At 46.1% G+C, this 112875-nt stretch carries 124 protein-coding genes and 2 pseudogenes (2 of these 126 cut by a window edge); 76 read left to right on the top strand and 50 right to left on the bottom strand.

Annotation, left to right across the window (positions count from 1 at the left end; all coding sequences use genetic code 11):
- The 3 genes in view from argJ to VC159_RS09995 are tightly spaced (at most 15 nt apart) and all read left to right on the top strand, a layout consistent with a single transcriptional unit that may run on beyond the window.
- Window positions 1-406: the 3' portion of a bifunctional glutamate N-acetyltransferase/amino-acid acetyltransferase ArgJ gene (gene argJ / locus VC159_RS10005; protein ID WP_323473501.1), read on the top strand. The gene continues 830 nt to the left of window position 1, outside the view; only the last 406 of its 1236 coding nucleotides appear in the window; its start codon lies beyond the left edge, outside the window; its stop codon occupies window positions 404-406.
- 15 nt (window positions 407-421) lie between these two features.
- Window positions 422-1279, top strand: a complete 858-nt coding sequence (locus tag VC159_RS10000) for an ATP-binding protein (RefSeq protein ID WP_323473500.1) — start codon at window positions 422-424, stop codon at window positions 1277-1279.
- Window positions 1280-1289: 10 nt separating this feature from the next.
- The gene (locus VC159_RS09995) at window positions 1290-1706 is read left to right on the top strand and encodes an NUDIX domain-containing protein (RefSeq protein WP_323473499.1); all 417 of its coding nucleotides are present in this window, start codon (window positions 1290-1292) and stop codon (window positions 1704-1706) included.
- On the opposite strand, the gene zapD is transcribed toward VC159_RS09995, so the two are convergent.
- From zapD to VC159_RS09965, 6 genes are read right to left on the bottom strand one after another with little or no spacing between them, the layout of a single operon-like run.
- Window positions 1703-2455, bottom strand: a complete 753-nt coding sequence (zapD, locus tag VC159_RS09990) for a cell division protein ZapD (protein WP_323473498.1) — start codon at window positions 2453-2455, stop codon at window positions 1703-1705. The genes VC159_RS09995 and zapD overlap by 4 nt on opposite strands.
- An 11-nt stretch (window positions 2456-2466) precedes the next feature.
- Window positions 2467-3153 carry a dephospho-CoA kinase gene (gene coaE / locus VC159_RS09985; RefSeq protein WP_323473497.1) on the bottom strand — a complete coding sequence of 229 codons (687 nt, stop codon included), beginning with the start codon at window positions 3151-3153 and terminating at the stop codon, window positions 2467-2469.
- Complete coding sequence (locus VC159_RS09980; RefSeq protein ID WP_323473496.1) at window positions 3108-3608, bottom strand: A24 family peptidase; 501 nt, start codon at window positions 3606-3608, stop codon at window positions 3108-3110. Before VC159_RS09980 ends, coaE begins: the two co-directional genes overlap by 46 nt.
- The gene (locus VC159_RS09975; RefSeq protein ID WP_323473495.1) at window positions 3608-4654 is read right to left on the bottom strand and encodes a type II secretion system F family protein; all 1047 of its coding nucleotides are present in this window, start codon (window positions 4652-4654) and stop codon (window positions 3608-3610) included. Before VC159_RS09975 ends, VC159_RS09980 begins: the two co-directional genes overlap by 1 nt.
- A complete protein-coding gene (locus VC159_RS09970) occupies window positions 4645-5724 on the bottom strand; it encodes a GspE/PulE family protein (RefSeq protein WP_323473494.1) in 1080 nt (359 codons plus the stop codon). The genes VC159_RS09975 and VC159_RS09970 overlap by 10 nt, the downstream gene beginning before the upstream one ends.
- Window positions 5721-7013 (bottom strand): HlyC/CorC family transporter, encoded by a 1293-nt coding sequence (locus tag VC159_RS09965; protein ID WP_323473493.1) that lies wholly within the window; start codon window positions 7011-7013, stop codon window positions 5721-5723. The genes VC159_RS09970 and VC159_RS09965 overlap by 4 nt, the downstream gene beginning before the upstream one ends.
- Before the next feature lie 118 nt (window positions 7014-7131).
- On the opposite strand from VC159_RS09965, the gene VC159_RS09960 reads away from it, so the two are divergent.
- A complete protein-coding gene (locus VC159_RS09960) occupies window positions 7132-7644 on the top strand; it encodes a methylated-DNA--[protein]-cysteine S-methyltransferase (protein WP_323473492.1) in 513 nt (170 codons plus the stop codon).
- A 6-nt stretch (window positions 7645-7650) separates the two neighbouring features.
- On the opposite strand, the gene VC159_RS09955 is transcribed toward VC159_RS09960, so the two are convergent.
- Entirely contained in the window at window positions 7651-8625 is a 975-nt protein-coding gene (locus tag VC159_RS09955) for a squalene/phytoene synthase family protein (RefSeq protein WP_323473491.1), read from the bottom strand.
- Window positions 8626-8743: 118 nt separating this feature from the next.
- Between VC159_RS09955 and VC159_RS09950 the strand changes: the two genes are divergently transcribed.
- Both VC159_RS09950 and VC159_RS09945 read left to right on the top strand, forming a co-directional pair.
- Complete coding sequence (locus tag VC159_RS09950) at window positions 8744-10159, top strand: sodium:solute symporter family protein (RefSeq protein WP_215358937.1); 1416 nt, start codon at window positions 8744-8746, stop codon at window positions 10157-10159.
- Window positions 10160-10263: 104 nt separating this feature from the next.
- A complete protein-coding gene (locus tag VC159_RS09945) occupies window positions 10264-11283 on the top strand; it encodes a 2-dehydropantoate 2-reductase (RefSeq protein WP_323473490.1) in 1020 nt (339 codons plus the stop codon).
- A gap of 86 nt (window positions 11284-11369) precedes the next feature.
- On the opposite strand, the gene VC159_RS09940 is transcribed toward VC159_RS09945, so the two are convergent.
- Complete coding sequence (locus tag VC159_RS09940) at window positions 11370-12137, bottom strand: fumarylacetoacetate hydrolase family protein (RefSeq protein WP_323473489.1); 768 nt, start codon at window positions 12135-12137, stop codon at window positions 11370-11372.
- 56 nt (window positions 12138-12193) lie between these two features.
- Here VC159_RS09940 and VC159_RS09935 point away from each other — a divergent pair, with 56 nt between their 5' ends.
- The gene (locus VC159_RS09935; RefSeq protein ID WP_323473488.1) at window positions 12194-13129 is read left to right on the top strand and encodes a reductase; all 936 of its coding nucleotides are present in this window, start codon (window positions 12194-12196) and stop codon (window positions 13127-13129) included.
- Here VC159_RS09935 and VC159_RS09930 read toward each other — a convergent pair.
- Window positions 13126-14130, bottom strand: a complete 1005-nt coding sequence (locus VC159_RS09930) for a polyprenyl synthetase family protein (RefSeq protein ID WP_323473487.1) — start codon at window positions 14128-14130, stop codon at window positions 13126-13128. The two genes, VC159_RS09935 and VC159_RS09930, sit on opposite strands and share 4 nt — an antisense overlap.
- Before the next feature lie 75 nt (window positions 14131-14205).
- Between VC159_RS09930 and rplU the strand changes: the two genes are divergently transcribed.
- From rplU to proB, 4 genes and pseudogenes are all read left to right on the top strand, one after another.
- The gene (gene rplU, locus VC159_RS09925) at window positions 14206-14517 is read left to right on the top strand and encodes a 50S ribosomal protein L21 (RefSeq protein WP_011902040.1); all 312 of its coding nucleotides are present in this window, start codon (window positions 14206-14208) and stop codon (window positions 14515-14517) included.
- Between the two features lie 19 nt (window positions 14518-14536).
- Window positions 14537-14797 (top strand): 50S ribosomal protein L27, encoded by a 261-nt coding sequence (gene rpmA, locus VC159_RS09920; protein ID WP_011902041.1) that lies wholly within the window; start codon window positions 14537-14539, stop codon window positions 14795-14797.
- A gap of 88 nt (window positions 14798-14885) precedes the next feature.
- On the top strand, window positions 14886-15974 hold the full coding sequence (obgE, locus tag VC159_RS09915) for a GTPase ObgE (RefSeq protein WP_323473486.1): 1089 nt from the start codon (window positions 14886-14888) through the stop codon (window positions 15972-15974).
- A gap of 21 nt (window positions 15975-15995) precedes the next feature.
- A pseudogene (gene proB, locus VC159_RS09910) lies at window positions 15996-16772 on the top strand (glutamate 5-kinase); the annotation flags it as partial.
- 32 nt (window positions 16773-16804) lie between these two features.
- On the opposite strand, the gene VC159_RS09905 reads toward proB, so the two are convergent.
- Both VC159_RS09905 and VC159_RS09900 read right to left on the bottom strand, forming a co-directional pair.
- Window positions 16805-17368, bottom strand: a complete 564-nt coding sequence (locus VC159_RS09905) for a CNP1-like family protein (RefSeq protein WP_215358951.1) — start codon at window positions 17366-17368, stop codon at window positions 16805-16807.
- On the bottom strand, window positions 17365-17964 hold the full coding sequence (locus VC159_RS09900) for an RNA pyrophosphohydrolase (RefSeq protein ID WP_323473485.1): 600 nt from the start codon (window positions 17962-17964) through the stop codon (window positions 17365-17367). The genes VC159_RS09905 and VC159_RS09900 overlap by 4 nt, the downstream gene beginning before the upstream one ends.
- Window positions 17965-18012: 48 nt before the next feature.
- On the opposite strand from VC159_RS09900, the gene VC159_RS09895 reads away from it, so the two are divergent.
- Window positions 18013-19755: a proline--tRNA ligase gene (locus VC159_RS09895; protein ID WP_323473484.1), complete on the top strand. Its 1743-nt coding sequence runs from the start codon at window positions 18013-18015 to the stop codon at window positions 19753-19755.
- Here VC159_RS09895 and ffh read toward each other — a convergent pair whose 3' ends face one another.
- Window positions 19756-21138 carry a signal recognition particle protein gene (gene ffh, locus VC159_RS09890; RefSeq protein ID WP_323473483.1) on the bottom strand — a complete coding sequence of 461 codons (1383 nt, stop codon included), beginning with the start codon at window positions 21136-21138 and terminating at the stop codon, window positions 19756-19758.
- A gap of 20 nt (window positions 21139-21158) precedes the next feature.
- On the opposite strand from ffh, the gene VC159_RS09885 reads away from it, so the two are divergent.
- From VC159_RS09885 to VC159_RS09865, 5 genes are all read left to right on the top strand, one after another.
- Window positions 21159-22007 carry a cytochrome C assembly family protein gene (locus VC159_RS09885; RefSeq protein ID WP_323473482.1) on the top strand — a complete coding sequence of 283 codons (849 nt, stop codon included), beginning with the start codon at window positions 21159-21161 and terminating at the stop codon, window positions 22005-22007.
- Window positions 22008-22010: 3 nt separating this feature from the next.
- The gene (ampD, locus tag VC159_RS09880; protein WP_323473481.1) at window positions 22011-22829 is read left to right on the top strand and encodes a 1,6-anhydro-N-acetylmuramyl-L-alanine amidase AmpD; all 819 of its coding nucleotides are present in this window, start codon (window positions 22011-22013) and stop codon (window positions 22827-22829) included.
- A 331-nt stretch (window positions 22830-23160) separates the two neighbouring features.
- Entirely contained in the window at window positions 23161-26070 is a 2910-nt protein-coding gene (locus VC159_RS09875) for a ribonucleoside-diphosphate reductase subunit alpha (RefSeq protein WP_416350446.1), read from the top strand.
- Between the two features lie 43 nt (window positions 26071-26113).
- Window positions 26114-27301 (top strand): ribonucleotide-diphosphate reductase subunit beta, encoded by a 1188-nt coding sequence (locus tag VC159_RS09870; RefSeq protein WP_323473479.1) that lies wholly within the window; start codon window positions 26114-26116, stop codon window positions 27299-27301.
- Between the two features lie 331 nt (window positions 27302-27632).
- Window positions 27633-27881 carry a hypothetical protein gene (locus tag VC159_RS09865; RefSeq protein ID WP_371743853.1) on the top strand — a complete coding sequence of 83 codons (249 nt, stop codon included), beginning with the start codon at window positions 27633-27635 and terminating at the stop codon, window positions 27879-27881.
- Window positions 27882-28102: 221 nt separating this feature from the next.
- On the opposite strand, the gene VC159_RS09860 is transcribed toward VC159_RS09865, so the two are convergent.
- The 7 genes and pseudogenes from VC159_RS09860 to VC159_RS09830 form a co-directional block, all read right to left on the bottom strand.
- On the bottom strand, window positions 28103-29062 hold the full coding sequence (locus VC159_RS09860) for a carbohydrate kinase family protein (RefSeq protein ID WP_323473478.1): 960 nt from the start codon (window positions 29060-29062) through the stop codon (window positions 28103-28105).
- 52 nt (window positions 29063-29114) lie between these two features.
- Window positions 29115-29711 (bottom strand): DUF3426 domain-containing protein, encoded by a 597-nt coding sequence (locus VC159_RS09855; RefSeq protein WP_323473586.1) that lies wholly within the window; start codon window positions 29709-29711, stop codon window positions 29115-29117.
- 12 nt (window positions 29712-29723) lie between these two features.
- Window positions 29724-30644: pseudogene (gene prmA / locus VC159_RS09850) on the bottom strand (50S ribosomal protein L11 methyltransferase); the annotation flags it as partial.
- Window positions 30645-30659: 15 nt separating this feature from the next.
- A complete protein-coding gene (gene accC, locus VC159_RS09845) occupies window positions 30660-32024 on the bottom strand; it encodes an acetyl-CoA carboxylase biotin carboxylase subunit (RefSeq protein ID WP_215362568.1) in 1365 nt (454 codons plus the stop codon).
- Between the two features lie 52 nt (window positions 32025-32076).
- Complete coding sequence (gene accB / locus VC159_RS09840; protein ID WP_323473477.1) at window positions 32077-32538, bottom strand: acetyl-CoA carboxylase biotin carboxyl carrier protein; 462 nt, start codon at window positions 32536-32538, stop codon at window positions 32077-32079.
- Window positions 32539-32564: 26 nt separating this feature from the next.
- Window positions 32565-33023 carry a type II 3-dehydroquinate dehydratase gene (gene aroQ, locus VC159_RS09835; protein WP_323473476.1) on the bottom strand — a complete coding sequence of 153 codons (459 nt, stop codon included), beginning with the start codon at window positions 33021-33023 and terminating at the stop codon, window positions 32565-32567.
- A gap of 218 nt (window positions 33024-33241) precedes the next feature.
- Window positions 33242-33769 carry a TlpA family protein disulfide reductase gene (locus VC159_RS09830; RefSeq protein WP_323473475.1) on the bottom strand — a complete coding sequence of 176 codons (528 nt, stop codon included), beginning with the start codon at window positions 33767-33769 and terminating at the stop codon, window positions 33242-33244.
- 26 nt (window positions 33770-33795) lie between these two features.
- Between VC159_RS09830 and mpl the strand changes: the two genes are divergently transcribed.
- From mpl to mtgA, 6 genes are read left to right on the top strand one after another with little or no spacing between them, the layout of a single operon-like run.
- Window positions 33796-35196, top strand: coding sequence for a UDP-N-acetylmuramate:L-alanyl-gamma-D-glutamyl-meso-diaminopimelate ligase (gene mpl, locus VC159_RS09825; RefSeq protein ID WP_323473474.1), 1401 nt, complete (start codon window positions 33796-33798; stop codon window positions 35194-35196).
- A 42-nt stretch (window positions 35197-35238) separates the two neighbouring features.
- Entirely contained in the window at window positions 35239-35973 is a 735-nt protein-coding gene (locus VC159_RS09820) for a beta-ketoacyl-ACP reductase (protein ID WP_323473473.1), read from the top strand.
- A gap of 2 nt (window positions 35974-35975) precedes the next feature.
- Complete coding sequence (locus VC159_RS09815) at window positions 35976-38027, top strand: ribonuclease catalytic domain-containing protein (RefSeq protein ID WP_323473472.1); 2052 nt, start codon at window positions 35976-35978, stop codon at window positions 38025-38027.
- Complete coding sequence (locus VC159_RS09810) at window positions 38011-38898, top strand: TonB family protein (protein ID WP_323473471.1); 888 nt, start codon at window positions 38011-38013, stop codon at window positions 38896-38898. Before VC159_RS09815 ends, VC159_RS09810 begins: the two co-directional genes overlap by 17 nt.
- Before the next feature lie 56 nt (window positions 38899-38954).
- Window positions 38955-39860, top strand: a complete 906-nt coding sequence (gene aroE / locus VC159_RS09805; RefSeq protein WP_323473470.1) for a shikimate dehydrogenase — start codon at window positions 38955-38957, stop codon at window positions 39858-39860.
- 9 nt (window positions 39861-39869) lie between these two features.
- Window positions 39870-40625 carry a monofunctional biosynthetic peptidoglycan transglycosylase gene (gene mtgA / locus VC159_RS09800; protein ID WP_323473468.1) on the top strand — a complete coding sequence of 252 codons (756 nt, stop codon included), beginning with the start codon at window positions 39870-39872 and terminating at the stop codon, window positions 40623-40625.
- A gap of 17 nt (window positions 40626-40642) precedes the next feature.
- On the opposite strand, the gene pyrF is transcribed toward mtgA, so the two are convergent.
- Window positions 40643-41488 (bottom strand): orotidine-5'-phosphate decarboxylase, encoded by an 846-nt coding sequence (gene pyrF / locus VC159_RS09795; protein ID WP_323473467.1) that lies wholly within the window; start codon window positions 41486-41488, stop codon window positions 40643-40645.
- A 73-nt stretch (window positions 41489-41561) separates the two neighbouring features.
- On the opposite strand from pyrF, the gene corA reads away from it, so the two are divergent.
- On the top strand, window positions 41562-42527 hold the full coding sequence (gene corA, locus VC159_RS09790) for a magnesium/cobalt transporter CorA (protein ID WP_215358999.1): 966 nt from the start codon (window positions 41562-41564) through the stop codon (window positions 42525-42527).
- A gap of 20 nt (window positions 42528-42547) precedes the next feature.
- Here the strand turns inward: corA and VC159_RS09785 are convergent, their stop codons facing one another.
- The 3 genes from VC159_RS09785 to thiL are packed head-to-tail and all read right to left on the bottom strand — an operon-like array spanning window position 42548 to window position 44609.
- Window positions 42548-43027, bottom strand: coding sequence for a CinA family protein (locus VC159_RS09785; RefSeq protein ID WP_215359001.1), 480 nt, complete (start codon window positions 43025-43027; stop codon window positions 42548-42550).
- Window positions 43027-43587 (bottom strand): phosphatidylglycerophosphatase A, encoded by a 561-nt coding sequence (locus VC159_RS09780; protein WP_323473466.1) that lies wholly within the window; start codon window positions 43585-43587, stop codon window positions 43027-43029. The genes VC159_RS09785 and VC159_RS09780 overlap by 1 nt, the downstream gene beginning before the upstream one ends.
- Window positions 43587-44609 (bottom strand): thiamine-phosphate kinase, encoded by a 1023-nt coding sequence (gene thiL / locus VC159_RS09775; RefSeq protein WP_323473465.1) that lies wholly within the window; start codon window positions 44607-44609, stop codon window positions 43587-43589. Before thiL ends, VC159_RS09780 begins: the two co-directional genes overlap by 1 nt.
- 105 nt (window positions 44610-44714) lie before the next feature.
- Between thiL and VC159_RS09770 the strand changes: the two genes are divergently transcribed.
- Complete coding sequence (locus tag VC159_RS09770) at window positions 44715-47036, top strand: NADP-dependent malic enzyme (RefSeq protein ID WP_323473464.1); 2322 nt, start codon at window positions 44715-44717, stop codon at window positions 47034-47036.
- A gap of 128 nt (window positions 47037-47164) precedes the next feature.
- Window positions 47165-47785, top strand: a complete 621-nt coding sequence (locus VC159_RS09765; protein WP_215321414.1) for a barstar family protein — start codon at window positions 47165-47167, stop codon at window positions 47783-47785.
- Between the two features lie 33 nt (window positions 47786-47818).
- Here the strand turns inward: VC159_RS09765 and VC159_RS09760 are convergent, their stop codons facing one another.
- Window positions 47819-48580 (bottom strand): 16S rRNA (uracil(1498)-N(3))-methyltransferase, encoded by a 762-nt coding sequence (locus VC159_RS09760; protein ID WP_323473463.1) that lies wholly within the window; start codon window positions 48578-48580, stop codon window positions 47819-47821.
- 43 nt (window positions 48581-48623) lie between these two features.
- Between VC159_RS09760 and tkt the strand changes: the two genes are divergently transcribed.
- The gene (gene tkt / locus VC159_RS09755; RefSeq protein WP_323473462.1) at window positions 48624-50615 is read left to right on the top strand and encodes a transketolase; all 1992 of its coding nucleotides are present in this window, start codon (window positions 48624-48626) and stop codon (window positions 50613-50615) included.
- Window positions 50616-50657: 42 nt separating this feature from the next.
- A complete protein-coding gene (gene gap / locus VC159_RS09750; protein ID WP_323473461.1) occupies window positions 50658-51686 on the top strand; it encodes a type I glyceraldehyde-3-phosphate dehydrogenase in 1029 nt (342 codons plus the stop codon).
- Window positions 51687-51822: 136 nt separating this feature from the next.
- On the opposite strand, the gene fur is transcribed toward gap, so the two are convergent.
- Window positions 51823-52275: a ferric iron uptake transcriptional regulator gene (gene fur / locus VC159_RS09745; protein ID WP_323473585.1), complete on the bottom strand. Its 453-nt coding sequence runs from the start codon at window positions 52273-52275 to the stop codon at window positions 51823-51825.
- A gap of 49 nt (window positions 52276-52324) precedes the next feature.
- On the opposite strand from fur, the gene VC159_RS09740 reads away from it, so the two are divergent.
- From VC159_RS09740 to hemL, 10 genes are all read left to right on the top strand, one after another.
- The gene (locus VC159_RS09740; protein WP_323473460.1) at window positions 52325-53041 is read left to right on the top strand and encodes an outer membrane protein assembly factor BamE; all 717 of its coding nucleotides are present in this window, start codon (window positions 52325-52327) and stop codon (window positions 53039-53041) included.
- Between the two features lie 68 nt (window positions 53042-53109).
- On the top strand, window positions 53110-53910 hold the full coding sequence (gene dapB, locus VC159_RS09735) for a 4-hydroxy-tetrahydrodipicolinate reductase (protein ID WP_323473584.1): 801 nt from the start codon (window positions 53110-53112) through the stop codon (window positions 53908-53910).
- Between the two features lie 42 nt (window positions 53911-53952).
- The gene (gene leuS, locus VC159_RS09730) at window positions 53953-56625 is read left to right on the top strand and encodes a leucine--tRNA ligase (protein WP_323473459.1); all 2673 of its coding nucleotides are present in this window, start codon (window positions 53953-53955) and stop codon (window positions 56623-56625) included.
- Window positions 56626-56639: 14 nt separating this feature from the next.
- Window positions 56640-57167 carry an LPS assembly lipoprotein LptE gene (lptE, locus tag VC159_RS09725; protein WP_323473458.1) on the top strand — a complete coding sequence of 176 codons (528 nt, stop codon included), beginning with the start codon at window positions 56640-56642 and terminating at the stop codon, window positions 57165-57167.
- Between the two features lie 14 nt (window positions 57168-57181).
- Window positions 57182-58243 (top strand): DNA polymerase III subunit delta, encoded by a 1062-nt coding sequence (gene holA / locus VC159_RS09720; protein ID WP_323473457.1) that lies wholly within the window; start codon window positions 57182-57184, stop codon window positions 58241-58243.
- Between the two features lie 18 nt (window positions 58244-58261).
- Window positions 58262-59539: a glutamate-5-semialdehyde dehydrogenase gene (locus tag VC159_RS09715; RefSeq protein ID WP_323473456.1), complete on the top strand. Its 1278-nt coding sequence runs from the start codon at window positions 58262-58264 to the stop codon at window positions 59537-59539.
- Between the two features lie 29 nt (window positions 59540-59568).
- Window positions 59569-59994, top strand: coding sequence for a CopD family protein (locus VC159_RS09710; RefSeq protein ID WP_323473455.1), 426 nt, complete (start codon window positions 59569-59571; stop codon window positions 59992-59994).
- Window positions 59995-60054: 60 nt separating this feature from the next.
- On the top strand, window positions 60055-61491 hold the full coding sequence (locus VC159_RS09705; RefSeq protein ID WP_323473454.1) for a THUMP domain-containing class I SAM-dependent RNA methyltransferase: 1437 nt from the start codon (window positions 60055-60057) through the stop codon (window positions 61489-61491).
- An 82-nt stretch (window positions 61492-61573) separates the two neighbouring features.
- Complete coding sequence (locus VC159_RS09700) at window positions 61574-61744, top strand: rubredoxin (protein WP_323473453.1); 171 nt, start codon at window positions 61574-61576, stop codon at window positions 61742-61744.
- Window positions 61745-61757: 13 nt separating this feature from the next.
- Complete coding sequence (gene hemL, locus VC159_RS09695; protein WP_323473583.1) at window positions 61758-63059, top strand: glutamate-1-semialdehyde 2,1-aminomutase; 1302 nt, start codon at window positions 61758-61760, stop codon at window positions 63057-63059.
- 35 nt (window positions 63060-63094) lie between these two features.
- On the opposite strand, the gene VC159_RS09690 is transcribed toward hemL, so the two are convergent.
- On the bottom strand, window positions 63095-63934 hold the full coding sequence (locus VC159_RS09690; protein WP_323473452.1) for a symmetrical bis(5'-nucleosyl)-tetraphosphatase: 840 nt from the start codon (window positions 63932-63934) through the stop codon (window positions 63095-63097).
- Window positions 63935-63983: 49 nt separating this feature from the next.
- On the bottom strand, window positions 63984-65456 hold the full coding sequence (locus tag VC159_RS09685) for a deoxyribodipyrimidine photo-lyase (protein WP_323473451.1): 1473 nt from the start codon (window positions 65454-65456) through the stop codon (window positions 63984-63986).
- 73 nt (window positions 65457-65529) lie between these two features.
- Here VC159_RS09685 and VC159_RS09680 point away from each other — a divergent pair, with 73 nt between their 5' ends.
- From VC159_RS09680 to VC159_RS09645, 8 genes are all read left to right on the top strand, one after another.
- Complete coding sequence (locus VC159_RS09680; protein ID WP_323473450.1) at window positions 65530-66342, top strand: YdcF family protein; 813 nt, start codon at window positions 65530-65532, stop codon at window positions 66340-66342.
- A gap of 126 nt (window positions 66343-66468) precedes the next feature.
- Window positions 66469-67008 carry a YqgE/AlgH family protein gene (locus VC159_RS09675; RefSeq protein ID WP_323473582.1) on the top strand — a complete coding sequence of 180 codons (540 nt, stop codon included), beginning with the start codon at window positions 66469-66471 and terminating at the stop codon, window positions 67006-67008.
- Window positions 67001-67408, top strand: a complete 408-nt coding sequence (ruvX, locus tag VC159_RS09670; RefSeq protein WP_323473449.1) for a Holliday junction resolvase RuvX — start codon at window positions 67001-67003, stop codon at window positions 67406-67408. The genes VC159_RS09675 and ruvX overlap by 8 nt, the downstream gene beginning before the upstream one ends.
- A gap of 60 nt (window positions 67409-67468) precedes the next feature.
- Entirely contained in the window at window positions 67469-67969 is a 501-nt protein-coding gene (gene pyrR, locus VC159_RS09665) for a bifunctional pyr operon transcriptional regulator/uracil phosphoribosyltransferase PyrR (protein WP_216232355.1), read from the top strand.
- Window positions 67969-68928, top strand: coding sequence for an aspartate carbamoyltransferase catalytic subunit (locus VC159_RS09660; RefSeq protein WP_323473448.1), 960 nt, complete (start codon window positions 67969-67971; stop codon window positions 68926-68928). Before pyrR ends, VC159_RS09660 begins: the two co-directional genes overlap by 1 nt.
- Window positions 68929-68962: 34 nt before the next feature.
- A complete protein-coding gene (locus VC159_RS09655) occupies window positions 68963-70297 on the top strand; it encodes a hypothetical protein (RefSeq protein ID WP_323473447.1) in 1335 nt (444 codons plus the stop codon).
- Window positions 70298-70312: 15 nt separating this feature from the next.
- Window positions 70313-71212 (top strand): DUF6492 family protein, encoded by a 900-nt coding sequence (locus tag VC159_RS09650; protein ID WP_323473446.1) that lies wholly within the window; start codon window positions 70313-70315, stop codon window positions 71210-71212.
- Window positions 71213-71215: 3 nt separating this feature from the next.
- Window positions 71216-72142, top strand: coding sequence for a glycosyltransferase family 2 protein (locus VC159_RS09645; protein ID WP_323473445.1), 927 nt, complete (start codon window positions 71216-71218; stop codon window positions 72140-72142).
- A gap of 5 nt (window positions 72143-72147) precedes the next feature.
- Here VC159_RS09645 and VC159_RS09640 read toward each other — a convergent pair whose 3' ends face one another.
- Entirely contained in the window at window positions 72148-73032 is an 885-nt protein-coding gene (locus VC159_RS09640; protein ID WP_323473444.1) for an alpha-1,2-fucosyltransferase, read from the bottom strand.
- Between the two features lie 95 nt (window positions 73033-73127).
- Here VC159_RS09640 and VC159_RS09635 point away from each other — a divergent pair, with 95 nt between their 5' ends.
- The 7 genes from VC159_RS09635 to waaC all read left to right on the top strand — a co-directional run bounded on the left by VC159_RS09635 (window position 73128) and on the right by waaC (window position 79853).
- Window positions 73128-74189 carry a glycosyltransferase family 10 domain-containing protein gene (locus VC159_RS09635; RefSeq protein ID WP_323473443.1) on the top strand — a complete coding sequence of 354 codons (1062 nt, stop codon included), beginning with the start codon at window positions 73128-73130 and terminating at the stop codon, window positions 74187-74189.
- Between the two features lie 80 nt (window positions 74190-74269).
- Complete coding sequence (locus tag VC159_RS09630) at window positions 74270-75148, top strand: hypothetical protein (protein WP_323473442.1); 879 nt, start codon at window positions 74270-74272, stop codon at window positions 75146-75148.
- 15 nt (window positions 75149-75163) lie between these two features.
- Window positions 75164-76222, top strand: a complete 1059-nt coding sequence (gene rfbB / locus VC159_RS09625; RefSeq protein WP_323473441.1) for a dTDP-glucose 4,6-dehydratase — start codon at window positions 75164-75166, stop codon at window positions 76220-76222.
- Complete coding sequence (gene rfbD, locus VC159_RS09620; RefSeq protein WP_323473440.1) at window positions 76182-77204, top strand: dTDP-4-dehydrorhamnose reductase; 1023 nt, start codon at window positions 76182-76184, stop codon at window positions 77202-77204. Before rfbB ends, rfbD begins: the two co-directional genes overlap by 41 nt.
- 41 nt (window positions 77205-77245) lie before the next feature.
- A complete protein-coding gene (gene rfbA / locus VC159_RS09615) occupies window positions 77246-78175 on the top strand; it encodes a glucose-1-phosphate thymidylyltransferase RfbA (protein WP_323473439.1) in 930 nt (309 codons plus the stop codon).
- Window positions 78172-78738 carry a dTDP-4-dehydrorhamnose 3,5-epimerase gene (gene rfbC / locus VC159_RS09610; protein WP_323473438.1) on the top strand — a complete coding sequence of 189 codons (567 nt, stop codon included), beginning with the start codon at window positions 78172-78174 and terminating at the stop codon, window positions 78736-78738. The genes rfbA and rfbC overlap by 4 nt, the downstream gene beginning before the upstream one ends.
- Before the next feature lie 41 nt (window positions 78739-78779).
- Window positions 78780-79853 (top strand): lipopolysaccharide heptosyltransferase I, encoded by a 1074-nt coding sequence (gene waaC, locus VC159_RS09605; protein ID WP_323473437.1) that lies wholly within the window; start codon window positions 78780-78782, stop codon window positions 79851-79853.
- A gap of 6 nt (window positions 79854-79859) precedes the next feature.
- On the opposite strand, the gene VC159_RS09600 is transcribed toward waaC, so the two are convergent.
- A complete protein-coding gene (locus VC159_RS09600; protein WP_072583316.1) occupies window positions 79860-81485 on the bottom strand; it encodes a TolC family protein in 1626 nt (541 codons plus the stop codon).
- Window positions 81486-81605: 120 nt separating this feature from the next.
- Here VC159_RS09600 and VC159_RS09595 point away from each other — a divergent pair, with 120 nt between their 5' ends.
- From VC159_RS09595 to trmB, 3 genes are read left to right on the top strand one after another with little or no spacing between them, the layout of a single operon-like run.
- Window positions 81606-82451 carry an undecaprenyl-diphosphate phosphatase gene (locus VC159_RS09595; RefSeq protein ID WP_323473436.1) on the top strand — a complete coding sequence of 282 codons (846 nt, stop codon included), beginning with the start codon at window positions 81606-81608 and terminating at the stop codon, window positions 82449-82451.
- Between the two features lie 39 nt (window positions 82452-82490).
- A complete protein-coding gene (locus VC159_RS09590; RefSeq protein ID WP_216232370.1) occupies window positions 82491-82955 on the top strand; it encodes a DUF2721 domain-containing protein in 465 nt (154 codons plus the stop codon).
- Window positions 82952-83731 (top strand): tRNA (guanosine(46)-N7)-methyltransferase TrmB, encoded by a 780-nt coding sequence (gene trmB, locus VC159_RS09585; RefSeq protein ID WP_323473435.1) that lies wholly within the window; start codon window positions 82952-82954, stop codon window positions 83729-83731. Before VC159_RS09590 ends, trmB begins: the two co-directional genes overlap by 4 nt.
- A gap of 37 nt (window positions 83732-83768) precedes the next feature.
- Here the strand turns inward: trmB and VC159_RS09580 are convergent, their stop codons facing one another.
- The 4 genes from VC159_RS09580 to ribBA form a co-directional block, all read right to left on the bottom strand.
- Entirely contained in the window at window positions 83769-85241 is a 1473-nt protein-coding gene (locus VC159_RS09580) for an NAD-dependent succinate-semialdehyde dehydrogenase (RefSeq protein WP_323473434.1), read from the bottom strand.
- 111 nt (window positions 85242-85352) lie between these two features.
- Window positions 85353-85862 (bottom strand): transcription antitermination factor NusB, encoded by a 510-nt coding sequence (gene nusB / locus VC159_RS09575; RefSeq protein ID WP_323473433.1) that lies wholly within the window; start codon window positions 85860-85862, stop codon window positions 85353-85355.
- A gap of 5 nt (window positions 85863-85867) precedes the next feature.
- Complete coding sequence (gene ribH, locus VC159_RS09570; RefSeq protein WP_072583310.1) at window positions 85868-86383, bottom strand: 6,7-dimethyl-8-ribityllumazine synthase; 516 nt, start codon at window positions 86381-86383, stop codon at window positions 85868-85870.
- A 34-nt stretch (window positions 86384-86417) separates the two neighbouring features.
- Window positions 86418-87548, bottom strand: coding sequence for a bifunctional 3,4-dihydroxy-2-butanone-4-phosphate synthase/GTP cyclohydrolase II (gene ribBA / locus VC159_RS09565; protein ID WP_323473431.1), 1131 nt, complete (start codon window positions 87546-87548; stop codon window positions 86418-86420).
- 122 nt (window positions 87549-87670) lie between these two features.
- On the opposite strand from ribBA, the gene VC159_RS09560 reads away from it, so the two are divergent.
- Genes VC159_RS09560 through VC159_RS09535 form a run of 6 tightly spaced genes read left to right on the top strand, consistent with a single transcriptional unit; the run spans window position 87671 to window position 91242 of the window.
- Entirely contained in the window at window positions 87671-88000 is a 330-nt protein-coding gene (locus VC159_RS09560) for a prepilin-type N-terminal cleavage/methylation domain-containing protein (protein WP_323473430.1), read from the top strand.
- 1 nt (window position 88001) lies between these two features.
- Complete coding sequence (locus VC159_RS09555) at window positions 88002-88589, top strand: hypothetical protein (protein WP_323473429.1); 588 nt, start codon at window positions 88002-88004, stop codon at window positions 88587-88589.
- A complete protein-coding gene (locus VC159_RS09550; RefSeq protein ID WP_323473428.1) occupies window positions 88586-88915 on the top strand; it encodes a hypothetical protein in 330 nt (109 codons plus the stop codon). The genes VC159_RS09555 and VC159_RS09550 overlap by 4 nt, the downstream gene beginning before the upstream one ends.
- Window positions 88908-89468 carry a GspH/FimT family pseudopilin gene (locus tag VC159_RS09545; RefSeq protein WP_323473427.1) on the top strand — a complete coding sequence of 187 codons (561 nt, stop codon included), beginning with the start codon at window positions 88908-88910 and terminating at the stop codon, window positions 89466-89468. Before VC159_RS09550 ends, VC159_RS09545 begins: the two co-directional genes overlap by 8 nt.
- A gap of 17 nt (window positions 89469-89485) precedes the next feature.
- Window positions 89486-90604: a bifunctional diaminohydroxyphosphoribosylaminopyrimidine deaminase/5-amino-6-(5-phosphoribosylamino)uracil reductase RibD gene (gene ribD / locus VC159_RS09540; RefSeq protein WP_323473426.1), complete on the top strand. Its 1119-nt coding sequence runs from the start codon at window positions 89486-89488 to the stop codon at window positions 90602-90604.
- Between the two features lie 26 nt (window positions 90605-90630).
- Window positions 90631-91242 (top strand): riboflavin synthase, encoded by a 612-nt coding sequence (locus VC159_RS09535; RefSeq protein ID WP_323473425.1) that lies wholly within the window; start codon window positions 90631-90633, stop codon window positions 91240-91242.
- Here the strand turns inward: VC159_RS09535 and VC159_RS09530 are convergent.
- Window positions 91239-91484, bottom strand: a complete 246-nt coding sequence (locus VC159_RS09530; protein ID WP_072583304.1) for a type II toxin-antitoxin system Phd/YefM family antitoxin — start codon at window positions 91482-91484, stop codon at window positions 91239-91241. The two genes, VC159_RS09535 and VC159_RS09530, sit on opposite strands and share 4 nt — an antisense overlap.
- A gap of 93 nt (window positions 91485-91577) precedes the next feature.
- On the opposite strand from VC159_RS09530, the gene VC159_RS09525 reads away from it, so the two are divergent.
- Together VC159_RS09525 and VC159_RS09520 are read left to right on the top strand one after the other, a co-directional pair.
- Window positions 91578-91886, top strand: coding sequence for a type II toxin-antitoxin system HigB family toxin (locus tag VC159_RS09525; protein ID WP_072583303.1), 309 nt, complete (start codon window positions 91578-91580; stop codon window positions 91884-91886).
- Window positions 91883-92266, top strand: a complete 384-nt coding sequence (locus tag VC159_RS09520; protein ID WP_072583302.1) for a helix-turn-helix domain-containing protein — start codon at window positions 91883-91885, stop codon at window positions 92264-92266. The genes VC159_RS09525 and VC159_RS09520 overlap by 4 nt, the downstream gene beginning before the upstream one ends.
- 5 nt (window positions 92267-92271) lie before the next feature.
- Here VC159_RS09520 and queC read toward each other — a convergent pair whose 3' ends face one another.
- The 7 genes from queC to tolQ form a co-directional block, all read right to left on the bottom strand.
- Window positions 92272-93015 (bottom strand): 7-cyano-7-deazaguanine synthase QueC, encoded by a 744-nt coding sequence (gene queC, locus VC159_RS09515; protein ID WP_323473424.1) that lies wholly within the window; start codon window positions 93013-93015, stop codon window positions 92272-92274.
- Between the two features lie 10 nt (window positions 93016-93025).
- Entirely contained in the window at window positions 93026-93757 is a 732-nt protein-coding gene (gene ybgF, locus VC159_RS09510) for a tol-pal system protein YbgF (RefSeq protein ID WP_323473423.1), read from the bottom strand.
- Window positions 93758-94258, bottom strand: a complete 501-nt coding sequence (pal, locus tag VC159_RS09505) for a peptidoglycan-associated lipoprotein Pal (RefSeq protein WP_216121639.1) — start codon at window positions 94256-94258, stop codon at window positions 93758-93760.
- Between the two features lie 142 nt (window positions 94259-94400).
- The gene (gene tolB, locus VC159_RS09500) at window positions 94401-95723 is read right to left on the bottom strand and encodes a Tol-Pal system beta propeller repeat protein TolB (RefSeq protein WP_323473422.1); all 1323 of its coding nucleotides are present in this window, start codon (window positions 95721-95723) and stop codon (window positions 94401-94403) included.
- A gap of 3 nt (window positions 95724-95726) precedes the next feature.
- On the bottom strand, window positions 95727-96545 hold the full coding sequence (gene tolA, locus VC159_RS09495) for a cell envelope integrity protein TolA (protein ID WP_323473421.1): 819 nt from the start codon (window positions 96543-96545) through the stop codon (window positions 95727-95729).
- 23 nt (window positions 96546-96568) lie between these two features.
- Window positions 96569-96988 carry a protein TolR gene (gene tolR, locus VC159_RS09490; RefSeq protein WP_072583297.1) on the bottom strand — a complete coding sequence of 140 codons (420 nt, stop codon included), beginning with the start codon at window positions 96986-96988 and terminating at the stop codon, window positions 96569-96571.
- A 36-nt stretch (window positions 96989-97024) separates the two neighbouring features.
- Window positions 97025-97681, bottom strand: a complete 657-nt coding sequence (tolQ, locus tag VC159_RS09485; protein ID WP_323473420.1) for a protein TolQ — start codon at window positions 97679-97681, stop codon at window positions 97025-97027.
- A 76-nt stretch (window positions 97682-97757) separates the two neighbouring features.
- Here tolQ and glyA point away from each other — a divergent pair, with 76 nt between their 5' ends.
- The 5 genes from glyA (at window position 97758) to VC159_RS09460 (ending at window position 101294) form a co-directional block, all read left to right on the top strand.
- A complete protein-coding gene (glyA, locus tag VC159_RS09480; protein WP_323473419.1) occupies window positions 97758-99002 on the top strand; it encodes a serine hydroxymethyltransferase in 1245 nt (414 codons plus the stop codon).
- A gap of 40 nt (window positions 99003-99042) precedes the next feature.
- Window positions 99043-99489, top strand: coding sequence for a transcriptional regulator NrdR (gene nrdR, locus VC159_RS09475; RefSeq protein WP_216121648.1), 447 nt, complete (start codon window positions 99043-99045; stop codon window positions 99487-99489).
- A gap of 45 nt (window positions 99490-99534) precedes the next feature.
- Window positions 99535-100545, top strand: coding sequence for a UDP-glucose 4-epimerase GalE (gene galE / locus VC159_RS09470; RefSeq protein ID WP_323473418.1), 1011 nt, complete (start codon window positions 99535-99537; stop codon window positions 100543-100545).
- Window positions 100546-100688: 143 nt separating this feature from the next.
- A complete protein-coding gene (locus VC159_RS09465) occupies window positions 100689-100991 on the top strand; it encodes a type II toxin-antitoxin system RelE/ParE family toxin (RefSeq protein ID WP_216121652.1) in 303 nt (100 codons plus the stop codon).
- On the top strand, window positions 100992-101294 hold the full coding sequence (locus VC159_RS09460; RefSeq protein WP_323473417.1) for an addiction module antidote protein: 303 nt from the start codon (window positions 100992-100994) through the stop codon (window positions 101292-101294).
- Window positions 101295-101407: 113 nt separating this feature from the next.
- Here VC159_RS09460 and VC159_RS09455 read toward each other — a convergent pair whose 3' ends face one another.
- From VC159_RS09455 to VC159_RS09420, 8 genes are all read right to left on the bottom strand, one after another.
- Window positions 101408-101725 (bottom strand): helix-turn-helix domain-containing protein, encoded by a 318-nt coding sequence (locus tag VC159_RS09455; protein WP_323473416.1) that lies wholly within the window; start codon window positions 101723-101725, stop codon window positions 101408-101410.
- Window positions 101715-102101 (bottom strand): type II toxin-antitoxin system RelE/ParE family toxin, encoded by a 387-nt coding sequence (locus VC159_RS09450; RefSeq protein ID WP_323473415.1) that lies wholly within the window; start codon window positions 102099-102101, stop codon window positions 101715-101717. Before VC159_RS09450 ends, VC159_RS09455 begins: the two co-directional genes overlap by 11 nt.
- A gap of 99 nt (window positions 102102-102200) precedes the next feature.
- Entirely contained in the window at window positions 102201-102866 is a 666-nt protein-coding gene (gene adk, locus VC159_RS09445; RefSeq protein ID WP_323473414.1) for an adenylate kinase, read from the bottom strand.
- Between the two features lie 124 nt (window positions 102867-102990).
- Window positions 102991-103755: a 3-deoxy-manno-octulosonate cytidylyltransferase gene (kdsB, locus tag VC159_RS09440; RefSeq protein ID WP_323473413.1), complete on the bottom strand. Its 765-nt coding sequence runs from the start codon at window positions 103753-103755 to the stop codon at window positions 102991-102993.
- Between the two features lie 21 nt (window positions 103756-103776).
- Window positions 103777-103956: a Trm112 family protein gene (locus VC159_RS09435; protein WP_323473412.1), complete on the bottom strand. Its 180-nt coding sequence runs from the start codon at window positions 103954-103956 to the stop codon at window positions 103777-103779.
- 60 nt (window positions 103957-104016) lie between these two features.
- Entirely contained in the window at window positions 104017-105108 is a 1092-nt protein-coding gene (gene lpxK, locus VC159_RS09430; protein WP_323473411.1) for a tetraacyldisaccharide 4'-kinase, read from the bottom strand.
- Window positions 105109-105134: 26 nt separating this feature from the next.
- A complete protein-coding gene (locus tag VC159_RS09425; protein ID WP_323473410.1) occupies window positions 105135-105611 on the bottom strand; it encodes a biopolymer transporter ExbD in 477 nt (158 codons plus the stop codon).
- The gene (locus tag VC159_RS09420; RefSeq protein WP_323473409.1) at window positions 105608-106267 is read right to left on the bottom strand and encodes a MotA/TolQ/ExbB proton channel family protein; all 660 of its coding nucleotides are present in this window, start codon (window positions 106265-106267) and stop codon (window positions 105608-105610) included. Before VC159_RS09420 ends, VC159_RS09425 begins: the two co-directional genes overlap by 4 nt.
- Before the next feature lie 313 nt (window positions 106268-106580).
- Between VC159_RS09420 and xseA the strand changes: the two genes are divergently transcribed.
- Window positions 106581-107795 carry an exodeoxyribonuclease VII large subunit gene (gene xseA, locus VC159_RS09415; RefSeq protein WP_323473408.1) on the top strand — a complete coding sequence of 405 codons (1215 nt, stop codon included), beginning with the start codon at window positions 106581-106583 and terminating at the stop codon, window positions 107793-107795.
- A 24-nt stretch (window positions 107796-107819) separates the two neighbouring features.
- Here xseA and murB read toward each other — a convergent pair whose 3' ends face one another.
- Window positions 107820-108857 (bottom strand): UDP-N-acetylmuramate dehydrogenase, encoded by a 1038-nt coding sequence (gene murB / locus VC159_RS09410; protein ID WP_323473407.1) that lies wholly within the window; start codon window positions 108855-108857, stop codon window positions 107820-107822.
- Window positions 108858-108983: 126 nt separating this feature from the next.
- Here murB and VC159_RS09405 point away from each other — a divergent pair, with 126 nt between their 5' ends.
- The 6 genes from VC159_RS09405 to VC159_RS09380 form a co-directional block, all read left to right on the top strand.
- Entirely contained in the window at window positions 108984-109469 is a 486-nt protein-coding gene (locus VC159_RS09405; protein WP_072583283.1) for a YajQ family cyclic di-GMP-binding protein, read from the top strand.
- An 18-nt stretch (window positions 109470-109487) separates the two neighbouring features.
- Complete coding sequence (locus VC159_RS09400) at window positions 109488-109670, top strand: CopG family antitoxin (protein ID WP_323473406.1); 183 nt, start codon at window positions 109488-109490, stop codon at window positions 109668-109670.
- 55 nt (window positions 109671-109725) lie between these two features.
- Entirely contained in the window at window positions 109726-110649 is a 924-nt protein-coding gene (gene xerD / locus VC159_RS09395) for a site-specific tyrosine recombinase XerD (RefSeq protein WP_323473405.1), read from the top strand.
- Window positions 110650-110741: 92 nt separating this feature from the next.
- Complete coding sequence (locus VC159_RS09390; RefSeq protein WP_323473404.1) at window positions 110742-111860, top strand: Fic family protein; 1119 nt, start codon at window positions 110742-110744, stop codon at window positions 111858-111860.
- 101 nt (window positions 111861-111961) lie between these two features.
- Window positions 111962-112594 carry a glycerol-3-phosphate 1-O-acyltransferase PlsY gene (plsY, locus tag VC159_RS09385; RefSeq protein ID WP_323473403.1) on the top strand — a complete coding sequence of 211 codons (633 nt, stop codon included), beginning with the start codon at window positions 111962-111964 and terminating at the stop codon, window positions 112592-112594.
- Between the two features lie 44 nt (window positions 112595-112638).
- On the top strand, window positions 112639-112875 hold the 5' portion of the coding sequence (locus tag VC159_RS09380) for an MAPEG family protein (RefSeq protein WP_216264140.1). 135 nt of this gene lie beyond the right edge of the window; 237 of the gene's 372 nt are visible here — the first part of the coding sequence; its start codon is at window positions 112639-112641; its stop codon lies beyond the right edge, outside the window.

Genomic DNA, 112875 nt, shown 5'->3' with positions numbered 1-112875 from the left:
TGTGCGCGATGGCGAAGGTGCAACCAAATTTATGACGATCGAAGTGCTTGGTGGTAAGACTTCTGAGGAGTGCCGCTTGGTTGCTAAGGCAGTTGCCCATTCCCCTTTAGTCAAAACCGCTTTCTTCGCTAGCGACCCTAATTTAGGTCGCATCCTGGCAGCGATTGGCTATGCGGGTATCGCTGATTTAGATGTGAATCGCGTACAAATGTGGCTAGGCGATGTTTGGGTTGTTAAAAATGGTGGACGCAATCCTGACTATCTCGAGGCTGATGGTCAGACGGTCATGCAGGCCCCGGAAATCACCGTCAAGATTGACTTAGGTCGCGGCAACGCTACACAAACTATGTGGACTTGTGACTTATCGCATGACTATGTATCGATTAATGCAGATTACCGCTCATAAAAGACCATCCGAAATATGAATGAAAAATTAGACCGTCTTTTAGACCATCTCGATACTTTTTTACCAAAGCCTTTGACTGAGGAGCAGTGGAAATCTTCTACTGCATATAGATGGCGAAGGCGCGATAGCATCTTTGGCAGTATTGGATTTTTGCAACCTGTAAAGCATGTTGCGGACATTACTTTTGAGGATTTGCAGAATATTGATCGTCAGCGTGACGCCATACGCGATAACACTAAAAACTTTATTCAAAAAAAGCCTGCCAATAATATTTTGTTGACTGGTGCTAGGGGAACTGGAAAGTCCTCACTGATCAAAGCGAGTTTGCATGAGTTTGCCAGCCAAGGCTTGCGTCTGGTTGAGGTTGAGAAAGAGCATCTAGCTGATTTGGCTGATATTACCGAGCTCTTGGCTGATCGCCCAGAGCGTTTCATCATTTTCTGTGATGACCTCTCGTTTGAGGATGGCGAATCTGGCTATAAGGCGATGAAATCAGCCTTAGACGGCTCTGTTTCTGCGCAAGTCGACAATATTTTGATTTACGCCACCTCTAATCGCCGTCATTTATTACCTGAGTATATGAAGGATAACGAGACATACGTGCATAACGACGATGGCGAAATTCATCCTGGTGAAGTAGTTGAAGAAAAGATCTCTTTATCAGAGCGCTTTGGTCTTTGGTTATCTTTCTACCCGCCAAAACAAGATGAATATTTGGCGATCGTGGCGCATTGGTTATGGCATTTTGGTTTGAGTGCTGCACAAATTGAAGAGGCGCGTTCAGAGGCGTTGGTCTGGGCATTGGAGCGTGGTTCACGCTCAGGTCGCGTTGCTTGGCAATTTGCTAAGCATTGGGCTGGTTCAAAAGCTTAAGATCTTTTTGATGAGTGAAATCAAGCGCCCAGTTACTGAAGTGGCAGCAGGAATCTTGCTGGATTCTGATGGCCGCTATCTTTTAGGGCAGAGACCTGAAGGCAAACCCTACGCTGGTTATTGGGAAGTTCCAGGTGGAAAAATCGAAAAAGGGGAAACTGTTTTCGAGGCACTGAAGCGTGAACTTCAAGAAGAGCTTGGCATTGATATTCAATCAAGTGAAGAACTTACTATTCTGGAGCATGATTACCCGCATGCCTATGTTCGCTTACATGTGAGCATTATTCGCGATTGGAGAGGGGTTCCCAAAGGTTGTGAGAATCAAGCCTTATCCTGGGAGTTGCTGGCTGCAGAAAAGCCTAGCGTTGAACCTTTGTTGCCGGCCGCTTGGCCTATGCTGGAAAGGCTAAGAGTCCTTTTGACTTAGAACTGGCAGAGGGTGAGTTTGAATGACACATCAGCATTCACCAACTGTGCTTTTTTATCGCGCTCAGACTTTAAGAAGCGCACTGAGAGTAAATATTTATTTGCACTAATCTCAGAAAATAAAGTGTCATCTTCTACAGCAATGCGCATCAACTGGTAGACCTTGCCGGATGGAGCTTGCTGAAAGGATCCATTGTGTGCAACCACATCTTTAGCCTCGCCTGATTGACGTAAAAGTCGTAAAAATAATTGGCATGCCTCATGCCATGGCAAGAGCGGCCCAACATATTTTTCAAGCAACTCACGTCGCTCAGATGATGGACTATTTTTCCAGGCATGATAGCTAGGCAAATCAATTGGACTGGTACCGCCTGGAATATTTAATCTGGTGCGAATCGCATTTAACCATTCACTTTCAGTAATCACAGAGTTGGGTCTGCCGGTTGATTGATTAATACTGCTAGCAACGGAATCAATTTCTGAAAGAGTTTGTGTCAGCGCCTCTTGATCAACTTTTTGTGACGACTTTAATCCATTGAGTGCATATTTTTGACGCTCAAATTCTTTAAGTAGTAAAGACTTGATATCACCGCGTGCACCGATGTCACCAAGATCAAACAAAACAGAGATGGCATTGTGGTGCAACTCTGGGTCATCAGAGCGGACAAAGTGGTTGAAGCGGGCGAACAAATACTCCAGTCGAAGCATGCTTCGAACTAATTCGTTAAAGGGGTATTCGTAGACAATCACAAGCCCATATTCTATGACGAACTGGTGCGATCTTTCTGAATCTGTAAGATTTTTTGGTTCAATTTTAAAACTTCAGTTTTTAAGTTCTCGAGAGAGCCCTGATTTTCAATGACCATATCCGCCCTGGCAATACGCTCTTCTCGGCTAGCTTGAGCCCTCAGAATTCTCTCAACCTCGTTTCGGGGTAATTTGCTGCGGTGCATCACACGTTCAATTTGAGTTTCCTCTGGACAGTCCACTACTACGAGGTAGTCCAAAAGATGAGCCCAATTACCTGATTCAATCAACAGAGGCACTACAAAAACAAGGTAAGGCACCTTATCTTCTATGAGCTGTTTGGCTTGCCGAATGGTTTCTTCCCTTATAAGGGGGTGGGTGATTGCTTCCAGAGACTTTCTAGCTTCGGGATTGGCAAAGACCAATGTACGCATCCTGACTCTATCTAGCGCCCCGCTTGAATCAACAAACTCAGACCCAAATTGCTTTTGAATGAAGGGGATAGCCACTCCATTTGGGGCGGTGATCTGATGGGCGATGAGATCGGTGTCGACAATGCCTGCGCCCAGTTGAGCGAGCCGATCACTCACAGCGGTCTTTCCTGAGCCAATGCCACCAGTAAGACCTACAAAGGGTACATGCCCTTTGAGGATGCCTAGACCAGCTTGCTCAGAAGAAGGATTTGTAGGGTTTGTGGCCATAACAGCTCAATGATGCCAGCAATAGCTAGAAAAGGGCCAAATGGAAAAGCTGAGCGATGATTTTGTTTATTCCACTGCAGCCAGATAATGCCGCCAATCAGTCCGGTCAGGGATGCCATTAGCAAAATACCGGGTAATGCAAACCAGCCAAGCCAAGCACCCAAGGCTGCCAATAGTTTGGCATCACCCATTCCAATCCCATCTTGCTTTTTGACCGTTCGATAAAGAAGGTTGAGAAGCCAAAGACAGGAGTAGCCTAGGATCGCTCCAATGATCGCGTCTTGAGAAGAGATAAAGCGTTGATTTGAAAGGCTGTTAAATAAGAGGCCCAGCAAGATGAGCGGTAAGGTGATGACATCAGGCAAACGAAAGGTGCGCAAATCGTAATACGCTAAGTACACCAAGATTGCTATCAGGCATATTCGGATCCAGTCGAGCAAAATAAAATTACCCATTAAACAATCTGTCCTAGGTTAAAGATGGGGAGATATAAGATTATGACCAGACTTCCAATAATGAGTCCAACGATAATGATTAACAAGGGCTCCAAGCTTTGGCTTAGGGTATTTAAGCGATTGCTTAATTGAGAACTCAATATTGATGCGCGCTTTTGTAGCATTTCAGCGAGCGCACCACTTTCAGATCCTATTCGTAAGAGCTGCAATGTTTCCTGATCAAATAGTAGGTGCTTGGGATCTGCTTTTGTTATGGCATCTCCGAGTGACCAGCCGCGAGTGAGGTGTTTGAATATATCAGCGCTGAAATCATGGCTGAGCCAGTGGTTAGATGATTGTGCGGTAACTCTCAATGCATCTGGAAGGGGTAATCCAGACTTGAGGAGATGGCCCAATGTCCGACACCAGTAGGTAAGTGTTGCTAATCTGAGAAGCTGGCCAATCATCGGTATAGAGAAGCTCAGTCGATCACAATATTTTTGAATTTTGGGGATCCTGGACCAAGCAAGGCTAAAGAGCACAGCAAAGCCAATGAGGGCTATCACTATTTCAAGGTAGAAGGCTTCAAACCATGAGGATGCTTGAATTAACACTTTAGTCGGGGCTGGCAACTCCGCTTGAAAATGAGCAAAAACATCCTTAAAGACGGGCACAACCCAAATCATCATCACTATCACTAGAAGGCAAGAGCTAGTAAGAGTGATGGCGGGATAACTCATTGCCTGTTGAATTTTTCGACGCAATTCAATTTGGGCTTCAAGTTGCTGGCAAATAGTTTTTAGCGCCAGATGAAAGTCGCCAGTACGCTCACTGACGCGTATGAGATTAATAAATTCCATAGAAAATAGATTTCCCTGGACACGCAAGCATTGAGAAAAACTTTCACCCTTTTTGAGCTGGGTGTGAATGTTAGTCACCCAAGGAATCCAGGCCTTTGGGGCGGTTGAATAAATGAGTTCAATCGCATTGAGGAGTGGTAGGCCTGCCTCTAGCAATGTCACAAGTTGCTCGGCAAAATGAAGTTGGTTCTGCTTGCTTAACGCCATGTGCCCACTTCTGCATCTAAAGCTGTTTGATTAATAAGGCCTGCTTGCATATGAATTAATCCGGCATCTCGCATGCTGACGTAAGAGGTGGATGAGTCAAGCAAATGGGTTTTGCTTAGCACTTCATGAACTCCAATGCGCCCAAGGTAGCCGCTGCCTTTGCAGAATGAACATGGCACGTTATTTTTCATCTTAAATCCAAGACATTGAGCGCAGGTTTTACGAACGAGACGCTGTGAGCTGACACTTAAGAGACAGGACTCCAGAGATTGTTGATCTACTCCTAGATGGCTAAGTCTAGGAACTGCTCCACAAGCATTGCGGGTATGCAAGGTACTCAGAACAAGATGCCCAGTTTGAGCCGCCTGAATAGCAAGCTGAGCTGTAGCGGCATCACGGATTTCTCCAATCATGATGACATCCGGATCTTGTCTAAGAAGGGCGCGAATGATCGTTGGAAAATCCAAACCTGCCCGCGGGTGATAGGCCACTTGGTTGACTCCAGCAAGACGAATTTCAATGGGATCTTCGATCGAGCAAAGATTACGATGATTTTGATTGAGCTGACGCAGGCAGCTATAGAGCGTTCGAGTCTTGCCACTGCCAGTCGGACCGGTCACTAGGATCAGCCCGTTGGATTGAGCAAGGGCTTGCTGGAATATCTCGAGTTGTTCCGAGAGCAGGCCAATGTCTTGAAGATCAAGCTCTTCTAGGCAACTGGGCAGTATGCGCACAACGGCCTTTTCTCCATGAAGAGTTGGCAAGATTGAAACCCGGCAATCAATATTGGGCTTAGAAAAGTTATAGCCAATGCAAAGTCGTCCATCTTGCGGCAGGCGTTTTTCTGCAATATCTAAGCGCGCCAGAACTTTGATGCGTGTGATGAGGCGGTCATGAAATTCAATCGGGTAATACGACTGTATTTGTAGCAGGCCATCGACCCGAATACGAATGAGTGTGGCTTGAGCCCCAGCCTCTATATGAATATCACTCGCTCTAGCATCTAGGGCATTTGTAGCGATTTCATACCAAGTGCGAATAATTAGTGAGTCATCAGCGGCAACGCTCAATCTTGTTCTTGAGTCCGAATGGCGGGACGATAAAGCTTCACTGTTTTAACACCATGTTCGTCAAATTGAACGATTTCCATGACGATGCCAGCAATGCGAATGCTGACATCATGATCGGGGATAGCCTCGAGTTTTTCGAGAATGAGCCCGTTTAAGGTACGCGGACCATCTAAGGGGAGGTCGAGGTTGAGTAAGCGATTGAGATCTCGTAATGAGGCGCCACCTGTTGCTATATAGGTTCCATTCGGGAGCCAATGGGGATCGGTTGAGAGGTTGGAGAAGGAGGTCGTAAATTCACCAATGAGTTCTTCCACGATATCTTCAAAAGTCACTAGCCCCAGAACTTCACCATATTCATTTACAACCAAACTTAAGCGCTGTTGGTTATCTTGGAAAAATTGCATTTGCTGCAATACAGGGGTGCTACTGGGGATGAAGTAAGGCTCGTTTAATAACACCCTAAAGTCTTCATGCTTAAGGTCGGTATCGCCCAGCAAGGACAAGGCCTTTTTGACAGAAAGGATCCCGACAATGCGCTCAGAGTCACCATCGCAAACGGGTAATTTGTTGTGATAGCAAGTCTCCAATTGTTGGACCACTTCATCAATAGGTCTTGAGAGATCCAAAATCTCAATCTTCGATCTGGGGGTCATCACATCATCAACGGTAATGTTTTCCAAATTGAACAAGTTGAGCAGGATGTTGCGATGATGGTTGGAGACAAAACGGTTTGACTCTAAAACGAGGCTGCGTAATTCTTCTTTACTCATGGCCCTGCTATCAGCAGAGGATTGCAGGCCAGATACTTTCATCAGACCAGAAACAAAGCTATTGATAAACCAAAGTAAAGGTTTCAATACGAAAGTGAGGGGCAAAATAAACCAGCCAACATGGGAGGCAATCTTTTCAGGGAAGGCGGCACCAATTACCTTGGGGGTAATCTCGCTAAAGATGATGATGAGAAGCGCAACCACCAAAGTAGCCAGAGAAAGTACCAGGCCACTGTCACCAAAAATATGTAAGGCAATTCCCGTTACCAAAATAGGTAGAACAGTGTTGATCAGATTGTTCGAAATCAGCAGCACTGATAGCAATGAGTCAATACGTTTTAAGAGCCTTTCAGCTAGCGCTGCACCTGCATTACCGCCATTAGCCATTGCACGTAGGCGGTGGCGATTCGAGGACAGCATGCTGGTTTCTGCCATCGAGAAAAAACCAGAGAGTGCAAGTAAAAATAGGACTAGAGCAACTTGGCTATAAAACGGCCAATCGTCAAAAAAGGTGTCCATGAGGTCTGCCTGAAAAAAGTAAGGATGAGTCAATATAGCAAAGTGGCATTTCTCAAGCTATAGCCATGGAATAAAGGTCTGTCATCCCTCTTGTTTATTTATGTGAGAATCCCTTTATATGACTTCCTCATCAACCTCTTTGAGCTCAAATAGTGCTAACTACTGCGTTATTGCGGCACCTTTCGGGTGCCTGGGTATTTTGACGGAAATGGTAGAGGGCAGCCTGATGCTTTCTAGAATGGATTATTTGTCCGCTAATGCCCCTTTAATCGCCCCACAGAATCAGCTAGCCAAAGAGGTTGTGAGACAGTGCAAGGCTTACTTCCAGGATCCTCATTGGCAATTTGACTTACCCACAAAGCCTGCGGGTACTGAGCATCAAAGAAGAGTGTGGGCTAGCATTCAAGAGATACCCGCCGGCCAGACAAGAACCTATGGTGAATTAGCCAAGCAGATTCAGAGTGGGGCGCGTGCAGTCGGTACAGCGTGCGGAGCCAATCCCTACCCCTTAATTGCACCTTGTCATCGAGTGGTATCAGCCCAAGGTATTGGTGGCTTTATGAAAGAAAACTCCCCGGGCCTATATCGCCAAATTAAGCTCTGGCTTTTAAGACATGAAGGTGCTCTATAAACTTACTTATTTGGCGAGCGATCTACTGCTAAGGCTAAAAAAGATCTTCATTACCATATCGCTTTTAACGGCCCACTTTGTAAAGCTGTAGAAACTCATGACGGTGCTTCTGGAAAGCTTTACTTCATCTTTACTGTCGAATTCTTTGCGATCTGCAATCTTTGACAGAGTCATTACCGCTAAGCCAAAAGCCAAAAAGCAAAAACGTCTCATGCCCAATTCCTGTTTGGGAATCAACAGAATGTAATTCAGAGAATCTTGGAGCTTTTGATAGGCAAGCTTTAGAAGGGCTTCATGACTAACATTGATCGGCTTCCAGGAGACGCCGCGGGCTTTATCCTCTGGGGAGTCTTTGAGAATGTTGGTCATTTGCAGCGCTTGACCAAATGCGATTGCCAAATCTTCATGCCCCGCCATTTTTTCTTTGAAGGCTTGGGAATGATTGCTAAAGATGGTTGTTAGCAGTTCGCCAACTACACCTGCCACGACATAGCAATATTGCTCAAACTCAGTAAGATCATGAAGGCCGGCTTGGTTTTGTCTTCCATGGAAGAACGACATTCCTTCAGACATGATGGAAACGCAACGACTGACTGCTGCTTGATCCTGGGTAGAGCAGGTATGCAAAATTCGCAGAACAGTGGGTGTATGAGAAATTAAATCCAGCTCATCTTGATTACTGTAATTTTTTAATGCATTGAGGCAAGGCGCAACAAATGTCTCAACTGGAGCCTTCTCAAGCACTGCATCCAAAAATAGCGCCGAAAGAGATTGCTTGCTTTGGGTGCTTAAATCTGCGGCATCCTCGATGGTGTCAATAATGCGACACAGCAAATAGGTATTGCCAACGACCTTCTCGATACTCGGGGGTAGCAGTGGGATGGTGAGGGCAAAAGTACGTGAGACAGATCCTAGAATGGCCTTTTGGTAGGCCAAATCGTTAGTTGGGCTCAATGTCGGGGTTTGCTCAGGTGTTCTCACTCTTGAATTATGTCAGACCGATGCTCTCAGTGGAGCGATCCAAATTGGTACTTTTTACTAACTACCAAAAGTGACATAGCCATATAATTTCATCAAATTTCACAAGGAGTATTCGGGCGTGCTAATTTGGTTTGTCATCATTTACTGGGTTATCTCAGTTGGCATTGGCTTGTGGGCAGCCCTGCGAGTCAAAAATACTGCTGACTTTGCTGCAGCTGGTCATAGCCTTCCTTTGCCGATTGTGACTGCTACAGTATTTGCGACCTGGTTTGGTTCTGAAACCGTTTTAGGGATTCCGGCCACTTTTCTAAAGGAGGGCTTGGGGGGAGTGGTTGCAGATCCCTTTGGTTCCTCTCTTTGTTTAATTTTGGTGGGACTCTTTTTTGCTCGCCATCTTTATAACCGTCGCATGCTTACTATTGGTGATTTTTTTCGCGAGAAGTATGGCCGCACGGTTGAGGTTTTAGTAACCCTTTGTATTGTTGTTTCTTACTTGGGTTGGGTTGCTGCACAAATTAAAGCTCTAGGGTTGGTATTTAATGTTGTCTCTGAAGGAAGTATTTCTCAAACAGGCGGCATGATGATTGGTGCTGCTAGCGTATTGATCTATACCCTCTTTGGCGGGATGTGGTCGGTTGCTATTACAGACTTCATCCAGATGATCATCATCGTGATTGGTATGCTCTATATCGGCGGTGAGATGACCTCACAGACTGGTGGAATTGGGGTAGTGATTGAGCATGCAGCCGCTGCTGGCCAATTTAGTAACTTCTGGCCGGATATGAATTTGGCTTCGATTTTGGGCTTTGTTGCTGCCTTATGCACCATGATGCTGGGATCTATTCCGCAGCAAGATGTCTTTCAACGAATTACCTCATCTAAGAATGTGAACATTGCCGTTCAAGCAGCTTTGCTAGGCGGCGTGCTTTACTTTATTTTTGCTTTTGTACCGATGTATTTAGCTTACTCAGCAACCTTGATTAGCCCGGATTTGGTCAAGGAATACCTCACCACCGATCCACAGATGATCTTGCCTAAGTTAATCCTTAACCATGCACCACTTATTGCCCAGGTGATGTTCTTTGGCGCACTCCTCTCAGCCATTAAGAGTTGTGCCAGCGCAACCTTATTAGCGCCATCAGTTACGTTTGCTGAGAATATTGTGCGAGGTTTTTTCAAGCATTTATCTGATCAGGATTTGTTAAAAGTCATGCGGATTACGGTTTTGTGTTTTGCAGTAGTGGTCACTTTCTTTGCGGTGAACTCCGAGCTTTCTATTTTTAAGATGGTGGAGAGTGCCTATAAAGTGACGCTGGTTGCTGCATTTGTCCCACTAGCGTTCGGGGTGTACTGGCCTAGGGCTAACTCCTTGGGGGGATTGTTGGCTGTAGTGGGAGGCTTAACCATCTGGATCAGTTGCGAGACTTTAGCTCCGAATGCCATTTTGCCACCCCAATTGGCCGGCCTATTTGCCAGTATTGCCGGCATGATCTTGGGTAGCCTTGTTCCGAAAGACTCATTAAAAGCTGTTTAGAGAGTGATTTGCTTAAAAAATAGGCAATAAGATTACATTGCACCGCAAAATGATCTCCTCTAATATGACAGTAATACAAAATTTTTTATTCTTATGGAGTTCCTATGAAAATCTGTGTGATCGGCGGGGGTGGCGCTATTGGCGGCTACTTAGCTGTCATGTTGGCGCGAGCGGGCAATGAGGTAACTGTTGTTGCACGCGGCGCTACTTTGGCTGCAATTAAAGAGCGTGGCCTGGCTTTAATTATGGATGACCAACCAGAACCTTTGGTTGCGCAAGTTAAAGCGGTAGAAAAAATTCGTGATGCCGAGACTCCTGATGTTGTGATTCTTGCGGTGAAGGCTCATCAAGTAGAGCCGATCATTGATGATTTGGCGGCCATCATGAGTCCCGAAACTATTTTGATCCCAATGCAAAACGGAATTCCTTGGTGGTATTTCCAGAAGTTGGGTGGCGAGTATCAAGATCATTCAGTGGAAACGGTAGATGCTGGTGGTATCGCTAAGAACGCTATTAACCCAGACAACATTATTGGTTGCGTTGTCTATCCAGCAACCTTCACTCAAGCTCCTGGCGTGATTCGTCACGTTGAAGGTAATCGTTTCCCATTGGGTGAGTTGGATGGCAAGACTACGGAGCGCATTCAGAAGATATCCGAGATGATGGGTGCGGCTGGATTTAAGTCTCCCATTTTGGATGATATCCGCTCCGAAATTTGGCTCAAGCTTTGGGGCAATATGACTTTCAATCCAATTAGCTCGCTGACACATGGCACCTTGGAAGGTATTTGCCAATACCCATTAACCAAAGAGTTGGCTCGTAACATGATGGCTGAAGCGCAGACGATTGCTGAGAAGTTAGGCGTGACTTTCCGTGTCGATATCGAGCGTCGCATCGCTGGTGCCGAAAAAGTGGGTAAGCACAAAACCTCGATGTTGCAGGACCTGGAAGCGGGCCGCAGCTTGGAGATTGATGCTTTATTAGGATCGGTGATTGAGCTAGGCAAGATCACTCAAACTCCAACACCTTGCTTAAATACTGTATTTGCTTTGACTAAGTACTTGGATGAAAACGTTCAGGCTTCTAAGGGAAGCTTGGCATTGCCATCGGTATCGGGCTACTAAAAAAGCAAAGTTTCTCGAAATAGAAAAACCCTTGCTACTGAACATAGCAAGGGTTTTTGTTTTAGCGCTAAGAGTTATTCGAAGTATTACTCGAAGCGATTATCTAGTTGGCCAACGCCATCAATAATGATGCTGACATTGCTGCCAGGCTTCATGGAACCAACGCCAACGGAAGTGCCACAGGCAATGATGTCTCCAGCTTCAAGCGGCACATCCTGGGAAATCAGACTCACTAATTTTGCGGGCGCGAAAATCATGTCCGCAATCGGATAGTTTTGACGCTCTTGATCATTGAGAATGGTTTTGATCGTTAGCTTGCTCGGATCTACATCGGTAGTGATGTAGGGGCCGAATACGCCAAAGGTATTAAAGCTCTTAGAGCGAGTCCACTGTGCATAACCAGGGTCGCGGTTCAGGATTTCAATTGCGGTGACATCATTGATGCAGGTATAGCCAAAGATGGCTTTAGCTGCTTCCGCCTCATCTACTTCATGACAGCGTTTGCCGATCACAATACCAAGCTCCCCTTCATAAACGACTTTTCCGGAATAGGACTTGGGAGTGCGAATCACTTGGTTGGCTGCTAAGAAGGAGTTATTTCCCTTGAGAAAGTACAAAGGCTCTGCCGGTACGGCATGCTCAAGCTTCGTTACCAGTGCATGGAAGTTATCGACCATGGCAACCATCTTGGAGGGAGTACATGGGATATCAATCGTTACATCAGCAAGCTTGAGGGTTTCACCGGTGGCTTTGGGTCCCTGAAATAAATCACCCTCATACACTGCGATTTGGTCGCCCTGTACTTGTCCCAAACTACTTTTTCCTTGATGTTGAAATCTAAGCCACTGAGCCATAATGAGTTCCTATGAGGTTAAATATTTGATATGCAATATCTTACAGGGATGGATTGATGTCTAAGACTTCTGAGCTCATATTTGCACCAGAACAGGATCAGCCGATTCGCTACATGGATCGCACTCGCAGCTACTACTTGGGTTTGGGCTATGAGAATCCGTATGTATGGGCTCACTATGTTGATGTGCCATTTACTCCGCTGAAAAAGTCACTTGCGCAATCTGTCTTGGGTCTCATTACTACGGCCGTTCCTCATGACCCCAGTAAAGGACCTCAAGGCCAGGGCGCTTCTTACAATGCTGCAGCCAAGTTTTATCAGCCCTATCAACAGTCGATCGAAGGAAGTATCGATTTGCGAATTGCCCATGTGGGGATTGATCGCAAGAATGCCAATATGGAAGACAGCAATTGTTGGTTTCCACTGGACGCTGCTAAACGAGCGCTTGCAGCGGGAAGAGTAGGTGCGGTTTCAGCAAACTTCTATGGCCTACCAACTAATCGGAGTCAGCGTCACACATTGGAGAGTGACGCCCCCCGCATTTTAGAAATGATGCAAGCTGACAGCGTGGATGTGGCGGTATTAATTCCGAATTGTCCAATATGTCATCAGAACCAAAGTTTACTAGCGCGTTATTTGGAGGCTGCAGGAATTTCAACAGTCGTGATGGGCGCCGCTAAAGATATTGTTGAGTATTGCGGAGTACCGCGACTTTTATTTAGTGATTTGCCATTGGGTAATGCGGCTGCAAAACCAAATGATGTGCCTTCTCAGGATTTGAATTTTGAGCTGGCCTTGCAGCTTTTGGAGTCAGCTCCTGCAGCCCGCACAACAGTTCAATCTCCATTGGTATGGTCAGAAGATCCATCGTGGAAATTAGATTATTCCAATCTAGAGCAGTTATCACCGCAAGAAATTGCACGCTTACGTGAAGAGGCAGAGCAAGTACGAATTACTGCACGTGAGCTCCGAGTCAATACTTTAGGAGCTTAAGTTTGTCTCGTTAGAGAGTAGGCGCATAGAGCCTCTAGCGCTGCGCTGGCTTCGTTTGCCGGGAAGTCTTTGAGGCAAGCCAAGGCGAGGTCTGCCTCGCGTTTTGCTGCCGCTTGGGTGTAATCCAGGGCGCCAGAATTTTGGACGGCAGCAAGGATTTGTGCAAACACATCGTCTGGTAAATCTTGGTTTTGCTCGATTGCTGCGCGCACTAAAAGACGCTCTTCGTTACTACCATTTTCTAGTAAATAAATTAGTGGGAGCGTAGGCTTGCCTTCCCGTAAATCATCACCAGCATTTTTCCCCATCTGTGCAGCGTTGGCAGTGTAGTCCAGCAAGTCATCCATCAACTGAAAAGCGGTACCGATATGACGTCCAAATGCAGCGGCTTGTTCGCGTTGTGCATCGGTGGCATTAGCCAGGATGGCGCCAAGCTCAGTAGAAGCCTCAAAGAGCTTCGCTGTCTTGTAACGAATGACCTGCAAATAGCTCGCTTCGTCTACTTCTGGGTCATTCATATTGAGAAGTTGCAAAACTTCGCCTTCGGCAATCGTATTGGTTGCGTCTGACAGAATTTGCATGACTCGAAGGTCATTTGGGCCGACCATCATTTGAAAGGCTCTGGAATACAAGAAGTCGCCCACTAGAACGCTGGCCGCATTGCCAAAAGCCGCATTGGCAGTCTCGCGCCCCCTCCTGAGGGTAGATTCATCGACCACATCATCATGAAGCAGGGTGGCGGTGTGGATAAATTCGACTACGGCTGACATTTCCAGGGTGTGGGGCGTTTCTTTGCCATTGGCTAGGGCTTTGGCCACCAGCATCAGTAGGGCGGGTCTGACCCGTTTACCCCCGGCCTGGATGATATAGGTCGAGATTTGGTCAATTAAAGCGACTTTTGAGGCTAAACGCTGACGAATAACCTCATCTAAAGCCTTGAAATCTAAGGTAATTGGGGCCAGGATTTGGCTTAAGTCATTGATTTTGACAGTGCTGGGCATGCAAGATATAATAATCGGCTTAGCTGGTCCAGGGTGGATTAGCTTAAATGTAGATATTAATTGAGGTTTCAAACCATGTACGCGGTCATAAAAACCGGTGGCAAACAATATAAAGTTGCTGCAGGCGAAAAATTGAAAATAGAACAGATACCAGCGGAAATCGGCAGCGAAATCACTCTTGACCAAGTCCTCGCCGTTGGCGAAGGCGCTTCACTGAAGTTGGGTGATCCATTGGTTAATGGTGCAGCTGTGATGGCCACTGTCGTCTCCCAGGGACGTCACGATAAAGTGACAATCTTTAAGATGCGCCGTCGCAAGCATTATCAAAAGCACCAAGGCCATCGTCAGAATTTCACTGAAATTTTGATCAACACGATTAAAGCCTAATTCAGGGTAGGAGAAAGATATGGCACAGAAAAAAGGCGGCGGCTCAACACGAAATGGCCGCGACTCAGAATCGAAACGCTTAGGCGTTAAGGTATTTGGCGGCGAGCATATTAATGCTGGCAGCATCATCATTCGTCAACGTGGCACACGTGTTCATCCAGGTGCTAACGTTGGTATTGGTAAAGATCACACTTTGTTTGCCTTGATTGACGGACAAGTGGAATTCGGCGTTAAGGGTGCTTTGAAGAAGGCCCAAGTTTCAGTCTTGCCTCGTTCATAGGGTAGCCTGACTGAGACACGTTTGATTCAGATTTATTCCGAATTTAACTCTTAGGAACAGGCCTCGCTAAGCGAGGCCTTTTTTATTCATGAAATTTATAGACGAAGCACGTATTGAAGTGATAGCCGGGCAAGGTGGCGCCGGGAGTGCCTCTATGCGCCGCGAAAAGTTCATTGAATTTGGCGGGCCTGATGGTGGTGACGGCGGCAAAGGCGGTAGCGTCTGGGCAATAGCCGATCGCAATATCAATACTCTGATTGATTACCGCTATGCAAAAACGCACACCGCAAAAAATGGTGAGCCTGGTCGTGGCGCCGATTGCTATGGTCGAGCCGGTGACGATATCGAGTTGCGGATGCCAGTTGGCACAATCATTGCCGATTATGAAACTGGTGAGCCCATTGCTGACTTAACTACACATGGTGAGCGCCTATGTTTGGCGCAGGGCGGTGTTGGTGGTTGGGGCAATATTCACTTTAAGAGCAGTACGAATAGAGCGCCACGCCAAAAGACAAATGGCAAAGAAGGCGAACGTCGTAAGCTTAAGCTTGAATTAAAGGTATTAGCTGACGTCGGTTTATTGGGTATGCCTAATGCCGGTAAATCTACCCTGATTACTGCAGTTTCGAATGCGCGTCCAAAGATTGCGGATTATCCTTTTACCACTTTGCATCCAAATTTGGGTGTAGTGCGTGTGGGAGCTGAGCGCAGTTTTGTGATTGCTGATATTCCTGGTTTGATTGAAGGTGCGGCTGAAGGCGCTGGTCTGGGTCATCGATTCTTGCGCCATTTACAACGCACAGGGGTGTTGCTGCATTTGGTTGATATTGCTCCATTTGATGCGAATATTGATCCAGTGGCAGATGCTATAGCGATTGTGAATGAATTGCGTAAGTACGACGAAGCTTTGGTTGAGAAGCCACGTTGGCTAGTCTTAAATAAAGTGGACATGATCCCCGAAGAAGATCGCAAGGAAGTGGTTGCGGACTTTATCAAGCGCTTTAAATGGAAAGGCCCTGTCTTTGAGATCTCAGCCTTAACAGGCTTGGGTTGCGATAAGCTTTGTTATTCTTTGCAGGATTATTTGGATTCTGTACGTCGTGACCGAGATGATGCTGATGAGCGCGCTCAAGATCCACGTTATCAAGATCAGCTAGAAGATAAAAAACCAGATTAAATATTTCATTTGCCCTTTTCTATGAACGCTAAAAAAACTCAACGGATTGTTGTCAAAGTAGGATCTAGCCTAGTTACTAATAATGGTGAAGGCTTAGATCATGCTGCGATTGCGATGTGGGCTGAGCAAATGGCTGGGCTATTAAAAGCTGGTCATGAGGTATTAATGGTGAGCTCAGGTGCTATTGCTGAAGGTATGCAGCGCCTGGGTTGGACTAAGCGCCCGCAAGAAATTCACCAACTTCAAGCCGCTGCGGCAGTTGGTCAAATGGGTTTAGTTCAGGTTTATGAAAGCTGTTTTGCACGCTTTAATCTCCGCAGTGCTCAGGTCTTATTAACCAATGCAGACTTGGCTGACGCTGAACGTAATGCTAATGCTAGAGCTACCCTCAATACTTTGTTGAAGTTGGGTGTAGTTCCCATCATCAATGAGAATGACACAGTAGTAACCGATGAAATTAAATTCGGCGATAACGATAGCCTTGCTGCTTTAGTAACCAATTTAATTCATGCGGATCTTTTGGTGATTTTGACTGACCAAGGTGGTCTCTTTACTGCAGATCCACGTCAAAATCCAAATGCCACATTGCTTGCTGATGCCATTGCAGGAGATCCTGCTTTGGAAAAAATGGCAGGCGGTGCTGCTAGTGAGCTCAGTAAGGGCGGCATGTTGACTAAGGTGCTAGCAGCAAAGATTGCCGTGCAAACCGGTGCGGCAACAGTGATTGCCTCTGGGCGCGAACCCCATGTGCTTACTCGCTTAATGGCGGGCGAGAAAATAGGCACCTACTTGAGCGCCAACTAAGCGCCAAGTGCGTAGACCGCAACTTTTTATTGAATACCGATTGAATTGGTTGGCTTTTGCCCGCCAATAAAGCCATTGGGGTTGAGAGAATGCAAAATGGTTTTGATGTTCTTTTCTTGAGAGTTGAAGTTGCAAAAAGCGCCTTGAGCTAATGAGGCCTGATAGCGATTGGGTATATCGCTTTGAATATTTTTCCAACTACCCAAAGGATTTTCTTTCCAAACACCGCTCTCTAGGGTGCCATAGAGACGCCACTGAAATGAATCACAGCGAATACCTTCGTATTGAGTTTGTTGGCTTCCGCTTGGGCTGCTAATAACAACGATATATCGTGTGATGCCATCTGCGCCAATCAATATCGAATCGGTATCCACGGCAAATTTAAAGATGGTGCGTTGAGAAACGTAAAAGGGTAACAGGGTAGATTGGTTTGGGGGGTTCAGGGGCATAGCAGTTGTCCCTTCTTTAAACACCATGGGTGCAAAAGGATCTACGCCACTAATGAGCGCATCTCCACCGCATGCAGATAATGCTAGGCCGAGGATTGCGGTGCAGCACGAGAGGTAAAGGCGCTTTAGGGAAGTGGTCATGTGGATTGGTCGTTTGGGTTGCCATCTTTCGGGTGTTCGTGAGTACCACCGTAAAAAGACTGAATTAAATCAAGAGGAGATCCCCAGGCAAGCTGCTGCATGCGTACGCCGCGGGATAGGAAACGCGCTAATTCTGAAAGCGCAAGTTGATAGACTTCACGTTTAAAGCCAATGACTGCATCTAATTGAATCCAAAATGGGACCCAGCGCCAGGCATCGAACTCAGGATGTTCTGAAGCGCGGAGTTGGATATCGCTATCTAGACCTACTAGACGCAAGAGAAACCAAATTTGTTTTTGACCTCGGTATGCTGCTCTATGGACCCTAGTAGAGTTTTGGCGGCGCAAGTATTCCTCAGGGACGTCGTAGCGAAGCCAATCCCTGGTGCGTCCAATAATTTGGACATGCTCCGGCAGTAAGCCAACCTCCTCTTGCAATTCGCGGTACATAGCCTGTTCAGGGCTTTCACCATGCTGAATCCCGCCCTGCGGGAACTGCCACGAATGCTGCCCAACGCGTTTTCCCCAGAAAACCTCGTTACGGCTGTTGAGGAGGACAATGCCGACATTCGGGCGATACCCTTCACGGTCAAGCATGATCGTGCCTCAAATCCTTTAAAATCAACGATTTGATTATATCCATACATGAAAGCCTCACAATCATTTCTCGCCACGCTAAAAGAAGCCCCCTCCGACGCTGAGGTGGTTTCGCACAAACTTATGGTGCGTGCAGGTTTAATTCGTAAGCTCAGCGCAGGCATTTATAACTATTTGCCGCTGGGTTTGAAGGTTATCCGCAAAGTAGAAAACATCATTCGCGAGGAAATGAATCGTGCTGGCGCAATTGAATTGCTCATGCCAATGATTCAGCCTGCTGAATTGTGGCAAGAGACTGGTCGTTGGGAAAAGATGGGGCCAGAGTTGCTGCGTATCAAAGATCGCCATGATCGCGATTTTTTGATTCAACCAACTTCTGAAGAGGTCATTACTGATTTGGCTCGCAATGAAGTGAAGAGTTACAAACAACTACCAATCAATTTTTATCAAATTCAAACCAAGTTCCGTGATGAGCGTCGCCCACGTTTCGGCATCATGCGTGGTCGCGAATTCAGCATGAAAGATGCTTACTCATTTGATCGCGATGTTGAGGGTCTCAAGAAATCCTATCAAATCATGTTTGATGCTTATACCCGTATCTTTAAGCGTATGGGCCTTCAGTTCCGTGCTGTAACCGCAGACAATGGAGCGATTGGTGGTTCTGGCAGTCAAGAGTTCCACGTGATTGCTGATACTGGTGAAGATGCGATTGTGTATTGCCCTAGTTCTGATTACGCAGCAAATTTAGAAGCTGCCGAATCATTGGCTTTGATTGCTGCTCGTGCTGCTGCATCTGCTGCGATGACCAAGGTGCCAACGCCCGATAAGACGAACTGTGCTGATGTGGCTAAGTTCTTAAATATTCCTCTTGAAAGCACCGTAAAGTCTTTGCTGTTTGCTGCTGATCAAGATGAAGGGCCAGCAAAACTCTTTATGTTGTTGGTGCGCGGTGACCATGAGCTTAACGAAGTCAAGGCAAGCAAAATTCCAGGTATGGCGGAATCACGCTTTGCTACTGAGGCAGAAATCAAACAAGCTTGTAATGCGCCAGCAGGTTATTTAGGTCCTGTTGGAGTCAGCGCTGATGTGACGGTTGTTGCTGATCGCACCGTTGCCAATATGGCTGACTTTGTTTGTGGCGCCAATGAAGCTGGTCATCACTTGACTGGTGTGAATTGGGGTCGTGATTTGCCTGAGCCCTTGGTTTTGGATATTCGTAACGCAGTGATGGGCGATCCATCACCGGATGGCAAAGGGGTTGTGGATATTTGCCGCGGTATTGAAGTCGGGCATGTATTTCAATTGGGCACTCGTTATTCGGAAGCAATGGGTTGCACTTACTTAGATCAACAGGGCAAAGCTCAGCCAATGGTGATGGGTTGTTACGGGATTGGCGTTACTCGTTTGCTTGGTGCTGCCATTGAGCAGGGTCATGACGAGAAAGGCATTATCTGGCCAATCTCAATGGCGCCATTCGAGGTGGTGATTTGCCCGATGGGTTACGAGAAATCAGAAGCAGTTAAGGCCGCATGTGATCAGTTGCATGACGAGCTACTAGCGGCTGGAATTGATGTGATTCTGGATGATCGCAATGAGCGCCCAGGCGCCATGTTTGCTGATTGGGAGCTGATTGGAGCACCATTCCGTGTAGTGATTGGTGATCGTGGCTTGGCAGACTCTCAAGTGGAATTTAAGGGCCGCGCTGATTCTGAATCCCAAAATATTCCACTAAATGACATCAAAGCAAAAGTGATTGCTGCAGTTCAAGCAGCAAAGATTTTAGTTAATTAATTATTTTTTGAAGAGCCCGCCAATACCCTTGGCGGCTCCTTTTGCAGCCATGGTAGCCATGGTGCGCGCCATTTTTCCGCCTTTGAATTGCTTCATCATGGTCTGTATTTGCTCAAACTGAGCAAGTAGGCGATTCACTTCTTGCACCTCTACTCCAGATCCCGCAGCAATGCGGCGCTTACGACTGGCCTTGAGTAGCTCAGGTTTTCTGCGCTCGCGAGGGGTCATGCTATCAATAATGCCGCGCATACGCGTAGTTTGTTTATCTGCATTACTGAGATTTGCTTTGGAGGCCGCTTGGGCAACTTGGCTTGGTAATTTGTCCATCAAGCTCGCCATGCCACCCATCTTTTGCATTTGCATCAGTTGATCTCGAAAATCTTCTAGATCAAAACCACCTTTAGAAATCTTGCTGGCCAATTTTTCTGCTTTGGTGACATCAACGTGTTGTTGAGCCTGCTCAACCAGAGCCAGAATATCGCCCATGCCCAAGATACGGTTGGCCATGCGTTCGGCATCAAATGCCTCTAGACCATCCATCTTCTCGGCAACGCCGATAAATTTGAGCGGTACACCAGTTACTTGACGAACGGAGAGGGCCGCACCACCGCGAGAGTCGCCATCCAGCTTGGTGAGGATCACACCAGTTAGTGGCAGGGCGTCGTGGAAGGCTTTGGCGGTATTGACAGCATCTTGTCCCAGCATGGCGTCAACTACGAATAAGGTTTCGATTGGATTTAGGCTGGCATGCAAGGTCTTGATTTCTTGCATGAGTGCTTCATCAATACCAAGACGACCTGCAGTATCCACAATCACCACATCAAAGTAATGGCGGCGTGCCCAATCTAGGGCAGCTACAGCAATATCATTTGGTTTTTGACTAATGTCGCTCGGAAAAAACTCGGCGCCAACCTGCTTAGTAACAGTTTCTAATTGCTCAATCGCAGCGGGACGATAAACGTCACAAGAAACAGTCAGAACTTTCTTTTTCTTTTTCTCTTGTAGCCACTTAGCGAGTTTGCCGACAGATGTCGTTTTACCCGCACCCTGTAAGCCCGCCATCAAGATCACTGCAGGAGGCTGGGTTGCTAGATTGAGTTCGCCACTTTGATTGGTATCGCCCGTCATGACTTGGGCGAGCTCACGTTGAACTACGCCAACCAGGGCTTGTCCAGGACTAAGGCTTCCAACCACTTCCTCGCCAAGGGCTTTAAATTTAATTTGTTCCAGCAAAGACTTGACTACCGGCAGCGCTACGTCAGCTTCCAATAGGGCCAAGCGGATTTCCCGCAGCATTTCTGCGGTATTGGCTTCGGTGAGGCGGGCCTGCCCCCGCATTGTTTTAACAACGCGTGATAGACGGTCGGTGAGGTTTTCTAGCATTTATCGATTAGACTTTCCAGATGGATATTTTAGGTTACTCAAGTTACGGATGGCTCCCTTCCGCACTTTATTTAGCGCTTTTGCTGGTTTTGGGCTTTAAAGCCAAGAGCGGCGTGGAGTCTCGCCTCTCAAGCACTCTGGTGCAGGCTGCCATTTTTGTGATTTTGGTGATTCATGGGGTGCAATTGCATGACTCCGTCTTTACCCCCCAAGGCTTTGTATTTGGTTTTGCACAGGATTTGTCCTTGATTGCTTGGGTTGGTCTGGCCTTTTATTGGTTTCAATCTTGGTTTTTACCTATCTCAAGCTTACGTTGGATGGCCTTAATGTTTGCGCTCATTTGCGCATTTTTGCCTACTGTTTTTCCAGGCACATTGCTTTCACCGAAAGCGGTTTCGGATCCTTGGTTTAAGGGGCACTTCGTGGTGGCTACTGTCTCAGTGGGCTTGCTGAGTCTGGCGGCGATGCATGCCATGCTCATGAGTGTTCAAGATCGCGCGTTGCATCGTCAGTTGGCAATCATTCCTAATGGCCGCCTTGCTCATTGGTTGGAGGATCTACCTCCGCTCATGACGATGGAGAGTCTTTTGTTCAATTTGCTTTATGTTGGTTTTGCGCTTTTGAGTTTGACAGTCTTCTCAGGCCTACTCTTTTCGCAAACCCTGTTTGGCAAACCTTTAATGTTTGACCACAAAACCATTTTTGCTTTGGTCTCCTGGTTTTTGTTTGCCGGTCTTTTGATAGCGCGTTGGCGAGTGGGGCTGCGTGGCAGAGCAGCTATTCGTTGGGTATTAAGTGCTTATACCGCTTTGTTGCTTGCTTACGTTGGTAGTCGCTTTGTAGTTGAAGTGATTCTTCAGAGAGCTTAACCATTGTTTAAGTGGCTTCTATTGTTTGCGGGTGCCAGCCTTGTTTACCTTTGGATTAAGGGTAAGAAGCAAGCTCAGCTCAACGCAGAAAATTCCTCTGAACCTAGTAAAAATAAGCCTGAGAGGCCTTCTGAGCCTGAGGTAATGGTGCAATGTCAGTGTTGCAAAGTGCATCTACCCAAGTCAGAAGCTTTCACTTTTGACGACCGTTTTTATTGCTCAAAAGAACATCTGCATGCGCTCGATTCAAATGGTTGGGTTGGTGATGCGCTATGGAGCGTTTCACCTAACCAAGACCTTAGACCAGAAAATGTTATCCCTGATCTAGTGGTGATTCATCACATCAGTCTTCCGCCAGGCGAGTTCAGAAAGCAATCGTCTAGTCAGCATATTGTTGATTTTTTCCAAAACAAGCTGGACCCAAATGCGCATCCTTATTTTGCGGAGATTGCAGACCAAAAGGTATCCAGCCATTTCTTGATTGCCCGCTCTGGAGATTTAATTCAGTTTGTCTCTACACAGAACAAGGCTTGGCACGCTGGTGTTTCATCATTTTTTGGCAGGGAAAAGTGCAATGACTTTTCGATTGGTATTGAGATGGAGGGGGATGGAGATTCGCCATTTGAAGATGCTCAGTATCAAGTCTTGGTAAATCTCATTCAGAAATTGGCAGTCACATATCCTCATTTGCAATTTGCAGGACACAGCGACATTGCGCCTGATCGCAAAACGGATCCTGGAATGTATTTTGACTGGAAAAAGTTCCAAAAAGAGACAGGCATTCTTCCTGAACGACTACCTTTTGGTCTAAGCCCTCGATAGTCTTCCTTTTGTATGTGAGCGTACGCTTACTTTTTTAGCCTTTGTCTAAAACGGGCCAAAAAATTCGCACCAAAATGACCCCAAAATAAGTGGAAAACTTAGTAAAAGTACTAATAAATATTTGTCATAAATGGCTTACCAATTATCAAATATTTCCCTATACTTAGTGCCTAATGCGCTTCAAGACACTAGATGTAGTGTTTGAATCTAGCAATACCCCATTGTTTTTTAACGATATTTTGTCCAAATAACTATATAAATACGCAGGAGCAACATGACATACGCTAATCCACAGACAGCAGGCCAACCAGCTGGAGCGAATAACCCAGGAATGAGTCCTGCAGGGGCGGTAAACCAAGCTCCTTCTGCCAGCTTTGTGGCTGGTGGTGTTGGTGGCACCCAGGCAACCCAATTGTCTGATTACAAAATTATTCGCCGTAATGGTTCGGTTGTAGCATTTGAGCCATCCAAAATTGCGATTGCAGTAACTAAGGCATTTTTAGCGGTTAATGGCGGACAAGGTGCTGCATCAGCACGTGTTCGCGAACAAGTAGAGCAGTTGACTCACTCTGTTGTGCGCGCATTGTTGCGTAGCCGCCCAAATGGCGGAACTTTCCATATCGAAGATATTCAAGACCAAGTTGAATTGGCTTTGATGCGTAGTGGTGAGCACAACGTTGCTCGTGCTTACGTTCTCTATCGTGAAAAGCGCAATCAAGAGCGTGCTGCTCAGCAAGAAGTTTCCCAGGAAGCGCAAACTGCGAATCAAGCTGGCGAGTCTGGCATCAAGGTAACTGACAACGGTATTGAGAAGTGGCTTGATATGGCTGCTTTGCGTACTGTGATTGAGGCGGCCTGCGAAGGTTTGGGTACTCATATAGACGCTACTCCAATCATTACTGAAACCATTAAGAACTTGTACGACGGCGTACCAATGGCGCAGGTGTACGACTCTGCTATTTTGGCTTCCCGTACTTTGATTGAAAAAGATCCGGCATACAGCCAAGTAACAGCGCGCATCTTGATGCACGTGATTCGTAAAGAAATCTTTGGTAAGGAAGTATTGCAAGGCGATACGCAAGCTGAATACAGCACTTACTTTGCGAAGTACATCAATGAAGGTATCTCTGCTGAGTTGCTGGACCCACGCATGCGTGAGTTTGACTTGCCACGCTTGGCTGCAGCCTTGAACGCCAGCCGTGACTTGCAGTTTAACTATCTTGGCTTGCAAACTTTGTATGACCGCTATTTCTTGCATATTGAAGAGCGTCGTATTGAAATGCCGCAGGCTTTCTTTATGCGCGTTGCAATGGGCTTGTCTTTGAATGAGATGGATCGCGAACGTCGTGCAATCGAGTTCTATGAAATCCTGTCTACATTTGATTTCATGTCCAGCACACCAACCTTGTTCAACTCGGCAACTACTCGTCCACAGCTTTCTAGCTGCTACTTGACAACTGTAGATGATGATTTGGATGGAATTTACGAAGCATTGAAAGAAAATGCTTTGTTGTCTAAGTTTGCTGGTGGTTTGGGTAATGACTGGACTAACGTTCGTGCGTTGGGAAGCCATATCAAAGGTACCAACGGCAAATCACAGGGTGTTGTGCCATTCTTGAAAGTGGTAAACGACACTGCAGTTGCTGTGAACCAAGGCGGTAAGCGTAAGGGCGCAGTTTGTGCCTACCTGGAAACATGGCACTTAGATATCGAAGAGTTCTTGGAATTGCGTAAGAACACTGGTGACGACCGTCGTCGTACCCACGATATGAATACCTCAAACTGGATTCCTGACTTGTTCATGAAGCGTGTCATGGAAGGTGGCGATTGGACTTTGTTCTCGCCATCCAACACTCCAGATTTGCATGACAAATTCGGTAGAGCATTTGAAGAGGCTTATGTTGCCTATGAGCAAAAAGCGGATCGTGGTGAATTGAAGCCATTCCGCCGCATTCCAGCGCAACAGTTATGGCGCAAGATGCTTGGCATGTTGTTTGAAACTGGCCACCCATGGATTACTTTCAAAGATCCTTGCAACATCCGTAGCCCACAACAGCACGTTGGCGTTGTTCACTCATCTAACCTCTGTACTGAGATCACCCTCAATACAAACGAGACTGAGATTGCGGTTTGTAACTTAGGCTCTGTGAACTTAACTGCTCACATGACAACTGATGCCAACGGCAAGATGATTTTGGATCATGAGAAGCTCCAAAGAACTGTTCGTACTGCAATGCGTATGCTCGATAACGTGATTGACATCAACTACTACGCAGTAGCTAAAGCGCGTAACTCTAACTTGAAGCACCGTCCAGTGGGCATGGGCATCATGGGCTTCCAGGATTGCTTGCATATGCAACGCATTCCTTATGCGAGCGATGAGGCTGTGAAGTTTGCTGACTCTTCAATGGAAGCGGTTTGCTACTACGCATACCAAGCATCCAATGAATTGGCTGAAGAGCGCGGCGTTTACAGCACCTACAAAGGTTCCTTATGGGATCGCGGCATTCTCCCGCAGGATTCAGTAGCCATGTTGGCGGCTGAGCGCGGTGGTTATGTTGAAGTGGATAACTCCTCTACTATGGATTGGAGCGGTTTGCGTGCACGCATCAAGCAACACGGTATGCGTAACTCCAACTGTGTGGCGATTGCCCCAACAGCAACGATCTCGAACATCATTGGTGTGTCTGCTTGTATCGAGCCTACTTTCCAGAACTTGTTTGTGAAATCTAACCTTTCAGGCGAATTCACAGTGGTAAACGAGTACTTGGTGCGTGATTTGAAAGATCGCGGTCTTTGGGATGAAGTGATGATTGCTGACTTGAAGTACTTTGACGGCACTTTGTCCAAAATCGACCGCATTCCACAAGATTTGCGTGATTTGTATGCAACTGCTTTCGAAGTGGAGCCAAGCTGGTTGGTTGAAGCTGCTTCACGTCGTCAGAAATGGATCGACCAAGCTCAATCACTCAACATCTACATGGGTGGCGCTTCTGGTAAGAAATTGGATGACACCTATAAGTTGGCTTGGTTGCGCGGCTTGAAAACCACTTATTACCTCCGCACAATGGCTGCAACTCACGTTGAGAAATCAACCGTTGCTAGTGGTCAGTTGAACTCCGTTTCTAGCGGTGGTGGCGTAAATGGTACAGATGCGGCAGCTGCACAAGAAGCTGATGGCCCAGTTTGCACAATGCGCCCAGGCGATGCTGGTTTCGAAGAATGTGAAGCATGCCAATAAGCGATTTGCTTATTGGTCAGAATAGAAGAATTAGGAGAAAGTTATGTTGAATTGGGAAGAGGAAGTCGCTCCGGCACTAGCCAAGGCGAATCTTGCACCGCAACCGGTTGCAGTTGAGCCGCAGCGCCCACAGGTAGATCAGGTTGCTCAAGTAGCTCCCCAAGTTGCTGCTACTGCTGCTCCAGCGCAAGCTGCTGCAGTTGGTGGTGCAGCCTTGCGTGTCAATGCCGCTGACAAGCGCGTTATTAATGCCAAGACTGACGTTAATCAGTTGGTTCCTTTCAAGTACAAGTGGGCTTGGGAGAAGTATTTAGCCGGTTGTGCAAATCACTGGATGCCACAAGAGATCAATATGAACCGCGATATCGCGCTTTGGAAAGATCCGAATGGCCTGACAGAGGATGAGCGTCGCATCATCAAGCGCAATCTGGGTTTCTTTACGACTGCAGATTCTTTGGCGGCAAACAACATTGTTTTGGGTACTTATCGCCACATTACTGCTCCAGAATGCCGCCAATACCTATTGCGCCAGGCTTTTGAAGAGGCAATTCACACCCACGCGTACCAATATATTGTGGAATCTTTAGGCTTAGATCAGGCTGAAATCTTCAATGCGTACAACGAAATTGAATCCATTCGCGCCAAAGATCAATTCTTAATTCCGTTTATTGATGTTTTAACTGACCCGAATTTTCAGACTGGCACATTAGAAAACGATCAAAAGTTGCTCCGATCACTCATTGTTTTTGCTTGCGTGATGGAAGGTTTGTTCTTTTATGTTGGTTTTACGCAAATACTTGCAATGGGTCGTCAAAATAAAATGACGGGTGCTGCTGAGCAGTATCAATACATCCTTCGCGACGAGTCTATGCACTGCAATTTTGGCATTGATTTGATTAACCAAATCAAGCTGGAGAACCCGCAGTTATGGACTTCCGCGTTCAAAGACGAGATCAAATCCATCTTCGAAAAAGCGGTCGAATTAGAGTACCGTTATGCCGAAGATACGATGCCTCGCGGAGTGCTCGGATTGAACGCTCCGATGTTCAAAGGGTACCTAAGATACATCTGTAATCGTAGATGTTTGCAAATAGGACTTGACGCGATGTTCCCAAATGAAGAGAATCCATTTCCATGGATGTCAGAAATGATTGATCTTAAGAAAGAAAGAAACTTTTTTGAGACACGCGTTATTGAGTATCAAACTGGCGGTGCGCTAAGTTGGGAGTAGTAAGCGGTAAGTAAGCGCATAGCCGGCTAAATTGGAGATTAGACGGTTGGATAGTTTAAGAAGTCAGCAAAAACAGACTCAAATCCGAAAACCCTTGCTCAAGGGTGTCTGGGCTATTCTCTCCATTTTTTCCAGCACATTTAAGAAGCCGTTGTCCTTTGGGACCACGGCTTTTTTTCCAGGATTCATTAGCGTGCAGCACCTAGCATCAAGCCGCGCGCCGATGAATGGCTCGCTCGTCAGATCCAAAAGGTTGCAAAACCAGGCGGAAATGAGTGGTCGGGTCTTCTTAATGTAGTTTGTACTAATCCTCACGTGAAGGAGTATTAATATGGCAATCGCCAAGAAAAAACCTGCTGCAAAGAAACCAGCTGCTAAGAAAAAAGTAGCTGCTAAGAAGCCTGCTGCTAAAAAAGTAGCTAAGAAGCGTCCTGCTGCTAAAAAAGCTGCTGCTAAGAAGCCTGCTGCTAAAAAAGTAGCTAAGAAGCGTCCTGCTGCTAAAAAAGCTGCTGCTAAAAAGCCAGCTGCTAAAAAAGTAGCTAAAAAAGTTGCAAAGAAGCGCGTAGCAAAAAAAAAGTAAGTAAGCCTGCTGCGAAGAAAGCGGGCTCTGCTGTAAAAAAGCCCGCGGCTAAGAAAGCTGCACCAGCGACTAGTGCGTTGAATCCTGCCGCTGCTTGGCCCTTCCCAACTGGCACACGTCCTTAATTGGACGGGTGTTACTAGAAGGGGTCTCTCACGAGACCCCTTTTTTTATTTCCAGATTGAGAAATGAGTAAGCCTAGGCACCTAGGCTGTTTTTACTTAGAAACTAAAGCCGAATGCTGCTTTAAATTGTGCGGAGATCTGATCTTTGCTGAGTTGGTGATTTTGTGGTCCCTGATGGGTAATTTTGATTGAACCCATCAAGCTAGCTAGGCGACCAGTGGTATCCCAGTCCATGCCGTTTTCTAGACCAAACAGCAATCCACCGCGGAAGGCATCCCCGCAACCTGTTGGATCTACTACTTTTGCAGCTGGTACTGGCGGAATCGAAATGCATTTACCTTCAAAGTAGATATCAGCACCTTCGGCACCTTTGGTAACGATCAGTGCCTTGACTCGTTCCGCTACTTTGGCCAAGCTCAAGCCCGTTCTTTGAGAAAGCATTTCTCCTTCGTAGTCATTTACCGCCAAGTAGCTGGCGATATCGACCAATTCCAGAAGCTCGGGACCGTTAAACATTGGTAAACCTTGGCCTGGGTCAAAGATAAAGGGAATATTGGCATCGGCTAGTTGATGGCAGTGCTCCCACATTCCTTGGCGACCGTCGGGTGCAACAATTCCTAATTTCGCAGGACCCTTAGCGTTCTTGCTACGCTCAGCCACAACTGCCGAGACTTGGTTCAGGTGGGATTCACCCATAGCACCCGGATGGAAAGCCGTGATTTGGTTATTGGCTTGATCAGTGGTGATCATCGCTTGCGCAGTAAAGGCTTGATCGATCTGGCGAATATGGCTTGCATCAATTTTGAGTTGCTGAAGGCGGCTCATGTAGGGCGCAGCATCACCACCCACTGTAGCCATGATGATCGGATCGCCGCCCAAAAGATTGAGGTTGTAGGCAATATTGCCAGCGCATCCGCCAAATTCACGGCGCATAGTTGGTACCAAGAAAGCTACATTCAGAATATGAATCTGCTCAGGCAGGATTTGATCGGCAAATTTGCCTTCAAAGTTCATGATGGTGTCGTAGGCAATGGAGCCACAGATCAAGCTAGCCATAAATTACTTTCTTTATAAAAATTGGGCGTAAATGTAGTGTTTATGAATTGATTTAGGGGTAGAGCACTCGAACACGATAGCCCGCAGCATTCAGCGGAAGAGAAATAAGCAACTCAAGCTGCAGCATTTCGCCAGAAGGGATCCCCTTTTTTAAAAAATCAGGATGAGATTCTTGCCAAGCTTTAGGTAGCCACTCTTGTGGAGTAAATTGCAGTGATTTGATTTCAGATTCTTCTGCATCAGTTAAAGAAATTTCTAAATTTGGAGCTAAAACGGCAATAGCTAGACGATTTTGTATCTCCACTTGCAGTAGAGATTGATTTGCAGGGTTTTTAAGGCCTTCTCGCGCGTTTTCTGCCGCAAGTGCGGCTGAAGTTATTTTCCATGCAGAAAAATCGCTCACAGTGCGATCTAGACATCCTAGTGCACGACAAAGTTTTGCATCGATATGTTGTAAAACATGAAACGCACTAACGGAAATGGAATTCGATGTTTCATCAATGCGTGGCGCTAATGCGGGAAGCAATGAATTTCTGGAGAGATGCTCTCCAAAAACTAGGAGTAGTAGAAGTAAAGCAGTTAGAAGGGCGAACTTAAGACTTTTTTTTTGAGCAGGTGCAGCAAAAGTAGATTCAGAGTTGCTTTGCAAATCCTTGTTTAAGGTGCCGTGCAAGCAAACCCAACCCTCACTCTCTTTCCAAACGGAGAGCTTTAGCCATTGGCTATAGGTAGCAATTACTTCTTCTGCTTGGCGGGCAAGTACACCAGATAAAACAATACGTCCGCCTACTTTCATCTTGTTGACTAAGGCAGGAGCAAGAACTTGCAGTGGATTTGCCAGAATATTGGCCATCACGATGTCATATTTGGTTTCGGCAGCCAGTTCGAGTGCGCCTTCGTTTGGCAAGACAAAGCGAATGGTGGTGTTATTGATTTCTGCATTACTGCGAGCAGCAACCATCGCTTGCGGATCAATATCGGTGCCGATCACTGGTTTACAGCCCAGCTTTGCAGCAGCAATTGCCAATATGCCTGAGCCACAACCGTAATCCAAGAGACTTTGATTTTGCAAATGACTTTGTTGTTCAAGCCAAAGAAGGCACAAATGCGTGGTTGGGTGACTGCCAGTGCCAAATGCGAGACCTGGATCAACCGCAAGGCAGATCGCATTGGGATCCGTTGGCGCATCGTGCCAAGATGGCACTACCCAAATCCGCTCACCAATCTGAATCGGTGCAAATTGACTTTGGGTTAAGCGAACCCAGTCTTGTTCTTCAACTGTTTTTTCTTGAGGAGGTGCTAGATGAAAGCCTACCTCTTTAAGGGATGCGAGTAGTTCGGGAATAAATTCTGCACTACCTGAAGCATCAATCTCTGGATTAAAGAGAGCGGTTACTGACGACCTGTCCCATGCTTGTACTTCTGGATGAAGTCCAGGCTCTCCGTAGAGGGGGTTTTCGTCGTAGCCACCAGCAGCATCATCTTCAACGGTGACGGACAGGGCACCTAAATCCAAAAGCGCATCACCCAAAGGCTCAGCGGTTTCGGCGGCTACCGTGAATACCAGTTCACGATAAGACATGAAGCGCTTTCATCATTAGGATTTGCCGCGACTCGCAGCTTGCTCTTCTAAGCGATGCTCTAAGTAATGAATGCTGGTGCCGCCTTCAATGAAGTTCGGATCTAGCATGAGTTCACGATGAAGCGGGACGTTGGTTGTAATGCCATCAATCACCATCTCGGAGAGCGCAATTTGCATGCGGCGAATGGCTTGCTCACGAGTATTGCCGTAAGAAATCAGCTTACCAATCATGGAGTCATAGTTTGATGGAACCACGTAACCACTGTAGGCATGTGAGTCAACCCGAATACCGGGGCCACCAGGCATGTGGAATGAACCAATTTTGCCAGGGCTCGGGGTGAACTTGAATGGATCTTCGGCATTCAAGCGGCACTCAATGGCGTGACCACGGAAAACAATATCTTTTTGGCGATAGCTGAGTTTCAGGCCAGCCGCAATACGAATTTGTTCCTGAACGATATCCACACCAGTAATCATTTCTGTCACTGGATGCTCCACCTGAACACGGGTATTCATCTCAATGAAGAAGAATTCGCCATCTTCGTAGAGAAACTCAAAGGTACCGGCGCCACGATAGCCAATCTTGCGACAGGCTTCTGCGCAACGCTCGCCAATTTTGGCGATAAGACGACGATCAATGCCTGGTGCTGGCGCTTCTTCAATGACTTTTTGGTGGCGACGCTGCATAGAGCAATCGCGCTCACCCAACCAAATCGCATTGCCATGGGTGTCAGCAAGAATCTGAATCTCAACGTGGCGAGGTTTTTCTAAAAACTTCTCCATATAGACTTCTGGGTTACCAAAGGCACGACCCGCTTCTTCTCGGGTCATATTGACAGCGTTGATCAGCGCAGCTTCAGTGTGAACCACTCGCATGCCACGACCACCACCACCGCCAGCAGCTTTAATGATTACTGGATAGCCAACTTTTTTTGCGGTTGCAATAATTTCTTTTGGGTTATCAGGAAGTGCGCCCTCTGATCCAGGTACGCAAGGAACACCAGCTTTAATCATGGCGCGTTTTGCAGAAACCTTATCACCCATCAAGCGAATGGATGCAGCAGTGGGACCAATAAAGGCAAAGCCAGATTTCTCAACCCGCTCTGCAAAGTCTGCATTTTCAGAAAGGAAGCCGTAACCAGGGTGAATTGCTTCTGCGTCGGTAACTTCCGCTGCAGAAATGATCGCAGGCATATTTAGATAGCTGAGCGGAGATGGCGCCGGCCCGATACAAACCGCTTCATCGGCAAGCTTTACATACTTCGCTTCTTTATCTGCTGTGGAGTACACCACCACAGTTTTAATTCCCAACTCGCGGCATGCGCGTTGGATGCGGAGAGCAATTTCTCCCCGATTGGCAATCAGAATCTTATCGAACATGTCGGCTCTGAGTTAAGTAACAGTGAATTGGAATTGAACTAAAGGTAGTCAATTAAGCGATGATGAAAAGCGGCTGGTCAAATTCAACACCTTGACCGTTTTCACAAAGAATTTCTTTGATCACGCCAGCATGCTCGGATTCGATTTCATTGAGTAACTTCATTGCTTCAATAATGCAAAGCGTTTGACCTACCTTGACAGTGTCGCCAATGTTGACGAAGTTCGGAGACTCTGGATTTGGGGCGCGGTAGAAAGTGCCAACCATTGGTGAGCGTGCAATAGAGCCAGTTTCAGTCGCGGGAGCTTCAGCGATAGGAGCTGTTGCAACAGGTGCGCTAGCTGCTGGTGCAGCTTGCATCGCAGGTGCTGGATTGGCGTAAACCATTTGGCCAGCGGGCGCAGGAGATCCGGTGTTCACAATGCGAACGCGATCTTCGCCTTCATTTACCTCTAATTCTGAAATGCCTGATTCAGAAACTAGGTCGATCAAGGTTTTTAGTTTTCTCAGATCCATACGAGTGCTTCCTCTCTTGTCATTCTTTAAATAGTTTTATTCTGCAAGCGAGCAATAGCTGCTTGCAGGGCCAATTCATAGCCAATCGCGCCAAGACCACAAATCACCCCAGTCGCAATATCGGACAAATAGGAGTGTTTACGGAATTCTTCGCGCTGATGAATATTGGATAAATGGACTTCGGTAAAAGGGATAGCTACCCCAGCCAAGACGTCGCGTAATGCAACGCTTGTGTGGGTAAAGGCGCCTGGGTTGATGATGATGAAATCAACCCCATCTTGTTTAGCCTTTTGAATGCGGTCAATTAACTCACCTTCATGATTGCTTTGAAAAGTGCCGAGGTCAACGGACTGTGCTTTTGACAGTTCGCCGAGCTTTTGGTGGATATCTTCTAGGGTAGTTTTCCCGTAAACATCAGGTTCACGGGTGCCTAATAGATTTAGGTTTGGGCCCTGAATTACGAGAATTGAAGCTTTTTTCGACATAGATCCCTGTTTTTAGAGGCAGTTAAGCGTAAATTGCTAAATAACTTCATGCTCGATTGCTTATGAAGGGAAGTATACCTTTTAAAGGATGGGAAAAGATCAAAAACTCGGTGCAAAAACGGGAATTTTCATCAATTTTAAAGGTAGATATCAGAATTAATGCTTAATTATTAGGCAAAAATTGATAGCTGGATAAATCTATTTAAGCTTAAAAATACTTATAAATCTGATTTAATTGCTCTTCTGATGTCATCTTCGCTTATCTTACCTAATTTGCTGTAGCTAGCCTTACCTTTGGAATTGATGATGATGGTGTAAGGAAGGGCGCCCTGGGAATTTCCCAGCTGCTTGGAAAGATTGCTGCCTTCAAGACCACCAATCACAATCGGATAGCTCACGGGTGTTTTTGAAAGAAATTCACGAATATTAGAGGGTGAATCGATACCAATGCCGACAAATAAGACATTTTGCTGTAAGAACTCTTGCTGAAGCTTATCTAAAGCAGGCATTTCTTCGACACAGGGGGGACACCAGGAGGCCCAAAAGTTCACCACCAGCACTTTCCCCTGCCATTCTTGGGTATTCACTGTTTTCCCATCCGGGGTTTGCCAAGAATTCGCAAAAAATGCTTTTACGGCAGGATCACTGGCCAATCCAGTTTTATAAATCCACTGGGAGGTTAGTACACCCCCAAGGAGTGCCAAAAGACTAATTGCGACGATGATGATCAATTGTCTGCGGTTCATTGCAACTCCTTCGCTAAAATTCGCTAATGCATATACATATCTTGGGCATTTGCGGTACTTTCATGGGCGGCATTGCCGCAATTGCGAGGCAAGCTGGGCATCGTGTTACTGGTTGCGATGCCAACGTCTATCCACCAATGAGTACGCAGCTTGAAGCTCAAGGTATCAAACTGATTGAGGGATTCTCCCCCGATCAATTATCTCAGTTTGAGACCATGCCTGATTTATTCGTAATTGGCAATGTGGTTTCTCGCGGCAACCCATTGATGGAAGCAATTCTGAATCAAGGACTGCCCTACATATCTGGTCCGCAATGGTTGGGTGAACAAGTTTTATATGGACGCCATGTTTTGGCCGTAGCGGGTACGCATGGTAAGACAACCACTTCAGCTATGTTGACTTGGATTTTGGAATTCAATGGCTACAAGCCGGGTTATCTTATTGGTGGCGTGCCCCTGAATTTCACTGTCTCTGCACGTTTAGGTGAGAGCAAATATTTTGTGATTGAAGCCGATGAATATGACACCGCTTTCTTTGATAAGCGCAGTAAGTTTGTTCACTACCGACCACGTACTGCTCTATTGAATAACTTAGAGTTTGATCACGCTGATATTTTTGCTGATCTTGCGGCAATCGAAACGCAATTTCATCATTTAGTGCGCACTGTTCCTGGCGATGGTTTACTGGTCGTAAATGGTGAGGAGCCTGCATTGGCGAGCGTGATTACGCGTGGCGCTTGGGCGCCTGTAGAGCGGTTCGGGCAAGAACTCACAAACGAATGGTCTCTAATCACTCAAGAGGCTGATGGCTTTATAGTGCGCAAGGCAGGTAAAGAAGTAGCCACTGTAAAGTGGGCGCCTGATTCTGGTGTGATGGGAAGACACAATCAACTCAATGCACTTGCAGCGATTGCTTGCGCAAATCATATTGGTATCTCTCCAGCAGATGGTGCACGTGCGTTGGCGGAATTTAAGAATGTAAAGCGTCGCTTGGAAACGATTGGTGTTGCAAATGACATCACGGTCTATGATGATTTTGCGCACCATCCAACCGCGATCACAACTACAGTTGACGGCCTACGTCGTCGCATTGGTAAAGCACGTATCTTGGCGGTACTGGAGCCACGTTCAAATACGATGAAGCTCGGTGTGATGAAAGCTCAACTCCCTGGAAGTCTAGAGGCTGCTGACAAAGTGTTTGCCTACGGCGCTAATGCCGGCAAGGAATCATTGGGTTGGGATTTGGCAGACGTCTTATCTCCACTCAACAAGCAGAAACAGGGTAAAGCGCATGCCTTTGATGATCTTGAGGCATTAGTGAATGCGGTTGCGCATGAGGCTCAGCCTGGTGATCACATTTTGGTAATGAGCAATGGCGGGTTTGGTGGCGTGCATCAGAAAATATTAAAAGCCATTTCGGCGCAGTAAAAAATAAGAATTAATAACAAAAGCAAAAATAGAAAGCAAATCATGGGCGATAGATTAAAAGACAAGGTAGCCATCATTACCGGCGCGGCAAAGGGTATTGGTTTTGCTACTGCTCAGCGTTTTGCAGAAGAGGGTGCAAAAGTCATTATTACGGATATCAGTCTGGAAGCAGTTAATAGTGCGGCTGAAAAAACGCCTAATGCCGAAGGCTATGCCATGAATGTCACCGATCGCGCTAGCATTCAGTCAGTTGTAGACCAGGTAATGCAAAAGCATGGGCGGATTGATATCTTGATCAATAACGCAGGCATTACTCAAGATGCACGCTTAATTAAGATGACCGAAGCACAGTTTGATACTGTGATTGATGTCAATCTGAAGGGTGTATTTAATTGCACTCAGTTAATCGTGCCGCATATGTTGGAAGCTGGCTCTGGCGCAGTGGTCAACGCATCAAGCGTTGTGGGCCTCTATGGTAATTTTGGCCAAACCAATTACTCAGCTACTAAATTTGGTGTCATTGGTTTTACAAAAACATGGGCGCGTGAATTAGGGCCTAAAGGCATTCGAGTCAATGCGGTGTGCCCAGGTTTTATCGCCACTGAAATGGTCATGGCCATGCCAGCAAATATTGTGCAAGACATTGAAAAGCGCAGTTGGCTTGGTCGTCTAGGCACCCCAACAGAAATGGCAAATGTGTATTTATTCTTAGCAAGCGATGAGGCAAGCTATGTTAATGGAGTGGCATTAGAGGCCAGCGGCGGGATCTCGCTCTAAGCATGAATCTTTTATACGAAGAAGGTGGCGATATTAAGATCGCTACAGTCCAGTCTGCCTCAGGAGTTGGCGATGCAGAGTCTTGGCAAGCAACTAGTCTTTCTGGAAAAAAGATCAAACTCAAAGCCAAGGAAGTGTGGCTGCGTTTTGAAAAGCCCGAGGCTCAAGCTGCAATAGATGAGGCCAATACGCTCACTGCTGATATTGATTTACAGTTCCTTTGGGATTGCGCGCCTGATGAGGAATTTGGCTTGGTTGATGTAGCGCATGAGTACTTTGGCTCACAAGCGAGCATTCCACAACAAGTTGCGCTAGCTATTGCCTTACAAGGTGCACCAGTATTTTTCCGTCGCAAAGGGCGTGGTCGGTTTCAGAGAGCTCCACTAGAGCAGTTGCAGGCTGGTTTGGCTGCTTTAGAGCGCAAGCAAAAAGAGCTTGAACAGCAATCCATTTGGCAGCAGGAGTTGGTTGCTGGCACTTTCCCTGAGGTGCTGAAATCTTCGGCTAAGCAGTTACTTTTTTCTCCTGATAAAAATACTTTTGCCTATAAGGCATTGATCGCAGCCTGTACTGAGACCGGAGAGTCTCCGGCGCAGCTGATGATTCGTTGTGGCGCAATTGATTCGCCTTTGGCGTATCACCAGGGGTTGTTTCTCAAAGCCCATTTTCCGAATGGCGCGGAGCACAACCTCGCTATCGGAGTTGATCAAGCTGCATATGCATCTGCTATTGCTGAGCTACCGCTTGCTCAGGTGCAGGCATTCTCCATTGATGATTCGGGCACCACAGAGATTGATGATGCTCTATCGGTTACGGCAATCGAGGGTGGGCATCGAGTGGGGATTCACATCGCCGCCCCTGGATTGGCCATTACAAAAGATGATCCATTGGATCAAGTCGCTCGTAATCGAATGTCCACGGTGTACTTTCCGGGTGACAAAATTACAATGCTGCCCGATTCACTGATTGAGCAATTTTCATTAGATGAGGGCATGCCTAGACCGGCCTTATCCATCTATGTTGATATTGATGCTGAAGGGGTTGCCAATCGAGCGAGCTTGCAGATGCGTGCCGAGATGGTGCCGATGGCTGCTAATTTGCGTCTGGAAAATATTGAGCATCTCGTGAGTGAGGAAAGCCTGCTGGACGAGGGTTCTAACTACCCCTATCGCAAAGAGCTCGCCACTCTATGGCAAGCGGCCAAACATCTACATGCAGGGCGTCAAGAGAAGCGCGCAGCAAATGGTTTGCGTGCTGAGCAGTTAGGCGTCATAGATCCAAATGCCCTGGCAAGGGACTTCCATTTTCAGATTCAAGATGTTGATGGGGTGCAGCGCGTAGAAATCATGCCACGTCAACGCGGTTCTATTTTGGATACGATCGTTGCTGAGTGGATGATTTTCTGTAATAGCGCCTCAGGACAGCTTTTAGCAGATCATGGTCTTCCTGGATTATTCAGAACTCAAAAGGGTTGGGGTCCCTTGCGTACACGGATGCAAACCACTCCTGGACCTCATGAGGGCCTTGGTTTGGACTATTACGCCTGGTGTACATCTCCTTTACGTCGGTATTCTGATTTGGTGAATCAGTGGCAATTAATTGCGCTGGCAAAGCATGGTGTCACTGCCAAGATGGTTGCCCCATTCCCACCGAGAGACGCTACCTTGATGGGTATTGCCGCTGACTTTGAATCTTGCTATCAAGCTTATGGTGAGTTTCAAGATCGCTTGGAAAAGTATTGGTGTCTACGTTGGATTACTCAAGATGGTGAATCCAAAACTGTTCATGTACGCCATTTAAAAGAAGGCATGTCTAGAGTGGAGTTGGTGCCTCTACATTTACCCATTCCTGAATTGGCAACCCATCCGCGTCTGACCCGTGCGGAAGTGGTGATCGCAGATGTAGATTTGCTGCAGTTAAGTGCTGGCGTTCGCGTGTTGGAAATTGAGGCAAAAATTGAATCCCCCGAAAAGGCTTTGGCTGATCAGGTTGCCGAGCAGGCTCCAGAGCAAGTGGTTTCGGATAACCCCAAAGAAGATGCTAGCCCAGATTAAATCGTTAGAGTTTCCATGTCCTGAGAGGCTTGGTAAGGCTTTGCTTTATCTGCGAGGGGCTTGGAATCGTTACCCTTTTCGATTTGCACTATGCGCTTCAATACTGATTCATGTTCTTTTTTTGTCTTTCCGTTGGGGTGTGGGAGAGATCCAGAATCGTAGACTCAATACCCCGCTGAGCGTTGTTTTGGTCAACGCCAGCAATAAAACCCCTCCTCAGAAAGCCAGCAAATTGGCGCAGGCTGATTTGCAGGGTGGCGGCAAAACAGAAAATCAAGAAGCCACTGCTATGCATCGCGCCAGATTAGGTGCTGAGGCTAAGCTTGAGGTCTTAGAAAAACAGCAAAAGCAAATGCTCGCAAAGTTAGATGAGCAACGCACTCGTTCAGGTGGTCGCAAGAGTGGCGATGAGCAAAAAATCACTCCCCAATTAAATTCTTTAGAGGCTGAGTTAGCTAAACGCTTGCAAGCTGATGGCAAAGAACCAAGACGTAAAGTATTGACCGGGGCCAATACCAAAGCAGTCACCTTTGCACATTATTACGATGCGATGCGTCAGAAGATTGAGGCTTACGGAAGTGCTTTTTTCCCAAGGGCGAATGGACGCCCTTTGTACGGCAGTCTAGTCATTGTTGTTAGCGTTGATAATCAAGGCAGAATCACTACAAATGCTCAAGGTAAGGATGGGCTCTCGATAGGCCGTAGTTCTGGCAATCCCGAGCTAGACCGCCAAGCGCTGGCAATTGTGAGAGCCTCCGCACCATTTGGTCCTTTCCCTTCGGAAATGCGTAATCAAATCGATGTCTTAGATTGGATCTCTACCTTTGAGTTCACGCGTGATGGGGTAGATCGCCTCGAGCTGCGCCATTAATACCATTTAAAAAGTTTACAAACTCAGTTTATAAATTCGCTTATTCTGTAGTCATCATGAGTTCTGCCGATTCCGCCTCCCTACACACCGATCCAAGCCTTTTTGCTGGCTTGGATGTTTATGCGGTTGTGGGTAATCCAATTTCTCACAGCAAGTCCCCAGCAATACACAAATGCTTTGCAGAACAGGCAAAGCAACGGATGCACTATGGGCGTCTTCAGCCCGATATAGGTTCATTTGCTCAAGCAGCGCAATCTTTTTTTGCTGCAGGCGGTAAAGGCCTGAATGTCACTGTACCTTTCAAGTTGGATGCTCAAAATTTAGCGGATGTATTAACACCGCGTGCTCAATTGGCCGGTGCCGTCAACACTTTGTGGAAGACGGAAGGCAAAATTTTCGGTGATAACACCGATGGTGCTGGTCTAGTACGTGATTTACTGGCTCAAGGTATTGCACTGCATAGCGCTCGTATTTTATTGATCGGTGCCGGCGGGGCTGCACGTGGAGTGATGGGTCCTTTGCTTGAGCAATCCCCTAAGTCCCTCATCATTGCCAATCGTTCCAGCTCAAAGGCGGATGAGTTGGTTAAGCTATTCGCAGATTTAGCTGGCTCTAAAGAGGTGGCGCTGGAGTCGCGCACTTTGGCTGATTTAGAGGATGTTGCAAAAACTCAGTATCCATTTGATTTGGTCATTAATGCCACAGCTGCAGGCTTAACCGATGAGTCTCCATTGACGCCCGAAGCGGTGGCTAATATTTTTGTGCCCAGCTCTTTTGCTTATGACATGGTCTACGGTAAAACTACCGCCTTCATGCAGCAGGCCTTACAACGAGGTGCACGCGTGAGTGATGGCCTTGGAATGTTGGTTGAGCAAGCGGCTGATGCATTCTTGCTATGGCGGGGCGCGCAATTAGCGAGTGCAATTGACCCCCGCGCAGTCTTAGCAGAGTTACGCAGTTAATTTGCCGTGATGCGCTGGCTTCTATATCCAGTGAAGTGTTTGCTCGCAGGGTTTATCGCCATGCAAATCTTTTTTGCCCTGCAAATTGCTTTATGGATGAGTTTTGATCCCAGTAGCACTGCGTTTCAGAGAGCAGAGCGTTGGCGCTTATGTACTTGGCATTGGACCTGTCCAGTGCAATCTCATTGGGTGCCTTATGACAAGATCTCGAATAATCTCAAGCGCGCTGTTTTAGTCAGTGAAGACGATATTTTCTTTCAGCACAAGGGTGTGCGAGTTGAGGATATGCAAAAAGCCTGGCAGAAAAATCAACAGCAGAATCAGCAAAAAACCCAAGCAGGCAATAAATCCAAAATAGCGTTACGGGGCGGATCTACCATTACTCAGCAATTAGCAAAAAATTTATTTCTCTCTTCAGAGCAACATTATTTGCGCAAGGGCCAGGAGCTCATCATTACGGGGCTCTTAGAGTTAATACTTTCTAAGCAGAGATTATTTGAGATCTATCTCAATTCGGTAGAGTGGGGTGAAGGTATTTTTGGAATTGGTGCTGCCTCTCAGCATTATTTCGCTACAAGTCCAGCGGCCCTAGATAGGGACCAAGCTGCTGCTCTAGCTTCAGCGCTGCCAGCGCCCAAGTGTTTTGACAAGCAACAGTATTGCCGTCGAGGAAGTATTAACTATTCCGCTCGCCAAGAATTTGTCTTAGAAAACATGGATAGAGTTGCCTTGGCGCCTTACCCAAAGAGCGGTTCGGGTAAATAATTTCTTGTTTTACCTAACTATTTGTTTGCAGCAGCTCGAAGTGCATCACGAGTACTCATGGCAACTACTCTAGCCGCTTCTGCAAAATTAGCGCCTGAGCTGGCATACAGAATCGCTCTGGAAGAATTGATGATCATCCCTGTTCCTGGTTTGCCAGTTATTTTTCCCGCGCTGACAGTGGCATCAATATCGCCACCTTGAGCTCCTATCCCTGGAATCAATAAGGGCATATCTCCAACAATGGCGCGTACCTTGGCAATTTCTTCTGGGAAAGTAGCGCCGACTACCAGGCTGATCTGCTCAGAACTATTCCACTGTTGTGCAGCCAGCTTGGCCACATGCAGATAAAGGGGCTCGCCATTGGGTGCCACATTCAGGAACTGCAAATCGGACCCGCCAGGATTGGATGTGCGGCAGAGGACAATAACTCCTTTGCCTGTGTGCTTTAGGTAGGGCTCGATCGTGTCAAAGCCCATGTATGGATTCACGGTCACAGCATCAGCGCCGTAGCGATCAAAGGCCTCCAAGGCGTAATGGTCAGCAGTACTGCCGATATCTCCACGTTTGGAATCCAGGATGACTGGGATGTGGGGGTATTGATCTTTGAGGTGCTTGATTAGTTTTTCTAGTTGGGCCTCTGCTCTTTGGGAGGCAAAGTAAGCAAATTGAGGCTTGAAGGCGCAGACCAAATCCGCGGTCGCATCAGCGATTTCTCGGCAGAACTCATAGATGCCCTCGGTATTCCCTTGTAGGGAGGGGGGCAAGCGCTTCGGATCTGGGTCAAAGCCAACACACAGCATGCTGCCTTGGGAAGCCCATGCGGACTGGAGTTGCTGGTTAAAGGTATTTGAGCGGGAGTTCATTGGATTTGGCTTATTTTAGTGAAACTGTCATGTTCTATAGGATAAACTAGCGCACATTCCTTAGGAGTTCACCATGATCAACTTGTTCGTCCTGCAAAATGGCCGCCTCTCTCAAGAGCAAGTCGAAGATCGCAATGAATTGTTGCAATATGCCAATCCTATCTGGATTGACGTGGTTGATCCAGAAGAAGAGGAATTAATTTGGATTAAAGAGGCGTTTGGCGTACTTTTGCCTGAGTTAGATGACTTGGGCGACTTAGAAGCATCTGCGCGTTATTTTGAAGCAGATGATGGCCACCTCCATATCCGTACTGATTTCTTATTGGATGAAGAAGAAACCTCTCGTAACGTTCGGGTGGCGTTTGTTCTGACCAAGCAAGTGTTGTTCTCAATTCATGACGAAGATTTGCCAGTGTTCCGCTTGGTTCGCTTGCGCGCGCGTTTGCGTCCAGGTTCAGTGAGCAATGCAAAAGATGTATTACTAGATTTGTATTCAACCGATGCTGAGTACTCTGCTGATGCTTTGGAAGAGGTTTATGAAAACCTGGAGCAAGCTGGTAAACGAGTCTTGCAGGATGACATCAATGATGCGGATGCAGAGCAAGTCCTCGAAACCATTGCCAAAGAGGAAGATACCAACGGACGTATTCGTCGTAATGTGATGGATACCCGCAGAGCCCTATCTTTCCTGATGCGCAGCAAGTTACTCTCAGATGAACAGCAAGAAGAGGCGCGTCAAATTTTGCGCGACATTGACTCTCTGGAAAACCATACCGCTTTCTTATTCGACAAGATCAACTTCTTGATGGATGCTACCGTCGGCTTCATTAACTTGAACCAATCCAAAATTATCAAGATCTTCTCGGTGGTATCTGTAGCCTTAATGCCGCCAACTTTACTAGCAAGTATTTGGGGTATGAACTACAAGCACATGCCTGAATTAGATGCTACTTGGGGTTACCCAATGGCAATTGGTGCGATGGTAGTTTCGGCAATCATCCCTCTCTGGTATTTCCATAGCAAAGGCTGGATGAAGTAATTGGCGGTCTGGATTTGCGCTTAACTTCTGAGTAGTGCGATTAACTCAGTCAGCGCAAATGCTGTTGCTTGCTGCCTTACTGCTTGACGATCACCGTCAAAATACATGGTTTTAGTCAGGGTTTGATTTTCGGTGGCCCAGCCAAAACAGACTGTGCCTACGGGCTTCTCAGCGGCCCCGCCTGATGGCCCGGCTATACCGGTGATGGAAATAGCTACATTGCTTCCAGAATTGATCCGTGCACCTTCGGCCATGGCCTTGGCTACTGGCTCGCTAACAGCCCCATGGGACTCAATGAACTGGGCTGGGACATCCAGGCACTCCGTTTTCGCTTCATTGCTGTAAGTGATGTAGCCACGTTCGAACCACTCGCTTGAGCCCGCAAGTTCAGTCAGGGTAGCGGATACAAGGCCACCAGTACAAGACTCGGCTAGGGATACTGTCCAGTTTCTAGAGAGCAAAATCTCGGCTAAGGTTTTGGTGAGATCAGTTGAATTCATTATCTAATGAGAAACTGTATTAAGGCTACTGCGAGCAGTGTACAAAATGCAGCGGCAAGATCATCCACCACAATTCCAAATCCTCGCCAAATAATTTTCAAGAAGCTTGATCGCTGCGCGCTATCACTTGCTGTATTTTTAAAGTGACGATCAATCATGCCAATAGGGCCTGGTTTGATTGCATCAAAAAATCGAAATAGCGCAAAAGCAATCAACTGCATCCAAACATTAGCTGGCATGATGAAGATAAGCACCAGCCAGAACGCGACAATTTCATCCCAAACAATGCCGCCAAAATCTTTTTTCCCAAGCTCTTCGCTGACATGGCCACAGATCCAGCAGCCAAGCAAAATACCGCCGCTAATAATCCAGAGAAAGTCTGCTGTACTGAAAAAGTATTCACCTAGCAGGAATACAGCCCACGCCCAGAGCGTGCCGGCAGTACCTGGAGCTACAGGGCTTAGCCCACTACCAAAGCCAAAGGCAATAGTTCGACTAGCGGTTTGAAAAACCCATTTGAAATTTGGTTTCACTTCTGCGGAATGCTCAATATTAGTCATCAGGCAAAGTGGTCAAATGAGTTGAGGAAAGGGGCTGCTTGTGAATCACTCAGGAGTGCTCCTGATGCGTCCAGTAAATATACTCTTGCTTGACCATCTTTTTTCGGAAGTATTTTTCCAATGAGTGTTAGTGGCAGGTTAAGCGACTTACTAATCCCTTGTATTTTTTCTTGCTGGCTTGATGGTGCGGTAAAGCAAAGTTCATAGTCATCGCCACCACATGCGGCAAATAAATTCTGAATAGAAGATTCTTGTTTTTTCAAGACGCTCGATTTTGGTAATTGATCCAACTGAATTTGTGCATCAACTTTTGACTGCTTCAATATGTGACGTAAGTCACCGAGTAAGCCATCGGATACATCTAAAGCTGCACTTGCTGCATCTCTTAAGTAAACGCCTAATTCAACCCTAGGGGTGGGTTGATGCATGCGGTGTTCGATCTGTTGCAAATCTTCGCTAGATAGATTTATTTCATGACGCAGTGCAGCAAGAGTAAGTCGCGCATCACCAACCATTCCTGAAACCCAAATATCATCACCCACCTTTGCGCCTGATCTCCGAATGGCTTTGCCGACAGGGATGCTGCCAAAGGCGGTAATAGAGATGGTGAGGGGGCCGGCGGTGGTATCGCCGCCAATAAGTGGGCAGGAATGCTCCTTGGCAATGGCAAACAGCCCCTTAGAAAAAGCTTCTAGCCAGGCCTCATCTAATGCTGGCAGGGCAATTGCCAAGGTAAATCCCAGAGGTTTTGCCCCCATAGCCGCCAGGTCTGAAAGGTTGACTGCTAGGGCTTTGCGCGCCAATAGCGCAGGATCGGCGTCTGCAAAAAAGTGCCTACCTTCAACCAACATATCGCTGGTAATAGCTATTTCTTCATTGGTTGGCCGTTTTAACAGGGCGCAGTCATCTCCAATGCCTAAGGTAATGCCTTGATCCACATTGGTGCGCAATGCATCCGCACCCGTTTTGAAAAAACGTTCAATGAGGTCAAATTCACCTAGGGGGGTAGAGCGAGAAGACATACCCCATTTTATGGTGGTTATGAGGTGAATGTCCGAGAGGAATAGAATTGAAGTCTTATAAGTCTTAGATAAATGAAGATAAGACAGAACTTAGCGAGTTAGTGGATGAGCAAAGAAAATAATAAAGAGCAACAAATTGCAGCCTTAAGAGAGGCAGCGCTTCAGTACCACGAGTTTCCGACTCCGGGAAAAATTGAAATTGCCCCAACAAAACAATTAACCAATCAACGAGACTTAGCCCTTGCATACACGCCTGGTGTTGCAGCGCCTTGCGAAGAAATTGTTAAAGATCCGGCAAATGCATTCAAGTACACCGCCCGTGGAAATTTAGTTGGCGTCATTACCAACGGCACTGCTGTTTTAGGTTTGGGAAATATTGGACCGCTGGCAAGTAAGCCAGTGATGGAAGGTAAAGCAGTTCTTTTTAAGAAGTTTGCTGGCATTGACGTTTTCGATATCGAAGTTAATGAAAACGATCCCGATAAGTTAGTAGAAATTATTGCGGCACTAGAGCCAACGTTTGGCGGTATCAATTTAGAAGACATTAAAGCGCCCGATTGTTTTGTGGTCGAGCGTAAGTTGCAAGCGCGCATGAAGATTCCGGTCTTTCACGATGATCAACACGGCACAGCGATTGTGGTTGCAGCCGCCATCATCAATGGTTTGAAGGTAGTTGGTAAAAAAGTAGAGGAAGTAAAGCTCGTTACTTCTGGAGCGGGTGCTGCTGCCTTGGCCTGTTTAGATCTATTAGTTGATTTAGGTATTCAGCGTAAAAATATTTGGGTTACTGACTTGGCTGGAGTTGCATACAAGGGCCGTAAAGAGTTGATGGATCCTGAGAAGGAGCCATTCTGCCAAGAGACGGATCTGCGCACGCTTGATCAAGCGATTGAAGGTGCAGATATTTTCTTAGGTCTTTCTGCTGGCGGTGTGCTTAAGCAAGACATGGTGAAGAAGATGGCACCGAAGCCATTGGTCTATGCCTTAGCAAACCCAACCCCAGAAATCTTGCCTGAAGAAGTAAAAGCGGTTCGTCCAGATGCAGTGATGGCAACAGGCCGTACTGATTATCCGAACCAAGTGAATAACGTTTTGTGTTTCCCGTTCATCTTTCGCGGTGCATTAGATGTGGGTGCAACAACGATTACCCGTGGCATGGAAGTCGCAGCGGTCAAGGCTGTAGCGGAATTGGCTCAAGCAGAGCAGAGCGAAGTGGTTGCGTCTGTTTACGGCCTGGATAACTTATCCTTTGGTCCAGAGTATTTGATTCCGAAGCCATTTGACCCCCGCTTGATCACGGTGATTGCCCCGGCAGTTGCTAAGGCAGCTATGGATGATGGCGTAGCTTCACGTCCGATTAAAGATTTCGATGCCTATCGCAATCAGTTGCAGCAATTCGTGTACCACTCAGGTACTTTGATGAAGCCACTCTTTAGCATTGCTAAACGTGTACCAGCAAATCAAAAACGTATTGTGTTCGCCGAGGGTGAAGATGAGCGTGTATTGCGTGCAGTGCAGATCATCATTGATGAGCATCTTGCTACCCCAATTCTGATTGGTCGCCCAGCGGTGATCGAACATCGTATCGAGAAGTTTGGCCTACGCATGAAGGCGGGAGATGACTTTGAGATTGTGAATCCAGAGAATGATTCACGCTTCCGTGATTTCTGGCAAACCTACCTTGCACTCACAGAGCGCAAGGGCGTAACTCAGTCGTTTGCTAAGTTGGAAGTGCGTCGTCGCAATAGCTTGATTGGAAGTCTGTTGATTCAAAAAGGCATGGCTGATGGCATGATTTCTGGGACGGTTGGCAATATCGCCACCCATTTGAAGTATGTTGATGAAGTGATCGGACATGAGCCTGGCGCGAATGTTTATGGTGCGATGTCAGGTTTGATCCTACCGGGTCGCCAAGTATTTTTAGTGGACACCCATATCAATCTTGATCCTACTGCTGAACAATTAGCAGATCTCACTCTCATGGCCGCAAGTGAAATGAGAAAGCTAGGGCTAGCTCCTAAAGTTGCCTTGCTGTCTCATTCGAATTTTGGCTCCAGCAACGCACCTTCCGCAGTCAAGATGCGTGAAGTGTTGGCATTGCTCCAAAAGGCAGATCCAACTCTAGAGGTTGATGGAGAGATGCATGGCGATAGCGCTTTAGATGCCAGCATTCGTGAAGGTGCAGTATCTTCATCTTCACTGAAGGGCGATGCCAATCTATTGGTTCTGCCAAATATCGATGCTGCCAATATTTCTTACAACTTGCTAAAAACAGCAGCAGGCAATGGCATTGCAATCGGCCCGTTGTTGCTGGGTGTTGCTAAGCCAATTCACATCCTCACTCCGGCCGCAACTGTGCGCCGTATTGTGAATGTGACAACTTTGGCGGTTGTAGAGGCAGCAAGTAACGCCAGAGGTATTTCTTAAGAATTGGTAATTTATGTAAGTTAGTAATAACTTACATAAATTATTTCTATATAAATCAGTGCTTTACATAAAATGCACTGTATTTGGGCTTGATTTGATGGCGTGTTACGGGTAACCTAGCACCCATCATGAATAATCGCTCTGAAAACAGCAATACAGCCAGCTTCGATGAACATAGCCGTGCTGAAAGTTGGGATAGCAATGATCGACTGGAAACCGAATCATCCGCTGCCAACATTTATGCTGAAGGCGGTTTATCTCGTTTACAAACCTATGCAGCAAATCAAGTTTCGGGGAAAAAAGTGACAGCTTCTTGGCGTGCCGCTTTGGCCGTTCGCGATGCCGGACCGCCGGCAATGTTGCGCAGTGTGCGCCCTAATATCGTTCAATCCATTCGCGCTTTCCGCACTCCTGATTTGCAGGAAGCGGCAACTGAATTGGGTCAACACTTCATTTATGCCAATTGCGCAAATGCAATGACTAAAGGTGAGGTTTTGGAATCGATTGCCATTGCTTACTCATTTACTAAGCAGCAGGCAAAAAATTACGATCCTTTGTTAGATGCTTTGACGACTACCGTAGATAAGTCTGGTCCACAGCCTGGATTTGTAGTGGTGCTCGAAGGACTGCCTTGCACTCAGAAGTTTGACAAAGAAGCTCGTGAAACGCTGTTAGATGTTTTCCGCGATGCCGTTGATTTCTGGGCCGAGCGCCGCACTCCATACCGCGTCTTCTATTCTTTTGCTTAACCGCTAAAGTCCTGCAAGCCTTATAAATCGCCTCTATTTGAGGCGATTTTGCATTTCAGGATTCCATATGCTGTGTACGGCTGTAATAGCCACTACACCCGCTGTTTCTGTTCTGAGTACCCGCTCCCCCAGTGAAACTAATTGATAGCCTGCTGCTTGCGCTTGTGCCTCTTCTTCAGGTGAATGACCTCCTTCAGGGCCGATCATTAAGACGATATCTTGGGGATCATTTTCAATTAACACCGAATACAGGCTTTTGGTGGCATCAGGACTCAGTAATAACTTAAGCGCGGGTTTACCGCTCGCCTTTAAATACGCTTCAAACGTTTGAATGGGTTCTAGGCTGGCAAGGACAGTGCGATCGCATTGCTCACAAGCTGCTTGAATGATCCCTTCCCAGTGGGCAAGCCTTTTTTGGGCACGCTCTAGGTCGCTGGAGCGGGTAAGCTTGAGGATGGAGCGTTCACATTGCATCGGGGCAATATTTTGGGCGCCAGTTTCTACTGCTTTTTCAACAATCCAGTCCATTTTGTCCCCACCAGCCAATCCCTGGGCCAAAGTAATGGCATAAGTTGTCTCGCGATGGGTGTCGGTGCGGATATCCGTTAGCTGGACTTGACCCGTTTTCCCACTCAAAGAGAGGAGCTCACCCTTGGCAACTTGCCCCTTTCCATCAAATACGGGGAAGAATTCCCCGGTTTGGACACGTCTCACGCGCAAATGGTGGGCAACCTCTGGGGAGAGGGCGGTTGGCTTTTGGGATTCCCATGGTCCGGGAAGATAAAATTGAGGCATTACTGAAATATAGCCAATTAATTTTCCAGAGACCACTTTTACGATGTCAAATCTTCAAATTCGTATGGCCAATGCCATTCGCGCCTTATCCATGGATGCAGTACAGCAGGCAAACTCAGGTCACCCTGGCATGCCAATGGGTATGGCAGATATTGCTGTTGGTCTTTGGAATGAACATTTAAAACATAACCCAACAGATCCCCATTGGATTGATCGCGATCGTTTTGTTTTATCTAATGGCCACGGATCTATGTTGTTGTATTCACTCTTGCATCTTTCCGGTTACGACTTGCCGATTGAAGAGTTGAAAAATTTCCGTCAATTGCATAGCAAAACTCCAGGACATCCTGAGTATGGAATTACTCCTGGCGTAGAAACAACTACTGGTCCATTGGGTCAAGGAATTTCGAATGCAGTGGGCATGGCGCTTGCTGAAAAATTATTGGCAGAAGAATTTAATCGCCCTGGCTTTAATATTGTTAATCACTTCACCTATGTATTTTTAGGCGATGGCTGTTTGATGGAGGGCATTAGCCATGAAGTATGTTCTTTGGCTGGCACACTCAAACTCAATAAGCTTATTGCATTATGGGATGACAACGGCATCTCGATTGATGGCAAAGTCGTTTCTTGGTTTAACGAAGATACCCCTAAGCGTTTTGAGGCTTATGGTTGGAATGTGATTCGTGCTGTTGACGGGCATGATGCAGAAGCCGTATCTGCCGCGATTGCCAAGGCTAAAAAGAGTGATAAGCCAACCCTGATCTGCTGCAAGACCGCGATTGGCCAAGGCTCACCAAATATGGCGGGTAGTGACAAGGTACACGGCTCCCCATTGGGAGCGACAGAAATTGCAGCTACTCGTGTTGCATTGAATTGGCCGTACGCGCCATTTGAAATTCCGAAAGATATTTATGCGGCATGGGATTTTAAAAAGCGTGGTCAAGCAGCTGAGCATGAGTGGAATAAAGAATTTCAGAAATACAAAAACAAATTTCCAGAGCTTGCTGCTGAATTGCAACGTCGTATGGCGGGTGATTTATCTAAAGATTTTTCATCTATATTGAATGCGTACTTAAAAACTTGCCAAACTAAAGCAGAAACCATTGCGACTCGTAAAGCAAGTCAGAACGCGATCGAAGCTTTGGCGCCTGCCTTGCCAGAATTCATGGGAGGCTCTGCCGACTTAACAGGATCTAACCTCACTAATTGGTCTTCATGCAAACCTGTGCGCGGGGATCAATGGGGTAACCATATTAATTACGGCGTTCGTGAATTTGGTATGAGCGCCATCATGAACGGCATTGCCTTACACGGTGGTTACATCCCATTTGGCGGCACATTCTTAACATTCTCCGATTACAGTCGTAACGCTTTGCGTATGGCTGCCTTGATGAAATTGCGGAGTATTTTTGTCTTTACCCACGACTCAATTGGCTTGGGTGAGGATGGTCCAACCCATCAGTCTGTGGAGCATGTAGCTAGTTTGCGTCTCATACCGAACCTGATGGTTTGGCGTCCTTGTGACACCACGGAGAGCGCTGTAGCCTGGGGCTCAGCCATTGAACGTAAAAATGGACCTAGCGCCCTGATCTTTAGTCGTCAGAATTGTCCATTTGTATCTCGTACTCCTGCACAAATTAAAGAAATCGCACGCGGCGGTTATGTTTTGCGTGATCCTTCTGGGAAGATTGATGCGGTCATTATTGCGACTGGTTCTGAAATTGCACTTGCATTACAAACTGCACAGCAGTTAGAAAAAGAAGGTTTGGGTATTCGAGTGGTTTCAATTCCATCAACCACTGTCTTTGATCAACAAGATGCTGCCTACAAAGCAAAAGTATTGCCTGCGAATACTCCGCGCATTGCAGTTGAAGCGGGCGTGAGTGACTTCTGGTGGAAGTATGGTTGCGCAGCAGTTCATGGTGTAGATACCTTTGGCGAATCAGCGCCCGCACCATTGTTGTATGAATATTTTGGTTTAACGGTTGATCAGATTGCGAAGACAGTTAAACAATGCGTCGCAAAGAAATAAATCACAGTACAAAGTAAATTCAATATTAGTAAGGGGAAATAAATGACAATTCGTGTCGCAATTAATGGTTATGGGCGTATTGGACGCATGGTATTACGTGCCTTGTATGAAGATCAAGTAAACGGCAAGCCACGTCGTGATATCAAGATCGTCGCAATTAATGCAATGGGTGATATTGCTATTAATGCCCACCTTACAAAGTATGACTCTGCTCATGGCCGCTTCCCAGCGGATGTATCTGTTGATGGTGATTGCATGGTAGTTAATGGCGATCGCATCAAAATGTTCTGCACACGTAATCCTGCAGAAACTCCATGGGGCGATTTGGGCGTTGATTTAGTTTTGGAATGTACTGGTAAGTTCACTTCAAAAGAAAAAGCCATGATCCATATCGAGCAGGGTGCGAAGAAAGTTTTGATTTCTGCTCCTGGTGAAAAAGATGTAGACGCAACAATCGTTTACGGCGTAAACCAAAATGTGCTGAAGCCAAGCCATGTGGTTGTATCTAATGCCAGTTGCACAACAAACTGTTTGGCTCCATTAGTTAAACCGCTCTTAGAAAAGATTGGCATTGAATCTGGTTTGATGACTACTATTCATGCATTTACTAATGACCAAGTGTTAACAGATGTGTATCACAAGGATATGCGTCGTGCGCGTTCTGCTGTTACCAGCATGATCCCAACGAAGACGGGTGCTGCTAAGGCAGTTGGTTTGGTTTTGCCGGCGTTGGCAGGTCGTTTTGATGGCTTCGCGATGCGTGTACCAGTCATTAATGTTTCCGTTGTGGATCTGACTTTTGCTGCAAGTCGTGCCACCAGCGTCGATGAGGTGAATGCCATTCTCAAGACCGCTAGCGAGGGAGAGCTCAAAGGTATTTTGGGCTTCAATACATTGCCCTTGGTGTCTATCGACTTTAACCATGACCCACGCCCAAGTATTTATGACGCCTCCCAAACTCGCGTCTCTGCAGATGGCAAGCTGGTGAAGGTATTGGCTTGGTATGACAACGAATGGGGTTATTCAGTGCAGATGCTGAATGCTGCAGAAGCATTAATGGCTGTAAAGTAAGAAAAAATAGCTAAGAGCACCTAAAAGTTGCTAAAAAACGCTTAAATCGTACTTTTAGGCTTAATTATGTAAAAAAGACCTCAATTTGAGGTCTTTTTTGCTTCCACAGTGCTGAAAACGGCTTATTTTGACTGTTTTATTTAGCTTGTTTGTTGCGGCAATTTTTCTTTAGACAGTGACCATACATGGCCAAAGCATGCTCTTGGAGCTTAAAGCCGAGGTTTTTGGCAATATCACGCTGCCTTTTTTCAATAGCTTCGTCAACAAACTCCTCAACATGGCCGCAATCAATGCACACCAGGTGATCATGGTGCTGGCCCTCATTGAGTTCATAGATAGCCCTGCTATCGCCTTTACTGGATTCAAAATGGCTTCGCAATAGGAGGCCAGCCCGCTCAAACTGAGTCAGCACCCGGTAAACCGTTGCTAAACCGATCTCTTTATCTTCTTTGGCCAAGGCCATAAAGACATCTTCAGCGCTAAAGTGCGTGCCACCGTTTTGATGAAAAAAATCGAGGATTTTCATCCTTGGACCGGTAGCTTTTAGGCCAATATCGCGTAAATCTTCAGGGCTAGGGTTTTGGGTCATATTTATGGCATTGGGAGCTAAAATCAATGTCTTAATGATACGGCCAGCCATGCAAAATTGCCTTGAACTTTTTACCCGTCTTTTGAACCCGATTCTGAAGGGTGCTTATTCACCAATCCGATTGGGAATAATCGCTCTTGCCTTGTTTGGTTTGCTGGGGGTAACTGGATGCTCTACCGCAGTTGATGAAACTCAACGCGCTTGGATGAATAAGATTTTTAGACCTTATGTCCCCGATGTTGTGCAAGGCAACTTCATTTCTAGCGAGCAGTACGCTAAGTTGCAGTTAGGCATGACGCGTGAGCAGGTGCGTCAAATTTTAGGCACACCATTATTAGCAAGTTACTTCCACGCAAATCGCTGGGACTATATTTTTGAATTTAAGCGCGCTGGTCAGGTCATGGGCAAAGATCGTCATGTCACAGTGTTCTTTGATGGCGACAAAGTGGTGAAGTTTGAAGGTGATGCTTTGCCTACAGAAGTTGAGATGGTTGCCGAGATTGATAACTACGCCAAAACCAAGCGTTCGTTCTGGGAAGTCATCACGGGCACCAATAAGCCACCTGTTACCCCACCATTGCAGCAGCCTGAACTCATGGTGCCAAGTAAAACGGATAATTTAGCGGCTGGTGTAGCCATACCGCCAGCTAATACTAGCAGTTCATTCTGGGACTATTTTAGTTTTTCTAAAAAGGATCCAAATGTTCAGCCTGAGCCATTAGGGCCTGGCGCTCTTAATGTTCCGCAGGCTAGTGAAGCCAAGTAAAAATTACTTATGTGTTGATGCTGAAGTGAGTTTCTTCAGCAACTTTTAATCAGAAGCGAAGAAAAATGATGAAGATTGCAATAGCAGGCGCAACAGGGCGTATGGGTAAGATGTTGATTGAGACCGTTCTCAATACAACTGATGCACAGTTGGTTGGTGCGCTTGAGCATAATGCTTGCCCACAGTTGGGTGAAGACGCTGGCGCCTTTTTGGGCAAAAAAACTGGCGTACTGATTTCCTCTGATGTTGCCCAGGTTTTAGCTAATGCACAATTCTTAATCGACTTCACCAGGCCTGAGGGCACCATGGCCCATTTGGCTGTTGCCGAAAAGACCGGCACCAAAATGATTATCGGTACAACAGGCCTAACTACCGATCAAATTGCGAGCTTGAAAACAGCGTCTGCAAAGTTAGCGATCGTTTTTGCGCCAAATATGAGTGTGGGTGTGAATGCGACTTTTAAGTTGCTGGAGATCGCTGCAAAAATGCTCAATCAAGGTTATGACATTGAGATTATTGAGGCTCATCATAAGCATAAGGTGGATGCTCCTTCTGGTACTGCACTCAAGATGGGTGAAGTGATTGCGGATGCTTTAGGTGAAAAGCTCGATGACGTTGCTGTGTATGCCCGTGAAGGTCATACGGGTGAGCGCAAAGAAGGCTCAATTGGTTTTGCAACGATTCGTGGTGGCGATATTGTTGGTGACCATACTGTCTTATTTGCAGGTGATGGCGAACGTATTGAGATTAGTCATAAATCTTCAAGTCGTCAGTCCTATGCGCAAGGTTCATTGCGTGCAGCCCGTTTCTTGCAAAACCAAAGTGCTGGTTTATTCGATATGCAAGATGTTCTCGGCTTACGTAAATAATTAGTCAATCAATCAAAAATAGAAGAAAAGAGTTGTCGAAGAATGAGCAAGGATTACGACTACCGCAGTATTGAAGCGGCAGCGCAAGCTGATTGGGAAAGTGCGCAAGTCTATCAAGTAGCCGAGAACGCAGTTGATGCGCAGGGTAAGCAGAAACCAAAGTACTACGCCTGCTCAATGTTGCCTTATCCATCTGGCAAGCTCCACATGGGGCACGTACGCAACTACACCATTAACGATGTGATGGCACGTCAGCTCCGCATGCAGGGCTATAACGTCCTCATGCCTATGGGTTGGGATGCCTTTGGCATGCCTGCAGAAAATGCAGCTATTCAGAATAAAGTCCCTCCCGCTAAATGGACCTACGACAACATTGCTTATATGAAAAAGCAAATGGCTGCGATGGGTTTAGCGATCGATTGGTCACGTGAAGTGGCTACCTGTAGTCCTGACTACTATCGTTGGAATCAGTGGCTCTTTTTAAAGATGCTCGAAAAAGGTATCGCCTATCGCAAAACGCAAGTGGTGAATTGGGATCCAATTGATCAAACTGTTTTAGCAAATGAGCAAGTGATTGATGGTCGTGGTTGGCGCTCTGGCGCTTTAGTAGAGAAGCGCGAGATCCCTGGTTATTACTTCAATATCACTGCTTATGCAGAACCATTGCTTTCTGGTTTAGATGGCTTGGGCTGGCCTGAGCGCGTCAAGACCATGCAGCAAAACTGGATCGGTAAAAGCCGTGGCGTGCGTTTTGCTTTTAAGCATGACATTGCTGATGAGCACGGTAACTTTATTCAAGACGGTCTTTTGTATGTGTTCACTACGCGCGCAGATACCATCATGGGTGTTACCTTCTGTGCAGTGGCAGCAGAGCATCCATTGGCTACTAAGGCAGCCGCTGACAATCCAAAGCTTGCTGCATTTATTGAGAAATGCAAAACAGGTAGCGTGATCGAGGCGGATTTAGCTACTCAAGAAAAAGAGGGGATGTTTACTGGCTTATATGTCACACATCCTTTAACTCATGAGCCAGTACCCGTCTGGGTTGGTAATTATGTATTAATGTCTTATGGCGATGGTGCAGTCATGGGTGTGCCGGCTCACGATGAACGTGACTTTGCTTTTGCGCTGAAGTATGAGTTGCCAATTAAGCAAGTAATTGCCCTCAAAGGCGAGTCGCCAATGTTTAATGCCACTCGCTGGGAAGATTGGTATGCCCAAAAAGAAGGTGTAGTTTGTTTTAACAGCGCTCAGTTTGATGGCTTATCCCATGAAGAGGCGGTGAGCGCTGTTGCGAAAGAATTTGAAAAGCTCGGCATTGGCGAAATCAAGACTACCTATCGATTGCGTGATTGGGGTATTTCTCGTCAGCGCTATTGGGGTACGCCGATTCCGATCATTCATTGTGGCGATGACAGCAATCCTGGTTGTGGTGCTGTGCCTGTACCTGAGGCAGACCTGCCAGTAGTATTGCCGGAAGATTGCGTACCTGATGGCAGCGGTAATCCACTCAATAAGCGTGCTGACTTCTTGAATGTGAAGTGTCCGAAGTGTGGCAAGCCTGCGCGACGTGAAACTGACACTATGGATACCTTTGTAGATTCCTCTTGGTATTTCATGCGCTATACCGGACCTGATGCTAAGACCATGGTTGATGAGCGCAATGAATATTGGATGCCAATGGATCAGTACATTGGCGGTATAGAGCATGCGATTTTGCATTTACTCTATGCGCGCTTCTGGACTAAGGTCATGCGCGACCTCAATCTCATAACCTTTGATGAGCCCTTCCAGAATTTACTTACTCAGGGCATGGTCTTGAATGAGACTTACTATTCTGAAGATGCTTCGGGAAAAAAGACTTGGCTTAATCCCTTGGATGTGGAATTAGACCTTGATGAAAAGGGTCGTCCGCAAGGCGCTAAGTTAATAGGTGACACTTCCAATACGCCCGTAATTATTGGTGGTGTTGAGAAGATGTCTAAGAGCAAGAACAATGGTGTTGATCCCCAGGCTCTGATAGATCAGCATGGCGCTGATACTGCGCGTCTATTTGTGATGTTTGCCGCTCCTCCTGAGCAACAGTTAGAGTGGTCTGGTGCAGGTGTAGATGGTGCCTCTCGTTTCTTACGTCGGGTCTGGATGTATTCCAGCAGTCAAGCTGGCGCATTGCGTGACGCTTCTGATAGCTTGCCTAGCAACTTGAGTGATGCTGAAAAAGAACTGCGCCGAGAAGTGCATACGATTTTGAAGCAAGCTAATTTTGACTATCAACGTCGTCAATACAACACGGTGGTTTCTGCTGCGATGAAGATGCTCAATATTCTTGAGCCTATCAAGTTGGACCAGAACGCCGCTATCAGTGCGCCAGTATTGCGTGAATGTCTGAGCATCTTATTGCGCGTTCTCTATCCAGTAGTTCCACACATGACCCATGTGTTGTGGAAAGATCTTGGTTATACAAAGACTTACGGGCCTTTACTTGATGCTCCATGGCCTGCGGTAGATGAGGCGGCATTGGTGCAGACCGAGTTGACTTTGATGCTTCAGATTAATGGCAAGTTGCGTGGTGATATTAAGGTGCCAGCAGACGCAAGTAAAGAGCAAGTTGAGTCATTGGCTTTACAAAGTGAGGCTGCTCAAAAAGCATTGAATGGCAATTCACCGAAAAAGGTAATTGTGGTGCCTGGACGTTTGGTCAATATTGTTGCTTAAATAGAAAAAGAGACATGAGCGTAAATTCCCTTCGTCGTGCAATGCTGGGCTTAATTGCTACTGCTCCATTCAGTGGATTGATCGCTTGTGGCTATCGCTTGCGAGGCATGGTGGATTTGCCGTTTAAGGTGATTGCCATTACCGGCAATCCATCTCCACCTCTCAGGGCGGACTTGCAGACGGCGATTCTGACGGGCACGGATGCGAAGGTTGCTATCAATCCTAAAGATGCAGATCTCATCTTGGAAATTACCAATGACATCAATGGTCGTGAGATTTTGGCTTACAACTCCAATGGTCAGGTATCTGCATATCGACTCAATATCCGTGTTGGTTTTAGGGCTTTCGATTTGGCTGGAGCAGAAATCGTACCTGAGGCAGAGATTTACATGACGCGCGATATGGACTTCACTGTCTCTACTGTGTTGGCTACCGATGTACAGATTCAACAGTTTTTAACTCTGATGCGTAAGGACCTGGCTATTCAGATCTTACGTCGCGTTGCAGCGGCTGCAAAAGCCCCGCAATCAAGAGCTTTTTAGAGGCAGATTAAGGCATGGTTAAAGTTGATGCCTTGCAGGTGCACCTCAAGTCTTTGAGTTCTGGTGGTGCAATGTTGCCACTCTATATCTTTAGTGGCGATGAGCCGCTATTGATGATGGAAGCAATGGATCAATTGCGGGCCGCTGCCAAGAAACAAAACTTCACTGAACGCGAAGTCTTATTGCAAGAGCGTGGATTTGATTGGAGCGCTCTTCTGAGTGCTGGTCAGACCATGTCTTTATTTGGCGATAAGCGTTGGGTCGAACTACGCATTCCGACTGGTAAGCCTGGGCGCGATGGCGCTGACGCTCTTAAACAGTTCGCATCTCAAATTGCTGCACAGCCTATGGGATCAGATGGTCCAGACACTGTTGTCTGTATTGTGTTGCCTCGTCTGGATGGCAAGACTAAGACTTCTGCGTGGTTCAGTGCTTTAGATGATGCTGGCATGGCAATTCAGATTGATTCTTTGGATCGCAGTCATTTGCCGCAGTGGATCGCTGGACGACTTAAGCGCCAAAATCAAGAAGTAGAGCCGGGTCCAGAAGGTCAGCGCGCACTTGAATTTATTGCTGATCAGGTAGAAGGCAATCTCATCGCTGCTCATCAAGAAATTTTGAAGTTGGGGTTGTTATACCCCGTAGGAAAATTGACTGAGGAGCAAATTCGCTCATCCATTTTGAAGGTGGCGCGCTATAACGTCTTTGAATTGACTGAGTCAATGCTAGCCGGTGACCTAGCTAGGCTCAATCGCATGCTGGATGGCCTCAAAGGTGAGGGTGAGCCGCTGGTATTGATTCTATGGAGCGTAACTGAAGAGCTTCGGATACTATCTAAATTGAAGGCTGCAAGCGATGCTGGCGAATCAGTACAGAACTTGATGCGGGCCAACCGAATTTGGGGAAATAAAGAGCGTTTATACCCAGCAGCATTGAGAAGGGTTCAGCCCCTCAAGCTACGAAGAGCGATGCAGGTTGCGGCAGGATTGGATCGCCAAGTAAAAGGTTTGCATGCGGCTGAATTACCTGCCGATCCTTGGGATGGTTTGCGTTTAGTTGGAAATTTACTCCGTTAAGAAATAAGAGATTAAGAAATGAGTTCATCCATTCAAGAAATGATGCAAGACATTGGGATGCGAGCGCGTGCGGCTTCGCGTGCGATGGCGCGTGCATCAAGCGAGCAAAAGAATCAGGCTTTATTGCATATTGCTAAGGTAGTTCGTCAGCAGGCCGCTGAAATTCAGAAGATTAATCAAGTGGATGTAGAGCGCGCAAAAGGCAATGGACAAGATCCTGCTTTTGTTGATCGCCTAACTATGACTCCTAAAACGATTGAAACCATGGCTTTGGGTTTAGAGCAAATTGTTTCTTTGGATGATCCGATTGGCAAAATTTCCGCTTTACAAAAGCAGGCTTCCGGCATTGAGTTGGGTCAGATGCGCGTGCCTTTGGGTGTGATTGGCATCATTTATGAATCTCGTCCTAACGTCACTATTGATGCAGCTGCTTTGTGCTTAAAGTCAGGCAATGCGGTGATCTTGCGTGGCGGTTCCGAAGCAATTGATTCCAATACTTTATTAGCCCAGATTATTCAAGAGGGTCTGGCTGCTGCTGGCTTACCTAAAGATGCTGTGCAAGTGGTGACTACTACCGATCGTAGCGCCGTCGGCGAGATGATCACTATGACCCAATATATTGATGTGATCGTGCCTCGTGGTGGTAAGAGTTTGATTGCCCGTCTTATGGCTGAAGCGCGTGTACCAATGATTAAGCACTTGGACGGAATTTGTCATACTTATATAGATGCTGATGCGGACATAGCAATGGCAGTGAAGGTATGTGATAACGCCAAGACTCAACGCTATGCGCCTTGCAATGCGATGGAAACCTTGTTGGTTAATCAAGATATTGCACAGAAAGTCTTGCCAACGCTTTGCAAAATTTATCAAGATAAAGGTGTGGAGTTACGGGTTGATGTCTTGACTCGCAAAATCCTTGAAGCAAATGGCTTTCAGAAGCTGGTCGATGCCAAAGAAGAGGATTGGCAAACTGAGTACTTGGCTCCCATCTTATCTATTAAGACAGTGGCTAATATTGATGAAGCCATGAATCATATTGAGCAATATGGCAGCAAACATACGGATGCCATTATTACTAATAACAAAGCGCAGGCCGATCGCTTCTTGCGTGAAGTGGATAGCGCCAGTGTGATGGTCAATGCCAGCACTCGCTTTGCAGATGGCTTTGAATATGGCTTAGGGGCTGAAATCGGCATCTCTAATGACAAATTGCATGCCCGCGGCCCTGTTGGCCTGGATGGTTTGACCTCATTGAAGTATGTGGTCATGGGCCATGGCGAGATTCGGACTTAAAGTAAAAAAATAAATAGAGCAAACTACATATGAGCAACGCCTACCTCTGGGTAAAAACCTTTCACATCGTATTCATTACCTCTTGGTTCGCCGGTTTGTTTTACCTGCCCAGAATTTTTGTGAACTTGGCTGAAGAGAAAAACTCTGAGGCATATGCTCGTCTTTTGGGTATGGCTGATCGCCTCTTCCGCTTTATGACAATCTTGGCTGTGCCAGCGGTACTGCTAGGTCTGACGCTATGGCTTTACTTTGGCATTGGTGCTGGCGATATTTGGATGCATGCCAAATTATTCTTTGTGATTTTGGTGATTGGGTATCACCATGCCTGTTTAAGTTTGCTCAAGAAGTTTCGTGCAGGCATCAATAAACGATCTGGCGTTTGGTTTCGTTGGTTTAATGAAGTCCCAGTGATCTTATTGGTCATTATTGTTGCCCTGGTGTTGTTTAAGCCTTAAGACCAGCTTTTTAATACTGTTTTATTTTTTTAATCCCCCCATTTAAAGACTGTTAGCCTCATGAGATTTTTTGTTGTTTGTCCAGGCGGTTTGGAAGTACCGCTTGCCCAGGAGCTAGCAGAGATTGCTGGACGCCCAGAATGTAAGGCCTTGGGGGCATGGGTAATTGATCCTACGCCAACTAGCCCTACGGGTGGTGTTGGTCTTGCTGCACCGATTTCCGCTGCAATGGCGCTGAACTTGCATTCCCGCATTGCGAGTCGGGTGTTATTACAAATGGCCCAAGCGCCTTATAGGCAAGAAGAGGACTTATATAAATTGGCGAGCGGCTTGGCCTGGGAGGAGTGGTTTAGTTCAAAGCAAACTTTACGAGTGGATGTGACAGCGCATCGCTCCCCATTAAAGAGCTTAAATTTTGCAACCCTCAAAATTAAAGACGCCATCGTTGATCGTTTGCGCGATGTGACTGGTGATCGCCCCAGTATCGACACTGCCTTTCCGGATGTGCGAGTGCAGGCCCATTTAACAGCTAATCAAATCACAATTTATTTAGATACTTCGGGTGAAGCATTGTTCAAGCGGGGCTGGCGTGATGAAAAGGGTGATGCACCTCTGAAGGAAAATTTAGCCGCTGGTATCTTGTCGATTACCTCTTGGAAACCAGGGCAAGCTTTATTTGATCCTATGTGCGGTAGCGGCACCTTCTTAATTGAGGCTGCGCAGACAGCACTAGGTGTTCCGCCGGGCGCTATTCGTGCGGGCATGTATGGCGATGATGCCAAGCCAAGTCGATTAGCTTATCGCCCCTTGGTGACTTCCGCTCATGGCTTTGGGTTTCAGAGACTTAAGCCATTTAATGAAGCTGCTGAGCAAAAACGCTGGGTAGATTTGAAAGAAGCGGCACTTGCTTTGATGTTGGAAAAGCGTAAGCAATACCCAAATGTCGATGCTCTGAAAATATCCGGTGGCGATATCAACGAGAAATTGGTGTCGATGTTCAAAGGCAATTGGCAAAGAGCCCAATTGCCCGATCAGCCGGTAGTGCGTCAAGTTGATGCTTTGGCAGCCAAAGCCCCAGGTAATCTCAGCGAGGGTGTAATGTTATTAAATCCTCCTTATGGCGAGCGCTTGGTAATTAAAGGTGGACGTGGTCAGGATCGCGCTTCTAGTGAAGATGCTAATTACGATGACGAACCTGATAACCGTTTTGAGTTGAACTTAGAAACAGGTCGTCAAAGTGCTAAGCGTTCAAGCCGTGAGTCTTTGAAAAAACTGCAAGCTCAAGAAGAGCAGGATCCAAAGTTTGTAGAGTTTTTGCTTCAGTTCGGCCAACATCTTAAAGAAGATTTTGGTGGCTGGAATATCTTTGTGTTAACAGCAGATATGGCTTTGCCAGGCCAGTTACGTATTAAAGAATCTAAGCGCACCCCTTTATTTAATGGTCCTTTGGAGTGCCGTTTATTCAAGTTTGAGATGCATGCTAAGCGACCGGCTTAATACACTCAAAAATCTTAAAATAGACGAGCAAGCTTAATACAGCCAAATTCATGCAGCTAAAAAATATTCGGAGAGCTAAATAATGGAATTGAAAACGTATATGTGTTTGATCTGCGGTTGGGTTTATGACGAAGCCGCTGGTCTACCTGATGAAGGTATTGCACCTGGAACCCTTTGGAAAGATGTTCCGATGAACTGGACTTGTCCAGAGTGCGGCGCCCGTAAAGAAGATTTTGAAATGATGGCAATTTAATTCGGAAGTAATGATGGCAAAAGTAGATCAAAACGAAGTTTTATTTGAGCGAGCACAAAAGACGATACCTGGGGGCGTGAACTCTCCAGTTCGAGCATTTCGTCAGGTGGGCGGAACTCCCCGTTTTGTTACTAGAGCCCAAGGTCCTTATTTCTGGGATGCCAATGATCAGCGTTACATCGACTTAATTATGTCTTGGGGCCCAATGATTGCAGGTCATGCTAATCCTGAAGTGGTGGCTGCGGTTCAGAAAGCCGCCGAGACCAGCTTTAGTTATGGTGCTCCGACTGAAGGCGAGATTGAATTGGCTGAGCGTATCTGCGCACTCATGCCGAGTGTCGAACAAGTACGTATGGTTTCTAGTGGAACCGAAGCAACCATGAGTGCTTTGCGTCTAGCCCGTGGTTACACCGGCCGTGACTTAATTATTAAGTTTGAGGGCTGCTATCACGGCCATGCCGATAGTCTCTTAGTCAAAGCAGGTTCAGGCTTACTTACCTTTGCTGACTCCACCCAAAATGCGCCTTCTTCTGGTGGCGTTCCGCAGGATTTGGTGAAGCACACTTTAGTGCTGCCCTATAACGATGTGGCGGCAATTGAGGAAGTATTTAAAAAGCAGGGTGATCAGATCGCCGCTGTGATCTTGGAGCCGATTGCCGGCAATATGAATTTGATTCAGCCATCAAAAGAATTCCTGTCCTCCATTCGTGCTTTGACGAGCAAGCATGGTAGCGTCTTAATCTATGATGAAGTGATGACTGGCTTTAGGGTTGCTTTAGGTGGCGCTCAATCTTTACAGGGGATCACCCCTGATCTCACTTGCCTAGGTAAGGTCATGGGCGGCGGTATGCCGATGGCGGCATTTGGTGGCAAAAAAGAGATTATGAATAAGCTTGCCCCTTTGGGTAATGTTTATCAAGCGGGCACTTTATCCGGTAATCCGGTAGCGGTTGCTGCTGGTTTGAAAACTTTGGAGATTATTTCTCGTGAAGGTTTCTACGAATGCTTATCTGGCCAAACAGAAAAGTTGATGACCGGCTTAAAGCAAGCAGCAGATAAGGCTAGTGTTCCTTTTGCTGTGGATAGCGTAGGCGGTATGTTTGGTTTTTACTTCACCGATCACGTACCAACTTCTTATGAGGCAGTTACCAAAACCAATATTGAGGCGTTTAAGAAGTTCTTTCACTTCATGCTGGATGAGGGTGTGTATTTGGCGCCATCTGCCTACGAAGCGGGCTTTACTTCAATAGCGCATGACAATGCAGTGGTCGACGCCATTATTGCTGCTGCAGAGAAATCCTTTAAAAAGCTTTGAGCTTTAAGTATTAAATAATCAATATTTCTGATTGTTTACATTCTGAGTGGGTGGTCATAACCACTCACCTGAATGAGCTCTAGATTTTTAGAGTCTTTATTTGAGCTAGAGATTTCTAGGGCAGAGAGCTTGCCACCCCATACGCAGCCAGTATCTAAGCCAATCACATTATGTTGACGTAGTAAGCCCAATGTTGACCAGTGGCCGAAGTACGTGAGAACGTCCTGAGTCTTTCTGCCTGGGACTGTGAACCAAGGAATGTAGCCTTTGGGACCTTGTTCCAAACCTTCCTTACTCTCAAATTCCATTTTGCCAGTTGGTGTACAGAAACGCATTCTGGTTAGGGTATTGGTGATGAGGCGAAGGCGCTCATAACCTTTCAGTGATTTACTCCACTGATTCGGCGTATTGCCATACATATTGGCTAAAAAGTCTTTATATGATTTACCGCGTAAAGTTTTTTCCACTTCCTGCGCGCATTCAATGGTTTGCTGCAGATCCCATTGCGGCAACACTCCTGCATGAACTGTTAATACTTTGCCATTACTCAAGGCCATGGGTCGATTGCGAATCCAGTGAATCAGTTCTTTGCGATCTGGCGCCGACAGTATGGGTTCAATAGTGTCCAGGCCTTTGGATTTTCGAAGTCCTGCGTCGATTGCCAGGAGATGTAGATCATGATTGCCTAAGATGCATTCAGCGCGACCTGATTCTTGTAAAACTTTTAGCTGGCGTAATGCACCAAGCGAGTCTGGGCCGCGATTGACGAGATCCCCCAAAAAAATCATCTTCGATTTTTTTGGAAGTTTCTTGACTAGTGCTTTGAGAGAGGGCGCACAGCCCTGCACATCCCCTACGGCGTAGATCTTGCTCATACCCTATCTTAAATCGGAACTGTGAATAGGCCTTGAATGATTCTATAGATTAGGCGACTTTTTTAACCACGCTGTAACGCACCAAGGTATTTTTGCGCGCTTCATCGTGATCCACTACCGGCAGTGGATAGTCACGCCCAATTACGATCCCGGCAGCCTCTAGCTCAATATGGCCGGCTTTCCAGGGGGCGTGAATAGACTTTTTGGAGAGCTTTTCTAGTTGAGGTAGGTAGCGTTTAATAAATTTACCCTCTGGATCGAATTTTTCTGACTGGGTAATGGGGTTAAAGATGCGGAAGTAAGGTTGCGCATCACATCCTGAGGAAGAGGCCCACTGCCAGCCACCATTGTTTGAGGAAAGCTCAAAGTCATTGAGGTGTTCTGCAAAGTAGGCTTCACCCCAGCGCCAATCTATTCCTAAATCCTTGGTCAGAAAGCTTGCCACTACCATTCGTAAGCGGTTATGCATGTAGCCGCTTTGATTAAGTTGATGCATGGCTGCATCCACAAGTGGGTATCCTGTTTTACCCTCACACCAAGCAGCAAATAGCTTCTTTGCTTTAGAGCCAGATTCCCAAACGATATTGTCATAGTCCGGTTTAAAAGATGCGCCTGTGGCTAAGCGAGGATGATTAGCCAGAATCATGAAATAAAAATCACGCCAAATCAGTTCACTTAACCAAATGGTTGCACCCATGCTACCAGCTAACATGCGACGATGGGCTTCACGTACCAAGCCTCTGATAGAAAGCATACCAAAGCGTAAATGTGTAGAAAGATAGCTAACACCCTTAATTGCCGGGAAGTCTCTACCGATTTGGTATTGATCAATGCGGGGTAGGAAGTCTTCCAAAAAGGCTTGACCACCCTTGGAGCCAGGCGGTAGATAGCTTTCAATGCCAGTGGGGCAAAATCCCATCGACTCTAGAGAAGGCAGTTTTTGATCTAATTTTTTTGGTAAGACTCCCAATTGCTTAGGCTTTGGGCTGCACTCATAGGCAGCAAGATCTTTTTCTTGGAGAGTCTTGAGCCAGTTATTTTTATAAGGCGTAAAGATCGAAAAGACAGTATTTGAGTTTGTAAGAATTTCTTTCTTCTCAAAAATGACTTGGTCTTTAAAGCTCTTAAAATCAATTCCTAATTTTTCTAGAGATGCTTGAACAGCTTCATCTCTCTCAATTGCTGAGGGTTCATAGTCGTGATTGGTGAAAACGGTTTCAACGCCCAACTCTTTTGCAATTTGAGGAACACATTCGGTAGGGTTGCCAAAGCGAACGATCAGTCCACCGCCTTGCTTTTGAAGTTCATCATCGATTTGCTTTACGCCCTGCCAGATGAAATCTACACGGCGATCATGCTTGAGCCCATTGGCATCTAAATCACCCTTCAATAAGGGTTTGAGAATGTCTGTATCAAAAATGAACGTAAGCCAAACTTGACCACTTTCTTTTAGGGCGTGGTGAAGCGCAGCATTGTCATAGAGGCGGAGGTCACGGCGGAGCCAAACGAGAGCTTTTTGCATAGCCCCTATATTAGGGCTTATTCAGAGTAAATGCAGGCGGCTAGGCGGGGCAATCAGGTTAAGATCCTAATGAATGATAGATACGATCTTTTTTATTCTCTCGAAGGTAGTGCAATTTTGCATTGAGCCGCTCAATTGGGTGCCTATTTTCGTATTGCTGGCACTTCTCTTTTTATCCTTGCGAAAACCGCATCTCTGTAAGAGGTTTTTGGTGCTGGCTTTGATAGACCTTGCATTAGTGGGTTGGCTTCCTGCATCTGAAGTGTTTCTCAGAGCGCTTGAGAATGCCGTGACGAAAACCGAGATTACGAAATTATCGAATAATGAAGTGGGTGGCATCATTATTCTGGGTGGCGCCATTGAAGGGGGAGAGATTGCCGTTGATCGTGGCGAGATTTCAATCTACTCATCCGCTGAAAGAGTGACCAAAGCCTTCGAGTTAATACGTAAGAACCCCAATGTGCCATTCATATTCAGCGGTTATTCAGGGCGCATAACACCTAAGGGGGTTACAGAGGCGGATGCATTTAAGCAGTTGATTCAAGAGCAGGGCTTAAGCGAGCAGAACGCGCATTACGAAAATCAGTCTCGAAATACCTATGAAAATGTGCTTCATATGAAGCCAATGATTGAGGAGTTTGGCTTAAAAACAGAATCAGGAGGGCTTAAGCCATGGCTTCTAATTACCTCCGCTAGCCATATGTACCGCTCTACCAAGATTTTCCAAAAACAGGGTTTAGAAGTGCTTCCAATGTTGGTCGATTATCAAACGGCTAATAGCCTTCAGTGGACAATGTTTGACTTGGTGGATGGAGCCCACAACTGGAACATCCTCGTTCATGAAATAGTTGGTCTTTTTGCTTACTGGATTACCGGAAAAATCTAGATATTCTGTAAAATAAGCCTTATGACTTCGGCTAAAAAAGCACCCCCTGCTTCAGAACGAGCTTCTGTGTCAGAGTCATCAATTTCATTTTCCGCAGACCATCTCGCTAATCAGTTTTTAATTGCTATGCCGGGCATGGTGGATCCTAATTTTGCTGGTTCTGTGATTTACCTGTTTGAGCATACCGAGAGGGGTGCAATGGGTTTGGTTATTAATCGACCTACTGAGGTCGATTTGGAAACGCTCTTTGACAAGATTGAGTTGAAATTAGAAATTGCCCCTTTATTAAAGCAGCCGGTATATTTTGGTGGCCCAGTTCAAATAGAGCGCGGCTTTGTTTTGCATGAGTCTGATGCACTATCACCTTATAGTTCTTCATTAATTATTCCGGGCGGCTTGACGATGACTACATCCAAGGACGTCCTTGAAGCTGTAGCTGCCGGCAAAGGTCCGCAACATTTTTTGATGACCTTAGGTTATGCCGGCTGGGGCGCTGGTCAGCTTGAGGAAGAGATTACGCTGAATGGCTGGATGAATGTGCCATTGGCGCGTGAACAAATGATTGAGATCATCTTTAATACCCCATCAAGTCAGCGTTACGAAAAAGCGGTGAGTCACCTAGGTTTTGATTTGTCTCATCTGTCTGGAGAGGCTGGGCATGCCTGACGTATTGACGGTGATGGCATTTGATTATGGAACCCGTAGAGTGGGTGTGGCAGTCGGAAACTCTGTTACAAAAGCAGGCCAAGCTTTGAAGACCATTGCAGCGCCAAGTAGCGATGTTCTTTTTCAGGTGATTGAGAAGCTCTTGAAAGAGTGGCAGCCAGACCAATTGGTGGTTGGCCGACCAGTCCACCCAGACGGCACGCCCCATGAGATGACTGCGAAGGCAGTCCGCTTCGGCAATCAGTTGCATGGCCGCTTTCAGTTGCCGGTTTTCTGGGTGGATGAGCGCTATACCTCAGCAGTTTTAGAGGGGGACTCCAAGATGCACGACAATCTAGATTCACACTCTGCAGCGCTCATTTTGGAGCAGTATTTTGCAGAGCAAAGTGTGAAGCCTTAAGTTAGATTAAGTTAAACACTAGAAAAAGAAATAGTTCTTATATAGAGCCCGGACCAGAGAATGAATGCTGAACAGTTATACGGAAAATTACTAGAGAACTTGCGCAAGAGAGCGCAAGAGGGCTCTTTCGAGCTTGCTGGGCTTGCTATGGGTGGTGCATGGATTGCAGAGCGGCTCGCCCATGATTTAGGGCTTCCACACTTTGGGATCATTAATGTTGCTTTTCATCGGGATGACTATGCGGAAAAAGGCATGACTGCTTTACGTACTGCTAGCACTATGACTACGCATTTACCTTTTGATGTCAATGGCGCCAATGTAGTTTTGATAGATGATGTGTTGCTCACTGGCAGGACTGTTCGAGCAGCTCTCAATGAGTTATTTGATTTTGGAAGGCCTGCTCAAGTTGAGCTCATGGTCCTTGCCGATCGGGGAAATCGTGAATTACCAGTAACCGCTAACTTTGTAGGTGAGCAGGTACAGGTTCCGGATAACCAAATTCTGGTTTTAGAAAAAGATACCGCTGGCAAGTTCAGCTTTCAGCTAGAGGAGCGTGAGTAATGAGTCAGCTGGTAAATCAATTTAATGCGGCTGGAGAGCTAACGCACCTTCTCACTCTAGAGGGCTTGCCTAAGGAGCAGATTCTGCATATTTTGGATACTGCGCAACAGTTTGTGAGCGTGACAGATCCGGCCCGCGAGGTGAAGAAGGTTCCGTTACTGCGCAGCAAAAGCGTATTTAATCTGTTCTTTGAAAACTCTACTCGTACTAGAACCACTTTTGAAATTGCTGCTAAGCGTTTATCAGCAGACGTTATTAATTTAGATATTTCAACATCGTCTACTGCTAAGGGCGAGAGCTTACTCGACACCATTGATAATTTAGTGGCAATGCAGGCTGATATTTTTGTTGTGCGTCATAGCGTATCTAAGGCTCCAATTGAAATCGCGAATCACGTACCCGCACATGTGCACGTTGTGAATGCAGGCGATGGTAGTCATCAACATCCAACGCAAGGCTTGTTGGATATGTATACGATGCGCCACTTTAAGCAAAACTTCAAAGGTTTGAGGGTTGCGATTGTGGGGGACATTGTTCATAGCCGTGTTGCTAAATCGAATATTCATGCATTGACTACTTTAGGCTGTGAAGATATTCGTGCGATTGGTCCAGAAAGTTTGCTGCCAAGTAATCTAGATATGTTGGGCGTCAAGGTCTTCCATAGCATGGAGGAGGGCCTCAAGGATGTAGATGTTGTGATGACCCTGCGCATTCAAAAGGAGCGCATGGAAACTGGTCAGGTTCCCGAGGGAGACGCCTTCTTTAAGCAATATGGTTTAAATCCTGCGCGTTTAGCCTTGGCCAAGTCGGATGCCATCGTCATGCATCCAGGACCCATGAATCGCGGGGTTGAGATTGATTCAATTGTTGCCGATGGTCCTCAATCCGTGATCTTGAACCAAGTAACGTTTGGCATTGCAGTCCGCATGGCTGTGATGTCCATTGTTGCCGGTAACTAATCGAGCTAATTGAGTGACCATTTCTTTGCCCGCTGTGACGGAAAAAAAGCGTTGGTTGATTTTGACCCATGCTTTCAATATGGATGGTCGTGCAGCTAGTTTGACCATTACCGACAAAATCCCTTATTTATTAGAGGCGGGTGTAGAGCCGATTGTGTTCAGTGCTATTACTGGCATTAAAGATCAACGCTTTCCGCATTACCAATTTATTGCTTGGGGCCCTTCAGGTTTTCGTTTTGACTTTCGTCATTGGGTTGCCAATAAATATGGTCGTGGATTCATTTACAAGATCACCACGAGAACGGTTTCAATCTTATTGGCCCCACTCATTGCAATTGAGAAGCTTTGTCTTGGCTATTCCAGTCAATGGTCATGGGCATTGCCAGCCTTTTTGCATGGCTGGAGACTCATTCGCGCAGGTAAGGTTGATGTGGTGATGTCTGTTGGTAGCGCTTGGTCTGCTCACTTGGCTGGTGTATGGCTCAAGAAAGCAACCGGTATTGAATTGATTTCCGAAGTACATGATCCATTGGTCATTCGTAAGAATCCCAGTGATCCAGGATTTGAGAAACCTAAAAACCGAGATGCCCGATTTAGGCATTATTTAGAAAACCAACTCACTCGTTTCTCTGACAAGGTCTGGTGGTTTACTGAAGGAGCTTTGCATTATGCAAAGGTGCGTAATCCCAATCTCAATACACCTCATAATGCCCATGGCTTTGTAGTCACCCCTGGTGCTGAGCCTCCTGGCAGTCTTAATGCCAATAGGGCACATGCATACACATCCCAGCTCAATCTTTGTCATTTTGGCTCGCTAGCCAATGACCGATCACTTTCAACTGTATTAAATGGCCTGTTTCCTCTGTTTAAGAAATATCCAGAAGCTAGAAATTTAATTCGTGTCCATGCGTATGGTGCTCCTCTAGACTCTCTATCGCTTGAGGCAATCAATCAATTGGGATTCTCTGATGTATTACTTGCGCATGGTCGTTTAGAAAAAGATCCTGTCAGCGGTAAGTCTGGGCGCGAGCGAGTTGTCGAGAAGATGCAAGAGGCAGATGTTTTGATATTGCTGCATGGTAATGATGAGTGGTGTGCCGAGTACATTCCATCCAAGTTTTACGATTACCTCTGGGCCGGTCGTCCTATCTGGGGCATTACCCACCGCAATCCACAGCTGGATCAAATGTTGCTTGATAGAGGGGCATATTTAAGTGCTGAAGGCGATTCTGAGGGTATTGCCATGGCCTTGGAAAGAATTTGGTTAGACTGGCAGGGAAAACATTTAATTGAGCCAGTATGGAAGCCGATTGGCGTTGATCAGGCTGTTAATACCATATTGACGAATGTACAAAGCCACTCTCAATAACAACAGGAATATCGTTTGAAAGATTTTGTTCTTTACTGCAAATCCTATTCAAGGGATTTTCTGCGTCTAAAACGCCTGTTGGACTCTATCAATAAGTTCAATGTTGATCGCCTTCCTTTTTATATTTCTACTCCAAAAACAGATCAAGCACTTCTCATAGAAGTTTTGGGGCAAGAGGGTTATACCTGGGTGGCTGATGAAGATATTGTGACTGCTAATCCTAAGGCTAGTTTTGAAAAGTATCGGGCTATGCCGGGCGGCTTGTCACAGCAGATTGTGAAATCTGAGTTTTGGCGCTTAGGTTTATCTGAAAACTATTTATGCCTAGATTCCGATTGTTTATTTATTCGAGATTTTCATCAATCTGATTTCTTATCTTTAGATGGCGTGCCTTACACAGTCCTGCATCAGAACAAAGAGCTTTTTCAGATTGCGTCCAATCGTGGTCAAGATAAAGTGGAGAGAGATCTTAGGGCTGAAGCGGACCGTGTGCAAAAATTATTTGGCCGTGTAGGACCTAATTTTTATTGCGCGCCAGCTCCGTTCATATGGTCGGCCAAGGTATGGCAGTCTTTGGATGCTCAATTTCTGCAACCTCAAGGTATCAGCATTTGGGATCTAATTACCCCTGAATATCCTGAGACTTTGATTTATGGAGAAGCCCTCCTAAAGTTCCACGCTATTCCGCTGATTGCGATTGAGCCTTTGTTTCGGATCTATCACTACGATTGGCAATATTTCCTAATGAAGCGCCTTGGTGAAACCGAAGCTAAGGTTGCAAAGCATTACATGGGGATTATTTATCAGTCCGCTTGGGAATCTGAGTTGAATTTCGGCGCTTCACAAAAATCATTACCTTCTCGTCTATTGAAGCGCTTAAAGCGTTTTGGCCGATATCTGCAAAGCTATCTATAGCATATGGCCGCACACCCATTAGTGAGTATTTCTATGCCAGCGTTTAACGCTGCAAGGTACATTGCATTATCTATTCAGAGCGTACTTGATCAAACCTACCAAAATTTTGAGTTGATTATTTACGATGACGGTTCAAGCGACCAAACACGAGAAATCATTCAGAGCTTCTCAGATCCACGCATTAAAACTATTCTTGCCGACCAAAACCAGGGACTCATTGTTGCCAGAAATGCGATAGCAAAGCAGGCTCAAGGTAAGTACATCGCTTTACTGGATTGTGATGATGTTGCAGAGCCCACTAGACTTGAAGAGCAGGTAGCTTACCTAGAGAGCGGTGAATGTGATTTGTGTGGTACGGCATACTGGACAATCAATGAGCAATCTGGCATTAGAAAAAAATCCAAACAAAAATACTCCAATGCGGATCTAAAGGCTTTACTGACTATTGGAAGTCCGTTTTGCAATCCTACAGTAATGGGTAAGGCGGAAATTTTTAAGAACTTGCCTTATTTGCAGCAAAATAAGCATGCTGAAGACTATGCATTTTTTGTTGAGGCTGCATTAAAAGGCTGGCGCTTTGCTAATCTTAAAAGTAGATTGCTGACTTACCGCTTGCATGAGAATCAGATCAGCGTAGTGCAGGGTGGCCCGGCTCGAGAGATCTTTAAGAAAATGCAATTGCATTATTTAAAAGGTATGAATATAGGCCCTGATTATTGCCCACGTCCAATGTCATTGATGGACAGGCTACGCTATGCCATGCCGATGATCAAAAGGCTCAACCAACATATTCCCAGCATTTCAATCATGGCCAACTACGAGATCTATGCGCGCTTCCAGTTCCGCGGCAATGGCGTTCTGACACCATTCACTAGGCTAGAGCGCTTGATGGTGTCGACTGTGGTCAGTCTTTATGGGCGACTAGCTTAGGTGGGTTAAATACGCTGCCAACTAGGCGGAAGTAGATCATTTAAATCTAAGCTGGTGTCATTCATCCATTTTTTTGGACAGTAAATGGCGCCATTTGGATTCTTGGTAAGCCAGGCTGCCCACCAACTGAGAGAGCTATTAGCAATCAAATGATTCTGGCAATGAGTCATGAGCTCAAGCTCTTGAATGACGGCATCACCATTATTCAGTGACTGCACAAATGTAGCTCTTTCAGGGTATGGAAGATTTTCTTTTGCCCATTCAATATCATCTGAGAAAACAAAAAAATGGGTTTCTGGATTTTGCTCCAGCAATAGCTTCATGCCCGCGTGATAGTAATCAAGGCCAACGAATCCATGCACTTTTGCAGCGCTAGCTAGATTCACATAATCACCGCGGCGCACGTGCACCATGGCTGAAGTAGCCGCTTGAATTTGCTGAAGATAGTTTTGGTAATGGGTGTCGAGAGGTTTTTTTGGGCTGATTTCACTTTGGAGAATCGATTTAATACTCTCAAAGTATTTATAAGATTGCCAATAGCCCATGAGGTAGAGATTCTGCTGTTTAAAAGCAGGTGACTTAATCAGTCGAGGATCAAATCGATAAGAGGCTTGCTCTGTAAAAACAAACGGATTAATGGGCCAGAATTTTTGTGCAATCCGTTGTATGCGTTTTGGGCGCTGAATCTTTGGCTGAAAGGAAATTAAGGACCCTTTAGTATTTAATTTACTAAGGAGTAGCTCTCGAGGAGTCACATCATCGTAGGTTTGGGTATACCAACTATGGTCAAGTAGTAAAGAGGCTTGCTTTTGCAGGGCAAGAGCCCTTCCAGTGGCATATTGAAAGAGTTGGTTGCCAAGTCCACCCTGTAGCTGTGCGATGATATTCATAACTTTATAATTAAAACATTAGATGGGGCTTTTGGTGCATTTGCTAAAAACGTAGAGCCCCCATTCTTTATATATTCCATATAAATAGGTCTTTTATGCTTATTGGCAGTATTTACGGTTGGGAAAACGGGGAAGATGACATTTTCAATCCTCATAGCCTACGTAATCGAGACAATTGTCTCGAGCCAATGCGTGTTTTGCAGCAAGTTGCACTGAGTCAGGGTGTCGAGCTACACACGGCAGACGTCAATGAGAAGAATGGCGTGAGTCCGGATTTTGGGCTCTATGTTGAGTCGATCGACTTTGCTTCCCCATCCGTTAAGAAAAATTATTTAATTCTGTATGAGACACCGCTGACCGTCCCCAGAAATGCCGAATATCAATACCTCAATCAATTCGACGGTATTTTCACTTGGAATAAGGATCTGATAGAAAGAGGTTTTTCCGATGATCAAGGAAGAGTTATCCCTGCTGAACGCTTTATTGAAATCTTCCACCCCAATCCAATCCCGTCAGAGTGCGGGCAAGACTTTGTAAGCTTGCCATTTTCTCAGCGACCAGATTTAGTCTGTTTGATTGGGAGCAATCGCCATGCCAATGCGCATGACGACCGAGAGCTCTATTCAGAAAGGGTGCGAGCGGTTCGATGGTTTGAAAAACACGCGTCAGGAGAATTGAAACTTTATGGTAACGGTTGGAAGGTGCCACAAAAGCGATTGGGTAAATTAGGCAAGCTGCGTTACCGCATGGAAAAAATTTATCCATGGATTACATCAAACCCAGTGTTTCCTAGTTATCAAGGGCCCGCAACAACTAAGCATGCAGTTTTGAGTAAGACCAAGTTTTGCATTTGCTTCGAGAATGCGAGAGATATTCCGGGGTATTTAACCGAAAAGATCTTTGACTGTTTGTTTGCTGGCTGCATTCCTATTTATTGGGGTGAGGCCAATGTGGCCGATGCGATTCCATCTGACTGCTTTATTGATTTCCGAAAATTCGCTGATTACAGTGCGCTAAATCAATTTATTAGCACTATGACTGCGCAAACCTTTGCCTCTTATCAAAACGCCTCCATTCAGTTCTTGAGGGGCTCAGGCTTTTCCCCGTATACCTCTGAGAGCTTTGCTAAGCGTATTGTGGCTGGCCTTAAGCGCTAGTAGCCGTGCAATAATTCGTTATGACTCTAATAAACTTCAGCTCACGATCTAGAAAGCCTATCTCTGAATCGGAGATATTGTTGGCTGGCCCCGTCAGAAATGCCTCTAACCATATTGCTAACGATATTGAAAAGGTTCTGACGAGCCTTGGTCAATTTAAAGCAGTCTATTGTTTTATTGTTGAGAGTGATTCTAGTGACGACACTCTGCAAAGACTAGAGGAGATGTCTAAGAAATTCAAGAATTTCTCATTCATCACCGCTGGTCAACTCAGCAAAAAACTTCCAAAAAGAACGGATCGGATTGCATACGCTAGAAATTTAATTATTGACGCTGTAGCAAACGATCCAAAGTATCAAAATATCGATTATGTCGCTATGGCCGATTTAGATGGCATGAATGGCTTGGTGACACCAGAAAAGATTGCGCAATGCTGGGAGGTCGATGAACCCTGGGATGTCATTACAGCGAACCAGCTTGGTGGTTACTATGACATCTGGGCTTTAAGTCATCCCCATTGGAACCCCATGGATTGCTGGGAACAAAAGCATCGCTTAGAGCTTATTCTGGGTGACAAGGCAGCTACCGAGATTGCGCTTGGTTGCAAGCAGGTGGTGATTGATCCTCGTGCAGACCTCATTGAGGTGGATTCTGCATTTGGTGGCTTGGGAATCTATAAGCGTGAAGCATTTCTGGCGGGTAGATATGCGGGCACCGATTCAGAGGCCGGAGGGATAGATGTTGCTGACCATACTCCCTATCATCGAGAGTTGCGTCAAAAAGGTTTTCGCATCTTTATTAACCCCGCGTTGATTAACTGTAATAAGGCATCTGGTTCTGATGAGCCTGTGGTGCTTCCTAAACCTAGAGGTGCAGTAAAGCTCGTTAAAAAATTAGGCATTTTGTTATTTGGTAAGAAACGCTTTAACAAGTATCTACAATTGATGCATACCCCTTAAATTAGAGGCAATCAAATGATTTTGGTAACAGGCGGCGCAGGTTTTATTGGTGGCAATTTTGTCTTGGATTGGCTGAAGGTTCCGAGCAATGAAGGCGTTGTTAACTTAGATAAATTAACGTATGCCGGCAACTTAGCCACCCTAGACTCTTTAAAAAATGATCCACGCTATATCTTTGTTCATGGCGATATTGGTGATAAAGAGTTGGTTGCTAAGTTATTGAAAGAGCATCGGCCGCGTGCCATCGTCAACTTTGCTGCCGAGAGCCATGTGGATCGCTCAATTCATGGCCCAGCTGAATTTGTAACTACCAATATTGTTGGCACCTTTAATTTATTAGAGTGCGCGCGCGAGTATTGGAATGCTCTTGAAGGAAAAGAGAAGGATGAATTCCGTTTCCATCATGTTTCTACTGATGAGGTTTATGGTTCCTTATCGTTAACCGATCCCGCTTTTACAGAAACCAATTCTTACGAGCCCAATAGTCCTTATTCAGCATCCAAAGCAGCTTCGGATCATTTGGTGCGCGCTTGGTTCCATACCTATGGGTTCCCAGTAGTAACAACAAACTGTTCCAACAACTATGGCCCTTATCACTTCCCAGAGAAGTTGATTCCTTTGGTGATTTTGAATGCACTTAATAGCAAGCCTTTGCCAATTTATGGTGATGGTCAACAGATTCGAGATTGGTTGTACGTTGGTGATCACTGTTCTGCGATTCGTGAAGTATTGGCTAAAGGCAAATTGGGCGAGACCTATAACATTGGCGGCTGGAATGAAAAAGCCAATATCGATGTTGTGAAAACGATTTGCCGTATTTTGGATGAGCTCAAGCCACGCGCTGACGGCAAGCCATATGTTGAGCAAATTACCTTTGTAAAAGACCGTCCTGGTCATGACCGTCGCTATGCAATTGATGCTGGCAAAGTAGAGCGTGAGCTTGGCTGGCGCCCTGCAGAAACCTTCGATACCGGTATTCGTAAAACCGTTCAGTGGTATTTGGATAATCCAGCTTGGATTGAGGGCGTAGTGAGTGGCTCTTATCGCGACTGGGTCCAAAAGCAATACAACTAAGTTTCCAATGAATATTCTGGTATTTGGTAAGGATGGTCAACTAGGTAAAGCCTTCCGAGTGCTTTTTGATGCTGTAGCACTTCCGGATGAAGTGAACATTCAATATGTTGGTCGCACTGAATGCGATCTCAGTAACGGCGAGGCTCTTAATGCTTTGCTTGCTAAAGAAAAGCCAAGTCTCATCATCAATGCTTCTGCTTATACGGCCGTTGATAAAGCTGAGACTGAGATCGATATGGCATACGCCATTAATGCGCGAGCGCCAGAATTCATGGCGCTATATGCCGCACAACATGGCGCCACTTTCTTGCACTATTCCACTGACTATGTATTTGATGGCAGTAAAGATGGCTGGTATGTAGAGGATGATGTACGCAATCCATTAGGTGTTTATGGAAAAAGTAAAGTAGCTGGCGAGCTTGCTATAGAAAAGGCTTTTGCAAACTCAGCACTAGGGCTGTTTGCTATTTTCAGAACAAGCTGGGTTTATGGTGATGGCGGTAATTTCATTCGGACAATGTTGCGTCTAGCAAAGGATCGTGAAGAGCTTAAAGTCATTCATGATCAGCATGGTGTTCCAACTAGCGCAAATTGGCTTGCTAAGGGGAGTCTTAGTCTGAGTCTGGATGATCGTTTCAAGATCAGGCGCTTTGCTTCAGGTATTTATCATGCTGTTCCTGCGGGGGAAACGACCTGGTATGGATTGGCCTGTTTGGCGATTCAGGCTGCCCTTGATTTAGGAATCCAGCTGAAAGCTAAACCAGAGGCTATTAAGCCTATTCCGGCTATTGAATACCCCTTACCAGCCCCAAGGCCAATGAATTCCCGCATGGATAGCGCTAAATTACGTCGCGCACTACAGGGCGGTCTTTTCGAAGCTTCAAACTCTTATAATGAACCCCAAAATGTGCCAAATTTCCCAGTTTGGGATGGCATGGTTCAAGAATACGTATCCAAGCTTGCTGCGGACGGTTTGATCTAAAAACCCCTTGCTGCCTGAGGTACTAAATAGGGGTAATTTGCATGGCTGTAAATCGTAAGGGCATTATTTTGGCTGGTGGGTCTGGAACTCGTCTGTACCCAGTTACTCAGGCTGTCTCTAAGCAACTAATGCCGGTTTATGACAAGCCGATGGTTTATTACCCTTTAAGCACTTTAATGTTGGCTGGTATTAGGGATATTCTTCTCATTTCTACTCCACATGACACCCCTCGCTTCTCGGAGTTATTGGGCGATGGTTCACAGTGGGGTCTCAATATTGAATATTGTGTGCAGCCTTCACCAGATGGTTTGGCACAAGCATTTACTTTGGGTAAGAATTTCGTAGGAAATAATCCTAGCGCCTTAGTTCTTGGCGACAATATTTTTTATGGTCATGAATTGGTTGACCAATTGGACAGTGCAAACGATCGCGGTACTGGCGCAACAGTATTCGCTTATCACGTGAATGATCCTGAACGCTATGGCGTGGTTGAGTTTGATAAAGATTACAAAGCACTATCGATTGAAGAGAAGCCTCTAAAGCCAAGAAGCAGTTACGCAGTTACTGGTTTGTATTTCTATGACAACCAAGTGTGCGACATTGCAGCCTCGATTAAACCTAGCGCTCGTGGGGAGCTTGAGATTACCGACGTAAATCGTGTTTACCTGGAAAAGAATGAATTAAGCGTAGAAATCATGGGCCGTGGCTTTGCCTGGTTGGATACGGGAACTCACGACTCATTGCTCGATGCTGCTGGCTTTATCGCCACGCTGCAGAAGCGCCAGGGACTAATGGTTGCCTGCCCCGAAGAGATTGCTTATCGTCAAGGCTGGATCACCGCAGAAGCAGTTCAGAAAGTGGCAGCGCAGCTCAGTAAAAATAGTTATGGACAGTATCTTGGCAAGATTTTGAATGAGCTCAATACCTCTGCACAGCCTATTTCTCTATCTGCCAAGAAGACTAGCAAATGAGTGCCCCTTCTAAGTTGCAAATAACGCCAACCGCTATTCATGATGTTTTCATCGTAGAGCCAAAAGTATTTGGTGACGAGCGCGGTTGGTTTACAGAATCTTTTAATGCGGAAGACTTCGCAAAAGCAACTGGACTAGAGGTTGAGTTCGTTCAGGACAACCATTCCTTTTCTCGTCAATGGACTTTGCGTGGTTTGCACTATCAGTTAGAGCAGACTCAGGGAAAATTGGTGCGAGTCGTCGCAGGTAGCGTGTTTGACGTTGCAGTAGATATCCGTAAAGATTCGCCGACTTATGGCAAATGGGTTGGTGTTGAACTCAGTGCGCAGAATCACAAGCAACTATGGATTCCAGCAAAACTTGCACACGGCTTTCTAGTGCTTTCAGAAACGGCAGAATTTTTATATAAAACCACTGATTACTACCACCCGCAAAGCGAAGCCTGTCTTGCCTGGAATGATCCAACGGTTGCTGTTGAGTGGCCCTTGCCTACTGGTGTTCAGCCCAATATGAATGCTAAAGATGCAGCTGGCCATTCATGGGATGCAGCCCCGAAGTTCTAATTCAATATCAGGCGCTCTTAAAAAGATAAGATAATGCTCATATGAGCGCTGTATCTTCTACCTCCGCGGTAAATCATTCTGCCAATCCTAAGATTTTGTTAGTGAAGCTTTCCTCGTTGGGGGATGTGCTTCATAACTTACCGATTGTTTGGGATTTGCGCGCACGCCTACCGCATGCCCAAATTGACTGGGTAGTTGAGGAAGGTTATGTTCATTTGCTTGAGCCACTTTTAAGTCGCGATGGATTTAGAGGTATAGATCGCATCATTCCATTTGGTTTGCGTCGCTGGAAAAAGAATCTTCTCAAGGCGTCAACATGGCAGCAATTTTTTAGATTCAAAAAAGAGCTGCAAGAAGTTTCTTATGACGTCATTATTGAAACTCAAGGACTGCTTAAATCAGCCATTGTTTGTTCTTTGGCTAGCAAATCCCCAAATGTTGTGATTGCAGGGCTTGCCAATGCAACTGAGTTTTCTGGCTACGAGCCAATAGCCCGTTCTTTCTACAACCAATCGGTTCAGGTCCCCGCTCAGTGTCATGCGGTAGACCGTTCCCGCTGGGTCATGTGCTCAGCTTTAGATTGGCCCTTGGTTGATCGTGCTAGCGCCCCAAAATTTTATCCACAGACTTATGTTGACTCCCTAAATACGAGTGCATTAAGCATCTTTGAGAAATTAAAGTCTCCCTATGTTCTATGTTTTCATTCAACAGCTAGAGAGGCCAAGCGCTGGTCCAATGAAAATTGGGTAAATCTGGGTAAGGAGTTATCCAGCAAGGGCTTCCAAGTGGTGTTTCCTTGGGGAAATGCTGCTGAGAGAAGTGTCAGCGTTCAAATTGCAGGTCAAATACCGGGTGCGATCGTCCCGCCTGCATTTTCAATTGAGGATGCTTTCTCAGTCATTGCGGGTGCCGCACTCACTGTTGGTGTAGATACCGGCTTGACCCATTTAGCTGCTGTTTTGGGCAAGCCAACAGTAGAAATTTATTGCGATTCACCAAGATGGAAGACCGAAGGTTATTGGTCTGAGAATATTCGTAACGTGGGCGATATACAAGCACCACCGAATGTGGACGAAGTGATTGCTGCTTCTTTGAACTTATTGTCTAAGAGTTGACTAGACTTAACGTAGCAAAGAATTAATCGCCAACAAATCCTCATCAGATAGGCTAGACGCACTTGCTTTGAGTTTGAGCGCATTTAAGACTGTGCTGTAGCGCGCTTGCTGCAGCAGGGAACGGGTAGTAAATAAGGTATCGACTGCAATTAATACGTCGATATTAATTAAAGTCCCAACTTGAAAGCCTAGTCGACTAGATTCCACTGCAGACTCTGAGGACCTCTCTGCCGCTTCATAGGCTTTAACGCTCGCCAGACCACCATAGAAGCCAGTGAATGCTGCGCGCGTATTTTGTGCTGCAGTACGTCTTGCATTGTCATAGTTGGCTTTAGCGGTATCTACTAGTGCAGCATTCTGTCTAATGACAGAGCTATTGAAGCCACCAGAAACCAATGGAATGCTCATTTGTAACGCAATAGTATTGTTATAGACGTTAGTTTGAGCTGGTGTGTAGCTATTCGGTGTGCCGTTTGAAGTGTTGTAGCCTGAAGTGCCCACTAAATTCAGTGAGGGATAGTTCAAAGCCTGGGCTGCGCGATAAGTGCTTTCGGCCAAGCTAACAGAAAGCTGACTTGCTAAGACTTTAAAGTTTGCGGCTTCCGTTTGATTAATCCAGTCATCTAAAGTTTGACCAGGCGGCAGTACTGGATTGACGTTATCAACAAGGGTGGCGCTTTTATTTTCTTTACTTTTGCTACGGGGATCTTTCAGAACACCATCAATTTTGGCTGCTTTCACTAAAGGCTTGAGTGCGCCAACTGGGTGCCCAACTAATTGCTCTAAAACCCCTTTTTTTACAACTAAATCTGCTTGCGCGGCAATCTCCTGTGAGACGGTGAGATCAAAGCTTGCTTGAGCTGTATTGACGTCCACAATGGTTGCAAGGCCTGCATCAAACTTGGCTTGAGCAACATCTAACTGTTGCTTAATCAGGTCTTTCTTGTTGCGATAGAGTGCCACATTGTCTTGGCTTGTCAGCGCATCAAAGTAAGCTTGTGAAACTCTCAGAATTAAATCTTGCTGAGCTTGAAAGAAATTCATATCAGCAATCTTGGTATTCAGATCGCCTTGCTTAAAAGCCTCGAGTGCAGCTACGTTAAAAACAGGCTGGGTGAGAGTAACAGTGTAGCTCTTCTGGTCAAATACACGGGAGTTGCCTGCGCCTGTGGAGACTACTGTAGACCCAGCGCCATGCTGGTAGTACCGCGTACCACTAGGTGTTGCATTAGCTTGAGGTAGTAATAAAGAGAGGCCTTGCCAGAAGAGCTCTTTGCTCGCCTGATAGTTAAAGCGCGCAGCGTTTAAAACTGGATCGCTAAACGCGGCATCTTGATAAAGCTGAATGAGGTCATTGTATTGAGCATTGCTATTACCTGAATTGTTATTTCCAAGATAGGATGGGGTTGCACTATCAGGTAATGCAGTCTTATTAGGTGGTGGCGCTATCTGTGGTGGCTGCTCTAAGCCAATCAGGGTCGATGCACTCATTGGGGTGGGTAAGGCTGGTCTAGGGGCCGCGCTAGGGCTTTGCGCAAGGGCGTCGAATGACCAGGTGCCGAGACCGAGCGCTTGACTGAGGATCAAACCAAAGGCGGTAAGTCGAGAAAGTCTAAAGCGGGTTGGGGTCATGTAATTCGGATACTTTTCAATGTGCCATGCAGTTTAAGGCTAATTTATTCAAAATGCTCATTTAGACGCTATTTTGCCAAATACCCTGCGTTACCTCTAGATACCTATAAAATTTGGGCTATGGATCTAATTTTGTTACTAAAAGCAGTCATTCTGGGGGTGGTAGAGGGATTAACGGAGTTTTTGCCGATCTCTAGCACTGGGCATCTGATTTTGGTTGGAGATTTGCTCGACTTTAATGATGATCGAGGCAAGGCTTTTGAGGTCATTATTCAGTTTGGCGCTATTTTGGCGGTTTGCTGGGAGTTTCGCCAGAAACTCATGAAGGTTGCTACCTCATTCTCGGGCAGCCCCATTGCGCGTCGCTTTGTGCTGAACTTATTAATCGCTTCTATTCCTGCGATGGGCTTGGGCTTCTTATTTGGCAAGCATATTAAAGCAGTGTTGTTTTCGCCGATTCCTGTAGCGAGCGCTTTTATTGTGGGGGCCTTAGTTATTTTTTGGGCTGAACGTCGTCAACAAAATCGCGCGGATGTTTCTAGTCACATTAAATCAGTAGATGACCTCACTCCCTTAGATGCACTCAAAGTTGGCTTAGCGCAATGTGCCGCATTGATTCCGGGGACGTCTCGCTCGGGCGCAACCATTATCGGCGGCATGTTATTTGGTTTGCCTCGTGCCGTTGCAACTGAGTTCTCATTTTTCTTGGCGATACCAGTGATTGGTGGCGCTACTGCTTATGAGTTGCTGAAGCTTTGGAAGGCGCCGGTAGCTTTCTCCGGAGAATTCACTCTAGCTACTATTGTTGGTTTCATTGCCGCCTTTATCTCTGCATTTATCTGCGTTCGCTGGTTAATTCATTATGTTGCTCACCACAACTTCATTCCATTTGCTTGGTATCGAATCGCTTTTGGCTTGTTAGTGTTATTTACTGCTTACAGCGGATTGATAGCTTGGTCTCACTGATCTAACCAATACCCCTCATCAAAGTTAAGGCATTTCAATATGGATGTATCAATAGACGCAATTACCAATAACATTCAGCTGGCACTAGCCCCTGTATTTTTGTTAACTGCTGTAGCAACTTTGATTAATGCGATTTCTGGACGTTTAGCCCGTTCTGTTGATCGTATGCGTGCGATTCGGCATTCTATTAATCTGGGTGAGGTAAAGGACGCGAAAATACTACAGCACATGCATAAAGAGGCGGATGAGGCTCAAATTCGAGGTCGCCTTTGTACTGCCGCCATATTTTTTGATGTCCTCAGCGGTGTGTTTATTTCCTTAACGGTTCTTGAACTATTTTTCTTTCAAGCAGGCGCTGTACGTTCGTTACAGACCGCTTATGTCATTTGGACGTTTGTGCTGGGCCTCGTCTTTTTTATGACCTCTTTATCCATTGTTCTGGCCGAGGTTGTTTATGCCTATCGCTCGGCAGGTTGGAATACGCCAAATGGCTTTGATAAATGAAGAGGGTAGATAGGATTCGCTCATTCGTATTAAGAGCCGGAAGAACTACCGCCGGTCAGCAGCGCGCAATTGAAGAATTGGGACCCCAGTTTTTACTGCCTTATCAAGCATCCAATCTCAATTTAATTGAAGCATTTAACGGCTCAACTAAACCAAAGATATTGGAGATTGGCTTTGGTATGGGCGAGACCACCGCTAAGATTGCGGCCTTGAGAGCGAATGATGACTTTTTGGCGATCGAGGTTCATCCTCCTGGCGTCGGCGCCTTACTCAAGCTCATTGGTGAAAATAATCTTACCAATCTCAGACTCATACGACATGATGCTGTTGAGGTTTTAGAGAATATGCTTGCGCCAGATTCTTTGGACGGAATCCATATTTATTTTGCAGATCCGTGGCATAAGAAGCGTCATCACAAACGCCGTCTGATTCAAGCTGAATTTGTAAGGCTTTTAGTCTCTAGATTAAAGCCGGGTGGCTATTTACATTTAGCTACCGATTGGCATAACTATGCTGAGCAAATGCTCTTGGTTTTGAATGCTGAAACTACTTTACAAAATACTTCCAGTGAATTGATGAAAGTAGAAACTTTCACCGCTGAGGATGTTGCTAAACCCGGTGAGGTTTGTAATGAATTTAAGCCTACCCTTGAGCAGCTCAATACCGAGCATCAGGGCTATGTCGTGCGTCCAGACTATCGTCCGGTAACTAAGTTCGAGAACCGTGGCATCAAGCTAGGCCACGGTGTTTGGGATCTGGTTTACAAGAAAAAATAAATCAGCAATAAAGGTAGTCAATACGAAATGCCGAGGCTTATAAGCCAACGCAAACGTATTTCATCTCCAGATATTCGTCCATGCCGAAGACACTACCTTCGCGTCCTAGGCCTGACTGCTTGATGCCACCAAATGGTGCAACCTCGTTAGAGATTAATCCAGTATTAACGCCAACCATGCCGTACTCTAGGGCCTCAGCTACTTTCCATACGCGACCGATGTCGCGACTGTAAAAATAAGATGCCAGGCCAAACTGACTGCTATTGGCTAGCTGAATAACCTCTTCATCACTCTCAAAAGGAATGATGGGTGCTACAGGGCCGAAAGTTTCCTCGTGCGTAATGAGCATTTGACTGTTTACGTTGGCCAAAATAGTTGGCTCATAAAAGTTCTTGCCTTCAATGGACTGTTTGCCGCCAGTAACAAGCTTGGCGCCTTTGCTCAGTGCATCGGCAACATGCTTTTGTACTTTCTCGAGAGCTGCAGTTTCAATCAAAGGGCCTTGGCTAATACCAGCTTCCATGCCGTTACCCACTTTAATGACGGATAGTGCCTTGGCAAACTTTTCAACAAACAGGTCATGCACTTTTTTATGAACATAAAAGCGGTTTGCGCAGACACAAGTTTGACCAGAGTTTCTAAATTTAGAAGCCATGGCGCCACTGACGGCGGCATCGATATCGGCATCTTCAAAGACAATAAACGGTGCATGCCCACCTAACTCCAGAGCAAGTTTTTTGACAGTTGGCGCACACTGTTCCATCAGGATGCGGCCGACTTCTGTGGATCCTGTGAACGATAGATGGCGCACTGTTGGTGAGGAGCAAAGTGTTTTGCCAATCACAATCGACTGATTGGCATCAGCAGTCACAATATTAATCACCCCATCTGGAATGCCCGCACGCTTGGCAAGTTCAGCTAGAGCTAACGCAGATAGCGGTGTTAGTTCAGCAGGTTTAATCACGATGGTGCACCCCGCTGCCAATGCAGGTGCAATCTTGCGCGTGATCATCGCAATCGGGAAGTTCCAAGGCGTAATGGCTACGCAAACACCAATCGGTTGTTTGAGAACCATGAGGCGCTTATCACTCCAGGTAGTTCCGAGGATGGAGCCTTCAACTCGCTTTGCTTCTTCAGCAAACCACTCCACAAATGAAGCGCCATAAACAACTTCACCGGCAGCTTCGCTTAGAGGCTTGCCTTGCTCGAGCGTCATGAGCTTTGCAAGATCTTGTGTATTTTCAATAATGAGGTCAAACCACTTGCGCATGATTTGCGCGCGCTCTTTGGCTAATTTGCTGCGCCATGCAGGAAGCGCTTTTTCAGCGGCGATGATAGTAAGCTCAACATCTTTGGTTTCTAGATTAGCTACCGAAGCAATGATCTCATCAGTAGCCGGATTAGAAACTACGAAGGTATTTTTAGAGCCAACCCATTTACCATCGATAAAAGCCTCTTCCCTAAAAAGACTTGAATCTTGTAATTGGCTGCGAATGTCTACTTTTTGCATGATGTTTGACCTTGGTATAGATGTAGATCATTTTATCCCCCAATAAATAAAAAAGCCTCCGAGCTTTTGGGGTCTGGAGGCTGAGATGCTCTACTGCTGCTTAGGGGATGTTTAGCCTGCCTGAGTCTCGGCTGTACGCAGCTTTTGGGCCAGTAGATCTAGTACGCCATTGACATATTTATGGCCATCTGTGCCGCCAAAGGTTTTGGCAAGCTCAACTGCTTCATTGATGGCCACTTTGTAAGGTACCGAAAGATCGATAGCTAACTCATATGCGCCAATGAGTAATGCCGCATGCTCCACTGGAGAGAGTTCGTTAATAGGGCGATCTAATGCTGGAGTAATAATGGCCTCCAACTCATCGGTGCGAGCTAATACGCCATCAAAAATACCCTGAAATAGATCAAGCTGGCAGCGACGGAAGGCTGGATCTTCTGCAAGCTGCTTAGCAATGGCGGCGGCATTGGGGATGCTGCCAGCACGACGCATAACTAGGCTTTGATAAACACCCTGAAGAGCGTATTCACGAGCACGGCGACGCGGCGTCAGTGAGCGCTTTGGAGCGGGCTTTGCTTCCTTGCCGGCTTCTGGAATCAGTGGGTTTTGGCTAGATGTAGTCATGCGAATTATTCTTCTTCACTCGAGTTGATTTCGATATCAATATCAGGAGTTAATGCCAAGGCTAAATTTGCCATCTCCACTACTGCTTGAGCACATTCTGCGCCTTTTACCTGAACACGAGCAAGGGCTTGCTCATCAGTGTCGCAAGTGAGTACGCCATTGGCGATTGGTAATCCAGAGTCAATAGAAATGCGAGTAATACCAGAAGCAGATTCATTGGAGACTAATTCAAAGTGATAGGTCTCACCACGAATGACTGCTCCCAGGGCAACTAAGCCATCAAACTCACCAGTCTCGGCCATTTTTTGGAGGGCAAATGGTATTTCTAGTGCGCCAGGAACAGTAACCAATTTGATATCTGCTTGAGAAACCCCAAGAGAAATCAATTCATTGATACAGGAATTGGTTAGGGCTACGCAATGATCTTCATTAAAGCGTGCTTGCACAACACCGATGCGGAGATCTTGACCATTGAGATCTGCTTCTAATACGCCTACAAAATCATTAGTGGAACTCGTCATATCAATCTTTAAAATATTCAGGCTTTAATGGAATTTAAGAAGTGTACGGCTTGTAACCTGTAACTTCGAGCTTGTAACCAGACAGGCTAGGAACTGGGCTTGGGTTGGCGAGTAAGCGCATTTTGCCAACGCCAATATCTTTCAAGATTTGGGCGCCAATACCGTAACTTCTAAAATCAGTTTTTCTGGCCAACGGTTTCTTGGCTTCTTCCTGTGACTGATTCAGTTTCTGAAACTGCGCTAACCAGTCTTGATCATTAGGGGCGGCAATGCCAGAGGCATTGAGGAGCACGGCTACGCCAGCTGGTGAAGCAGCAATTTGCTCTAAAGCCTTAGCTAGCGGCCATGAATGGGTGCTGACATTCGAATCGAGGAAATCCAAAACAGTAACCGGCTCATGTACGCGTACTAAGGTTTCTTGAGCTTCGGAAGGCTTGCCATGCACTAATGCAATATGAATGCATGAGCTAGGAGTATCGCGATAAATAATGCCTTGGAATTTTCCCCAAGGGGTGATGAATTCACGGGTACCTTCGCGAACGACAATACTTTCATGTTGACTGCGGTATTGAATAAGATCAGCGATGCTGCCAATTTTTAATTGGTGCTTTTTCGCAAACTCCAAAAGATCTGGAAGGCGTGCCATGCTGCCATCATCTTTCATGATTTCACAAATCACGGAAGTAGGGGAGCATCCAGCCATTGCCGCTAAATCGCAGCCGGCTTCAGTATGTCCTGAGCGAATGAGTACGCCGCCAGGCTGCGCCATCAATGGAAAAATATGGCCAGGCTGAACTAAATCATTGGGTTTAGCGTTTGGAGCTACGGCAGTTTTAATGGTGAGCGCACGATCGGCTGCAGAAATACCGGTAGTTACTCCACTTGCTGCCTCAATAGAAACTGTGAAATTCGTTCCCATTGATGTGCCGTTATCTCGAACCATCAAAGGTAGATTGAGTTGTTGGCAGCGCTCGCGCGTCAAAGTTAAGCAAATCAATCCACGGCCGTGTTTTGCCATGAAATTTACAGCCTCAGCGGTGACGTGATCGGCGGCCAAGACTAAATCACCTTCGTTTTCACGATCTTCTTCATCGACGAGGATCACCATTTTGCCGGCGCGCAGGTCAGCAATAATTTCTTCGGTGGAGGCAAGGGTATTTGGCATAGCCCTCCATTTTAAGCTCAGGAGCCCCTGACCGTTCGGTCCTACCCCAATATCCCAAGTTTCTGACAGTAAGAGCCTCGGGCGGGTGTATCAGCTTAAATGCCTAGCTTTGAAAATAGGCCATGCCTGCAAAAAAGCACTTCAACCCAGAGCCGAGGTCTAAAAATTGCCAGGGATTCATCCTGCTGGAGGTTCTGGTCGCAATGACCATGATTCTGGGGGTGTGGATGGCTTCAGTTGGGGTTTATCAACGCCTAGCCTTAAGCCTGACTCAACAAGAAAGTAAAAGATCGCAACTCAGAAAGGATTCGGATGCTTTTGAAATGGAAGAGCAAAACAGGACCCATCTCAATCTGCCTAACAAAGGCTTAGGTAATGAGTCTGCTCGAATGTCTAGTTGGAATCGCTCTATGCGCACTTCTACTCAACCCTCTCTTAAAGACAAGCGCTGATTTGGTAATCAAGCAAATTGAGTATGAAAAATCACAAGCATTAATTTCAGAAGCGGATCGTGCATTTGAATTAATTGGCCGCGCGATTCGAATGGCTGGCTATCGGAACATTCAATCTGTACAAATCTCAAACCATAAGTCAGGGCAAAAAATAAGACAGCAAAAAAACGATGGTTCATTTATTCAGGTTGAAAAAAGATCGGGATTTCGTGGATCTGATTCACTGATCATTCGTCATGAATTATCCGCTGGTACAGATTTTGATTGCATTGGTAATACGCTTACTCAAGAGCGCACCAAAAATAATTTGGCCATGCAAGGATTCCTGTTGGATCGTCAGGCAGGTATTCCAAAAGGCAAGAAAGTGAATGGTGGTTCGCTAATTTGTCAGTCGCTCGATCGCCAAGGACGTATTCAAAACACCACCCTAATGAATGGGGTTAATAGTCTTTTTATAGAGGAGTTGAGCCCCTCTCAAGCCCAGCATTTATCGGCATCAAGGCTTTTTAAGATCAAACTGCAAATGACTGATGGAGCTAAGCTCAACCTAGATCTTGAAAGAACTTTTTCGACGAGGAATCTCTTGTGATTTTGGCTTGGGTGATATCGCTGCTATTGCTCTGTTCATCTCTCATTGCATATTTAGAGAGGCTGAGTGCATTACGTATCGTAGAAGTAAAAACAATGGAGGCAGCTCAGAAACATTTTCTTGCTGCTGAAAAAGCAATCTTAGACTGTGAGAAAAATTTAACCACTCTTGCTAATCTGGAAGAGAATGCTTGCTTTGTTCAATCAGTCGGTAAAAACCGTTGGCTGATTTCGAGCAAAGATAAGCCGGCGATTCAGATTGGTGTTGTGATTGATGAAGCATCTGGCACAGTCACTCGCATGAACTGGCGACAAGTATTTGAATAACGTCAAGTTAGATTCAAAATCTGGATTTAGTCTTTTAGAGTTAATGGCTGTGGTTTTACTCATTGCCATGGTTGCGATGATGACTATGCCTTTGTTACAAGAACAGATTGCCGCTCGAGAAATTGAGACTATTGCCAGAAGGTTTATTGCTCATGCCCACTTTGCTCGTCAGCAGGCCTTACATTTGGGTCAACCCGTCCACCTTGTGCCTATTTCTAGCGATCGGTGGGAGGCGGGTTGGGTGGTTAAAAGTGGTTGCATCGGAAAGCCGGTCAAACCGGATTGCATTGAAAAGCCCTGGTTTTCGCAAGAAAGCATTGACCCTGTTTACTTTAAGGGCGGAGGCAAGCAATTCATCGATCCCAACTCTGGCAAGAAGGGCATTCTGTTTAATGCCGCTGGTGCGGCAAAAACGGCTCAAGGTGGGTTTGTAGCCAATCGATTGATCCTAGGTCACAGCAGGGCTCCTGACTTGGAGCGCCAAATGATTTTGGGAAGTGGAGGGCGCTGGCGAATCTGTGACCCTGCTAGAGATGCAAAGCGCTGCCATTGAATGGTTTAATAGACCCTATGTACAGCGCAGTTGACCACCAGTTCATGAGCGAGGCAATAGCCGAGGCTCAAAAAGCACTTTATTTATCGAACCCTAATCCTAGAGTGGGTTGCGTCATTGTTAAAGATGGCAAAGTGATTGGTAAGGGCTTTACTCAGAAGGTAGGCAGCGCTCATGCTGAGGTGCAAGCCCTAGCGCACGCTAAATCACTCGGAAATGATCCTGCAGGATCAACTATCTATGTAACGCTGGAACCCTGCAGTCATACCGGGCGAACTCCTCCGTGCGTGGATGCATTGATTGCTGCAAAACCGAAAGCCGTATTCGTGGCGATGTCTGATCCTAATCCCTTGGTTGCTGGTAAAGGCTTGGAGCGTTTAACAGCTGTTGGCATCAAAGTGCATTGTGGGCTAATGGAATCTGAGGCCCGTGCATTAAATCCAGGCTTTATTTCACGAATGACCCGAGGTTTGCCTTGGGTGCGTATGAAAATTGCTGCAAGCCTGGATGGCAAAACGGCATTACCTGATGGACGTAGCCAATGGATTACCGGACCTTTGGCGAGAGCGGATGGACATCATTGGCGTGCGCAAGCTTGTGCCATTGTGACTGGTGTAGGTACTGTTAAAGAAGATGATCCCACTTTGAATGTGCGAGATGTTCAAACTGAGCGTCAGCCTTGGCGCATCATCGTTGACTCCAAATTAGAAACGCCGCCGGCAGCGAAGATTCTCAACCACATTGATCAATCAGGCGTCATCATTGTTTGTGCAAGTCTTGATGGCCCAGGGATGCAGCAAAAAGCCAAAGCATTTACTGAGCGCGGTATAGAAGTCATTGCTATGGCTAACCCATCTGGCAAAGTAGATCTGCCAAAACTATTCTCGTATTTAGCCAAAGAGCGTGAGATGAACGAGATTCATATTGAGTCAGGCTTTAAGCTTAATGGTTCTTTGCTCAGAGAAAACTGTGTAGATGAGCTACTGCTCTACTACGGCCCATTCTTGATGGGTGACGGTATTGGGATGGCCAATGTGTCACCCATGAATTCCTTGGAAAGCAAGCAAGAATGGCAAGTGATAGATCACAGTCTATTTGGCCCGGATCTTCATTTGCGCCTAGTTAAGAAGCAATAAGAATCATTCAGAACTAAAATCACACTATGTTTACTGGAATCATTACTGCTGTTGGTCAAATTAAGAGCGCTCAAGCAAAGGGCGATGGCTTGCATTTAATCGTTGAGGTCCCATCTGGCTATTTGGATGATGTTGCCTTGGGTGACAGTATTGCCATTCAAGGTGCTTGCATGACAGCTACCCAGTTAACCAGCAATTCTTTTGCCTTGGATATCTCTCGTGAGTCTCTGAATAAAACGATTGGTCTTGATAAAGTCGGCCCAGTCAATCTCGAAAAAGCCATGCGCCTAAATGATCGCTTAGGCGGACATTTAGTGAGTGGGCACGTAGATGGTGTTGGTAAGGTCGCGCATTTTGCTCAAGTGGCTAATGATGAATATGGTTCATGGCTACTGCGTATTGAAGCTCCAAAAGAGTTGGCGCAATACTTGGCTTACAAAGGCTCTATTGTTGTGAATGGCGTATCGCTCACAGTCAATCAGACCGAAGACACGGCAACCGCTTGCATCATCAATATCAACATCATTCCCCATACCTTGGAAAACACTACCTTAGGTAATCTCAAGCAAGGTGATGTGGTGAATCTTGAAGTAGATTTGATTGCGCGCTATGTAGCTAGAATGCTTAATAAGGCTTAAATCTTTACTTTTATAGTTTTGCCACCCCTACGAGCCTTGATAGTTTTTATTAGTGAGGCATCATCAATAAAATCAAGTACCACTTCATATGCCTTAGCTGACAAAAGATAAGCCTTAGGTTTGTTGCTATTTAAGATGGCCATAGGTAGATCGTCTGCATTACCAATAATCTTCTTAGGATTGCGTTTTAGCTCAGCCATGCTGACTGTGGTTTTGATGCGAAGTATGTCTGCAATATCCATGTGACTTGTAATTTTAAATCGCTTAAATCTTAATTGGCATAGGGTTATATGGCCCCACTTGCAATAGTCCCATTTTGGGACTAAAATTAATGTGTGCGAATAATAGCCAGAAAGCACCTAACAAATTTTTGGCGTATTCATCCCGATGCCGAGCAGCCACTTAAAGCTTGGTATGACGAGGTGGCGCATGCAAGTTGGAAAAGGCCGCAAGATATAAAGAATAAGTATCGAAATGCGAGTTTTATTGCAGGCAACAGAGTTGTCTTTAATATCAAAGGAAATTCCTACCGTTTGGTGGTGGTAGTTGCTTATAGTTTTGGGGCGGTATATGTGAAATTTATTGGTAGCCATGCTGCATACGATCGAATTGATGCTTGCACAGTGCAGTTGGAGGAAAAATGAAAGAATTAAAACCCATTCGTAACAAGCTTGAATACAAGGATGCCCTAGCCCAGGCGTCTTACTATTTTGATCATGAGCCAAAACCTGGGACTAAGGATGGAGATAGGTTTGAGATCCTCTTAATGCTCATTGAGTCTTATGAGAGCAAGCACTATGCGATTCTTCCACCAGACCCAATTGAGGCAATTAAATTCAGAATGGAGCAATCCGGCTTGAGTCCAAAGGATTTGCAGCCGATGATCGGTGGCCTAAATCGCGTATATGAAATATTAAATCGCAAACGCCCCCTTACACTGAAGATGATTTGGAGGTTGCACTCTATGTTGGGGATCCCTGCTGATAGTTTGATTCAGCAGGATGATGAGCTGCGCGCAGCCTAATACGTTTAATACTTTTTTTGGTAGCGAGTAGGATCGCCCACATTGGCTTGCTTAAAGCCTGCCTGCCTTAGACGGCAAGACTCACATTCTCCACAAGCTTCACCTAAATCGTTGGCTTGATAGCAAGAGACTGTTTGCGAGTAATCAACGCCTAGAGTGCTGCCCAGTTGGATGATTTCGCCTTTAGTCAGGCTGATAATGGGGGCGTGCACTCGAAAGCGATTTGCATCATTGATGGCTTCTACGCCTGCTTTAGTAGCTAGGTTGGCCATATGTTCAAAAGAGGCAACATATTCAGGGCGGCAGTCAGGGTAGCCTGAGTAATCCACCGAATTAGCTCCATAGAAAACATCAAGACCGCCTAAAGACTCTGCCCAACCTAAGGCAAGTGATAGCAAAATCGTATTGCGTGCTGGTACGTAGGTAACGGGGATCTCTTGATCTTTACCGGGTGTTGTTGGGACCGCAATCGAGGAGTCAGTTAAGGCAGAGCCCCCAAAGCGAGTGAGATCTAGATTAACTACTTCGTGTCGCGCCACCCCAATTTGCTTAGCAATATGTTTCGCTGCTGCCAGCTCAGATGAATGACGCTGACCATATCCAACCGAGAGGGCGTATGGCGTATATCCCAGGTCTTTGGCGAGGGCTAGAACAGTAGTGGAGTCCAAGCCACCAGAAAACAGAATAACTGCTGGAGCGCCCGCCTTACGGGGAGCTAGAGATTCGAATGCAGCAGAAAGCTTAGACATAGATGATTAATTACTTAGTGCTAGCAATGAGTTGCTGCGCATCTTTAGCGGCATCAGTGTCTGGATATTTAGCAATGATTTCGCTAAATGTTTTTTTAGCTGCTGCCTTATTGCCGCTTTCTAATTGCGAGTTTCCTAAGGTGACCATCGCAGCAGGAACGCGTGGATGATTCGGAAATTTCTTAATTAGGCTTTGTAGTTGGCTAATCGCACCGGCGTAATCTTTATTCGCATATTTGCTATTACCGCTCCAGTACAGAGCAAGTGGTAAGTAAGGGCTTTTAGGATATTTGGCGGCAAATACTGAAAATCCCTCATCAGCTTTTTTGAGACTGCCTGCTTGGAATGACTTTAAGGCGTCGTCGTAGGCTTTTTTCTCACCAGGTTGTACTGTTCCAGAAACGCCTTCAATCGTTACGGTACGAGGCTCAAAATTACCTAAGCGTGAATCGAGATCTTGGTAGTAAGTCTTCTGACTGGTGCTAATGTCTTCGCCTTGCTTCTCAAGCTCTTCAACTTTGCCACGTAGCTCAGCATTCTCAGTTTTCAGTTTGTCGATTTGGCCCTGTAACTCAAGCTGGGTGGTGGCTAGCGATTTACGTAGATCCAGAATTGCCTTACGCGCTTCATCATCAGAGAAGAGAGCCCAGGCGCTATTAGAGGTGCCCAAGCAAACCAGTACAGCACTTAAACAAAACGCTCGTGAGAGCGTTTGTTTTACTGAGTATGAAAGCATCTTCATTTAGTTCGTGATGTAAACAATATCAGCGCGGCGATTTTCTGCCCAAGCTGCTTCGGTATCACCTTCTGCTTTTGGCTTTTCTTTACCAAAGCTCACTGCTTCCATTTGGTCGTCAGAAACGCCCATCAAGTTCAATGATTTACGTACAGCATCAGAACGACGTTGGCCAAGTGCCAAGTTGTATTCAGCTGTGCCGCGTTCATCGGTATTGCCTTGAATAATGATCTTCTGCTTTGGATTGGCTTTTAAGTAGCCTGCGTGAGCGGACAACATTTTTTGATACTTAGTCTGAACGGTATATTCATCAAAGCCAAAGTAAACGCTTTTCTCAAAGAGTGGGCTGCTTGGATCATTCCATGGCTGTGAGCCAAATTTGCCACTGCCGCTACCATTGGCGCCATCAGTGTCATCTAGTTTGACGCTGGAGCATGCTGCCATCAAAAATGCTGTGGCACCAATCAGGGCGAATGTCGCTGCGCGACGTGCGATAGAAATCTTCATGAATTTTCCTTTTTCCTACGAGTTAAATCTATAAATGAATCAATAGACAATATTATGCCCCTAAGAACATCAAAAGTGACTATTTCAACCCCTAAAAGGGGGTTTAGACGTAGTGAAGACTTGGTTAAGGCTGGACTAAGACTCAGTCCATGAATGGACCCCAGGATGGCTGACGCACATCAGATCCTGGAATGCTCAACACTTGCTTGGAATTGCCGTCTACTGAGACAGCAGCAAGAACGCGTTTGCCACCAACTTTGGTGGAGTAAAGAACATAGCGTCCATTGGCTGCAAAGGAAGGGGATTCATCGCTAGTGCCATCGGTAAGCGCTTGAGTATCGCCAGTAGCTAAGTTCAGAATGTAGAGGCGGTATGCGCCACCAACGTTAGCAATGTAAGCCAAGTACTTTCCGTCTGGAGAGATACGAGGTGAAGTTACAAAACCTTGTTTGAAGGTAATGCGTTTGACACCTTCAGCTTGTTCACCATCAGCACTCATGCGATAGATTTGTGGGTTACCACCGCGATCGCTGGTGAAATAGATATAGCGACCATCAGCAGAATATTGTGGCTCAGTATCAATGGTGTTGCCACGAGTTAAGCGATGTAAACCCGTGCCATCTGCGCTGATACCGTAAATTTGAGTATTGCCGTCTTTAGATAATGAGATTGCCAATTTCTTACCATCAGGCGACCATGCTGGAGCGCTGTTATTCCCTTTTTGGTTTGATAGGGAAATGCGACGACCAGTAGCGAGCTCGTGAACATAAATGACTGGCTTGCGATCTTCAAAAGAAACGTAGGCTACTTTCTTGCCATCAGGTGACCAAGATGGAGAAATGATCGGCTCGCCACTATTCATGGCGTTACGAATATTTTGACCGTCCGCATCGGAGATCACCAGCCGGTAACGCTTACCATCCTTGATGACGTAGGAGAGGCGAGTAGAGAACACGCCACGTTCACCCAGTAATTTGAAGATGATGTCATCAGCAATTTTATGGGCAACTGCACGCAGGTTATCGGCGCTTGAGTTGAGATTTAAACCACCCAGACTTTGGGATTTACGAACATCAAACAACTTGTAATGAATATCAAATTGGTTGTTGCCAGTCTGCACGACTGATCCAACGACTAGTGCATCAGCACCGCGTGCCGCCCAAGACTTGTAGTTAGGCGTACCATCATCACTCTCAACGGCATTACCATTTTCAGTATTTTTAAAGTAACCGCTGCGCGCTAAATCTTGCCGAATAATTTCAGTAACGCTAGTGGGTAATTTATTCTCATCTTTAAACCGCATTACTGCGATTGGGTAGAGCGATTGACCAACGCCAGTGATTTCAATATTCATCTGCGCTAGCGCAGGTGTTGCCATACTGACAAACACTGCAAAAATAATCAAGCCAAAAGAGTTCAGTTTTGATGCCAGTCTCTGTAGTTCTCTTTTCACTAATCGCAACATGCATTAATCCTTGGGTTTAAAAGTCAGTTTTACTTCGCGTTGTGGAATTTTGCCATTGTCGTCTTTCGGCAGACTTTCTGCGCGAGAGAGGGCAAGAAGTACTGCGCGATCCCAGCCAGCGTTGCCGCTAGAGGATTGAATACTAGTACTTAAAATAGCCCCGTCTGGAGCCAGGCTTACCAAAATGACTGCTGCAGGGTTGCCACTCACGGATTCAGGGTTAAAGACAATCAATGGCTTGACCTTCTTAATCACTTTATCGGTCCAGCCTGGAGGCGCATTACCTCCGCCGCCGACTCCACTGCCAACCGTTCCACCGCTGCCACCTTCGGCACCAGCTGCTGCACGCAAACGCGCCAACTGATCTGCACGTGCTTTTTCTGCTGCAGCGTTGGCTTTGGTTTCTGCAGGAGATTGCGCTTTAGGAGCTTCAGCCTTTTTCGGTGGCTCTTCCTTCTTCGGTTTTTCCTTCTCCTTAGGTGGAGGGGGTTTTACCGTTTTAGGAGTTTCTTTTACTTCTTTTTTGGGCGGTTCTTTCTCTATCTTCTTTTTCTTGATGGCGATATCGGCAGCTTCTTCTTTTATTTCGGTTTTGAGTTCCGGTTCAGGTGGCGCCTCAACCTGCGGAGCAGAATCCCAAAGTTCAACTTCAACACCAGAAGAGGTGGTGTTATTCCAGCTAATGCCAATCATGAGAAAGGCAAGCAATCCCAAATGCGCAATGAGTGAAAAAGTAAACGCGCGCTTAGTGCTTTCTTCTTTCGTAAAACGTCCTCGCTTGAATTGCGAGAGGGGTGGCTGAAAAGAGTGTGCGCTATTCATGAGCAGCTATGAAGGCCAGAGTCTTACTGGGTCTTGACCGCAAGGCCAACGCGCTTCACGCCATTCTCTTTGAGCTTGGACATTACTTCCATCACTGTTTCATATTTGATGGATTTATCTGCGGCGATGACAATAGGTTGATCGGCAGACTTTTCTGCTTGTGATCTTGCAAAAGCACCGAGTTCAAATTTATTGAGTGTTTGAGTCGGATCACCATCTTTGCGCACGATGACATTCTCGTTGGCATCAATCGTTAAAAAGACTGGCGGTAGTGATTGCACTTTGGCGCCACCAACAGTGGGTAAGTTGACAACACCTGGATTGACCATTGGTGCAGTGACCATAAAGATCACGAGTAATACCAGCATTACGTCGATGTACGGAACGACGTTGATGTCAGACATTGCCCGACGTTTGTTTTTACGTAATGAAGATCCAGCCATAATTTTTTTCGCTTATCGGTTCACGCGTTATTTCAATTAACGCCCTGCAGTCTGACGCTGCAAGATATTGGTGAACTCTTCAATGAAAGTTTCAAAGCGAATGGAGAGGCGGTCTACATCAGTTGCTGCGCGGTTATAAGCAACCACTGCCGGAATCGCTGCGAACAAACCAATTGCTGTGGCGATTAACGCTTCTGCGATACCCGGAGCTACAGCAGAAAGAGTCGCGTTTTGCACATTAGCCAAACCGCGGAAGGAGTGCATGATGCCCCAAACCGTGCCAAAGAGGCCGATATACGGCGAGACTGAGCCAACGGATGCCAAGAAAGGTAGATTGGCTTCCAGGAGGTCCATTTCGCGTTGGTAGGTGGCTTTCATGGCGCGACGGGCGGCGTCAATCTCACGACCTTTTGCAAATTCTTGCATCCCAGCTTCGAAAATATGCTCTAGGACCGCGTCATTGCGGTTATTACGCTGGGCTGCCTCCAGGAGGGTATTGAGGTCGCCGCCGGCCCAAAAGTCGCGCTCAAAGCGCTCGGTATCCTGGCGGACCCCACGTAAAACAGCAGTTTTCTTGAAAATGATGGTCCAAGAGGCCACGGACATGCCTAGTAATAACAACATTACCAACTGTACTAATAGGCTGGCATTAAGGACTAGGGAGAGAAATGAGAGGTCTTGTGTAGGGGTCATGGTGGATTTTGTATGATGTAGGTTGATTTTACTAAGTTAATTCACTCAGCAATCCAACTTTTTCAGGATTATCACCATGTTTGACCGTCAAAACACCTTAGCCAAAACCGATCCCCAGTTATGGGCAGCTATTCAGAACGAAAATAAGCGTCAGGAAGACCATATTGAGCTGATTGCTTCTGAGAACTACACATCACCAGCGGTAATGGAGGCCCAAGGGTCTCAGTTGACCAATAAGTATGCCGAAGGTTATCCGGGCAAGCGTTATTACGGCGGTTGTGAGTTCGTGGACGTTGCTGAGCAATTGGCGATTGATCGTGTCAAAGCATTGTTTGGTGCCGAAGCGGCAAACGTACAACCCCATTGCGGAGCATCTGCTAACCAAGCAGTATTCTTGGCTTTCTTAAAACCAGGCGATACCTTCATGGGTATGAGTCTTGCTGAAGGTGGCCACTTGACCCACGGTATGGCGTTGAACATGAGCGGTAAATGGTTTAACCCAATTGCTTACGGTCTCGATAAAAATGAAGAGATTGATTACGAGCAAATGGAGCGTCTCGCTCGTGAGCACAAGCCTAAATTGATTATTGCTGGGGCATCTGCTTACTCTCTAAAAATTGATTTCGAGCGTATCGGTAAATTGGCAAAAGAAGTGGGCGCAATCTTTATGGTTGACATGGCTCACTATGCAGGCTTAGTTGCAGCAGGCGTTTATCCAAACCCAGTACCGCATGCAGACATTGTTACTTCCACGACTCACAAGAGCTTGCGCGGCCCCCGTGGCGGCATCATCTTGATGAAGGCTGAGCATGAAAAGGCCATTAACTCCGCAGTGTTCCCAGGCTTACAGGGTGGTCCTTTGATGCATGTCATCGCAGGTAAAGCAGTAGCATTCAAAGAGGCGCAGGAGCCGAGCTTTATTGATTATCAAAAGCAAGTTGTTGCGAATGCAAAAGCGCTCGCACAGACTTTAATTGCGCGTGGTTTAAGAATTGTTTCTGGTGGAACAGATTCTCATGTGATGTTGGTAGACTTACGCGCTAAGAAAATGACCGGCAAAGAGGCTGAACGCGTTTTAGGTGAAGCACACATCACTTGTAATAAGAATGGCATTCCAAATGATCCAGAAAAACCAATGGTGACTAGTGGTATTCGTTTGGGTTCGCCAGCGATGACTACCCGTGGATTTAAAGAGGCAGAAGCAATACAAGTAGGTAACTTTATTGCGGATGTTTTAGACAATCCAAATGATCCTGAGAACATCGCCAAAGTGCGCGCGCAAGTTTCTGAGCTCACGAAACGTTTCCCAGTCTACGGTTAAGTAACAAAAAATCAATACCCACTAAAGAAAAGAGCCCTCATTGCGCTGTCCTTTCTGTCATAACGAAGATACCCAGGTTCTAGATACCCGGGTATCTGACGAGGGCGATACTATTCGTCGTCGTCGTCGTTGTGCTAAGTGCGATAAGCGCTTTACTACTTATGAGCGTGTTGAATTAGTGCTCCCAGCGATTGTTAAGAAGAACGGCAGCAGAGTTGAATACAGTCACGACAAGCTGGCAAGTTCACTAAAGTTAGCCCTGCGTAAGCGCCCAGTATCTTCAGACTCCGTTGATGAATCCATTGCCCGCATTGAAGAAAAGCTCCTAAGCCTTGGCGAAAAAGAGATTCCGAGTGAGCGCGTAGGTGAGTTGGTGATGCGTGAACTCAAGCGTCTCGACAAAGTGGCTTACATCCGATTTGCTTCGGTCTATAGAAGCTTTGCGGATATCGAATCTTTCGAGAGTGCTCTAAAAGAATTGAAGTAGCCGATTTGGTGAGCAGTACTTACCATTGAAGATGCAATTAAAAATATGAAAAAAATTCTGGTCACTGGTGGCGCTGGTTATATCGGCTCTCATACCGTAGTTCAGCTATTGAATTCCGGTAAAGACATTGTCATTCTGGATAACTTATCCAATAGTAGCCTGGGGGTTATCAAGCGCATAGAAGATTTGACTGGAAAGGCGGTTGAGTTCATCGAGGGTGATATACGAGATAGAGCGCTAGTTAGAGCCACTTTCGAGCAACACACATTTGATTCGGTAATTCATTTCGCAGGCCTCAAAGCAGTGGGTGAATCCGAAGCCTTCCCACTAAGGTACTTTGATAACAATGTATCCGGCAGTATTGTTTTGTTTGAAGAGATGATGCGGGCCAATGTAAATCAATTGATCTTCTCCTCTTCAGCAACCGTATACGGAAATCCAGGATCGGTTTGCTATACCGAAGAGACCCCTTTATCGCCAATTAATGTATATGGCAGAACTAAGTTGATGGTTGAGGATATTTTGCGCGACCTACAAAAGGCTAACCCTGCTTTAAGAATTGCTCTGTTGAGGTACTTCAATCCAGTGGGCGCTCATGAGTCGGGGCGGATTGGTGAAAATCCTTTTGGCAAGCCAAATAACCTGATGCCCTTTATGACTCAGGTCGCCATTGGCGCTCAAGAAAAATTGATGGTGTATGGAAATGATTACCCAACCCCAGATGGAACGGGTTTAAGAGATTACATTCACGTTGAGGACTTGGCTGCAGGTCACCTAGCGGCTTTAAAAGCCCTAGAACAGAATGCATCCATCACAGTAAATCTAGGAACCGGAAAGCCGTATAGTGTTTTTGACATGATTAAGGCGTTTGAGGGAGCATCGGGAGTAAAGATTCCTTATGAGGTTGTTACTCGACGAGCTGGTGATCTATCTGAATACTACGCAGATCCAACGTTGGCTAAAAAAGTTTTAGGCTGGGAAGCTCAATTGGGGATTGATCGCATGTGCGCTGATTCTTGGCGATGGCAGAAAAATAATCCCAAGGGATATTCTTAATTTCAATAAAGCCTGAAGTTACAGGCTTTTTATTTGCCTATCCAACTTCACATTACCTTAGCCATCTAAATTTTTTAATGTTTTAAAGCAGCGCTCTTGGTAAGGTTTTGTGTATACTGTAACCAATTGATTACAATTTGAAGATGTATGAAATCAATAAAACAGTTGAATTTGAGGTCTGGCTAAACGCTATTCGCGATCCTTTAACTCGAGGTCGGTTATTAGCAAGACTGCGTAGGGCCGCATTGGGAAATTTGGGTGATGTTGCCCCAATAACTGATGCAAATGGAATTTGGGAGATGCGAGAGCATTTTGGTTCCGGTTGGCGGATGTATTACTTGCGGCGTGGGAAGGTAGTAATTGTGATGTTGGGCGGCGGTTATAAAACAACTCAAAAGGCTGATATTAAAAAGGTTAAGAAGTTGCTTTTAACGATGGAGGATTGAATGAAAAATACAAAAAAAATAAAAATAAAAGATTTGCCTAAATTTGATGTCGTGGATTACTTAAAAACTGAGGCAGATATCGCTGGATATTTAACTGCTGTGCTAGAGGATGGAGATCCTGCTTTATTTGTTGCGGCAATAGGCGATATTGCTAGGGCAAAAGGCATGACTGCTATTGCTAAAAAGAGTGGAGTAACCAGGGAATCTCTTTATAGAGCCTTAAAAATTGAAGCGCATCCACGGTTTGAGACGGTAGCCAGGGTAATACATGCCTTGGGTATGAAATTAAGTGTTCATGCATAAACAAGGACTGCAAGTGAACTGACCCCTTTGAGTTGGATTTAAAGTCCAACTTTTGTGGGTCAGTTCACTTGCAGTCTTTTTTTTTCTGATGTAGATTGAATTAGTTCCATTGGTCAGAGCACCACCTCCAAACCCTTTCTTTCAATCAGTGACAAGAGCTTCAAGGAAGGCCCGCTTGGGCTCTTATCCCCAGCTTCCCATTTTTGAACCGTCGAGAGGCTGGCATTGATTGTTACTGCAAATACTGCCTGGCTAAGACGCGTCTTAGCACGTAAGCGCTTAATGCGGGTGGGGGTCATGGGTTTTACGTCAAGATTATGGAGAGCTTCAAATTCCTCCAAACTCTTCTTTGTGATAACCCCCGCCTGATGCAAGCCAACAACCGTTTCTTGCATCTCCTGAATAATTCGACTTTTCTTATTATTTTTCATCGATCTTTAATTCCTCTAATTGGTTGGCATGTATAGCCGAATCTATTTCTCGGTCAGATAAATGAAGTAATCTTTTTGCAGTTTCTTGAAAAAATATCAGTTCATCATTGCTGATATTTGATTTTTCATTTTTTGCAAATCCAAACATTAAATACCATTGTTTTAAAAGTTTGGTAGCCACGATAATTCTGGCGCCGCCCCTTTTACCCATTCCAATAAGCTTTACCCGTTTTTTATAAACGTTACATCCAAGATCGGCATCAATGAGTCCCCTCTCCATCTCCTCGACTGCTTCTATCAAATGACGACTGTTTAGATTATTTTTAATTAACCATCGTGAAAAAGTTTTCGTTTTTAGGATGCGTTTTTTAGTCATTCAAAACTATACCACCAGGTGGTATAGAGATAATAACCCATATCTTGATAATGAAAAAGGGGCTGCCGTAGCAACCCCTTTATGGAAGGCATAAAAGTGTTATTTCAGACAGGCAAAAATCGAAGCAGTAATGTCTTCAACACTACCAGTGCCGCTTACCTTGCGATAAGCCGGTGCCTTTACCTTGTCTGCTGGATTACCTTGCGCAGCCCAAGAGGAGTAGTACTCCACCAATGGACGAGTCTGATCGTCATATACCTGCAAACGTTTGCGAACAGTTGCTTCTTTGTCGTCGTCACGCTGAATAAGATCATCGCCAGTCACATCATCTTTACCTGCAACCTTGGGTGGGTTGTATTTGATGTGATAAGTACGGCCAGAAGCAGGGTGAACACGACGTCCACCCATGCGATCGATGATGGCATCAAATGGCACATCGATTTCTAAAACGTAATCAATCGGAACGCCAGCATCTTTCATGGCTTGTGCTTGAGGAATGGTTCTTGGAAAACCATCAAACAAATAGCCTTTGCTGCAATCAGGTTGAGTTAAGCGATCTTTAACGAGGCCGATGATGATGTCATCGGAAACGAGGCCGCCTGCATCCATAATTTTTTTGGCTGCAATACCAAGTTCAGTCCCTGCTTTCACAGCAGCGCGCAACATATCGCCAGTGGAAATTTGTGGAATTGCAAATTTTTCGCAAATAAACTGAGCTTGTGTGCCTTTTCCAGCACCTGGTGCACCGAGCAGAATCAACCGCATTGTTTTCCCCTTAGAAGAGCTGACATTGTCCCGTATTTTGTCGGGATCTTAGAAGCCTATTGCCTAGGATTATCCCCGAGAAGCTTAAAACTACTGAGGTTTTAGCTTTTGGTCTGAGGTTAGTCTAGGAACCAGCCAGTAACTGGCGCACTCTTTCGAGGTCTTCTGGGGTGTCGACCCCAGCAGGAGGAGCTTCTGAGGCGGTATGGACGGCTATGCGATAACCATTCCAGAGGGCGCGCAGCTGCTCTAGGGCTTCAGCATGCTCTGGAGGTGCTGGTTCTAGACGAGTGTAGGCCTGTAAAAAGTCGGCTCGGTAGGCATAGATGCCCAAGTGGCGTAGATGCGCTATTTTTTGATTGGCTTGAGGGTCTCTCTCAAAGGGAATCGGCGCTCTGGAAAAGTAGAGCGCTTCACCGGAGCGATTGAGAACAACTTTCACAACATTCGGGTTGTTGATTTCTGCAGCATCGGTAATCGGTACAGCAATTGTAGAGATAGCGCACTCTTTATGTTCAGCCAAAGTGCTGGCAACTCGATTAATTAATTCTGGTGGAATGAGTGGCTCATCGCCTTGCACATTCACAATCAAAGCATGACTGGGTAACTTAAGCAGCTGTGCTACTTCTGCAATGCGATCAGTTCCTGTTGGATGGTCTGCGCTAGTGAGTAAACACTCAATACGATGCTCATCGCAAGCAGCTTGTATCTCGGGTGAATCGGTTGCCACTACAACGCTTTGTGCAAGTGATTGCTTAGCGCGTTCAGCCACGCGAATCACCATTGGTTTGCCACCAATGTCCGCTAGAGGTTTTCTCGGTAAACGGGTGGATCCAAGTCTTGCTGGGATTACTACTAAAAAATCTGGAGCTTTGGAAGAATGATTCATTAAAGTGGCGTACTCAATGTATCAAGCAAGCTCATCAGCACTCATGCTGCGCGCTTCTTCAACCAGCATTACTGGCACATCATTCCGAATGGGGTAAGCCAGGCGATCGGCCTTGCAAATAAGCTCATGTTTCTCGGCATTTAAATGCAATGGGCTTTTGCATAAGGGGCAAACCAAAATATCGAGCAGTCGTTTATCCATGATTTCTTTAATGGTGATCTATATAAGTGAAGAGACAGTGTAGTGCTATGTACGCCAAACCTACAAGGTATAGCGATAAGGATTGGGTCTTTGCAGAATGGATTGCAGCCAGTCAGCCAAGCTGTCTGGGAGAGTGAGAGTCATTGGCACCACCCAAATACGCTCATCTGTAATCGCGGCGCATTTCACAGCATCCTTTTCAGTAATGAGAATGCATTGCGCGTTAATTTTCTCAAAGAACTCAGGGGTATGGGTCGCATGATCAGGCAAAGGAATCGATTTAGCGGCAATTCCTTGTTTGAGGAGATCATCAAAAAAGCGTTGTGGATTACCCAAGGCGGCAACAGCCGTAATTTTGTTTGGTAGATAGCTATCTGCAATTTGAGCAAGCGTCTGCGTATTTTTAGAATTAATCAATTGATACGCATTTCCCAAATTACCCAAGAGCGAGAATGCGCGACGCCCTAAAAAGTATTCGTCTTGAGGACCAAGCTTAGATTCAATACCCTTGGCTTTCCCAGTAAAGAGCGTGGCATCGCGTTCACGTGTGGCGGGTTCACGCAATGGGCCGGCAGGAAGTAAAAAGCGATTGCCTTCACCACGTCCATCACGAACCACGAGTTCGATATCGCGACCACCTTCACGAGCGGGCCAGCGTGCTAAGCCAGTGTGTTGCAAGCCATCATCACTAATGATGACGTTTACATTGGGTGAATGCTTGAGTAAAGCCCCAATACTTTTTTGACGCTTTGGAAAAACCCAAATCGGAAATTGATCGTGTGTGCGTTTTGCAATCAATACAGGCTCGTCACCAACTAGGGTCGGATCAGAATCGCTGCGTACTTGTAGGGGTGTTATTTGCGAAGAAGATCCATAGCCTCGACTAATAATTCCAGGCCTCCATCCAAGGTGACTAAGGCGTTCTGCTAGAGCGATCACGATAGGCGTCTTGCCAGTTCCGCCTACACGAATATTGCCAACAATAATGACTGGTACTGGAGCAGGCTGTTGCTTTACTAAGCCCGTATCCAGAATTAACTTACGTATGCGTATCACCAAGCCATAAAGCCAGGAGAGTGGCCATAGCAATAAGCTCGTGGGGCCACGTCTTTCCCAAAACTTGGGGGCTTTACGGAAAAAAGAAAAGGACATGAAGAATATTTTTCTTGGTTCTGAAGTTATTTTTTAGCTTGGCTGTTAACTTGGCTGCTAAATACAATATTTGAGAGATTGGCATCACGTGCCGCTTCCAGTGCGCTCATCACAGCTTGGTGAGGCGCTTTGGCATCGGCATCAATATTGACCTGCAGAGAGCTGGCACCCTCCTTTTGACTGCTTTGTCCATTTAGCTGAGTTAATGTATTGCTGAGTTGTGACCGATCCACCACTTTGCCATTCACTGCGAAGCGGCCATCGCGACTGACGGCAATATGAATTTGCTTGACCTCTGCCTGGCTCTCATTGCCATTAGCGGTGGGTAAAGTGATGGCCAATTCTTGATAGCGCGTGAAGGTTGTGGAGATCATCAAAAAGATTAAGACCACCAACAACACATCAATAAAAGGAATGAGATTGATTTCTGGCTCTACAGGTGTAGCACTACCCCCAAGAGAAAATCTTCTCTTGGCTCGTGGGTGTGTTTCTAGCCAACTCATTTTGAAATGTCAGCAGCGTCGTTTGAAACGTTTGGATAGAGCTTCTTAAACAGTTGACGAGTAAATTCTTCACATTCACGTTGACGTTGATTGGCCATTGCGCGCAAACCACGCCAAGCTGCAAGAGCAGGAATAGCAATCAAGAGTCCAAATGCCGTGTTGTACAAAGCGACTGAAATACCGTGGGCTAATTGTTGTGGACTGCCAGCAGCGCCATTAATAGCGCCCTGACTGCCAAAGATTTCAATCATGCCCACGACAGTGCCAAATAAACCCAATAGCGGAGCGACTGTGGCGATCGTGGCAAGTGCGCCTAAGTAGCGGTCCAACTTAAGCCAAGTGCTCTGTGCGGTCACTTGCAACTCCTCCAGCGCAGCATCAGCATTACTGCCAGATAATTTTTCTTTCAGTGCGCAGGCCAATAAAGGGCTTGCAGGAGAAAGGTTGGCCAATTCCGTAATCTGCTGCTCAGAAACGCTGGATTTGCTTCCAACCAACTGATTTGCAAGAGAAAAAACGCTTTCTAGGCTATTTTTGGGGAATATGTGCGTTTGACGCAGGTACCAGCAACGCTCTAATGCGATTGCTAAGCCCAATATGGAAATGATGAGGAGGGGCCAAATAGGCCAGCCAGCGGATAGTAAGATGGAGTACATAAGCTCAGTACTTTAGCTGAATTAAAAAGCCTCTTTCGGAAAGCTAGCCTGTGGATAACTCTGTGCAAAACTTTTTTGAGTTTGGTCTGTAAGCCCTTGATACATGGTCAGCGTGGTTTTATATTGGTTCAAATGAAATTTATTGGGCCGATTAATTCCTATATAAATCAATGGCTTGTATTTTAGATGTTGGATTTATGAGACGTTTTGGGTCAGTAATTACTTACTTATACGCATTAAACCTAGAGTGAATCTGTATCTGTGGATATTTATTGGCGCCTAAGCCAGATGGCTGTGAGATTAAAGAGAAAAAATGTCGGAAATATCAAGGGAAATTCTGAGTGTTGGCGATCTAAACCGCGCTATTGCTGCTTCTTTAGAGGACCGTTTCGATACGGTCTGGGTGAGCGGGGAGATTTCTAACTTCAAGGCTTATGACAGCGGGCATTGGTATTTCTCATTAAAAGACGCAGAAGGCCAGATTCGCTGCGTCATGTTCCGTGGTCGCAACGGCCAGGTTGGGTTTATGCCGCAATCTGGGGATTTGGTTGAAGTTAGTGCTAGCTTAGGAATGTATGTTCCTCGTGGGGATATTCAGCTCACGATTCAGACTTTGCGTCGTGCTGGCATGGGAGGTCTCTACGAAGCCTTCTTAAAGCTGAAAGCCAAGCTCGCAAAAGAAGGTTTGTTTGATGATGAGCGCAAGCGCGAGATCCCAACGCATCCACGATCAATCGGCATCATCACCTCACCGCAAGCAGCTGCGCTCAAAGATGTACTGAGTACTTTAGCGAGAAGAGCGCCGCATATTCCGATTGTGATTTACCCAACATTAGTTCAAGGCCCAGATGCACCGGCCGGCATTATTGCCGCACTCAAAGCTGCCGAAAAAGAAAAAGCAGTAGATGTCATTTTGTTAGTACGCGGTGGAGGCAGTATTGAAGATCTCTGGGCTTTTAATGATGAACAACTGGCTTATGCGATTGCAGATTCATCAATTCCAGTAGTGAGTGGTGTTGGACATGAAACCGATTTCACGATTGCGGATTTTGTTGCAGACTTGCGCGCACCAACACCAACTGGCGCGGCAGAGCTAGCAGCGCCACGCCGAGATCAAATGCTGCAAGAGCTTGATGCCATCATGCAAGCGCTACTCCAGCGCATTAACCAACGAGTAGAGCGTGAGGCGCAAACGCTAGATCAATTAGCACTGCGCTTGAGTCATGCCTTGCCTAATCCAGATCGGATGAGGGAGCAAATTCAAGGGTGGCAGCAACGTCTGAACCAGGCCTGGTCTGTGCGCATGGAAAATTGGAAGCGCAATCAATCGCACTACCAATCTCAGTTAGAGATGCTCAATCCCCAGCGCACGTTAGAGCGTGGTTATGCAGTGATACTGAGTAAAAACAAAGAAGCGTTGTGTGCGGTGCGCAAACCAAATGAACTGGTCACCGATCAAGAGTATGAAATACAGGTTGCTGAAGGAAGTGTGACTGTGGAGTTAGCTAAAGTAGCTATTGTGAAATAGGAGATATTTCACTTGCCCAGAGGGCTAGAGGATATTGGGCTCTATCTGCAAGCTAACACCAAATTTATCGTGCACTTTATCGCGAATACACTTTGCTAGGCCTAGGATATCTTGAGCCGTGCCACCACCATGATTGACCAGCACCAGCGCTTGGTTTTCATAAACGCCGACTGAGCCCATACGCTGTCCCTTAAAGCCACATTGATCAATGAGCCATCCAGCCGCTAGCTTGCGTTTGCCTGGTGCGTCGGGATATGAGACTAGGTCAGCATGAGTTTTGAGCAGGGTTTCATATTGTTCATTCGGAACAATGGGATTCTGAAAGAAGCTGCCGGCATTGCCAATCACTTTTGGGTCAGGCAATTTATGTGTGCGGATCTTACAAACCGCTAAGAAAATTTCTTCTGCAGTGGGATTGGAGTTTTCAGCAAATTGTTTTGCTAGATCTGCGTAATGAATACGAGCCTGCCAATTTTTAGGAATACTAAAAACAACCTTTGTCACAATAAAGCGCTGGGGATTTTGCTTGAAGTAGCTATCGCGATAAGCAAAGTGGCAGGCCTCTTTTGCGAGGGTGACAAAGGCATGATCTTTCGTATCAAAGGCTTCGATACGATCGATGTAATCGCCGATCTCAACACCGTAAGCCCCAATGTTTTGAATTGGTGCTGCTCCAACGGTTCCAGGGATGAGTGCTAAGTTTTCTAAACCGGGTAAATCATTCTCTAGGGTCCAAGCAACAAGTTCATGCCAATTCACACCACCACCCACTGCTAAGAGAGTGGTATTCGCATCGCTGGCAATAATTTCTTGTCCGGCAATATTCATTAGGAGGGTCGCTCCCGGTAGCTTGTTGGGAAGAATGACATTGCTGCCTCCACCCAAAACACGCCATGCTAGTTTTTGCTCGGCAATATCGGAGATGACTTCCGGAATTTGCTCGGGCGCGGTAATTTCGTAGGCTAGCTCTGCATTGGCGTCAAAGCCAAAGGTATTGCGCTGCTTCAAGCCCAAATTGGGTATTGATTTTGCTGCTTGGGGCGCATTTTGAGCACGGTTCATGCCACAATCTTATTCGTAAAAGAATCTAGCGAATATTTTTTAGGTGCAAAACTTGTAAAAGTCTCCAAAATATCTAGAAAATATGAAGATTGCTTGAATATTTGCCAAAAAATATAGGGAGTAAAAATGCCAACATTTGACGTAGTTTGTGAGCCGGACATGATTGAACTCAAAAATGCTGTCGAGCAATCTAATAAAGAAATTACCAATCGTTTTGACTTTAAGGGCTCCGATAGCCGTGTAGAGCAAAAGGATGAAACTTTAATCTTGTTTGGCGATGACGACTTTAAATTAGGCCAAGTGCGTGATGTGTTGATTAGCAAAATGGCTAAGCGCAATGTGGACGTGCGTTATCTCAAAGATGACAAAACAGAAACTATTGGCAGCGATAAGCGCAAGCAGACTATGAAGATCCAAAAGGGTATTACTTCAGACCTGGCTAAAAAGGTAGTCCGCATCATCAAAGACAGCAAGCTCAAAGTACAAGCCAGTATTCAGGGTGATGCAGTACGTGTCACTGGCGCTAAGCGTGATGACTTGCAAGAAACTATGGCTCTGCTCAAAAAAGAAGTTACCGAAGCGCCATTAGGCTTTAATAATTTCCGCGATTAATAAAGGGCTTTGAGCGCAATGAAGATACTCAAGCCAATTCCTATATTTCAATCGGAGCTTGATGAAAGAAGGTTTTGGGAAATTAATGATGCTTCTGACTATTTTGATTTAAATAAGGCAGCTACTGCATCAATGCCAAATTTAAGACCCCATTCGGCGACTATGAAGTCTCCAGATGGGGCAATTAAAAATTTAATGTAGAGCTTTGATTTAACTATGGTTGAGCGATTAATAGCTTAGTTAAATCTAAAGTTTTATGAAAAATAGTCCAGCCCAAATCTCCTCTACGAGCCAAGAAGCCATTGAGCGCTTCTGCGATGCTTGCTGGCTAGAAGACGGTCTAGCTCAAAATAGTCTGTCCGCATACCGCAGAGACTTATTGTTATTGGCCCAGTGGCTCTATAAAGACTCTGGAGCTGATCTGTACGGAGTGACAGAAAAAGATCTCACAGCCTATATTGCGCATCGACGTGCTGATAAAGCTACTACTGCTAATCGGCGCTTAACGGTTTTCAAGCGCTTCTATCGTCATGCACTCCGCATTAATTTGGTCAAGAGCGATCCTTGTATTGGATTACGTGCTGCTAAACAAGCGCTCCGTTTTCCGAAGACGTTAAGCGAAGATCAAGTCACTGCTTTACTTAATGCTCCCGATATTGAAACGCCATTAGGTCTGCGTGATCGCACCATGCTGGAGTTGATGTATGCCAGTGGCTTGCGTGTTTCAGAAATCGTTTCTTTAAAGACTGTTGCCCTTGGTTTGAACGAGGGCGTAGTGCGCGTAGTCAATGGCAAGGGCGGCAAAGAGCGCTTAGTGCCCTTTGGCGGTGAAGCAGGGCAGTGGTTACGACGCTATTTATCAGAAGCCCGCACTCCTTTGTTGGAAGGTAAAACGACTGATGCAGTTTTTGTGGGTCGCCATACTGGAACAGGCTTAACCCGTCAGGCATTCTGGGCTTTGATTAAGCGCTACGCAACTGTGGCTAATATTCCAGTGGCGCTGTCACCCCACACCTTGCGCCATGCCTTTGCTACCCATTTACTCAATCACGGAGCTGATTTAAGGGTGGTTCAGCTCCTTTTGGGTCATGCGGACATATCTACCACCCAAATCTATACCCATGTGGCAAGGGAGAGGCTTAAATCTATCCATCAACAGCATCATCCTCGGGGCGCTTAATAATCTGAGTAATGCGGTGATTAGCTTCATTTAATCCGCAAAAATTGCGGGGAATAATGGACATTGCGGCGATTGCAGCCTATAATCACCGCATGAATAGCGGAGTTAATAACTACATTTGGCAAGATCCCCAATGGCCCCATTGGAAATATGACCTCAGACAACTCACTGGTTTGTTGACTCAGGTGTACCAAGCTCAGGGACGTCTGCTGGGCCGACTACACGACATCGGTATTGACTTGCTAGATCAAGAGTCCTTGCGCGTGCTTACTGAGGATGTCGTAAAAACAAGTGAGATCGAGGGTGAAAAGCTCGATCCAAACTCGGTTCGCTCATCCATTGCGAGAAGACTCGGTATCGATATTGGGGCCTTAGCGCCAGCAGATCGTTATGTCGATGGCGTGGTAGATATGGTGCTCGATGCTACGCACCAACATCAAAAAAATTTAACGCAGGAACGTCTTTTTGCTTGGCATACCGCCCTCTTTCCAACGGGGCATAGTGGGTTATCTGAAATACTGGTTGGCGCTTGGCGTGACGATGCTCTCGGCCCTATGCAGGTTATCTCTGGTCCTATCAGTCGCCAAAAGGTTCACTTCGAAGCGCCGCCAGCCAGACTATTGATGCCAGAAATGGCAGAGTTTTTGCTATGGTTCAATGTGGATCAGCAAGATGATCCAATCATTAAGGCGGGGCTAGCGCACCTCTGGTTTGTGACCATACACCCGTTTGATGATGGTAATGGTCGAATTGCAAGGGCAATTGGCGATATGGCTTTGGCCCGAGCTGACGGCTCGGCTCAGCGGTTTTATAGCTTATCCGCTCAAATTGGACGTGACCGTAAAAATTACTACGACCTTCTTGAGAAAACCCAAAAGGGAACGCTGGATGTAACACATTGGCTTAGTTGGTTTTTGCGCAGTTTGCTATTGGCTATTCAAGTTGCTGAAGCAGCCTTATCTACAACCCTATTTAAAACCAATTTCTGGCAACGCTGGGCTGGAACACCAATGAATGACAGGCAAATCAAATTGCTCAATAAATTGCTCGATGGTTTTGACGGGAAGCTTACGACTAGTAAATGGGCTCTGATTGCTAAATGCTCTCCGGATACTGCATTGCGAGACATCACCGATTTATTAGAGCGTGGCGCTCTAGTGAAATCCGATTCTAGAGGACGTAGCACCAGTTATGAGCTACATCGCCCGTAATCGTAGGCATTGGTATTTGCAGCCATTTGCATTGAAGATGCCTTAAAGTCTTCTATCGGGACTGCTTACTGAGCTATTTAATAAGTGTTTAAGATAGCGGTATGGAACTTACCTTAGATCTTTTCATTATTCCGATTGCCTACCTCATTGGCTCCATCTCATTTGCGGTGGTTGTTAGTAAATGTATGCGCTTACCAGACCCCCACTCTTATGGTTCGGGCAATCCCGGCGCAACAAATGTACTGCGCACGGGTAATAAATTGGCCGCAGTCCTGACATTAATTGGCGATGCCCTAAAAGGTTATTTCGCAGTCATGCTGGCTCGAGTTTTACTTGGAGATGAATCCCTCACCTCCACCATGAGCTCCTGGCTCTTATGCGGTGTAGTCATCGCGGTGTTCTTGGGTCATCTCTTCCCGATATTCCACGGCTTTAAGGGTGGCAAAGGTGTGGCAACCGCTTGCGGTATTTTGTTTGGTATTAACTGGATCTTGGGATTAGCCACACTGAGTACTTGGATTATTGTCGCTGCGTTCATGCGTTACTCATCTCTAGCAGCTTTAGCTGCTGCGATATTTGGTCCAATCTATTTTGTTTTCTTATTCGGCTTTCAGCCGATGGGCATTGCATTACTGATCGTTTGCCTATTACTTATTTGGCGTCATCGTAGCAATATACAAAATTTGCTCAATGGCACTGAGAGCCGCATTGGTAGTAAGAAAAGTCCAAAATAAGCACTCCTACTTCTCGCAAATAACTTCACTTTAATAAGGCCATCATGACTATTGCTTATGCGTGCATTCTCTTTATGGGGCTACTTCCCTATGTTGCTGCCGGTATCGCCAAAAAAGGCTTTGAAGGCTATGACAACGGTATGCCAAGACAGTGGCTTGCTAAACAAACTGGCTTTAGGGCGCGCGCTAATGCCGCTCAAGCCAATATATTTGAGTCGCTCCCTTTTTTCTTTGCCGCCGTCATCATTGCATCGATTGCTCATGCCCCACAGGACAGAATT

Source organism: Polynucleobacter sp. JS-JIR-II-c23 (assembly GCF_035011225.1).
Taxonomy (GTDB): Bacteria; Pseudomonadota; Gammaproteobacteria; order Burkholderiales; family Burkholderiaceae; genus Polynucleobacter.
The sequence above is the reverse complement of the archived record's forward strand: the minus strand, read 5'-3'. Positions and strand labels throughout refer to the sequence as shown.

Coding starts and splice junctions, on each gene's coding strand:
- obgE (WP_323473486.1), top strand. CDS start 14,886: ATGAAATTTATAGACGAAGCACGTATTGAAGTGATAGCCGGGCAAGGT.
- ribH (WP_072583310.1), bottom strand. CDS start 86,383: ATGACGAGTTCCACTAATGATTTTGTAGGCGTATTAGAAGCAGATCTC.
- VC159_RS09390 (WP_323473404.1), top strand. CDS start 110,742: ATGAATAGCGGAGTTAATAACTACATTTGGCAAGATCCCCAATGGCCC.
- VC159_RS09865 (WP_371743853.1), top strand. CDS start 27,633: ATGGCAATCGCCAAGAAAAAACCTGCTGCAAAGAAACCAGCTGCTAAG.
- mpl (WP_323473474.1), top strand. CDS start 33,796: ATGCATATACATATCTTGGGCATTTGCGGTACTTTCATGGGCGGCATT.
- trmB (WP_323473435.1), top strand. CDS start 82,952: ATGAAGAGGGTAGATAGGATTCGCTCATTCGTATTAAGAGCCGGAAGA.
- rfbB (WP_323473441.1), top strand. CDS start 75,164: ATGATTTTGGTAACAGGCGGCGCAGGTTTTATTGGTGGCAATTTTGTC.
- VC159_RS09860 (WP_323473478.1), bottom strand. CDS start 29,062: ATGGCTAGCTTGATCTGTGGCTCCATTGCCTACGACACCATCATGAAC.
- rfbA (WP_323473439.1), top strand. CDS start 77,246: ATGGCTGTAAATCGTAAGGGCATTATTTTGGCTGGTGGGTCTGGAACT.
- accC (WP_215362568.1), bottom strand. CDS start 32,024: ATGTTCGATAAGATTCTGATTGCCAATCGGGGAGAAATTGCTCTCCGC.
- tolR (WP_072583297.1), bottom strand. CDS start 96,988: ATGGCTGGATCTTCATTACGTAAAAACAAACGTCGGGCAATGTCTGAC.
- VC159_RS09885 (WP_323473482.1), top strand. CDS start 21,159: ATGGATATTTTAGGTTACTCAAGTTACGGATGGCTCCCTTCCGCACTT.
- VC159_RS09765 (WP_215321414.1), top strand. CDS start 47,165: ATGAATAATCGCTCTGAAAACAGCAATACAGCCAGCTTCGATGAACAT.
- plsY (WP_323473403.1), top strand. CDS start 111,962: ATGGAACTTACCTTAGATCTTTTCATTATTCCGATTGCCTACCTCATT.
- pyrR (WP_216232355.1), top strand. CDS start 67,469: ATGAATGCTGAACAGTTATACGGAAAATTACTAGAGAACTTGCGCAAG.
- VC159_RS09700 (WP_323473453.1), top strand. CDS start 61,574: ATGGAATTGAAAACGTATATGTGTTTGATCTGCGGTTGGGTTTATGAC.
- ybgF (WP_323473423.1), bottom strand. CDS start 93,757: ATGAAGATGCTTTCATACTCAGTAAAACAAACGCTCTCACGAGCGTTT.
- VC159_RS09595 (WP_323473436.1), top strand. CDS start 81,606: ATGGATCTAATTTTGTTACTAAAAGCAGTCATTCTGGGGGTGGTAGAG.
- galE (WP_323473418.1), top strand. CDS start 99,535: ATGAAAAAAATTCTGGTCACTGGTGGCGCTGGTTATATCGGCTCTCAT.
- lptE (WP_323473458.1), top strand. CDS start 56,640: ATGAGCGTAAATTCCCTTCGTCGTGCAATGCTGGGCTTAATTGCTACT.
- aroQ (WP_323473476.1), bottom strand. CDS start 33,023: ATGTCGAAAAAAGCTTCAATTCTCGTAATTCAGGGCCCAAACCTAAAT.
- pal (WP_216121639.1), bottom strand. CDS start 94,258: ATGAAGATTTCTATCGCACGTCGCGCAGCGACATTCGCCCTGATTGGT.
- tolQ (WP_323473420.1), bottom strand. CDS start 97,681: ATGACCCCTACACAAGACCTCTCATTTCTCTCCCTAGTCCTTAATGCC.
- rfbC (WP_323473438.1), top strand. CDS start 78,172: ATGAGTGCCCCTTCTAAGTTGCAAATAACGCCAACCGCTATTCATGAT.
- ffh (WP_323473483.1), bottom strand. CDS start 21,138: ATGCTAGAAAACCTCACCGACCGTCTATCACGCGTTGTTAAAACAATG.
- VC159_RS09960 (WP_323473492.1), top strand. CDS start 7,132: ATGACTTCCTCATCAACCTCTTTGAGCTCAAATAGTGCTAACTACTGC.
- xerD (WP_323473405.1), top strand. CDS start 109,726: ATGAAAAATAGTCCAGCCCAAATCTCCTCTACGAGCCAAGAAGCCATT.
- VC159_RS09450 (WP_323473415.1), bottom strand. CDS start 102,101: ATGACTAAAAAACGCATCCTAAAAACGAAAACTTTTTCACGATGGTTA.
- tolA (WP_323473421.1), bottom strand. CDS start 96,545: ATGAATAGCGCACACTCTTTTCAGCCACCCCTCTCGCAATTCAAGCGA.
- waaC (WP_323473437.1), top strand. CDS start 78,780: ATGAGCGCTGTATCTTCTACCTCCGCGGTAAATCATTCTGCCAATCCT.
- VC159_RS09660 (WP_323473448.1), top strand. CDS start 67,969: ATGAGTCAGCTGGTAAATCAATTTAATGCGGCTGGAGAGCTAACGCAC.
- fur (WP_323473585.1), bottom strand. CDS start 52,275: ATGACCCAAAACCCTAGCCCTGAAGATTTACGCGATATTGGCCTAAAA.
- VC159_RS09420 (WP_323473409.1), bottom strand. CDS start 106,267: ATGTACTCCATCTTACTATCCGCTGGCTGGCCTATTTGGCCCCTCCTC.
- VC159_RS09405 (WP_072583283.1), top strand. CDS start 108,984: ATGCCAACATTTGACGTAGTTTGTGAGCCGGACATGATTGAACTCAAA.
- tkt (WP_323473462.1), top strand. CDS start 48,624: ATGTCAAATCTTCAAATTCGTATGGCCAATGCCATTCGCGCCTTATCC.
- VC159_RS09830 (WP_323473475.1), bottom strand. CDS start 33,769: ATGAACCGCAGACAATTGATCATCATCGTCGCAATTAGTCTTTTGGCA.
- VC159_RS09640 (WP_323473444.1), bottom strand. CDS start 73,032: ATGAATATCATCGCACAGCTACAGGGTGGACTTGGCAACCAACTCTTT.
- VC159_RS09680 (WP_323473450.1), top strand. CDS start 65,530: ATGATAGATACGATCTTTTTTATTCTCTCGAAGGTAGTGCAATTTTGC.
- xseA (WP_323473408.1), top strand. CDS start 106,581: ATGTCGGAAATATCAAGGGAAATTCTGAGTGTTGGCGATCTAAACCGC.
- VC159_RS09760 (WP_323473463.1), bottom strand. CDS start 48,580: ATGCCTCAATTTTATCTTCCCGGACCATGGGAATCCCAAAAGCCAACC.
- VC159_RS09945 (WP_323473490.1), top strand. CDS start 10,264: ATGAAAATCTGTGTGATCGGCGGGGGTGGCGCTATTGGCGGCTACTTA.
- VC159_RS10000 (WP_323473500.1), top strand. CDS start 422: ATGAATGAAAAATTAGACCGTCTTTTAGACCATCTCGATACTTTTTTA.
- VC159_RS09435 (WP_323473412.1), bottom strand. CDS start 103,956: ATGGATAAACGACTGCTCGATATTTTGGTTTGCCCCTTATGCAAAAGC.
- corA (WP_215358999.1), top strand. CDS start 41,562: ATGATCAACTTGTTCGTCCTGCAAAATGGCCGCCTCTCTCAAGAGCAA.
- VC159_RS09900 (WP_323473485.1), bottom strand. CDS start 17,964: ATGCTTGACCGTGAAGGGTATCGCCCGAATGTCGGCATTGTCCTCCTC.
- mtgA (WP_323473468.1), top strand. CDS start 39,870: ATGCGCTGGCTTCTATATCCAGTGAAGTGTTTGCTCGCAGGGTTTATC.
- pyrF (WP_323473467.1), bottom strand. CDS start 41,488: ATGAACTCCCGCTCAAATACCTTTAACCAGCAACTCCAGTCCGCATGG.
- queC (WP_323473424.1), bottom strand. CDS start 93,015: ATGTCTAAGCTTTCTGCTGCATTCGAATCTCTAGCTCCCCGTAAGGCG.
- VC159_RS09535 (WP_323473425.1), top strand. CDS start 90,631: ATGTTTACTGGAATCATTACTGCTGTTGGTCAAATTAAGAGCGCTCAA.
- VC159_RS09780 (WP_323473466.1), bottom strand. CDS start 43,587: ATGACTAATATTGAGCATTCCGCAGAAGTGAAACCAAATTTCAAATGG.
- VC159_RS09875 (WP_416350446.1), top strand. CDS start 23,161: ATGAGTCCTGCAGGGGCGGTAAACCAAGCTCCTTCTGCCAGCTTTGTG.
- nusB (WP_323473433.1), bottom strand. CDS start 85,862: ATGACTACATCTAGCCAAAACCCACTGATTCCAGAAGCCGGCAAGGAA.
- coaE (WP_323473497.1), bottom strand. CDS start 3,153: ATGGCCACAAACCCTACAAATCCTTCTTCTGAGCAAGCTGGTCTAGGC.
- lpxK (WP_323473411.1), bottom strand. CDS start 105,108: ATGTCCTTTTCTTTTTTCCGTAAAGCCCCCAAGTTTTGGGAAAGACGT.
- VC159_RS09940 (WP_323473489.1), bottom strand. CDS start 12,137: ATGGCTCAGTGGCTTAGATTTCAACATCAAGGAAAAAGTAGTTTGGGA.
- VC159_RS09705 (WP_323473454.1), top strand. CDS start 60,055: ATGAGATTTTTTGTTGTTTGTCCAGGCGGTTTGGAAGTACCGCTTGCC.
- VC159_RS09905 (WP_215358951.1), bottom strand. CDS start 17,368: ATGACCACTTCCCTAAAGCGCCTTTACCTCTCGTGCTGCACCGCAATC.
- VC159_RS09685 (WP_323473451.1), bottom strand. CDS start 65,456: ATGCAAAAAGCTCTCGTTTGGCTCCGCCGTGACCTCCGCCTCTATGAC.
- accB (WP_323473477.1), bottom strand. CDS start 32,538: ATGGATCTGAGAAAACTAAAAACCTTGATCGACCTAGTTTCTGAATCA.
- aroE (WP_323473470.1), top strand. CDS start 38,955: ATGAGTTCTGCCGATTCCGCCTCCCTACACACCGATCCAAGCCTTTTT.
- rplU (WP_011902040.1), top strand. CDS start 14,206: ATGTACGCGGTCATAAAAACCGGTGGCAAACAATATAAAGTTGCTGCA.
- VC159_RS09770 (WP_323473464.1), top strand. CDS start 44,715: ATGAGCAAAGAAAATAATAAAGAGCAACAAATTGCAGCCTTAAGAGAG.
- VC159_RS09815 (WP_323473472.1), top strand. CDS start 35,976: ATGAATCTTTTATACGAAGAAGGTGGCGATATTAAGATCGCTACAGTC.
- VC159_RS09740 (WP_323473460.1), top strand. CDS start 52,325: ATGCAAAATTGCCTTGAACTTTTTACCCGTCTTTTGAACCCGATTCTG.
- VC159_RS09710 (WP_323473455.1), top strand. CDS start 59,569: ATGAGCAACGCCTACCTCTGGGTAAAAACCTTTCACATCGTATTCATT.
- adk (WP_323473414.1), bottom strand. CDS start 102,866: ATGCGGTTGATTCTGCTCGGTGCACCAGGTGCTGGAAAAGGCACACAA.
- VC159_RS09465 (WP_216121652.1), top strand. CDS start 100,689: ATGTATGAAATCAATAAAACAGTTGAATTTGAGGTCTGGCTAAACGCT.
- ribBA (WP_323473431.1), bottom strand. CDS start 87,548: ATGCCAAATACCCTTGCCTCCACCGAAGAAATTATTGCTGACCTGCGC.
- VC159_RS09870 (WP_323473479.1), top strand. CDS start 26,114: ATGTTGAATTGGGAAGAGGAAGTCGCTCCGGCACTAGCCAAGGCGAAT.
- VC159_RS09530 (WP_072583304.1), bottom strand. CDS start 91,484: ATGGATATTGCAGACATACTTCGCATCAAAACCACAGTCAGCATGGCT.
- VC159_RS09580 (WP_323473434.1), bottom strand. CDS start 85,241: ATGCAAAAAGTAGACATTCGCAGCCAATTACAAGATTCAAGTCTTTTT.
- gap (WP_323473461.1), top strand. CDS start 50,658: ATGACAATTCGTGTCGCAATTAATGGTTATGGGCGTATTGGACGCATG.
- VC159_RS09935 (WP_323473488.1), top strand. CDS start 12,194: ATGTCTAAGACTTCTGAGCTCATATTTGCACCAGAACAGGATCAGCCG.
- VC159_RS09635 (WP_323473443.1), top strand. CDS start 73,128: ATGCTTATTGGCAGTATTTACGGTTGGGAAAACGGGGAAGATGACATT.
- VC159_RS09590 (WP_216232370.1), top strand. CDS start 82,491: ATGGATGTATCAATAGACGCAATTACCAATAACATTCAGCTGGCACTA.
- VC159_RS09810 (WP_323473471.1), top strand. CDS start 38,011: ATGCTAGCCCAGATTAAATCGTTAGAGTTTCCATGTCCTGAGAGGCTT.
- VC159_RS09820 (WP_323473473.1), top strand. CDS start 35,239: ATGGGCGATAGATTAAAAGACAAGGTAGCCATCATTACCGGCGCGGCA.
- VC159_RS09425 (WP_323473410.1), bottom strand. CDS start 105,611: ATGAGTTGGCTAGAAACACACCCACGAGCCAAGAGAAGATTTTCTCTT.
- VC159_RS09400 (WP_323473406.1), top strand. CDS start 109,488: ATGAAGATACTCAAGCCAATTCCTATATTTCAATCGGAGCTTGATGAA.
- VC159_RS09975 (WP_323473495.1), bottom strand. CDS start 4,654: ATGGCGTTAAGCAAGCAGAACCAACTTCATTTTGCCGAGCAACTTGTG.
- glyA (WP_323473419.1), top strand. CDS start 97,758: ATGTTTGACCGTCAAAACACCTTAGCCAAAACCGATCCCCAGTTATGG.
- rpmA (WP_011902041.1), top strand. CDS start 14,537: ATGGCACAGAAAAAAGGCGGCGGCTCAACACGAAATGGCCGCGACTCA.
- VC159_RS09995 (WP_323473499.1), top strand. CDS start 1,290: ATGAGTGAAATCAAGCGCCCAGTTACTGAAGTGGCAGCAGGAATCTTG.
- tolB (WP_323473422.1), bottom strand. CDS start 95,723: ATGTTGCGATTAGTGAAAAGAGAACTACAGAGACTGGCATCAAAACTG.
- VC159_RS09980 (WP_323473496.1), bottom strand. CDS start 3,608: ATGGGTAATTTTATTTTGCTCGACTGGATCCGAATATGCCTGATAGCA.
- VC159_RS09675 (WP_323473582.1), top strand. CDS start 66,469: ATGCCGGGCATGGTGGATCCTAATTTTGCTGGTTCTGTGATTTACCTG.
- VC159_RS09560 (WP_323473430.1), top strand. CDS start 87,671: ATGCCTGCAAAAAAGCACTTCAACCCAGAGCCGAGGTCTAAAAATTGC.
- ruvX (WP_323473449.1), top strand. CDS start 67,001: ATGCCTGACGTATTGACGGTGATGGCATTTGATTATGGAACCCGTAGA.
- murB (WP_323473407.1), bottom strand. CDS start 108,857: ATGAACCGTGCTCAAAATGCGCCCCAAGCAGCAAAATCAATACCCAAT.
- holA (WP_323473457.1), top strand. CDS start 57,182: ATGGTTAAAGTTGATGCCTTGCAGGTGCACCTCAAGTCTTTGAGTTCT.
- dapB (WP_323473584.1), top strand. CDS start 53,110: ATGAAGATTGCAATAGCAGGCGCAACAGGGCGTATGGGTAAGATGTTG.
- kdsB (WP_323473413.1), bottom strand. CDS start 103,755: ATGAATCATTCTTCCAAAGCTCCAGATTTTTTAGTAGTAATCCCAGCA.
- VC159_RS09930 (WP_323473487.1), bottom strand. CDS start 14,130: ATGCCCAGCACTGTCAAAATCAATGACTTAAGCCAAATCCTGGCCCCA.
- VC159_RS09715 (WP_323473456.1), top strand. CDS start 58,262: ATGAGTTCATCCATTCAAGAAATGATGCAAGACATTGGGATGCGAGCG.
- ribD (WP_323473426.1), top strand. CDS start 89,486: ATGTACAGCGCAGTTGACCACCAGTTCATGAGCGAGGCAATAGCCGAG.
- VC159_RS09785 (WP_215359001.1), bottom strand. CDS start 43,027: ATGAATTCAACTGATCTCACCAAAACCTTAGCCGAGATTTTGCTCTCT.
- thiL (WP_323473465.1), bottom strand. CDS start 44,609: ATGTCTTCTCGCTCTACCCCCCTAGGTGAATTTGACCTCATTGAACGT.
- VC159_RS09645 (WP_323473445.1), top strand. CDS start 71,216: ATGGCCGCACACCCATTAGTGAGTATTTCTATGCCAGCGTTTAACGCT.
- VC159_RS09895 (WP_323473484.1), top strand. CDS start 18,013: ATGAAAGCCTCACAATCATTTCTCGCCACGCTAAAAGAAGCCCCCTCC.
- VC159_RS09455 (WP_323473416.1), bottom strand. CDS start 101,725: ATGAAAAATAATAAGAAAAGTCGAATTATTCAGGAGATGCAAGAAACG.
- VC159_RS09965 (WP_323473493.1), bottom strand. CDS start 7,013: ATGGACACCTTTTTTGACGATTGGCCGTTTTATAGCCAAGTTGCTCTA.
- hemL (WP_323473583.1), top strand. CDS start 61,758: ATGGCAAAAGTAGATCAAAACGAAGTTTTATTTGAGCGAGCACAAAAG.
- VC159_RS09600 (WP_072583316.1), bottom strand. CDS start 81,485: ATGACCCCAACCCGCTTTAGACTTTCTCGACTTACCGCCTTTGGTTTG.
- VC159_RS09690 (WP_323473452.1), bottom strand. CDS start 63,934: ATGAGCAAGATCTACGCCGTAGGGGATGTGCAGGGCTGTGCGCCCTCT.
- VC159_RS09460 (WP_323473417.1), top strand. CDS start 100,992: ATGAAAAATACAAAAAAAATAAAAATAAAAGATTTGCCTAAATTTGAT.
- VC159_RS09520 (WP_072583302.1), top strand. CDS start 91,883: ATGAAAGAATTAAAACCCATTCGTAACAAGCTTGAATACAAGGATGCC.
- leuS (WP_323473459.1), top strand. CDS start 53,953: ATGAGCAAGGATTACGACTACCGCAGTATTGAAGCGGCAGCGCAAGCT.